This window comes from Bradyrhizobium sp. 2TAF24 (assembly GCF_052115025.1).
Classification (GTDB): domain Bacteria; phylum Pseudomonadota; class Alphaproteobacteria; order Rhizobiales; family Xanthobacteraceae; genus Bradyrhizobium_A.
In genome coordinates this window covers 343,754-454,621 of the sequence record NZ_JBFRFW010000001.1, presented here as the reverse complement: position 1 = coordinate 454,621, position 110,868 = coordinate 343,754, and the positions used below count along the sequence as shown (strand labels likewise).

The 110,868-nt window shown below is 65.8% G+C and carries 106 protein-coding genes, 2 pseudogenes and 1 riboswitch (1 of these 109 running past the window's edge); of the genes and pseudogenes, 60 read left to right on the top strand and 48 right to left on the bottom strand.

Annotated elements, in window-relative coordinates; translation table 11 throughout:
• Positions 1-93 carry the end of a GMC family oxidoreductase gene (locus tag AB4Z37_RS02010; protein WP_441514999.1) on the top strand. The gene continues 1,476 nt to the left of window position 1, outside the view, so the window shows 93 of its 1,569 coding nt (coding positions 1,477-1,569); the start codon falls outside the window, past its left edge; the stop codon is at positions 91-93.
• A gap of 141 nt (positions 94-234) precedes the next feature.
• On the opposite strand, the gene AB4Z37_RS02005 is transcribed toward AB4Z37_RS02010, so the two are convergent.
• The 6 genes from AB4Z37_RS02005 to AB4Z37_RS01980 form a co-directional block, all read right to left on the bottom strand.
• Positions 235-1,290 carry an NAD(P)/FAD-dependent oxidoreductase gene (locus AB4Z37_RS02005; protein WP_441514998.1) on the bottom strand — a complete coding sequence of 352 codons (1,056 nt, stop codon included), beginning with the start codon at positions 1,288-1,290 and terminating at the stop codon, positions 235-237.
• Complete coding sequence (gene ectB, locus AB4Z37_RS02000) at positions 1,287-2,627, bottom strand: diaminobutyrate--2-oxoglutarate transaminase (protein WP_441514997.1); 1,341 nt, start codon at positions 2,625-2,627, stop codon at positions 1,287-1,289. The genes AB4Z37_RS02005 and ectB overlap by 4 nt, the downstream gene beginning before the upstream one ends.
• Before the next feature lie 67 nt (positions 2,628-2,694).
• Positions 2,695-3,504 carry a cupin domain-containing protein gene (locus tag AB4Z37_RS01995; RefSeq protein WP_441514996.1) on the bottom strand — a complete coding sequence of 270 codons (810 nt, stop codon included), beginning with the start codon at positions 3,502-3,504 and terminating at the stop codon, positions 2,695-2,697.
• An 11-nt stretch (positions 3,505-3,515) separates the two neighbouring features.
• Complete coding sequence (locus AB4Z37_RS01990) at positions 3,516-4,925, bottom strand: SidA/IucD/PvdA family monooxygenase (RefSeq protein ID WP_441514995.1); 1,410 nt, start codon at positions 4,923-4,925, stop codon at positions 3,516-3,518.
• Positions 4,926-5,120: 195 nt separating this feature from the next.
• Positions 5,121-8,357, bottom strand: coding sequence for a non-ribosomal peptide synthetase (locus AB4Z37_RS01985; RefSeq protein ID WP_441514994.1), 3,237 nt, complete (start codon positions 8,355-8,357; stop codon positions 5,121-5,123).
• Positions 8,358-8,392: 35 nt separating this feature from the next.
• The gene (locus AB4Z37_RS01980) at positions 8,393-10,039 is read right to left on the bottom strand and encodes a methionine--tRNA ligase (protein ID WP_441514993.1); all 1,647 of its coding nucleotides are present in this window, start codon (positions 10,037-10,039) and stop codon (positions 8,393-8,395) included.
• 743 nt (positions 10,040-10,782) lie between these two features.
• Here AB4Z37_RS01980 and ppc point away from each other — a divergent pair.
• Positions 10,783-13,587 carry a phosphoenolpyruvate carboxylase gene (ppc, locus tag AB4Z37_RS01975; protein WP_441514992.1) on the top strand — a complete coding sequence of 935 codons (2,805 nt, stop codon included), beginning with the start codon at positions 10,783-10,785 and terminating at the stop codon, positions 13,585-13,587.
• Positions 13,588-13,617: 30 nt separating this feature from the next.
• On the opposite strand, the gene AB4Z37_RS01970 is transcribed toward ppc, so the two are convergent.
• On the bottom strand, positions 13,618-14,349 hold the full coding sequence (locus tag AB4Z37_RS01970) for a ribonuclease activity regulator RraA (protein WP_441514991.1): 732 nt from the start codon (positions 14,347-14,349) through the stop codon (positions 13,618-13,620).
• Positions 14,350-14,483: 134 nt separating this feature from the next.
• On the opposite strand from AB4Z37_RS01970, the gene AB4Z37_RS01965 reads away from it, so the two are divergent.
• The 11 genes from AB4Z37_RS01965 to AB4Z37_RS01915 all read left to right on the top strand — a co-directional run bounded on the left by AB4Z37_RS01965 (position 14,484) and on the right by AB4Z37_RS01915 (position 28,046).
• On the top strand, positions 14,484-15,368 hold the full coding sequence (locus tag AB4Z37_RS01965) for a dihydrodipicolinate synthase family protein (RefSeq protein ID WP_441514990.1): 885 nt from the start codon (positions 14,484-14,486) through the stop codon (positions 15,366-15,368).
• Positions 15,369-15,464: 96 nt separating this feature from the next.
• A complete protein-coding gene (locus tag AB4Z37_RS01960) occupies positions 15,465-16,337 on the top strand; it encodes an intradiol ring-cleavage dioxygenase (RefSeq protein ID WP_441514989.1) in 873 nt (290 codons plus the stop codon).
• A gap of 99 nt (positions 16,338-16,436) precedes the next feature.
• Complete coding sequence (locus tag AB4Z37_RS01955) at positions 16,437-17,123, top strand: glutathione S-transferase family protein (protein WP_441514988.1); 687 nt, start codon at positions 16,437-16,439, stop codon at positions 17,121-17,123.
• Positions 17,124-17,352: 229 nt separating this feature from the next.
• Positions 17,353-18,534, top strand: coding sequence for a hypothetical protein (locus AB4Z37_RS01950; RefSeq protein ID WP_441514987.1), 1,182 nt, complete (start codon positions 17,353-17,355; stop codon positions 18,532-18,534).
• An 89-nt stretch (positions 18,535-18,623) separates the two neighbouring features.
• A complete protein-coding gene (locus AB4Z37_RS01945; RefSeq protein WP_441514986.1) occupies positions 18,624-19,115 on the top strand; it encodes a glutathione peroxidase in 492 nt (163 codons plus the stop codon).
• A 35-nt stretch (positions 19,116-19,150) separates the two neighbouring features.
• Positions 19,151-19,927, top strand: a complete 777-nt coding sequence (locus AB4Z37_RS01940; protein ID WP_441514985.1) for an SDR family oxidoreductase — start codon at positions 19,151-19,153, stop codon at positions 19,925-19,927.
• A 265-nt stretch (positions 19,928-20,192) separates the two neighbouring features.
• Entirely contained in the window at positions 20,193-21,212 is a 1,020-nt protein-coding gene (locus AB4Z37_RS01935; RefSeq protein WP_441514984.1) for an alpha/beta fold hydrolase, read from the top strand.
• Positions 21,127-21,903, top strand: coding sequence for an esterase/lipase family protein (locus AB4Z37_RS01930; protein WP_441514983.1), 777 nt, complete (start codon positions 21,127-21,129; stop codon positions 21,901-21,903). Before AB4Z37_RS01935 ends, AB4Z37_RS01930 begins: the two co-directional genes overlap by 86 nt.
• 139 nt (positions 21,904-22,042) lie before the next feature.
• Positions 22,043-23,593 carry a wax ester/triacylglycerol synthase family O-acyltransferase gene (locus AB4Z37_RS01925; RefSeq protein WP_441514982.1) on the top strand — a complete coding sequence of 517 codons (1,551 nt, stop codon included), beginning with the start codon at positions 22,043-22,045 and terminating at the stop codon, positions 23,591-23,593.
• A 96-nt stretch (positions 23,594-23,689) separates the two neighbouring features.
• Positions 23,690-24,688 (top strand): alpha/beta fold hydrolase, encoded by a 999-nt coding sequence (locus tag AB4Z37_RS01920; RefSeq protein ID WP_441514981.1) that lies wholly within the window; start codon positions 23,690-23,692, stop codon positions 24,686-24,688.
• A 121-nt stretch (positions 24,689-24,809) separates the two neighbouring features.
• On the top strand, positions 24,810-28,046 hold the full coding sequence (locus AB4Z37_RS01915) for a bifunctional cytochrome P450/NADPH--P450 reductase (RefSeq protein ID WP_441514980.1): 3,237 nt from the start codon (positions 24,810-24,812) through the stop codon (positions 28,044-28,046).
• 9 nt (positions 28,047-28,055) lie between these two features.
• On the opposite strand, the gene AB4Z37_RS01910 is transcribed toward AB4Z37_RS01915, so the two are convergent.
• A complete protein-coding gene (locus tag AB4Z37_RS01910; RefSeq protein WP_441514979.1) occupies positions 28,056-28,988 on the bottom strand; it encodes an alpha/beta fold hydrolase in 933 nt (310 codons plus the stop codon).
• A gap of 186 nt (positions 28,989-29,174) precedes the next feature.
• Here AB4Z37_RS01910 and AB4Z37_RS01905 point away from each other — a divergent pair, with 186 nt between their 5' ends.
• The 8 genes from AB4Z37_RS01905 to AB4Z37_RS01870 all read left to right on the top strand — a co-directional run bounded on the left by AB4Z37_RS01905 (position 29,175) and on the right by AB4Z37_RS01870 (position 35,346).
• A complete protein-coding gene (locus AB4Z37_RS01905) occupies positions 29,175-29,564 on the top strand; it encodes a hypothetical protein (RefSeq protein WP_441514978.1) in 390 nt (129 codons plus the stop codon).
• The gene (locus tag AB4Z37_RS01900) at positions 29,561-30,643 is read left to right on the top strand and encodes a PHA/PHB synthase family protein (RefSeq protein ID WP_441514977.1); all 1,083 of its coding nucleotides are present in this window, start codon (positions 29,561-29,563) and stop codon (positions 30,641-30,643) included. The genes AB4Z37_RS01905 and AB4Z37_RS01900 overlap by 4 nt, the downstream gene beginning before the upstream one ends.
• Entirely contained in the window at positions 30,640-31,236 is a 597-nt protein-coding gene (locus tag AB4Z37_RS01895; protein ID WP_441514976.1) for a GNAT family N-acetyltransferase, read from the top strand. The genes AB4Z37_RS01900 and AB4Z37_RS01895 overlap by 4 nt, the downstream gene beginning before the upstream one ends.
• 137 nt (positions 31,237-31,373) lie before the next feature.
• Positions 31,374-31,856 (top strand): phasin, encoded by a 483-nt coding sequence (locus AB4Z37_RS01890; protein ID WP_441514975.1) that lies wholly within the window; start codon positions 31,374-31,376, stop codon positions 31,854-31,856.
• Positions 31,857-31,961: 105 nt separating this feature from the next.
• Positions 31,962-33,251, top strand: coding sequence for a DUF445 domain-containing protein (locus AB4Z37_RS01885; protein ID WP_441514974.1), 1,290 nt, complete (start codon positions 31,962-31,964; stop codon positions 33,249-33,251).
• Positions 33,252-33,322: 71 nt separating this feature from the next.
• On the top strand, positions 33,323-33,922 hold the full coding sequence (locus AB4Z37_RS01880) for a LemA family protein (RefSeq protein WP_441514973.1): 600 nt from the start codon (positions 33,323-33,325) through the stop codon (positions 33,920-33,922).
• 30 nt (positions 33,923-33,952) lie between these two features.
• Positions 33,953-34,735 carry a TPM domain-containing protein gene (locus tag AB4Z37_RS01875; RefSeq protein ID WP_441514972.1) on the top strand — a complete coding sequence of 261 codons (783 nt, stop codon included), beginning with the start codon at positions 33,953-33,955 and terminating at the stop codon, positions 34,733-34,735.
• Complete coding sequence (locus tag AB4Z37_RS01870) at positions 34,735-35,346, top strand: TPM domain-containing protein (RefSeq protein WP_441514971.1); 612 nt, start codon at positions 34,735-34,737, stop codon at positions 35,344-35,346. The genes AB4Z37_RS01875 and AB4Z37_RS01870 overlap by 1 nt, the downstream gene beginning before the upstream one ends.
• Positions 35,347-35,370: 24 nt before the next feature.
• Here AB4Z37_RS01870 and AB4Z37_RS01865 read toward each other — a convergent pair whose 3' ends face one another.
• The 6 genes and pseudogenes from AB4Z37_RS01865 to AB4Z37_RS01840 form a co-directional block, all read right to left on the bottom strand.
• The gene (locus AB4Z37_RS01865; protein WP_441514970.1) at positions 35,371-36,543 is read right to left on the bottom strand and encodes a M20 aminoacylase family protein; all 1,173 of its coding nucleotides are present in this window, start codon (positions 36,541-36,543) and stop codon (positions 35,371-35,373) included.
• Between the two features lie 11 nt (positions 36,544-36,554).
• On the bottom strand, positions 36,555-37,568 hold the full coding sequence (locus AB4Z37_RS01860; protein WP_441514969.1) for an ABC transporter ATP-binding protein: 1,014 nt from the start codon (positions 37,566-37,568) through the stop codon (positions 36,555-36,557).
• Positions 37,565-38,554, bottom strand: a complete 990-nt coding sequence (locus AB4Z37_RS01855; RefSeq protein WP_441514968.1) for an ABC transporter ATP-binding protein — start codon at positions 38,552-38,554, stop codon at positions 37,565-37,567. The genes AB4Z37_RS01860 and AB4Z37_RS01855 overlap by 4 nt, the downstream gene beginning before the upstream one ends.
• A gap of 11 nt (positions 38,555-38,565) precedes the next feature.
• Positions 38,566-39,528 (bottom strand): ABC transporter permease, encoded by a 963-nt coding sequence (locus AB4Z37_RS01850; RefSeq protein WP_441514967.1) that lies wholly within the window; start codon positions 39,526-39,528, stop codon positions 38,566-38,568.
• Positions 39,529-39,540: 12 nt separating this feature from the next.
• Complete coding sequence (locus AB4Z37_RS01845; RefSeq protein ID WP_441514966.1) at positions 39,541-40,521, bottom strand: ABC transporter permease; 981 nt, start codon at positions 40,519-40,521, stop codon at positions 39,541-39,543.
• 104 nt (positions 40,522-40,625) lie between these two features.
• Positions 40,626-41,585: pseudogene (locus AB4Z37_RS01840) on the bottom strand (ABC transporter substrate-binding protein); the annotation flags it as partial.
• Positions 41,586-41,629: 44 nt separating this feature from the next.
• Between AB4Z37_RS01840 and AB4Z37_RS01835 the strand changes: the two are divergent.
• The 5 genes from AB4Z37_RS01835 (at position 41,630) to AB4Z37_RS01815 (ending at position 46,736) form a co-directional block, all read left to right on the top strand.
• On the top strand, positions 41,630-42,190 hold the full coding sequence (locus tag AB4Z37_RS01835) for a pyridoxal phosphate-dependent aminotransferase (protein ID WP_441514965.1): 561 nt from the start codon (positions 41,630-41,632) through the stop codon (positions 42,188-42,190).
• Positions 42,180-44,042 carry a phosphorylase family protein gene (locus tag AB4Z37_RS01830; protein ID WP_441514964.1) on the top strand — a complete coding sequence of 621 codons (1,863 nt, stop codon included), beginning with the start codon at positions 42,180-42,182 and terminating at the stop codon, positions 44,040-44,042. The genes AB4Z37_RS01835 and AB4Z37_RS01830 overlap by 11 nt, the downstream gene beginning before the upstream one ends.
• Positions 44,043-44,102: 60 nt before the next feature.
• Positions 44,103-45,263, top strand: a complete 1,161-nt coding sequence (locus AB4Z37_RS01825; RefSeq protein WP_441514963.1) for a hypothetical protein — start codon at positions 44,103-44,105, stop codon at positions 45,261-45,263.
• A 93-nt stretch (positions 45,264-45,356) separates the two neighbouring features.
• The gene (locus AB4Z37_RS01820) at positions 45,357-45,590 is read left to right on the top strand and encodes a hypothetical protein (RefSeq protein ID WP_441514962.1); all 234 of its coding nucleotides are present in this window, start codon (positions 45,357-45,359) and stop codon (positions 45,588-45,590) included.
• Positions 45,591-45,959: 369 nt separating this feature from the next.
• Positions 45,960-46,736 (top strand): lipase family alpha/beta hydrolase, encoded by a 777-nt coding sequence (locus AB4Z37_RS01815; RefSeq protein ID WP_441514961.1) that lies wholly within the window; start codon positions 45,960-45,962, stop codon positions 46,734-46,736.
• A gap of 9 nt (positions 46,737-46,745) precedes the next feature.
• Here AB4Z37_RS01815 and AB4Z37_RS01810 read toward each other — a convergent pair whose 3' ends face one another.
• The gene (locus AB4Z37_RS01810) at positions 46,746-47,666 is read right to left on the bottom strand and encodes a LysR family transcriptional regulator (RefSeq protein WP_441514960.1); all 921 of its coding nucleotides are present in this window, start codon (positions 47,664-47,666) and stop codon (positions 46,746-46,748) included.
• Between the two features lie 121 nt (positions 47,667-47,787).
• On the opposite strand from AB4Z37_RS01810, the gene wrbA reads away from it, so the two are divergent.
• Both wrbA and AB4Z37_RS01800 read left to right on the top strand, forming a co-directional pair.
• Positions 47,788-48,396, top strand: coding sequence for an NAD(P)H:quinone oxidoreductase (wrbA, locus tag AB4Z37_RS01805; protein ID WP_441514959.1), 609 nt, complete (start codon positions 47,788-47,790; stop codon positions 48,394-48,396).
• 41 nt (positions 48,397-48,437) lie between these two features.
• The gene (locus AB4Z37_RS01800; RefSeq protein WP_441514958.1) at positions 48,438-48,857 is read left to right on the top strand and encodes a DoxX family protein; all 420 of its coding nucleotides are present in this window, start codon (positions 48,438-48,440) and stop codon (positions 48,855-48,857) included.
• Positions 48,858-48,933: 76 nt separating this feature from the next.
• Here AB4Z37_RS01800 and ppa read toward each other — a convergent pair whose 3' ends face one another.
• Positions 48,934-49,461 (bottom strand): inorganic diphosphatase, encoded by a 528-nt coding sequence (gene ppa, locus AB4Z37_RS01795; RefSeq protein ID WP_441514957.1) that lies wholly within the window; start codon positions 49,459-49,461, stop codon positions 48,934-48,936.
• A gap of 62 nt (positions 49,462-49,523) precedes the next feature.
• Positions 49,524-49,817 carry a putative quinol monooxygenase gene (locus tag AB4Z37_RS01790; protein ID WP_441514956.1) on the bottom strand — a complete coding sequence of 98 codons (294 nt, stop codon included), beginning with the start codon at positions 49,815-49,817 and terminating at the stop codon, positions 49,524-49,526.
• Positions 49,818-49,980: 163 nt separating this feature from the next.
• Here AB4Z37_RS01790 and AB4Z37_RS01785 point away from each other — a divergent pair, with 163 nt between their 5' ends.
• On the top strand, positions 49,981-50,211 hold the full coding sequence (locus AB4Z37_RS01785) for a DUF6489 family protein (protein WP_441514955.1): 231 nt from the start codon (positions 49,981-49,983) through the stop codon (positions 50,209-50,211).
• A 12-nt stretch (positions 50,212-50,223) separates the two neighbouring features.
• Here AB4Z37_RS01785 and AB4Z37_RS01780 read toward each other — a convergent pair whose 3' ends face one another.
• The 3 genes from AB4Z37_RS01780 to AB4Z37_RS01770 all read right to left on the bottom strand — a co-directional run bounded on the left by AB4Z37_RS01780 (position 50,224) and on the right by AB4Z37_RS01770 (position 55,145).
• On the bottom strand, positions 50,224-53,784 hold the full coding sequence (locus AB4Z37_RS01780) for a molybdopterin cofactor-binding domain-containing protein (protein ID WP_441514954.1): 3,561 nt from the start codon (positions 53,782-53,784) through the stop codon (positions 50,224-50,226).
• Between the two features lie 6 nt (positions 53,785-53,790).
• On the bottom strand, positions 53,791-54,264 hold the full coding sequence (locus AB4Z37_RS01775) for a (2Fe-2S)-binding protein (RefSeq protein WP_441514953.1): 474 nt from the start codon (positions 54,262-54,264) through the stop codon (positions 53,791-53,793).
• 113 nt (positions 54,265-54,377) lie between these two features.
• Positions 54,378-55,145 (bottom strand): SDR family oxidoreductase, encoded by a 768-nt coding sequence (locus AB4Z37_RS01770; RefSeq protein WP_441514952.1) that lies wholly within the window; start codon positions 55,143-55,145, stop codon positions 54,378-54,380.
• Between the two features lie 192 nt (positions 55,146-55,337).
• On the opposite strand from AB4Z37_RS01770, the gene AB4Z37_RS01765 reads away from it, so the two are divergent.
• The 10 genes from AB4Z37_RS01765 to AB4Z37_RS01720 all read left to right on the top strand — a co-directional run bounded on the left by AB4Z37_RS01765 (position 55,338) and on the right by AB4Z37_RS01720 (position 65,598).
• Positions 55,338-56,369 (top strand): L-idonate 5-dehydrogenase, encoded by a 1,032-nt coding sequence (locus AB4Z37_RS01765; protein WP_441514951.1) that lies wholly within the window; start codon positions 55,338-55,340, stop codon positions 56,367-56,369.
• Positions 56,370-56,657: 288 nt separating this feature from the next.
• Positions 56,658-58,151, top strand: a complete 1,494-nt coding sequence (locus tag AB4Z37_RS01760; RefSeq protein ID WP_441514950.1) for a 6-hydroxynicotinate reductase — start codon at positions 56,658-56,660, stop codon at positions 58,149-58,151.
• Positions 58,148-59,077: a UPF0280 family protein gene (locus AB4Z37_RS01755; protein ID WP_441514949.1), complete on the top strand. Its 930-nt coding sequence runs from the start codon at positions 58,148-58,150 to the stop codon at positions 59,075-59,077. The genes AB4Z37_RS01760 and AB4Z37_RS01755 overlap by 4 nt, the downstream gene beginning before the upstream one ends.
• Positions 59,070-59,654, top strand: a complete 585-nt coding sequence (locus tag AB4Z37_RS01750) for an amino acid synthesis family protein (protein WP_441514948.1) — start codon at positions 59,070-59,072, stop codon at positions 59,652-59,654. Before AB4Z37_RS01755 ends, AB4Z37_RS01750 begins: the two co-directional genes overlap by 8 nt.
• Complete coding sequence (locus tag AB4Z37_RS01745) at positions 59,651-60,235, top strand: amino acid synthesis family protein (RefSeq protein ID WP_441514947.1); 585 nt, start codon at positions 59,651-59,653, stop codon at positions 60,233-60,235. Before AB4Z37_RS01750 ends, AB4Z37_RS01745 begins: the two co-directional genes overlap by 4 nt.
• A 99-nt stretch (positions 60,236-60,334) precedes the next feature.
• Positions 60,335-61,567, top strand: a complete 1,233-nt coding sequence (locus tag AB4Z37_RS01740) for an ABC transporter substrate-binding protein (protein ID WP_441514946.1) — start codon at positions 60,335-60,337, stop codon at positions 61,565-61,567.
• Positions 61,568-61,660: 93 nt separating this feature from the next.
• Complete coding sequence (locus AB4Z37_RS01735) at positions 61,661-63,556, top strand: ABC transporter permease (RefSeq protein ID WP_441514945.1); 1,896 nt, start codon at positions 61,661-61,663, stop codon at positions 63,554-63,556.
• Complete coding sequence (locus tag AB4Z37_RS01730) at positions 63,553-64,332, top strand: ABC transporter ATP-binding protein (protein ID WP_441514944.1); 780 nt, start codon at positions 63,553-63,555, stop codon at positions 64,330-64,332. Before AB4Z37_RS01735 ends, AB4Z37_RS01730 begins: the two co-directional genes overlap by 4 nt.
• Entirely contained in the window at positions 64,329-65,048 is a 720-nt protein-coding gene (locus tag AB4Z37_RS01725; RefSeq protein ID WP_441514943.1) for an ABC transporter ATP-binding protein, read from the top strand. Before AB4Z37_RS01730 ends, AB4Z37_RS01725 begins: the two co-directional genes overlap by 4 nt.
• A gap of 100 nt (positions 65,049-65,148) precedes the next feature.
• On the top strand, positions 65,149-65,598 hold the full coding sequence (locus tag AB4Z37_RS01720) for a MarR family winged helix-turn-helix transcriptional regulator (protein ID WP_441514942.1): 450 nt from the start codon (positions 65,149-65,151) through the stop codon (positions 65,596-65,598).
• Positions 65,599-65,755: 157 nt separating this feature from the next.
• On the opposite strand, the gene AB4Z37_RS01715 is transcribed toward AB4Z37_RS01720, so the two are convergent.
• Positions 65,756-66,952, bottom strand: coding sequence for an amidohydrolase family protein (locus AB4Z37_RS01715; protein ID WP_441514941.1), 1,197 nt, complete (start codon positions 66,950-66,952; stop codon positions 65,756-65,758).
• Between the two features lie 311 nt (positions 66,953-67,263).
• Between AB4Z37_RS01715 and AB4Z37_RS01710 the strand changes: the two genes are divergently transcribed.
• Positions 67,264-68,037, top strand: a complete 774-nt coding sequence (locus AB4Z37_RS01710; protein ID WP_441514940.1) for a ferredoxin--NADP reductase — start codon at positions 67,264-67,266, stop codon at positions 68,035-68,037.
• Positions 68,038-68,106: 69 nt separating this feature from the next.
• On the opposite strand, the gene AB4Z37_RS01705 is transcribed toward AB4Z37_RS01710, so the two are convergent.
• Positions 68,107-69,729 carry an SDR family oxidoreductase gene (locus AB4Z37_RS01705; RefSeq protein ID WP_441514939.1) on the bottom strand — a complete coding sequence of 541 codons (1,623 nt, stop codon included), beginning with the start codon at positions 69,727-69,729 and terminating at the stop codon, positions 68,107-68,109.
• The gene (locus AB4Z37_RS01700) at positions 69,726-71,360 is read right to left on the bottom strand and encodes a DCC1-like thiol-disulfide oxidoreductase family protein (RefSeq protein ID WP_441514938.1); all 1,635 of its coding nucleotides are present in this window, start codon (positions 71,358-71,360) and stop codon (positions 69,726-69,728) included. Before AB4Z37_RS01700 ends, AB4Z37_RS01705 begins: the two co-directional genes overlap by 4 nt.
• Positions 71,361-71,515: 155 nt before the next feature.
• Between AB4Z37_RS01700 and AB4Z37_RS01695 the strand changes: the two genes are divergently transcribed.
• From AB4Z37_RS01695 to AB4Z37_RS01685, 3 genes are all read left to right on the top strand, one after another.
• On the top strand, positions 71,516-71,893 hold the full coding sequence (locus tag AB4Z37_RS01695; protein WP_441514937.1) for a hypothetical protein: 378 nt from the start codon (positions 71,516-71,518) through the stop codon (positions 71,891-71,893).
• 136 nt (positions 71,894-72,029) lie between these two features.
• On the top strand, positions 72,030-72,341 hold the full coding sequence (locus tag AB4Z37_RS01690) for a hypothetical protein (protein ID WP_441514936.1): 312 nt from the start codon (positions 72,030-72,032) through the stop codon (positions 72,339-72,341).
• Between the two features lie 361 nt (positions 72,342-72,702).
• Positions 72,703-72,996 carry a hypothetical protein gene (locus tag AB4Z37_RS01685; protein ID WP_441514935.1) on the top strand — a complete coding sequence of 98 codons (294 nt, stop codon included), beginning with the start codon at positions 72,703-72,705 and terminating at the stop codon, positions 72,994-72,996.
• A 76-nt stretch (positions 72,997-73,072) separates the two neighbouring features.
• On the opposite strand, the gene AB4Z37_RS01680 is transcribed toward AB4Z37_RS01685, so the two are convergent.
• The 3 genes from AB4Z37_RS01680 to ettA all read right to left on the bottom strand — a co-directional run bounded on the left by AB4Z37_RS01680 (position 73,073) and on the right by ettA (position 76,846).
• The gene (locus AB4Z37_RS01680; RefSeq protein ID WP_441515239.1) at positions 73,073-74,242 is read right to left on the bottom strand and encodes a lytic murein transglycosylase; all 1,170 of its coding nucleotides are present in this window, start codon (positions 74,240-74,242) and stop codon (positions 73,073-73,075) included.
• Positions 74,243-74,357: 115 nt separating this feature from the next.
• On the bottom strand, positions 74,358-74,951 hold the full coding sequence (locus AB4Z37_RS01675; RefSeq protein WP_441514934.1) for a TIGR00645 family protein: 594 nt from the start codon (positions 74,949-74,951) through the stop codon (positions 74,358-74,360).
• Positions 74,952-75,193: 242 nt separating this feature from the next.
• Complete coding sequence (gene ettA / locus AB4Z37_RS01670) at positions 75,194-76,846, bottom strand: energy-dependent translational throttle protein EttA (RefSeq protein WP_441514933.1); 1,653 nt, start codon at positions 76,844-76,846, stop codon at positions 75,194-75,196.
• Positions 76,847-77,055: 209 nt separating this feature from the next.
• Here ettA and AB4Z37_RS01665 point away from each other — a divergent pair, with 209 nt between their 5' ends.
• Complete coding sequence (locus AB4Z37_RS01665; protein ID WP_441514932.1) at positions 77,056-77,265, top strand: hypothetical protein; 210 nt, start codon at positions 77,056-77,058, stop codon at positions 77,263-77,265.
• Between the two features lie 72 nt (positions 77,266-77,337).
• The gene (locus AB4Z37_RS01660) at positions 77,338-78,294 is read left to right on the top strand and encodes a D-2-hydroxyacid dehydrogenase family protein (RefSeq protein ID WP_441514931.1); all 957 of its coding nucleotides are present in this window, start codon (positions 77,338-77,340) and stop codon (positions 78,292-78,294) included.
• Between the two features lie 88 nt (positions 78,295-78,382).
• On the opposite strand, the gene AB4Z37_RS01655 is transcribed toward AB4Z37_RS01660, so the two are convergent.
• Positions 78,383-79,534: a L,D-transpeptidase gene (locus AB4Z37_RS01655; protein ID WP_441514930.1), complete on the bottom strand. Its 1,152-nt coding sequence runs from the start codon at positions 79,532-79,534 to the stop codon at positions 78,383-78,385.
• Positions 79,535-79,615: 81 nt separating this feature from the next.
• Between AB4Z37_RS01655 and AB4Z37_RS01650 the strand changes: the two genes are divergently transcribed.
• A complete protein-coding gene (locus tag AB4Z37_RS01650; protein WP_441514929.1) occupies positions 79,616-80,635 on the top strand; it encodes a hypothetical protein in 1,020 nt (339 codons plus the stop codon).
• A gap of 15 nt (positions 80,636-80,650) precedes the next feature.
• Here the strand turns inward: AB4Z37_RS01650 and sseA are convergent, their stop codons facing one another.
• From sseA to AB4Z37_RS01635, 3 genes are read right to left on the bottom strand one after another with little or no spacing between them, the layout of a single operon-like run.
• The gene (sseA, locus tag AB4Z37_RS01645; protein WP_441514928.1) at positions 80,651-81,508 is read right to left on the bottom strand and encodes a 3-mercaptopyruvate sulfurtransferase; all 858 of its coding nucleotides are present in this window, start codon (positions 81,506-81,508) and stop codon (positions 80,651-80,653) included.
• 54 nt (positions 81,509-81,562) lie between these two features.
• On the bottom strand, positions 81,563-81,976 hold the full coding sequence (locus tag AB4Z37_RS01640) for a rhodanese-like domain-containing protein (protein WP_441514927.1): 414 nt from the start codon (positions 81,974-81,976) through the stop codon (positions 81,563-81,565).
• A gap of 35 nt (positions 81,977-82,011) precedes the next feature.
• The gene (locus tag AB4Z37_RS01635; protein ID WP_441514926.1) at positions 82,012-83,187 is read right to left on the bottom strand and encodes a vWA domain-containing protein; all 1,176 of its coding nucleotides are present in this window, start codon (positions 83,185-83,187) and stop codon (positions 82,012-82,014) included.
• 221 nt (positions 83,188-83,408) lie between these two features.
• Here AB4Z37_RS01635 and AB4Z37_RS01630 point away from each other — a divergent pair, with 221 nt between their 5' ends.
• Both AB4Z37_RS01630 and AB4Z37_RS01625 read left to right on the top strand, forming a co-directional pair.
• Positions 83,409-83,654, top strand: coding sequence for a GlsB/YeaQ/YmgE family stress response membrane protein (locus AB4Z37_RS01630; RefSeq protein WP_441514925.1), 246 nt, complete (start codon positions 83,409-83,411; stop codon positions 83,652-83,654).
• Positions 83,655-83,727: 73 nt separating this feature from the next.
• The gene (locus AB4Z37_RS01625) at positions 83,728-84,570 is read left to right on the top strand and encodes an AAA family ATPase (protein WP_441514924.1); all 843 of its coding nucleotides are present in this window, start codon (positions 83,728-83,730) and stop codon (positions 84,568-84,570) included.
• A 15-nt stretch (positions 84,571-84,585) separates the two neighbouring features.
• On the opposite strand, the gene AB4Z37_RS01620 is transcribed toward AB4Z37_RS01625, so the two are convergent.
• Positions 84,586-84,756, bottom strand: coding sequence for a hypothetical protein (locus AB4Z37_RS01620; protein WP_441514923.1), 171 nt, complete (start codon positions 84,754-84,756; stop codon positions 84,586-84,588).
• A gap of 254 nt (positions 84,757-85,010) precedes the next feature.
• Here AB4Z37_RS01620 and AB4Z37_RS01615 point away from each other — a divergent pair, with 254 nt between their 5' ends.
• The 3 genes from AB4Z37_RS01615 to AB4Z37_RS01605 are packed head-to-tail and all read left to right on the top strand — an operon-like array spanning position 85,011 to position 87,812.
• A complete protein-coding gene (locus AB4Z37_RS01615; protein WP_441514922.1) occupies positions 85,011-86,054 on the top strand; it encodes an aromatic ring-hydroxylating dioxygenase subunit alpha in 1,044 nt (347 codons plus the stop codon).
• Positions 86,055-86,058: 4 nt separating this feature from the next.
• Positions 86,059-86,823 (top strand): GntR family transcriptional regulator, encoded by a 765-nt coding sequence (locus AB4Z37_RS01610; RefSeq protein ID WP_441514921.1) that lies wholly within the window; start codon positions 86,059-86,061, stop codon positions 86,821-86,823.
• A gap of 11 nt (positions 86,824-86,834) precedes the next feature.
• Complete coding sequence (locus AB4Z37_RS01605; protein WP_441514920.1) at positions 86,835-87,812, top strand: PDR/VanB family oxidoreductase; 978 nt, start codon at positions 86,835-86,837, stop codon at positions 87,810-87,812.
• 165 nt (positions 87,813-87,977) lie between these two features.
• On the opposite strand, the gene AB4Z37_RS01600 is transcribed toward AB4Z37_RS01605, so the two are convergent.
• Both AB4Z37_RS01600 and AB4Z37_RS01595 read right to left on the bottom strand, forming a co-directional pair.
• Positions 87,978-88,577, bottom strand: coding sequence for a GNAT family N-acetyltransferase (locus AB4Z37_RS01600; protein ID WP_441514919.1), 600 nt, complete (start codon positions 88,575-88,577; stop codon positions 87,978-87,980).
• Positions 88,578-88,588: 11 nt separating this feature from the next.
• Positions 88,589-89,518, bottom strand: coding sequence for an SMP-30/gluconolactonase/LRE family protein (locus AB4Z37_RS01595; RefSeq protein WP_441514918.1), 930 nt, complete (start codon positions 89,516-89,518; stop codon positions 88,589-88,591).
• 285 nt (positions 89,519-89,803) lie between these two features.
• Between AB4Z37_RS01595 and AB4Z37_RS01590 the strand changes: the two genes are divergently transcribed.
• Positions 89,804-90,973, top strand: a complete 1,170-nt coding sequence (locus tag AB4Z37_RS01590; RefSeq protein ID WP_441514917.1) for an amino acid aminotransferase — start codon at positions 89,804-89,806, stop codon at positions 90,971-90,973.
• A gap of 12 nt (positions 90,974-90,985) precedes the next feature.
• Here the strand turns inward: AB4Z37_RS01590 and AB4Z37_RS01585 are convergent, their stop codons facing one another.
• On the bottom strand, positions 90,986-91,282 hold the full coding sequence (locus AB4Z37_RS01585) for a GIY-YIG nuclease family protein (protein WP_441514916.1): 297 nt from the start codon (positions 91,280-91,282) through the stop codon (positions 90,986-90,988).
• A 166-nt stretch (positions 91,283-91,448) separates the two neighbouring features.
• Entirely contained in the window at positions 91,449-91,769 is a 321-nt protein-coding gene (locus tag AB4Z37_RS01580) for a hypothetical protein (RefSeq protein ID WP_441514915.1), read from the bottom strand.
• A 289-nt stretch (positions 91,770-92,058) separates the two neighbouring features.
• On the opposite strand from AB4Z37_RS01580, the gene AB4Z37_RS01575 reads away from it, so the two are divergent.
• From AB4Z37_RS01575 to bfr, 3 genes are all read left to right on the top strand, one after another.
• Positions 92,059-92,469, top strand: a complete 411-nt coding sequence (locus AB4Z37_RS01575) for a nuclear transport factor 2 family protein (RefSeq protein WP_441514914.1) — start codon at positions 92,059-92,061, stop codon at positions 92,467-92,469.
• Between the two features lie 173 nt (positions 92,470-92,642).
• Positions 92,643-92,972 (top strand): (2Fe-2S)-binding protein, encoded by a 330-nt coding sequence (locus AB4Z37_RS01570; RefSeq protein ID WP_441514913.1) that lies wholly within the window; start codon positions 92,643-92,645, stop codon positions 92,970-92,972.
• Positions 92,973-93,132: 160 nt separating this feature from the next.
• Positions 93,133-93,615 (top strand): bacterioferritin, encoded by a 483-nt coding sequence (gene bfr, locus AB4Z37_RS01565; RefSeq protein ID WP_441514912.1) that lies wholly within the window; start codon positions 93,133-93,135, stop codon positions 93,613-93,615.
• Positions 93,616-93,682: 67 nt separating this feature from the next.
• On the opposite strand, the gene AB4Z37_RS01560 is transcribed toward bfr, so the two are convergent.
• A complete protein-coding gene (locus tag AB4Z37_RS01560; protein ID WP_441514911.1) occupies positions 93,683-94,000 on the bottom strand; it encodes a hypothetical protein in 318 nt (105 codons plus the stop codon).
• Here AB4Z37_RS01560 and AB4Z37_RS01555 point away from each other — a divergent pair.
• A complete protein-coding gene (locus AB4Z37_RS01555) occupies positions 93,999-94,301 on the top strand; it encodes a hypothetical protein (protein ID WP_441514910.1) in 303 nt (100 codons plus the stop codon). The two genes, AB4Z37_RS01560 and AB4Z37_RS01555, sit on opposite strands and share 2 nt — an antisense overlap.
• Positions 94,302-94,336: 35 nt before the next feature.
• Here AB4Z37_RS01555 and AB4Z37_RS01550 read toward each other — a convergent pair whose 3' ends face one another.
• Together AB4Z37_RS01550 and AB4Z37_RS01545 are read right to left on the bottom strand one after the other, a co-directional pair.
• A complete protein-coding gene (locus AB4Z37_RS01550) occupies positions 94,337-96,436 on the bottom strand; it encodes a S9 family peptidase (protein WP_441514909.1) in 2,100 nt (699 codons plus the stop codon).
• 111 nt (positions 96,437-96,547) lie between these two features.
• Entirely contained in the window at positions 96,548-97,036 is a 489-nt protein-coding gene (locus AB4Z37_RS01545; protein WP_441514908.1) for a CinA family protein, read from the bottom strand.
• Between the two features lie 140 nt (positions 97,037-97,176).
• On the opposite strand from AB4Z37_RS01545, the gene AB4Z37_RS01540 reads away from it, so the two are divergent.
• Positions 97,177-97,566 carry a VOC family protein gene (locus AB4Z37_RS01540; RefSeq protein WP_441514907.1) on the top strand — a complete coding sequence of 130 codons (390 nt, stop codon included), beginning with the start codon at positions 97,177-97,179 and terminating at the stop codon, positions 97,564-97,566.
• A 138-nt stretch (positions 97,567-97,704) separates the two neighbouring features.
• Here AB4Z37_RS01540 and AB4Z37_RS01535 read toward each other — a convergent pair whose 3' ends face one another.
• The 3 genes from AB4Z37_RS01535 to AB4Z37_RS01525 form a co-directional block, all read right to left on the bottom strand.
• The gene (locus AB4Z37_RS01535; RefSeq protein ID WP_441514906.1) at positions 97,705-98,304 is read right to left on the bottom strand and encodes a collagen-like protein; all 600 of its coding nucleotides are present in this window, start codon (positions 98,302-98,304) and stop codon (positions 97,705-97,707) included.
• A gap of 115 nt (positions 98,305-98,419) precedes the next feature.
• Positions 98,420-99,109: a YoaK family protein gene (locus AB4Z37_RS01530; protein ID WP_441514905.1), complete on the bottom strand. Its 690-nt coding sequence runs from the start codon at positions 99,107-99,109 to the stop codon at positions 98,420-98,422.
• Between the two features lie 81 nt (positions 99,110-99,190).
• On the bottom strand, positions 99,191-99,796 hold the full coding sequence (locus AB4Z37_RS01525) for an MSMEG_1061 family FMN-dependent PPOX-type flavoprotein (RefSeq protein WP_441514904.1): 606 nt from the start codon (positions 99,794-99,796) through the stop codon (positions 99,191-99,193).
• Between the two features lie 174 nt (positions 99,797-99,970).
• Here AB4Z37_RS01525 and AB4Z37_RS01520 point away from each other — a divergent pair, with 174 nt between their 5' ends.
• Positions 99,971-100,237 (top strand): DUF2277 domain-containing protein, encoded by a 267-nt coding sequence (locus AB4Z37_RS01520; protein ID WP_441514903.1) that lies wholly within the window; start codon positions 99,971-99,973, stop codon positions 100,235-100,237.
• A gap of 80 nt (positions 100,238-100,317) precedes the next feature.
• On the opposite strand, the gene thiC is transcribed toward AB4Z37_RS01520, so the two are convergent.
• The 6 genes from thiC to AB4Z37_RS01490 form a co-directional block, all read right to left on the bottom strand.
• Positions 100,318-102,216: a phosphomethylpyrimidine synthase ThiC gene (gene thiC / locus AB4Z37_RS01515; RefSeq protein WP_441514902.1), complete on the bottom strand. Its 1,899-nt coding sequence runs from the start codon at positions 102,214-102,216 to the stop codon at positions 100,318-100,320.
• 29 nt (positions 102,217-102,245) lie between these two features.
• Entirely contained in the window at positions 102,246-102,854 is a 609-nt protein-coding gene (locus AB4Z37_RS01510; RefSeq protein ID WP_441514901.1) for a thiamine phosphate synthase, read from the bottom strand.
• Complete coding sequence (locus AB4Z37_RS01505; protein WP_441514900.1) at positions 102,841-103,623, bottom strand: thiazole synthase; 783 nt, start codon at positions 103,621-103,623, stop codon at positions 102,841-102,843. The genes AB4Z37_RS01510 and AB4Z37_RS01505 overlap by 14 nt, the downstream gene beginning before the upstream one ends.
• Before the next feature lie 4 nt (positions 103,624-103,627).
• A complete protein-coding gene (gene thiS / locus AB4Z37_RS01500) occupies positions 103,628-103,825 on the bottom strand; it encodes a sulfur carrier protein ThiS (protein WP_441514899.1) in 198 nt (65 codons plus the stop codon).
• A complete protein-coding gene (thiO, locus tag AB4Z37_RS01495; protein WP_441514898.1) occupies positions 103,816-104,850 on the bottom strand; it encodes a glycine oxidase ThiO in 1,035 nt (344 codons plus the stop codon). The genes thiS and thiO overlap by 10 nt, the downstream gene beginning before the upstream one ends.
• Positions 104,838-104,948: riboswitch (TPP riboswitch) on the bottom strand. Its footprint overlaps the gene before it by 13 nt.
• Positions 104,949-105,091: 143 nt before the next feature.
• The gene (locus AB4Z37_RS01490; RefSeq protein WP_441514897.1) at positions 105,092-105,661 is read right to left on the bottom strand and encodes a lytic transglycosylase domain-containing protein; all 570 of its coding nucleotides are present in this window, start codon (positions 105,659-105,661) and stop codon (positions 105,092-105,094) included.
• Between the two features lie 245 nt (positions 105,662-105,906).
• Here AB4Z37_RS01490 and AB4Z37_RS01485 point away from each other — a divergent pair, with 245 nt between their 5' ends.
• Both AB4Z37_RS01485 and AB4Z37_RS01480 read left to right on the top strand, forming a co-directional pair.
• On the top strand, positions 105,907-107,406 hold the full coding sequence (locus AB4Z37_RS01485) for a hypothetical protein (protein ID WP_441514896.1): 1,500 nt from the start codon (positions 105,907-105,909) through the stop codon (positions 107,404-107,406).
• A 137-nt stretch (positions 107,407-107,543) separates the two neighbouring features.
• Positions 107,544-109,016 carry a hypothetical protein gene (locus AB4Z37_RS01480; RefSeq protein WP_441514895.1) on the top strand — a complete coding sequence of 491 codons (1,473 nt, stop codon included), beginning with the start codon at positions 107,544-107,546 and terminating at the stop codon, positions 109,014-109,016.
• Positions 109,017-109,045: 29 nt separating this feature from the next.
• Here AB4Z37_RS01480 and AB4Z37_RS01475 read toward each other — a convergent pair.
• A pseudogene (locus tag AB4Z37_RS01475) lies at positions 109,046-110,629 on the bottom strand (PAS domain-containing sensor histidine kinase); the annotation flags it as partial.
• Between the last annotated feature and the right edge of the window lie 239 nt (positions 110,630-110,868).

Sequence of the window (110,868 nt, the reverse complement as noted above, 5' to 3'; positions counted from 1 at the left end):
TCGGTGATGCCGTGGATCATCAACGCCAACCTCAATGCTACCTGCGGGGTGATCGGCCAGCGTGCCGCAGACATGATCCTCGCGTCGCATTAGCGCGTTCCGTCGAGCGAAATGGATATCGGTTGGCCTGAAGAAATACGTCAAAACAAATAATGAGAGTGCATCGCCGTGACCGCCACCCCTCGCGGGTGGCGGTTGCATCCGTCGACAGGAATGATGGTGACGCCGATCAGCTCAGCGAGCCAGCTGCGCCGCGAGCTTCAACGCAAGAGCCGGCGCGAGCTTGTAGTCGCTGCCGTCGTATCCTGCGACCGCCCAGACGGAACGATGGTCATTGAGCGGGCATTGCAGAACGCCCTGCGCAGCTGCGGTGCTGTAAGTACAGGCTGACATGCGCAGCACTCGGTAGCTTGCGAAGTGCGGAAGATGCGTCCGAATGCTGTTCAGCAGCGCCATGGTCTCCGTGGTGCTGACGTCGCGATTGGCGGGATGATCGGAGCGGGCCGGGCAGGCGAGATATCCGGCTGCAAGTTTCAAGTGCGTACCGGCCGCGGGGGGAGCCCCCCATAGATCATCGACTCCGCCAAAATTCACGAAAACCGGTGCGTTCCGCCAGACCCTCTCCAGGTGCCCCGGCGGCTCGAGATAGGCGAGAATCTGCCTGCGGGCGCCGACCGCGAGCATCGGTGCCAGATTCGTGGTGGCTGCGCCCACACACGCGATCACGATGTCGGCTTGTTCGACCTCGCCGTCCGCGAGCACGGCGGCTGGACGGCCATGGTCGAGCGACGCCACCGTCGTATTCGGCCGCAGCACGGCGCCGTGGCGTCCCAGCCATTCTGCCAGCAGTATCGCGATCTGGTCTGCAAGCAGGATGCCGCCGCGCTCGGTCGCGATGGCACTATGATCGGGGTCAGGCAGCAGCACCGGCAAGACGTCGAGCCGCTCTCGTGGGGTGAGCCGGCGGGCGGTGATGCCGGCATGGCGCAATTGGTCCAGGACCCGCGCCGCAGTTCCGGGGTCGGCAAAGCCGCACACCGCGCCAGTCTCCACATAGAGCGGGCCGATGTCGTGCGACAGCGTCTGCCAGGCGCTGAACGCCTCCGTGATGGTTGGATCGGAAGACGAGCGCAGGTTGAAGTCGTGGATCAGGCGATGCTGGTCGTAGGAGGCGTTCAATGGGTTGGGAATGGAGCCTCGTTCCAGCACGGTGACGTGATGGCCGTTGCGTGTGAGTGCCCAGGCGAGGCAAAGGCCGTGAATGCCCGCCCCGACGATGACGACCTTCATGCGCTCTGCCGAAACGCAACCTGCGGCTCGGTCGATCGGTAGACGTCATCGACTGCATCATCGAGCCTGTCGAGACCGGCTGCCAGACTGGCATCATCAATGGTCAACGGCGGCAAGAGCTTGAGAACCTGTTCGCGAGAGCCACAGGTCTCGACGATCAGCCCACGCTTGAATGCGGCCGCCGAGACCGCCATCGCGATATCCGCATTGTCCCACTCCAGTCCGCGGATCATGCCGCGACCGCGCACCCGCGCCTGGCCGTCGGGGCAGCGGTCGGCCATCTGCTGCAGGCGGGCCTGGATGCTTTCGCCCTTGCGGCGTGTTGTCTGCTCGAAGGTGGCGTCGCGCCAGTAGGTGTCGAGCGCCGCAGTTGCGGCAACGAACGCAAGGTTGTTGCCGCGGAAGGTCCCGATATGCTCGCCAGGGCGCCAGGCGTCGAGCGTGTCCTTCATGAGCACCAGCGCCATCGGGAAGCCGATGCCGCCGATGGACTTGGATACGCAGACAATATCGGGTGCGATGCCGGTATCCTCGAAGCTGAAAAACGGCCCGGTGCGGCCGCATCCCGTCTGGATCTCGTCGACGATCAGCAGGGCGTCGTGCTTGCGCGCCAACTCCGCGAGGCCTCGCAGCCAGCTCCGCGACGCCACCTTGAGCCCGCCCTCGGCTTGTACGGTCTCGAGGATGAAGGCGGCCGGCGCCTCCACCCCGCTGCCCGGTTCGCTCAGCAGCGCATCGATATAGGACAACGTGTTGACGCTGTCGCCGAAAAAGCCGTCGAACGGCAGCCGGACGATGTCCTGCAAGGTGACGCCGGAGGCCCGCCGCATCGGGCCGTCGCCGGTGGCCGACAGCGCACCCAGCGACATGCCGTGATAGGCGTTGGTGAAGGCGGCGATCGGTCGTTGCGGCCGCAGCCGGCGCGCCAGCTTGAGAGCGGCTTCAACGGCACTGCTCCCGGTCGGGCCGGTGAACTGGACCTTGTAGTTCAGGTGACGCGGCGCGAGGATGGTGGTCTCGAACGTGGTCAGAAAGTCGCGCTTGGCGGTGGTGTGCAGGTCGAGGCCCTGGATCACGCCATGCTGCTGCATGTAATCGAGCACGCGTGCGGTGATGGCGTCGTTGTTGTGGCCATAATTGAGGACGCCGGCGCCGGACAGAAAGTCGATGTAGGCGTGGCCGTCCTCGTCCGTCAGCAGGTGGCCTTTGGCCGTCGCGAAGACGCGCGGAAAGCGGCGGCAATAGCTCCTGACGTCGGACTCGAGGCTGGCAAAGACATCATTGTCTCCGCTGCTGTGCTCGCTTCGGATCGGCAGATCAGAGGGGGTGTGCAACATCGACATCACTCCGTTCGCAACGCGCGTGTCTGATATGGCCGATCCGGCCCAGGGCTCAGGTGACGGATTAGATGGGACGCCCCGCCCACATCGTGCCGTCGCGCCCGCCCCACCAGAAGAACAGTACCTCGAGCGCTTCACTCGACGTGTTGGTCACCACATGCTCGCAATAGGGCTCGAAGTACACCACATCCCCTTTCCGGATCGGGCGAGTGTTGCTATCGACCCGCAATTCTCCTTCGCCGGCGACGACGATGGCAATCTCCTCCTCATCGTGCTTGTAGAGCTCGCTGGCATCGCCTGGGTCGATCGTCGCCCATGCTCCGCCCCAGGGCGTGCGGACCATGCCGCGCCAGGGCAGCAGCCGCCGGAACAGGGTGTTGTACTCCCGTTGGGGGGCGGATTCGTTGACCCATTGCGCCACCATGCTGTCGAACAGGGCGTCACGCTGCAGTGCCTGCTTGAGATGGGCGTCGATGCGGTCGATCGGATAGTAGGCGCTGAGACCGGACCGGACCTTGCCGACATAGGAATCGGCAGGAGCCGCGAATTCGCCGATAGTGATCGGCAGCAGCACCTTGACGTCGACTGTACCGGCTGCTGTCCGGGCGGTCTTGTCGACCAGAGCATAGGTCGGATCGGCGTTTGACAGCAGCGCCACCTGGTCGTCCGAAACCTTGTGCATCACGCCGATGACATCCAGGCCCGGCGCCGGCACGATGCAAGACGTGCCGCCGCCCCACTCGGCGCGATAGTTGGCAAAAGTCAGGCGGTGATCGGGAATGGTCGCGGGGATGGATTCCGCCACCGGGCCGATCTCGGTGGCCACATGGCTGGGGTCGGCACTGGTGCCGTAGGAAAAGAACCAGGAGGACATCGCGATCTCCGTCAGAGAGGGGAAGGCTGGGCCACCGTTGCCGGCCGTGCCGCGACATGAAGTGGCGCCTCAACAGCGTGCGCCGCGCCACCGTGGTGGAGGAATGAAGAGAGGATGCGTTCGGCCTTGAGTGCCGACATGCTCAGCGACAGGCTGTCGCTGGCGCCGTGGGTCCGCTCCGACATGCCGTTGATATAGATCAGCGGCTGGAAGCCGGGGACGGTCCGCACGCGGTAGTCGAAGCCGATCTCCGGCCCGCCCAGGCTGTCGGTGACAATGAAGGGCCGCAGCGGCTCGATCAGTTGCGGGAACAGCATCTCGTTGTAGCCGGTGCAGAGGATTACCACGTCGGTGGTCAGGGTTTCGATGTCGTGGGTATAGACATCCTCGACATCGAGGCGGAAGCGCCCGCCGGCGGCCTCCAATGCCACCGGGCGCCTGCGCGGCACGATACGCACACGCTCTGTGCCCAGCACCTTGTCCTCGTAGACACGCCAGTACAGCGCCTGGCTGACATCGGTATCGACTGCGGAATAGTTGGTCTTGTGGAAGTCGCTCACGACCTGGCGGCGCGCTTCGGGTGGCAGGGCGTGGAAGTATTCGACCTCCTCCGGAAAATAGACTTCATTGGAAAAGTGGCCGACATCGACCAGAGGGAATGCGAGGCCGCGTTGCAGGGAGATGAAGCGCGCGTTGGCGAAACGATCGTAGAGATGCAGCACCACCTCGCCGGCGCTCTGCCCCGACCCGATGACTGTGAAGGTGAGGTTGTTGTCGCGGTCGAACGCCGCAAGCTTCTGCAGGAACTGGGCGCTGTGGAACACATGGTCGCCGACGTGCGGACGGAACAGCTCCGGGACGTGGGGGGTCGGCCCGGTGGCCAGCACCATGGCACGGGTCAGGTAGGTGGCGTTCTGAGTCTTGACCAGCAGCAGGCTGGGATCGTCGACTGACGGATAAGGAGCGACGCTCTCGACCGTCTGGCTGTAGGTCACGTCGTCGGCAAGCTGGCCGGCGGTCCAGCGCACATAGGCGTCCCAGTCGGTGCGGGCGACACGGCCGCCGAGATGGCCAAAGTGGTAGAGGCGCCCGCTCTGCTTGAGGTAATTCACGAACGTGAAGCGGCTGCGTGGATCTCGCGGCGTTGCGAAGTCGCGCAGGAAGTTGTGATTGATGTCGGCGCCGCGCACCAGCAGGCCGGGCTGCCAGGACGGCCCGGCGTTGCGCTCCAGAAAGCGGGCCTTGGGACCGGTGTCCGAGCCGGTTGCTTCGCGCCAGTCGGCCAGTGCCGCGGCGAGGGAGATGCCTGCCGGGCCAAAGCCGGCGCAAAGCAGGTCGAGGATGTCGCTTTTGCCGTTCGCTTTGCCGTTGGCGCCGTTGTGCGACCAGTGGCCGTTGTTCGCTCCGCTGATGTCGTCCATGATCGCCCTTTCTGTTCGCTGGCACGCATGCCCGGTGTCGCCGATCTGAAGTTCCTGCACCGCCAGCCGTAATCTCGTCTCAGAGACTTCAGATCGAAAAGCGGCACTCAAATCATGTGTTTTCTGGTGCCCCTTGGTTCTTGAAGTCCGCGAAATGGATTGCCGTGATGTGACACGAACTGCGAGCAGCGGGCACTAACGCACAACGGTTCGTGGCCGCGCGACGATCTCGTCGTCGAGCTCCTTGTCGGCGACTTGCCGAGCGGCCTGGATCGCTGCCGCCAGCTCGTCGAGGATCGGAGTACGGAAAATCTGACGGATCGACAGCACCACACCCATTTCCGCCCGGATACGGGCGATCAGGCGCGTTACCAGCAACGAGTGTCCACCGAGCTCGAAAAAATTGTCGCGGGCGCCGGCCTGCTGGATGCCGAGAAGGTCTTTCCAGATCTCGGCGAGGTGGCTTTCGTCCGCCGTGCGCGGCGGAATGAAGACCCCCGATCGCGACGCGGCCGCGGACGGGGCGGGCAGCGCCGCCACATTGACCTTGTTGCTGTCCTTCAGTGGCAGCCGATCCATCCGCACGAAGGCGCTCGGGATCATGTGATCGGGCAGGCGCGGTCCGAGATAGTCCACCAGCGTCGTGGTGAGGTCGCCGATGCCGTCGACCACGACATAGCTGACGATGCGACGGTCACCGGGCCTGTCCTCACGGACGATGGTCACCGCCTCGCTGACGGCCGGGTGCTGCTTCAGGGTATGGGTGATCTCGCCGAGCTCGATGCGGAAGCCGCGCAGTTTGATCTGCATGTCGCGGCGTCCCTGAAACTCGATATTGCCGTCCGGCAGGAAGCGGCCGATATCACCGGTCTTGTAAAGATGCGCGCCGATGTCGTCGGCGAACGGGTCGAGGATGAATTTCTCCGCGGTCAGCTCCGGCGCCTTCAGATAACCGCGCCCTACTGCGTCGCCGCCGATGCAAATCTCGCCGGGAGCGCCGATCGGCATCGGATTGAGATTGGCGTCGAGGATATAGACCTTCGCGCCCGGCATGGCCCGGCCGATCGGAATGACCGGCGGCTGCGAGCCGCGCTGGCAGTGGTAGTAGGTATTGTGAATGGTCGCTTCGGTGGGGCCGTAGGCGTTGTCGAGCCGCGCATCCATCTTGTCGAAGAAGCGCAGCACCAGCTCCGGAGATAGCGGCTCACCGCCGCAGATCACCCAGCGCACCGACTTGTTCAAGTTCTCCACGCTCGGCTCGTCGAGCACGAGCTGCAGCATCGGCGGCAGCAGGCAGGCATAGGTCACGCCCGCCTTGACCATGGTATCGATCAGGTAAGCGGCGTCGCTGTGGCTGTCTGGCTTGATCATCGCCACCCGGCCGCCACTCACCAACGGCATGAAGAACTCCCACACCGATACATCGAAGGTATAGGCGTGGCTCTGGAAGAAGCAGTCGGCTGGACCGAACGCGTATTGCAGGTTCATGCCCCAGAGGTGATGGATCACGGAGCGGTGCTCGATCATCACCCCTTTGGGGCGGCCGGTCGAACCGGAAGTATAGAGAACATAGGCCAGCGACCGCGAACCTTGCGCCACGCCAGGATTGATCTCTTCGCCAGGTGAAGTGAGGTCGGCGGCGGTGTCGATCACCAGCGGCGTCGCTCCGGCGTGTGTGAGCGCTTCGACGGAGCCGTCATGCGTCAGGACGACCAGGGGATCGGCGTCACGGACGATGTAAGAGAGCCGTTCCTCGGGAATTCGCGGATCAATGGCGAGATAGGCGCCGCCGGCCTTCAGGATCGCGAGGACGCCGACGATCATGTCGAGCGATTGCTCGACCATGATACCGACGATCCGCTCCGGCTTGCATCCAAGAGCGATCAGGTGGTGAGCGAGACGGTTGGCGCGGCGATTGAGTTCGCCATAGGTCAGATGGCTGTCGCCGAACAGCACCGCCGGAGCGTCCGGAGTCCGCGCAACCTGCTCCTCGACGGCCTGATGGATCAGCTTGTCCCTGGGATAGTCGAGCTCCCAGTTGTTCCAGTCGTGCACGATGGTCTGGTAGTCGCGCTCGTCGAGCAGCTTGAGATCGCGCAGCCGCACGGATGGGCGTGCGGTGGCATCATCCAGCAAGACGCGGTAATGATGGATCAGGCGATCGATGGTGTCGTCGTCGAACAGGTCGCTGCGGTATTCGATGCCGCCGCCGATGGTGCCGCCGGCTTCCCACATCGATAGCGACAGGTCGAACTTGGCGATCGCCGGTGAAGTGACGATGCCGCCCTCCTCGGTATCCGCGCCGCCGATATTGAGCTCCGCAAACTGGTCGCTGACAAAGTTCTGGAACGCCACCATGACCTGGAACACGGCATTGTGGCTGAGGCTGCGCGGCAGATTGAGCTGCTCCACGACCAGCTCAAACGGGATGTCCTGATTGGAATAGGCATCGAGCGTGGTGTCGCGGATCTGTTCCACGAGATCTTCGAAACTAATTTGCGGCTGCAGCTTGTCACGCAGCACCAGGTTGTTGAGAAAGCAGCCGATCATGCTTTCCAGCTCGATCCGGGTGCGGTTGGCGACCACGGTGGCGATGACGAGATCGTCCTGACCGGTCATCCGGTACAGCAGGGTCTTGAATGCGGCTACCAGCACCATGAAGACCGTGGCGTGCTTGCGCCGGGCGAGCGACGATACTTCCGATGTGACACGGGCCGGGATCGAGAACAGCTTCACCTTCCCAGCGGTATCCGGATTGCCGGTACGCGGCCGGTCGAGCGGCAGCTCGATCACCGGTGGCGCATCCTTGAGCTGCTTCAGCCAGTAGGCGAGCTGCTTCTGGATCTTCGGGCTGTTGCTGCGGGCGCGCTGCCATTCCGAGTAGTCGGCATACTGGATCGGCAGCGGCGGCAGGCTGGGGGCGCCGCCGTTGATCTCGTCGGCATAAAGCCGGTCGAGTTCGTTGGCAAGCACAGTCGTCGACCAGCCGTCGCTGATGATGTGGTGCATCACGATCATCACCGACAGGCGGTCCGACGACGACCACAGCAGCCTGCAACGGATCAGCGGCCCGTGCTGGAGATCAAAAGGCACGTGCAGCTCATCTTCGGTCAGACGTTGAACGGCAGCGGCACTGTCAGTTTCATCAAGTTCGGAGACGTCGATCAGCGGGATATCGATCTCCGCCGGCGGTGCGTGAACGACCTGAAACACCAGGCCGTCTCGTTCGATGAACGTCGTGCGCAGCACCTCATGGCGCTCGATCAGCCGTTGGAAGGCGCGGCGCAGAGCGCCTTCATCGGCAGGCGACGGCAGGGCGTGGTTGAACAGGATATTGTAGGCGCCACTGGCGGGGGCGAGCTGGTGGACGAACCAGATCCGCTCCTGAGGATAGGATGCACGAACTTCGTTGACGGCTGCTGTGTCTGGCATGGCACCGGTCCGCTGAATGACGAGCCAAGGCTGTCTCAGGCCGCGAGGACTTTGTCCTGCGGCAGAGACGGTGAAAAATATCCAAGTGCCGAAAGATGAAGTGGTCTGCCGGGCGAGAGCAGGCTCGGCACGTTCTCCCATTCGGCTTGATCGATCGGGAATGGGTGTCCGAGGTCGGTCCAGAGCCGCTCGGCGAACTGTGGCATCACCGGCCGTGCGGTCAGCGCCAGCGCGCGGGCCGCGGCGAGTTCAAGGGCGATATTGGTGCGGTTTTCGTCCTGCCGGTGCGGATTGTCGGCATGGTGGACATTGGCCGTCGCGAAGGCGACCGTTTCTCGCACCAGTTCGCTCAACAGCCGCACGGCCCGGTGCGGGGAGAAGCCGTCGAGCTCGTAGGATGCGCCGATTTCACTCACCAGGCGGGCGAGCCGCTGATGGAAGCGGAGCTGCTCCGGCTGCCAGGTCTCGGCGCGCGGAGCTTGCTGACCGGACATCTTGGTCGCGAGAGCCTTCAGCCAGCAGTCCCAGACGCCGACGAGCTCGCCGTTCAGCGTCTGCAGGAATTCGGCCACGGTGAAGTTGGTCTGCTCGCTCTCCGGCCGGGTCAGGCACAGGTGGAAGCGAACGGCATCACTGGCGTATTCGTCCAGAAAATCTGAAGCCCACAGGGCATGCTTGCGGCTGGTGGAGAACTTGCGGCCGTCGAGCCGGTAGAATTCGTTGACGATGAAGCCTTTGGGGGGCCGGATCGCCGGATCATAGGCGTGGAACAATGCCGCGAACAGCACGATGTGGAAGTAGGCGGAGTCGAATCCGAAACACTGGATGACGTCGGCGTCGCCTGTCCAGAACTCGCGCCATTCAGGTCCTCCGCCATTCTCATGCAGCATCTCGCAGACCGCAAGATAATGCGGGCCGAGTTCGAACCACGCCGAGATGCATTGCGCTTCGAAACCGTCGATCGGCACCGGAATGCCCCAGTCGGCGGGCTGAGTGACGGCGACGTCCGGCAATTCCTTGGCAAGAAGGGAGTCGCATAGCGCGCGGGCATGAGGGTTCATCACCGCATTCTGGGCATAGCCGCGAAGGTAGTCGCGATAGTTGTTCAGCGGAAAGAACAGTCTGGTCGAAGGCCGGCTGCTGCTTGGCGGGGTGCCGCAGGCCGCGCAACGTGGACTTTCGAGGTCCGAGCCCTTGTTGGGATGTCCGCAGGCCTCACAGATGCCGCCGTCCGATCCGGCGCCGCAGTGCGCGCAGCGTCCCTTGATGTGCGCCTCGAACAGCATGCGGTCGCAGGTTTCGCAATAGGGGACGTCGCTGGTGCGCGCGAACAGGATACCTTTGGCATGCAGCGTCGCAACGAAATCCTGGAGGAAGCGGATATAGCGCGGCGAGCGCGACGGCTGCCCGAACAGGTCCATCGCAACGCCGGCCTTGTCGAGGCTTGTCTTGATGACGAGGCCATACTCGTCCGCGACGTCTTGCGGCGTTCGCCCAGTTTGCGTCGCCTTCAGGGCGACATAGCTCTGATGGTCGTCCGCTGCGGAGACATAGTGAACGTCGCGACGCTGCAAACGCAGGTAGCGCGTGTAGATGTCGCCGGCGGTATAGGGGCCCGAGAGATGGCCGAGATGCAAATCGCCATTGGACGTCGGCGGGCCAGCGGTGACGAGTGTACGCACGTGCACCCCCACTCAAAATTGATAAAAAATGAAGTCTTGAAATATGCGTCTAGCGTATCTCACTCACGGTAGCATGACAAGATTACATGTCCGTGAAGTTGTAGTCGTGATGGTCGATATGTTTGACGCGATGCGCCTCGCTTCGTTTGCACGCGCACATTCCTGCTGAAGAAATGAGCGGCGATGGCCGTCAACGCGCTTCTGAGCGGACCGTGCGTGTTTTCGCATGCAGATGAGGCAGTTGTGTTTTTTGGGTCGCCTCGAGCAGTTCGTGTGGTGTGGATGCACCCGGGCATGACGCTGATCATTGCGCTGTCGCTGCAAGCGGCATGGCCGTCGTTTTCACGTGTACGTGCGTGTCGAAGTCGACGGAGGAACATTCGCATGCAAGTCGAATGACCTCCGGGTGCGGAACCACCCCGCTTGGGCGACCGGCGCGGCTGGGCACGGCAGTCGTCCGCGTTCCGTCATTGGTCGTCGATGAGTGGGATGGTGACGCGAACGACGATCGGCTCGCCGCCGAACGGCGCGATGGTCGCGTCATCGGCGATCCACCTCGGGACGAGCCGTTGCCATCCGCCGCAGTCGCGCAGATCCGTTCATATAATGGGTCGCGTGACGACCGCGCGACCTCGCTTCCCCGTCTGGCGCTGAAATGCTGCCGATTTCGGCATCTTGCGCCGTCTCGCGGACTATAGGACACTCATTTTGTGCGCTGCGGAATCGCAGGCGAGGGAGTGGTCATGTCGTTGGACGTGAAGGCATTGGACAAGGCGCGCGCGTCGCGCGAGGAAACGTCGGGAGCGGGGTTCGAGGACGCCCAGCTGCGCAACGATATCCGGCAGCTGGGGCGTATCCTCGGCGATACGGTGCGGGATCAGGAAGGCGCTGGCGTGTTCGACCTGGTCGAGCGGATCCGGCAGACGTCCGTCCGCTTCCATCGCGACGAAGACCAGGACGCACGCCGCGAGCTCGATGACATCCTCAACGGCATGTCGACCAGCGACACCGTCCGCATCGTCCGTGCCTTCAGCTATTTTTCACACCTTGCGAATATCGCCGAGGACCAGAACCACATTCGGCAGCAGCGCTCCCGGGTGCTCGCCGGGCAGCCGCCGGAGCCGTCGACCATCGAGGCCGCTGTGGCGCGGGCCCGCAAGACCGGCAAGACTGTCGGTGATCTGCGCCGCTTCTTTGATACCGCCCTGGTCAGCCCGGTGCTGACCGCCCACCCGACCGAGGTGCGCCGCAAGAGCACCATCGACCGGGAAATGGAGATCGCGTCGCTGCTCGACCGCAGTGAGCGCATCAAGCTGACGGCTGACGAACGACGGGAGATCGAAGAAAAGCTGCGGCGCGCGGTCCTCTCGTTGTGGCAGACCAACCTGCTGCGGCGGACCAAGCTGACGGTCCTCGACGAGGTCGCGAACGGGCTGTCGTTCTACGATTACACGTTCCTGCACGAGGTGCCGCGGCTGCACTGCGCGCTGCAGGACCGCCTGCGGCAGGACGGGGCGGCCGGAACGGGCGAGGCGGGCGAGCTTGCGTCGTTCCTGCGCATCGGCAGCTGGATCGGCGGCGACCGAGATGGCAACCCGTTCGTCACTGCGGATGTGTTGCGTGACACGCTGCGGCTGCAGAGCAGCCGCATCCTGCACTTCTATCTCCAGGAGTTGCACGAGCTGGGCGGCGAACTGTCGCTGGCGTCGCAGCTCATTGACGTGTCTCCGGAACTGGCCGCCTTGGCGCGGCAGTCGCCGGATCCGTCACCGCACCGGCGCGGAGAGCCCTATCGTCTCGCTATTTCCGGCATCTATGCGCGTTTGGCGGCGACCGCGGTGCAACTCGGCAGCGTCGGCACCGAGCGGCCACCGGTCGGCAAGGCCGCGCCCTATCGGGACGCCGCCGAGTTCCGCGCCGATCTCGACGTCATCCACAATTCGCTGGTCGCCAACAATTCGGCGGTCATCGCGCGGGGCCGGCTGCGGCTGCTGCGCCGGGCGCTGGACTGCTTCGGATTCTACCTGGCGAGTCTCGACGTCCGGCAGAATTCGGCCGTGCACGAGCGCACCGTCGGCGAGTTCATCGCGACTGCGACCGGCGTCCGCTATGATGATCTCGACGAGGATGCGCGGATCGAGCTGCTCGTCCGCGAGCTCGTCACGGTGCGCCCGCTGGTATCGCCCTTCGTCAGCTACAGCGAGGAAACGCGAGGGGAGCTTGCGGTGCTGCGGGCGGTCGCCGAGGCCCACAAGCTGCTCGGCGAGCAGGTAGTGAACCAGAGCATCGTCTCGATGACGGAGGGCGTTTCCGACCTCCTGGAGATCGCGGTGCTGCTCAAGGAGGTCGGCATCATCGATCCCTCCGGCACGAGCCGCATCAATGTGGTGCCGCTGTTCGAGACCATCAAGGACTTGCAGCAGTGCGCCGGGATCATGGACCGCCTGCTGTCGTTGCCGGCCTACCGCCGCCTCGTCGACAGCCGCGGTGGCGTGCAGGAGGTGATGCTCGGCTATTCCGACAGCAACAAGGATGGCGGCTTCGTCACCTCGGGCTGGGAGCTGTACAAGGCCGAGATCAGCCTGATCGAGGTCTTTCGCCGCCATGGCGTGCGCTTGCGCCTGTTCCACGGCCGCGGCGGCTCGGTCGGACGCGGCGGCGGCCCCAGCTATGATGCCATCATCGCCCAGCCCGGCGGCGCCGTGAACGGCCAGATCCGCATCACCGAGCAGGGCGAAATCATCTCCAGCAAGTACTCGAATGCCGAGGTCGGCCGCCGCAACCTCGAGATCCTGGTCGCCGGCACGCTGGAGGCCAGCCTGATCCAGCCGCAGCAGGCGGCGCCGCGCGAGGAATATCTGGTCGCCATGGAGGAGCTGTCCTCGCTGGCGTTCGCAGCCTATCGCGACCTCGTCTATGGAACCGAGGGCTTTCAGGACTACTTCTGGGAATCCACCGTCATTTCGGAGATCGCCACGCTCAACATCGGCAGCCGGCCGGCGTCGCGCAAGCAGACCCGGCGGATCGAGGACCTGCGTGCGATTCCCTGGGTGTTCAGCTGGGCGCAGTGCCGCCTGATGCTGCCTGGCTGGTTCGGCTTCGGCACCGCGGTGGAGAGCTGGATTGCCCGTCACCCGGACAAGGGCATCGCGCTGCTGCAGGAGCTCTATCGCGAGTGGCCGTTCTTTCGCACGTTATTGTCCAACATGGACATGGTGCTGTCGAAGAGCAGCATCGCCATCGCCTCGCGCTACGCCGAGCTGGTTGTCGACAAGACCTTGCGCGACACGATTTTCCAGCGCATCCGCGCCGAGTGGCAAACCTCGATCAAGCGGCTGCTGCAGATCATGGGGCAGGATCGCCTGCTGCAGAGCAACCCGTTGCTGGAGCGTTCGATCCGCAATCGCTTCCCTTATCTCGACCCGCTGAATCATACCCAGGTCGAGCTGTTGAAGGCGCACCGTGCCCACAGCACCGACGAGCAGGTGCTGCGCGGCGTGCAGATCACCATCAACGGCATCTCCGCGGGGCTGCGCAACAGCGGTTGAGCGGTGCACGCCGCTCGGTTTCGGCGCGCTTCAGATCGTGCCGGAGCCCGAGCTGTCATCGCCGAGCGAGGCCTTGAAGCGGGCGAGCGTTTCGGCAGAGGGCGGATAGATGCCGCGCAGCGCCGCCCCGTTGCGGATCTCGCCGAGGATGAAGCTCTCGAGCCTGTCCTGGTTGAACGCCTCCAGCGCGATGTCGTCGGCGAGGTGGCGCGGCAGCACGATAACGCCGTCGCCATCTCCGACCATGACATCGCCTGGGAACACCGGTGCGGTGCCGCAGCCGATCGGCACATTGATGTCGACGGCGTGATGGCGGGTGAGGTTGGTGGGCGCCGAGCGTACCGCGCAGAAGGTTGGCATAGCGAGTTCGGCGATCTCATCGGCATCGCGCAGGCCGCCATCGCTGACGATGCCGGCGCAGCCGCGAACCATGGCGCGGGTGGCGAGAATGCCGCCGGCCGAGGCGGCAGTGCGATCCTGCCGGCAGTCCATCACCAGAACATGGCCCGGCGGCACGGTTTCGATCGCCCTGCGCTGCGGATGCTCCGGATCGCGGAACACCTCGATCACGTCGATGTCTTCCCGTGCCGGAATGTAGCGCAGCGTGAAGGCGGGGCCGACCAGCTTCAGCGGCTTCGCCGACAGCCGCTGCACGCCCTGGATGAACTGGCTGCGCAGGCCACGCTTGAACAGGATGGTGCTCAGCGTTGCGGTGGAGACCGCCAGCAGGCGATCGCGGGTCTGTGAGGAGAGCTCTGTCATGGCGTCGTCCCGTTCGATGACGGGCCGACTGTGCCGTGGCTTTGTCCAAAAAGCGAGACGGCACACCCTTGACGGGAGGGCCAAACCGCCGGCTTGATGCGTACACGGCGTTTTCATTGTGACATCGAGCGACCATGCCCGCTGCAGCGAGTTTTCATGGCGTCTTCCCCTATCTGGTTTCTCCGCTCGATAGCGGTGGTGGGATCCGCACCGCGGTGCTGGCGCGGCTGTGCGACGATCTCATCAAGGCTGGTGTGCACGGCCTCACGCCGCTCGGATCGACCGGTGAGTTCGCCTATCTGAACCCGGCGCAGCGTATGACCGTGGTGCGAACCACGATCGAGGCGGCGCAGGGACGTGTGCCAGTGGTGGCGGGCGTGGCGTCGGCATCCACCACGGATGCCGTGATGCAGGCGACGGCCTATCAGCAGCTCGGCGCCGATGGGATCCTGGCGATCCTGGAGGCTTATTTTCCGATCGGCGAGGCGCAGGTCGAAAGCTATTTTCGCGCCATTGCCGATGCGGTCGATATTCCCGTGGTGATCTATACCAACCCGCAGTTCCAGCGCTCCGATCTGTCGCTCGACGTCGTCGAGCGGCTGTCGCGCCATCCGCGCATCGGCTACATCAAAGATGCGTCGACCAACACCGGCCGCGTGCTGTCGATCATGAACCGCTGCGGCGACGACATCCGCGTGTTCGCGGCCTCTGCGCATATCCCGACCGCGGTGATGCTGATCGGGGGTGTCGGCTGGATGGCGGGGCCGGCTTGTATCGTGCCACAGCAGAGCGTTGCGCTGTATGAATTGTGCAAGGCTGGCCGCTGGGATCAGGCGCTCGTCCTGCAGCGCAAGCTCTGGCGCATCAACGAGGTTTTCGCACGCTTCAACCTCGCCGCCTGCATCAAGGCCGGCCTGTCGGTGCAGGGATATGACATCGGTGATCCGGTGCCACCGCAGGCGCCGCTCAACGAGACCGAACGCAGGCTCGTGAAGCAGTTGCTCGATCAACTCGCCTGACGGCGAGCCGCGCGGGCCGCAATGTGCGCGGGCGATGCGGTCGCGGTGGGCGGCACGACCGCTCTCAATGGAAGCTTTTGATGCCGGGGAAAGGCCATGCGCAACTTCGACGAACACACCATCACCGACGCGGTTCTGGAGCGGACCAGGGATGCACGCGACCCGCGTATCAAGGAGATCAGCGAGGCGCTGGTGCGTCATTTGCACGCTTTCGTGCGTGAAGTGCGTCCCACTCAGAAGGAGTGGGCGCAAGGCATCGATTTCCTGACCCGCACTGGCCACATGTGCGACGACAAGCGCCAGGAGTTCATCCTGCTCTCCGACGCGCTCGGCGTATCGATGCTGGTCGACGCCATCAATCATCCGGTGCCTGAAGGCGCGACGGAGACGACGGTGCTGGGGCCGTTCTACGTGCATGCGGCGCCGGAGCGGGCGCTCGGCGAGGACATCTCCGGGGGCGTCGAGGGCGATCCGCTGCTGGTGACCGGGACGGTGTCGTCACCGGACGGTCAGCCGATCCCGCATGCTACCATCGATGTCTGGCACTCCGACAGCGATGGCTACTATGACGTGCAGCAGCTCGACGCGCTCGGCCAGTTGGCGATGCGCGCGAAGTTTCATGCCGACGAGAAAGGCCACTTCAATTTCTGGTCGATCCGGCCGGCCGCATACCCCATTCCGCATGATGGCCCGGTCGGCCAGATGCTGGAAGCGCAGGGCCGCCATCCCTGGCGGCCGGCCCATGTGCATTTCATGATCTCGGCTCCAGGCCACGAACAGCTCGTGACCCATGTGTTCGAGGCCGGTGACCAGTATCTGGATTCCGACGTGGTTTTCGGTGTCAAGGACAGCCTGATCCGCGAGTTCGTCCGGCGTGAGCCGGGGCCCGCGCCGGATGGCTGGGTGCTGAACGTGCCCTACTATCACCTGAACTACGATTTCGGCCTGAAGCCGCTTCGCGCGGCATGAGGCCGGCGGGTCTGCCGCTCTTTCGCGGCCGGCGGGGGTGGGATAACAACGGATGCATCGCGCCGCCTGTCGTCGGCGCGTCACAGCGAGAGGCCAGATATGCTGAAATTCTACTTCAACGGTTCGCCCAATCCGACCAAGGTCGCGCTGTTCCTCGAGGAGGCGGGCCTGCCTTACGAGGCGATCGCCGTCGATACTCGTAAGGGCGAGCAGTTCAAGCCCGAATACCTCGCTATCAATCCCAACGGCAAGGTGCCGGCGGTCGTGGACGACGGCACGGTGGTGTTCGACAGCAATGCCATCCTGCTCTACCTCGCCGAGAAGACCGGACAATTCCTGCCGGCGAATGCGCCGGCAGCGCGGGCGGAACTGCTGTCCTGGCTGATGTTCGCGGCGACCGGCGTCGGTCCCTATGCCGGGCAGGCGGTCCACTTCCGCCACTTCACCCCGGAGAAGCAGCCTTATGCCCTCAACCGCTACCTGTTCGAGGCGCAGCGTCACTTCGCCATCCTGAACGACAGGCTCGAGAGCCGCCGCTACATGCTTGGCGACACCTATACCATCGTCGACATGGATGTGTGGGGCTGGGGACGGATGCTTCCGTTCGTCCTCGGCGAGGAGGCCTCGGCCAAGCTGCCGCACCTCAAGCGGCTGATCGACGAGATCAGCGCCCGCCCGGCGGCGGTGCGGGCGGTTGCGCTCAAGGACAAGCACAGGTTCAAGACCGAGATGGACGATGAGGCTCGCCGCTACATGTTTCGCCATCAGGCGCAGGCGGCGGGCTGACGCGCGTCTGTCAGGTGGTCCGTTCGCGCTGTAAACCGTCTGCAATGCAGATGAACGGCGCGCCACGATCACGGGCCCAGTCCGTGTCGCGGCGCGCCGTTTTGCCTCGCGAAAGCTGTCAGGGAACGGCTGGCAAATCAGTTATGCTGGCTCCATGTCGAATCAGATCCCATCCGATTGCAGCAGTGGTCTGCGCCCTGACCCGCAGCCCCATCGGCGACATGCGCTGATGCTCTGTGGCGGCGCCGTGCTGGCGGCTGCGCTGCCGGTTCCGTCGCAGGCACTGCCGCTCGGCGCAGCAGCCGTCGACGACCAGATCACGCTCGCGCAGTTCTTTACCTCGCCGGCGATGGCCGAGTACAAACGCCGCCTTGCTGAGTACAAAGAGGCGCGGGCGGCGTTCGACGAGGAAGCGTCTGCCTACTGGAGCGCGGTGTCCGAGAAGCGCAAGACGCGCAACGCCAAGCGGCGCGACCGTGTCGAGGTCACCGCCGATGACTACATGCTCGAGCAGCCGCCGGTCTACAGCGGGCCGAAGCGGCCGGTGAATCCGGAGCCCGAGCCGGAGCCGGAGAAGGAAACCCGGCCGCCGAAATACATTCCCGTCGTCGCCGACTTCCTGCGGGCGGCGGCACAGCACTTTCAGTTCTCGCCGCAGCGTCCCGCGGCCGAGATCGACTTCAAGCGGGCCTATGCGCGCACCGCCACGGCGGAGGGCCTGTCGCGCGACCAGATTGTCCGCGTCTATGCATTCGAGACCGGCGGCAACGGCCACTATGACATGCAGTCCGGTTTCGCGTCCGGCAAGCCTGGCGGCCGCGCCATCTCCACGGCGATCGGCTACAACCAGCTGCTCACCACCAACACGGTGGAACTGCTGGCCGAGCGTGGCGATCATTTCATCAAGGTGCTGGGCGAGCGCGCCCGCACCCTGACCGGCCCGCCGCGCAAGGCGATGGACCACAAGATCGCGGTGCTCCGGCGCATGGTGGCATTCTGTCAGACCGTGCCGGACGACTGGAACCAGCACGAGAAGCTCGCCAACACCGAGCAGGGCTGGGGCGTGCATGCGATGGTGCTCGACATCGACGTCGGCCCGCTGCTGCAGACCCACAAGCTCATGACCTCGGTGATCTTCGCGCGCACGAAGGGAGTGAGCCGACCGCTGGCCGCAGCCGAGCTCGAGATGATGAACCTGACGGGCGATGGCACCGGCCTTGACATGGTGACCATGCCGCAAAGCCTGCGCGAGGTGGTGCCGACCTCGAATTTCTTCCAGCGCGGCGGTTATGAGCGCAACCCAGTGGCGGTGCGCCACAACACGGTGGCCAAGCTGTTCGCGGTGATGAATGCCCGTATGGACAGCGCCCAGGGCGCTCAGGGCTCACGGGAATTTCAGGGGCTGTTTTGAACTGGTCCTGACAGGTGTTTTAAACGCCCGTCAGTGTTGACGCGCCGTCCGCTTGCTTTACATGGGATGGCGTGGTGACGGAGCTGCCCATGGCCAGTGTTTACGATTTTTCCGCGCGCACGCTCGCCGGCGAGGAGACGCCGCTGCAGCGGTTTGCGGGCCAGGTGCTGCTGATCGTCAATACGGCCAGCCAGTGTGGCTTCACGCCACAATATGACGGCCTCGAGGCTTTGTATCGCACCCATGCGCCGCGCGGCTTTGCCGTGCTGGGTTTTCCCTGCAACCAGTTCGGTCGCCAGGAGCCGGGCTCTGCCGAGGACATCGCGAGCTTCTGCTCGAGCAACTATCAAGTCAGCTTTCCGTTGTTCGCCAAGATCGAAGTCAACGGCCAAGGCGCCCATCCGCTCTATGAGCACCTGAAGGCGGCGCGGCCGGGGCTGCTGGGCTCGCAGGCGATCAAGTGGAATTTCACCAAGTTTCTGGTCGACCGGCGTGGGCAGGTGGTGGCGCGTCACGCGCCGACCACGGCGCCACAGGCGCTGACGGCGCAGATCGAAGAGCTGCTGGCGCAGCCCGCATAATCAGGCCGCGGCAAGCGGCGAGGGAGGAGAGCGACATGAAGGTGGAAGATCTGTTCTCGGTGCGTGGCCGGATCGCTCTGGTCACCGGCGGCAGCCGCGGCATCGGCGAGATGATCGCGCGCGCCTATGTGGAGAACGGCGCCAGGGTCTATATCAGCGCGCGCAAGGCCGAGGCCTGTGATGCGCTGGCGAAGGAGCTGTCGCAGTTCGGCGAATGCATCTCCATTCCCGCCGATATCTCGACCATGGACGGCGTCGCGCATCTTGCGGCCGAACTGGCGAAGCGGGAAAAGCGCCTCGACATCCTCGTCAACAATGCCGGCGCCTCTTGGGGCGCGAGCTTCGCCGAGTTCCCGGAAAGCGGCTGGGACAAGGTGATGGACCTCAACGTCAAGTCGGTGTTCTTCCTCACCCAGCGGCTGCTGCCGTTGCTGGAGGCGGCGGGCTCGCCGGACTTCTATGCCCGTGTCATCAACATCGGTTCCATCGAGGGCATCCGCACCACGCATCTCGAGGCCTATTCCTATGCCGCCTCCAAGGCGGGCGTGAACCATCTGACGCGGCTCATGGCCAAGTTCCTGGCGCCGAAGCATATCGCGGTGAATGGCATTGCGCCGGGCTACTTCCCCTCGAAGATGACCGCCGGCATTTCCGACGAGGACAATCGTGAGACGCTGGCTGGCACGCCGCTGAAGCGCATGGGGCAGCCTGACGACATGGCCGGCATCGCGCTCTATCTCGCCTCGCGTGCCAGCGCCTTTGTCTGCGGCGCCGTGATTCCGGTCGACGGCGGGCTCGCGACAACCGCCTGATCGATTTGTGACAACCGATCTTGTGGCGCCGGGAGGCGCCGTGCGCCGCCGGCGGGTTTCTCGCCGCGGACGATGACATGCGTGTTATCTCGCCGCAGCGCGCGATCTTTTCTGGCATCGCCGCCCGATCTCTGGCACATTCAACTTTTATGACAAGTTTTTGACAGTCGCTCCCGGTCGGGCGGCTGATGAATGTCCAGGAGGCACCGACAGGCGGGCGCGCGAGGTCGCCGCCACGGGCGCGGGAACTGAAGGATCGGGAATTGTGACAGAGGTGGTCGAGTTTGCGTCCGTCGACGGGCTAGAGCTGGCTTATGACGAGCGCGGTCCGGCATCCGGGCCGGTGGTGCTGCTGATCATGGGGCTCGGCACGCAGATGATCGCGTGGCCGGAAGACTTCTGCAACCAGCTGGCTGCCGCGGGATTTCGTGTGGTGCGGTTCGACAACCGTGATATCGGGCTCTCCACCAAGCTGGTTGACGCGCCGCGGATGCGTCTCGCCAGCGTGGTGTTCAAGACCGTGCTCGGCCGCAAGATCAAGGCGCCCTATACCCTCGATGACATGGCAGCGGACGCGGTCGGTCTGCTCGATGCGCTCGACATCGAAACCGCCCACATCGTTGGTGCATCCATGGGCGGCATGATCGCGCAGATCGTCGCCGCGCGCTATCCGGAGCGGACCCGCAGCCTGGTGTCGATCATGTCGTCGAGCGGCAATCCGAAGCTGCCACGTTCCCGGCGCAAGGTGAACGCAGTGATGCTCGGGCGGCGTCCGAAGGCGGAGAACCGCGAGCAGCTCATCCGCTATGGCATGCGGTTGTCCAAGGTGATCAGCAGCCCGGCCTATCCGACACCGCTCGACGTGCTCAGGCAGAAGGTCGAGGCCGCGGTCGACCGCTCCTATTATCCGCTTGGTGCTGTGCGCCAGCTCGCCGCGATCATGGCCAGCGGCAGCCGGGTCGATCTGCTGCGGACGATCACCACGCCGACCCTCGTGCTCCATGGTGCCGATGATCCGCTGGTTCCGGTTGAAGGCGGCATCGATACCGCGGCGCATGTCAGCGGCGCAAAGCTCAAGATCATTCCCGGCATGGGGCATGACTTTCCGGCCGAGGTGACGCCGATGCTGGCGGACGACATCGTCAGGCACTGCCGTGCCGCCGACCTGACGTTTGATGCCAGACTTGAGGAGGCCGACGATGACTTCGCCCTCCGCAGCCCGCGCGGACGCCATCCAGGCGCCCTCGCGGCTGAAGCTCGCGCTGGAGGGATGCGGGCTTTTTGATCTTCCGGCCCTTGCCGCGGCGGCGCCGTTCCTGAGCATGGCGCCGCGTGGCACGCCGCATGCCGTGCTGGTGCTGCCGGGTCTTGGCGCCAGTGATCGCTCCACCTTCGCACTCCGCGGCTTCCTCGCCTCGCTCGGCCATGATGTCCATGGCTGGGGCCGCGGGCGCAATGTTCGGCTTCCCCAGATCGAAATCCCGGCGATCGTCCGGCAGGTCGACCAGATGTTTGTGACATCCGGCGCTCCGGTCAGCCTGGTGGGCTGGAGCCTGGGTGGCATCCTGGCGCGGGAGGCCGCGCGGGAGATGCCGTCCCGGGTACGGACGGTGGTCACGCTCGGCAGCCCGTTTGCCGCGCCGGGCGCCAACAATGTCCGAACCCTCTGGCGGCTGCTGACCGGGCAGCCTGCAACCAGCGTCAATGCGGCACGGGTGGCGGAGCTTGCAAAACCCCTGCCGGTCCCGGCGACCGCCATTTATACCCGGTCCGACGGCGTGGTCGCCTGGCAGGCCTGCCTCGAGCCTGACGGACCACTTAGCGAGAACATCGAGGTCCGCACGACCCATATCGGTCTCGGTTTCCACGCTCCGGCCTTGTGGGCGATCGCCGACCGTTTGGCACAGCGGCCCGGCGCCTGGGCACCGTTCAGACCTGGCGCACTGCTCGCGCCGTTCTTTCCGAACCATCGCTGATCCTCCCAACCGGCTTGATCGGACTGTCGCGATGCGGCGGTCCCCGCCGGGGTGACTGGTGTGTTTACATCCGCTGGCGCGATGCCAGAATGGCGCAAACAGAACGCCATCAGGCGTCGGGTGTGGCAGGAGGAAAACCATGAGCGGCATCGGCAGGAAACTGTCTTCTCTCGACGCATCGTTTCTCTATCTCGAGACACCGGAGATGCCGATGCATGTCGGCAGCATGGCGATCTTTCGCCTGCCCGACGACTACCGGGGGAGCTTCTTCGAGGACTTCAAGACGATGATTGTCGAGCGGCTGCACGTCGCGCCGATCCTGAAGTCGCGTCTTGCCAAGACCCCGCTCGACATCGATCATCCGAGCTGGGTCGAGGACGACCAGTTCGACATCGACCGCCATATTTTCCGTGCCAGCCTTCCCGCGCCGCACGACCGCGCCACACTGGAGCGCATCGTCGGATGGATGCACGCCAAGCTGCTCAACCGCGCCCGCCCGCTGTGGGAATTCTATGTGTTCGAGGGCATGGCCGACAACGAGATCGGCCTGTACTCCAAGATGCATCATGCCGCGATCGATGGCGGCGCCGGCGCGGCGCTGACCTCGATCATCTACGACATCACGCCCGTGCCGCGCAAAATCGAGCCAGCGCCGCCCCAGGCGAAGCCTGAGCGCGAGGCGCGTGACATCGCCGGTGATTTTCTCGATTCCTATCAGCAGATCTGGGCGCAGCCGTTCGACATGTCGGCCGGCTTCAAGCCGGTCGAACTGCCGCGCACCGGCAAGAGCGACCTCGGCTCGATCCTGTTCGACAACGCCATGATGCAGATCGAGAATGCCGTGCGCTTCGCCGGCAGCATCCCGACCGTGCTCAAGAGCGTGTCGCAGATGGCGGCGAAAGCCGCGGACCCGAAGTCGCGCGAGAGCCTGTCCAGCATGGTGTCGCCCGCCACCATCCTCAACAAGTCGATCTCGTCGGAGCGCAGCTATGCGGCCGTATCGGTGTCGTTGCCACAGGCCAAGGCGGTGGCGAAGGCTGCCGGCGGCAAGCTCAACGACGTCGTGATGGCGTTGTCGAGCGGCGTACTGCGCCGCTATCTCCTTGAACGCGGTGCGCTGCCGTCCCGCTCCCTGACCGCCGCGGTGCCGATCTCGCTGCGCGAGGAGGGCAACGCCGACGCCAACAACCAGGTGTTCGGCATGGTCTGCTCGATCGCAACCCATATCGCCGATCCGAAGGAACGGTTGCAGGCCATCATCGCGGAATCGACCAAGTCCAAGGAACTGTCGCATCCGATGCGGGCGCTGGTGCCGCAGATGTCGAACCTGTCGATGCTGGGTGCCCCGATCCTGGTGCAGGTGCTGGCGCTGCTCTACAGCCGCTCCAATCTGCCCGACGTGCTGCCACCGACCGCCAACGTCACCATCTCCAATGTGCCGGGACCGCGGCAGACGCTCTATGCGGTCGGCGCCGAGCTGCTGAATATCTTCCCGGTATCGATCTCCACCCATGGTCTTGCGCTCAACATCACGGTGCAGAGCTATCGCGACCAGCTCGACTTCGGCTTCATCGCCGGCGCCAATATCATTCCCCACGTCCAGGAGATGGCCGACATGCTGCCGCGCGAGCTCGATCTGCTGATGGAGGCCTATGCCCAGCCGGCGGCGGCAGCCGGCACAACGAAATAGTCACACGCGCCGTCGCAGCCGTTCGGTGTCCTGTGGCGCCGTCGGCGGTCTTGCGTCGCGTCATCTTTCATTCCTCATCGCCAACAGGTCGCTGTCATGCCCGCACTGACGCAGATGCCGCCGCTCCAGTTCGCCGCTACCAACGGCATCCGCATGGGGTTTTACGACGCCGGGCCGACGGACGATCCCTGGCCGATGGTGCTCTGTCATGGCTGGCCGGAGCTCGCCTTCTCCTGGCGGCATCAGATCAAGGCACTGAGCGACGCGGGCATCCGGGTGATCGCGCCGGACCAGCGCGGCTATGGTGCGACCGACCGCCCGGACGCTGTCGAGGCCTACGATATCGAGCAGTTGACCGCCGACCTCGTCGGGCTGCTGGATCATCTGGGTATCGAGAGGGCGATCTTCGTCGGCCACGACTGGGGTGGCTTCGTCGTCTGGCAGATGCCGCTGCGTCACCGCGCCCGGGTCGCAGGCGTCGTTGGCATCAACACGCCGCACACGCCGCGGCCTCCGGCCGATCCGATCGCGCTGCTGCGGCACCGCTATGGCGAGCAGATGTACATCATCCAGTTCCAGGATGCCGGGCATGGTCCGGACGCCGTTTTCGGCAGCCGGGTGCAGGCGACTTTCGAGGCTTTCATGCGCAAGCCACTGCCGCGGCCGCCGGCGGCGGAAGCGCCGACCGCCGGGGTCGGCGCGTCGCCCAAGACCAATCTCGCCTTTCCGCAGATGGTCGCGGCGTATGATGCGGCGAAGGATCCGCGCCCGTCGATCCTCACACCGGAGGAAATGCAGGTGTTCGTCGATACCTTCACGCGCACCGGCTTCACCGGGGGTATCAACTGGTATCGCAATATGAGCCGCAACTGGCGACGGTCGGCTGATATCGATCATACGGTGCATGTGCCAGCGCTGATGATCATGGCGGAAAACGATGCGGTGCTGCCGCCATCGGCCTGCGACGGCATGGAGGCGATCATCCCCGATCTCGAGAAATACCTGGTCCATGACAGCGGTCACTGGACCCAGCAGGAGCAGCCCGAGGAGGTCAGTGCCAAGCTGATAGAATGGCGCCGTCGTCGCTTCGGCTGACCGGACGTTGTCCGCATCGGTCAATGCGGCGAGGTGCTGCGGCCGATACCGCATCGCGATTGTCGCCGACGGAGCGGTTGATCTATAGAGTGGCCCACAGGGGCAAGGGGGAGCGCAACTGATGGCATCCAAGAACAGACTGAGTCCGATTCCGCATCCACCGACAAAGCCGGTGGTCGGCAACATGCTGTCGATCGACGCCACCGCCCCCGTCCAGCATCTGGTGCGAATGACCAAGGAGCTCGGGCCGATCTTCTGGCTCGACATGATGGGCGTGCCGATGGTGATCGTGTCCGGCGCGGCGCTGGTCGATGAACTCAGCGACGAGAAGCGGTTCGACAAGGCGGTGCGCGGCGCGCTGCGCCGCATCCGCGCCATCGCCGGCGACGGCCTGTTCACCGCCGACACCACCGAGCCGAACTGGAGCAAGGCGCACAACATCCTGATGACGCCGTTCGGCAATCGCGCGATGCAATCGTACCATCCGATGATGGTCGATATTGCCGATCAGCTCGTGAAGAAGTGGGAGCGGCTCAACGCCGACGAGGAAATCGACGTCGTGCACGACATGACTGCGCTGACGCTCGACACCATTGGCTTGTGCGGGTTCGACTACCGCTTCAATTCGTTCTATCGCAGGGATTATCACCCCTATGTCGCGGCGCTGGTGCGCTCGCTCGAGACGGTGATGGCGACGCGCGGCCTGCCGCTGGAGGGGCTGCTGAAGCGCGGCCGTGCCCAGCAGATGGCCGAGGACATCGCGTTCATGAACGGCATGGTGGACGACATTGTCCGCGAGCGCCGCCGCAACGCGGAGGCCGCAGCCGGCAAGAAGGATATGCTCGCTGCAATGGTCAGCGGCGTCGACCGGACCACTGGCGAGCACCTCGACGATGTCAACATCCGCTACCAGATCAACACCTTCCTGATCGCCGGCCACGAGACCACCAGCGGCATGCTGTCATGTGCGATCTACGCCATGCTCAAGCATCCGGAGGTGCTGCGGCGGGCCTATGAGGAAGTCGACCGGGTGCTCGGTCCGGATACGGCCGTCAAGCCGACCTATCAGCAGGTCACCCAGCTCACCTATATCACCCAGATCCTGAAGGAGACCCTGCGGCTGTGGCCGCCGGCCCCGGCGTTCGGCGTGTCGCCGCTGCAGGACGAGGTGATCGGCGGCCAGTACCGCCTCAAGAAGGGGACTTTCGTTACCGTTCTGGTGCTGGCGCTGCACCGCGATCCGTCCGTGTGGGGACCGACGCCGGATGCGTTCGATCCCGAGAACTTCAGCCGTGATGCGGAGGCGAAGCGTCCGGTCAACGCCTGGAAGCCGTTCGGCAATGGCCAGCGTGCCTGCATCGGCCGCGGCTTCGCCATGCACGAGGCGGCGCTGGCGCTTGGCATGATCCTGCAGCGCTTCAAGCTGGTCGACCATACCGGCTATCAGATGGAGCTCAAGGAGACGCTGACCATCAAGCCTGATGGGCTCAAGATCAGGGTGCTGCCGCGCACCGATCAGGATCGCGCGCCGATCGAGGCGCGGACCGCCGGCGCCGTGGCGGTGACGCCGTCTGCACCGGTGTCGGCCAGCCGCCCGCGCCCCGGCCACAACACGCCGCTCACCATCCTCTACGGCTCGAATCTCGGCACCGCGGAAGACATTGCCCACCGCATCGCCGATCTCGCCGAGGTCAATGGCTTTGCCACCACCCTGGCGCCGCTCGACGATGCCGTCGGCAGGCTCCCGGTCAACGATGGCGTCATCATCGTCTGCGCTTCCTACAATGGTGCGCCGCCCGACAATGCCACCGAGTTCGTCAAGTGGATCAGCGGAGACCTCGCGCCGGATGCTTTCGCCAATGTCCGCTACGCCGTGTTCGGCTGTGGCAACAGCGACTGGCTGGCGACCTATCAGTCAATTCCGCGCCTGATCGATGAGCGTCTCGCGGCCCACGGGGCCAACCGCGCCTGTCAGCGCGGCGAGGGCGATGCGCGTGACGATCTCGATGGCCAGTTCGAAACCTGGTTCGCGCAGCTGCGGGCATTGGCCGCTCAGGAGTTCGGTGTCGAGTCGGCCTTCGGGCGCGAGGCGAGCGATGCACCGCTCTATCGGGTCGAGCCGGTTGCCGCGAGTGTCCCCAACACCATCGCCAGCCTCGGCGGCGCCGTGCCGATGAAGGTGATGGTCAATGACGAGCTGCAGACCCATGGCGATGCGACTGGTCGCTCCACCCGGCATATCGAGGTCGAGTTGCCGGCCGGCATGACCTACCGCGTCGGCGATCATCTCAGTGTCGTGCCGCGCAACGATCCGGCGCTGGTCGACCGTGTGGCGAGGCGGTTCGGTTTCCTGCCGGCAGATCAGATCCGCCTCGATGTCGCCGAGGGCCGTCGCGCACAGCTGCCGGTCGGGCAGGCGGTGTCGGTCGGGCGGCTATTGACCGAGTTTGTCGAGCTGCAGCAGGTCGCGACCCGCAAGCAGATCCAGACCATGGCCGACTACACCCGCTGCCCGGTTACCCGGCCGAAGCTGCAGGCGCTTTGCGGCGAGGATGCCGCGTCCAACGAGCTCTACCGCGCCGAGGTCTTGGGGCGTCGCAAGTCGGTGTTCGATCTCCTGGACGAGCATCCGGCCTGCGAGTTGCCGTTCAGCACTTATCTCGAAATGCTGTCGCTGCTGTCGCCGCGCTATTATTCGATCTCGTCGTCACCGCAGGCGGCCGGCGCCAATCGCTGCAGCATCACCACGACGGTGGTCGAGGCGCCGGCGCTGTCCGGGCGCGGGACGTTCAGAGGCACCTGCTCGAACTATCTCGCGGGCCGTCGTGTCGGTGACACCGTCCATGCCACCGTGAAGGAAACCAAGGCCGGCTTCCGCTTGCCTGACGATTCGTCGCTGCCGATCATCATGGTCGGTCCCGGCACCGGGCTGGCGCCGTTCCGTGGCTTCCTGCAGGAGCGCGCGGCGCGCAAGGCACAGGGGCACGACCTCGGCCCGGCGATGCTGTTCTTCGGCTGCCGCCATCCCGATCAGGATTTTCTCTACGCTGGGGAGCTGCAGCAGTTTGCCGCGGATGGCGTCACCGAGTTGCATGTCGCGTTCTCGCGTGGCGAGGGACCGAAGACCTATGTGCAGCACCTGATCGCCGCACAGCAGGACCGCGTCTGGAACCTGATCGAGCGCGGCGCGATCGTCTATGTCTGCGGCGACGGCGGCAGGATGGAGCCGGACGTCAAGGCGACACTGGTCGGGATTCACCGCGCCAAGAACGGTGCCTCCGAAGAGCAGGCGATGCGCTGGATCGAGCAGCTCGGCATGCACAATCGCTATGTGCTCGACGTCTGGGCGGGAAGCTGAGCAGCCGGCCTACGGCCGGGCAGCGGTCGTTGTCGCGGCGGCCGCCCTGGCGTGATCGACGATCGCGTCGATGATCTGCGGCCACAGCGGAATCGGCAGCGCGTGTCCCATGTTCGGGATCATGACGAGCTTCGCGCCGGGCACGGCCTTTGCGACGTCCTCTCCCGCTTGCGGCGGCACCAGCGGGTCGATCGTGCCGTGGATCACCAGTGTCGGCACGGTGATGGCGCCAAGGCGCGGCTTGCGGCTGCCGGACGCGATGATCGCGTGCAACTGCCGGGCGACGCCCGCCGGATTGAGGCCGCGTTCATAGTTGCGTTCCGCGCGCAGGCGATCTTTGGCCTCGTCCTCGGGGAAATTCGGGCCGCGCAGCACCTTCCAGTTGCGCGCAAAGGCGGTGATGTAGTCGTCGTGGGTTTTCGGCGGTGGCGCCATCAGCACGGCCATCGCCTCCGGTGTCGGCGGCGGCAGCGATGGGTCGCCCGAGGTCGCCATGATCGATGTCAGCGAGCGCAGCCGATCAGGATGATTGATGGCAAGCTCCTGCGCGATCGCGCCGCCCATCGAGGCGCCGACCACATGGGCTGAGCGAATGCCGAATGCATCCATCAGGCCGATGGTGTCCTCGGCCATGTCGCGCAGCAGGTAAGGCGGGGGGATCGGCCGTCCCGTGAGCTCCGCCTGGATCACCGCCTGGACGCCGACTGGTTGGTGAGCAGTCATCTTCGTCGAGCGGCCGACGTCACGGTTGTCGAACCGGATGACGCGGAAGCCGCGGTCCGCGAGCTGCTGACAGAATTCATCGTCCCAATGGGTCATTTGCGCCGCGAGGCCCATGATCAGGACCAGCGGCTCGGCGTCGGCGGCGCCAAAACTCTCGCAGCACAGCTCGATGCCGTTGGTTTCGACGAACTGTTCGCGCTGCGAGATGCTGTCGTTCATGATGCCCTCTGGATGACCGAGCTGTTTGTCGCAGCATGACCGGATTTGCGGCCATTCGCCAGACATGGTTTTCCGTCGGCGCGTGACGGGCCGCTTGACCGCGACCGCGCTGTTGCGGGAGACTGCTGAAAACAAGATCACGGGCGAGGCCTTGCGCCATCGTACCCGGCGCGGAGGGGAGCCCTGATGTCTAACCAAAGCAACGACCCGGCCGAAATCTGGCGGACCTATCTCGCCGAGCTGGAAAAGGGCTTCAACGCCTTTGCCAACCAGGCGATGGGCTCACGTGAGTTCAGCCGCGCGATGAACCAGGCCGGCGGCGCGACATTCGGCGCGCAAAAAACGCTGGGTGATCTGATGGAACGCTATCTGTCCAGCATGAACCTGCCGAGCCGTGCCCAGCTCGTCAACATGGGCGAACGGCTGCAGGCGATCGAGGGACAGCTTGCCGAAATCAAGATTTTGCTGCAGCGCGTGCATGGTGACAGCGGGACTGTGCCTGCAGGTCTCGGATCGTTGCCAAAGCCGCCGCGCACGCGGCAACCGCCCTCGGCCACCGGCGGAGGTTCCACATGACCGCTACTGCGCAACCGACCTTCCCGGACATCGCCGGCCGTATCCAGCAGGAAGTCCAACGGGCCATCCAGCGCAGCATCAAGGGCGTCGAGTACTTCAATTCGTCCGCCCCGGTGCTCGGCACCACGCCGAAGGATGTGCTGGCCTCGCGCGGCACCATGAACCTCTATCACTACCGGCCGCTCGCGGACGAGATCTACCGTGTGCCGCTGTTGATCGTGATGGCGACCACCAACCGCGGCTACATCCTCGACATGGTGCCGGGGCAGAGCCTGATCGAGTTCCTGCTCAAGCGCGGCTTCGACGTCTATATGCTGGACTGGTCTGCGCCTCGGCCCGACGAGAAAAATTTGCGGATGGAGGACTATGTCCTCGATTTCATTCCCGACTGCGTGCGCCGCGTGCAGGAGGATTCCGGTGTCGACGACATCAACATCGTCGGCTACTGCTTCGGCGGCGTGCTGTCGTTGCTCTATGCCTCGATCTTCCAGCAAGGACCGCTCAGGAATCTGGTCTGTTTCACCACGCCGATCGATTTCCGGCAGATGACGCTGTTCCAGAATTTTTCGGACAAGCGCTACTTCGACGTCGACCAACTCGTCGATGGTGTCGGCAACGTGCCGCCAGAGCTGATCCTGTCGTCGTTCGAGATGCTGCGGCCCGCATCGCGTGCCGTCAGCCAGGTGCAGCTGTGGGAAAACATCTGGAACGACGAGTACGTCAAGTCGTACCGGATGTTCGACCGCTGGGCGACCGACACGCTGCCGCTGGCGGGCGAATATTTTCGGCAGATCACCAAGGACCTGATGTGGGGCAACAAGCTCTACGAGGGAACGATGACGGTCGGCGGTTATCCCGCCGATCTGTCGAAAATCACGGTGCCGCTTCTGCACGCGGTCGCCGAGCACGATCATATCGTGCCCTATGACGCGGCGCGTCACCTGATCGCCAAGATCGGCTCGGCGGAGAAGGAGGAGGTCATCCTCAAGGGCGGCCATGTCAGCCTCGTCGCCGGCGCCAACGCCGTCAAACGCCTGTGGCCTAAACTCGATTCATGGTTGAGCGAGCGATCCGTATGAATAGCACCGAGACACGATCCTATCCCCGCCACGTCAAGACCGAGGGCGGCACGATCGAATTCCATCTGATGGGGCCGGCGGACGAGGCCGCGGTGCTCGCGTTCGCGCGCGGGCTGCCGGTGCACGACCTCCTGTTCCTGCCGCGCAACATCAGCGAGCCGAAGGTGCTCTCGGCCTGGATCAAGGAGATCGAGCGTGGCTCGATCATCAGCCTGCTCGCCGTCAAGGATGGTGCGGTGATCGGCTGCGGCACCATCGTGCGCGATCCGCTGTCATGGTCGCCCCATGTCGGCGAGATCCGCATGGTGATCTCGACCGATGTCCGCAGCCTTGGTGTCGGTCGTGCGCTGTCCAACGAGACCTTTGCGCTGGCGCTGTCGATTGGGCTGGAGAAGCTGGTGGTGCAGATGACCGTCGACCAGACCGGCGCTATCGCCATCTTCGAGGGGCTCGGTTTCCGCGGCGAGGCACTGCTGCGCAACCATGTGAAGGATCTCGCGGGCAAGGCCCATGACATCGTCGTGCTCGGGCACAACGTGGCCCAGGTCAGGGCCCAGCTCGAGGCCTACGGCCTCCCAGATGCAGTAAAATAATACCACAATATCACGGATGCGTGATGTTGCGTTGCAATATCATTGTTGCGACGCAGCATTCGTTGTGGCATAACACTCTCACCCCGGGCCAAACGGACGGGGTGGGCCCATAGCTCAAACCGAGGATGGAGAACGTCATGACCACCGAAACCAATTCTTTCCTGAATGCCTTCAAGGACGCCTTCGCGCCGGTGACCGGTGCGCTGAAAAATGTTCAGAATCTGGAAGTTCCCGAAGCTGCTCGCGATTTCGTCAAGCGCTCGGCCAATACCGCGAAGGACCGCGCTGCGGAGATCCACACCGGCGCCGACAAGCTGACGGGTGCGATCGAGACCGCCGTCGCCGGCTCGGTGACCGAAACCGCCAAGATCAGCCGCAGCATCCAGAAGGCGATCTATGAGGACGCCTCTGCGTTCTTCGCCGGCATCGACCGTTTGGCCTCGGCCAAGTCGTTCAGCGAAGCGGTGCAGATCCAGGCTGACCTCGTCCGTACCCAGGGTGAAGTGGCTGTCGCCCGCGCCAAGTCGGCGTCGGAGTATGTCGGCAAGCTGTTCGCCGACAGCGCCAAGTCCGCCCAGGACAACCTTTCGAAGGTGGTCGCTTTCAACAAAGTTGCGTAACTGCGTTCTAAGTTTCGTACCGCGTCTCGTGTACAAAGGCCCGCTCATGCGGGCCTTTGCTTTTGTGTGATCTGGTCTATCTGTGTCCCTGGGCGAGGTGACGACATGGCGGCCACGGACAGTCTGCTCTTGGCGATCGATGCGGGTGATGCGGCGCGTGCGGCGCAATTGCGCCGCATCAAGGCGCTCGCCACGGCTGCCCTCGGCGCCTGCCTGCTGCTGCTGGTCGTCGCCCGCTCGCTCCTCGACCGGCATCCGGCGTTCGGCTTCATCGCCGCCTTCGCTGAGGCGGCCACCATCGGCGGGCTCGCCGACTGGTATGCGGTCGTCGCGCTGTTCCGCCGGCCGCTCGGCCTGCCGATCCCGCACACCGCGATCATCCAGACCAACCAGCAGCGCATCGCCGACAAGCTCGGCGAGTTCATCGAGGTGCATTTCCTGCGCGACGACGCGGTCAATGCCAAGCTGCAGCAGACCGACTTCGCCCGCTTCGTTGCCGAATGGCTCGACGACCGCAAGCGCAGCGGCGATCTCGCGCGCTTCGTGCTGCATCTCCTGCCCGAGGCGCTGTCGGCGGTGAACAACTCCGGGCTGAAGACCTTCTTCACCCGCCGCATTCTCGGCCAGATCCAGGCCCTCGATCTCGCGCCACTCGCCGCCGGCACCCTGCGAGGCTTCGTTCGGGACGGCCGGCATCAGGCCCTGCTCGATGATCTATTGGTGGCGGTGCACGGGGCGCTGAACAATCAGGAGACGCTGACGGCAATCCGCGACAAGATCCGCGCCGAGCTGCCGACCCTGCTCAAGCTCTACCGCGCCGAAAAATATGTGCTCAACAAGGTGGTCGCCTCGGCGACGTCGTTCTTCGAGGACGTCCGCACCGATCCGCAGCATCCGTTCAGGGGCGAGTTCGACCGCATGGTTCGCTCCTTCGTCGACCGCCTGGAAACCGATCCGGCCTATGCCGAGCGCATCGAGCAGCTCAAGCGTGATGTGCTGGCGCGGCCGGAACTCAGCGAGCTGGCGCAGCACCTGTGGTCCAACGTGGTCGCGATGTTCGGCGAAGGGCAAGGGCACACCGCCTCGCTGCTGCATCATCATCTGTCCCGCCTGTTCATGGAGGCGGGGCGCCAGCTCGCGGGCGACGCCGACATGCGCGCCGAGATCAACCAGGGCCTGATCGTGGTGCTGCGCAGCTTCATCGCCGCGCAGAAGAGCGGAGTGTCGAGCTTCATCGCTGACCAGGTCAAGTCCTGGGACATGCGCCAGCTGATCGGCGTGATCGAGCTCAATGTCGGCCAGGACCTGCAATATATCCGTTTCAATGGCATGTTAATCGGAGGTCTCGCAGGGCTTGCCCTCTACACCGCCGAATACCTGGTTCGATTGTTGTAAGGCGGTATTTGCGTGGTCCGAGTCGATTGTTTTATGATCAGCATCCAGTCCACGGCCCGTCAGGAGCATCCATGACCATCATCGCGTCTCGCCTTCGCACCCTCGTGGCCGTCGTGCTGCTGGGGATGTCGGTCTCGGCCTGCGGCTATAACAACATCCCGACGCTCGAGGAGCAGGCCAAGGCGAAATGGGCCGACGTCCAAAACAACTACCAGCGCCGGGCCGACCTGATCCCGAACCTGGTGGCGACCGTGCAGGGCTATGCCAAGCAGGAAAAGGATGTGCTGACCTCGGTGGTGGAGGCGCGCGCCAAGGCGACCCAGGTCAAGATCGATGCGTCGCAGCTCACTGACCCCGACAAGCTCAAGCAGTTCCAGGACGCCCAGAACCAGCTGTCCGGTGCGCTGGGACGGCTGCTGGCGGTGAGCGAGAACTATCCGGACCTCAAGTCCAACCAGAATTTCCTGGCGCTGCAGTCCCAGCTCGAAGGCACCGAAAATCGCATCGCGGTGGCGCGCCGCGACTACATCGAGGCGGTGCGGGTCTACAACACCGAGCTGCGAACATTTCCGGGCGTGCTGTGGGCTTCGACCTTCTTCCGCGCCAACAAGCCGATGGCGGAGTTCACCGCCACCGAAGGCGCCCAGACGCCGCCGCAGGTCAAGTTCTGACGCGTCGCCGTGACGCGCTGGAGCAACGGGATGACCGCCGTGCCGATGGCGAGGCAGTGGGCGGCGCTATCCGGCGCCGCCGCATTGCTGCTGTGGTCGCTGGTCACTGCGCTGGCGCTGACGTTTCCGCAACTGACCGGGCGCGTCGTCGATCAGGCCAATGTCATTCCGGCCGCGACCCGCACGACAATCGAGCAGAAGCTCACGGACCTCGAAACCAAGTCGGGAATCCAGCTCGTCGTCGCCACCGTCTCCTCGCTGGAAGGCCAGGAGATCGAGCCCTATGCCAACCAGCTGTTCCGCACCTGGCAGCTCGGCGAGAAGACCAAGAACAACGGCGTGCTGCTGCTGGTGGCGCCGAACGAGCGGCGGGTGCGGATCGAGGTCGGCTACGGGCTCGAGGGCACGCTGACCGACGCGCTGTCCAAGGTGATCATCACCAACGCCATCGCGCCGCGCTTCAAGGCCGGGGACTTCGGCGACGGCGTGGCGCGCGGCGTCGACGACATCATCACCGTGCTGACGACCGATTCCTCCGAATGGCAGCGGAAGCCGTCGCTGCGCCTCGACAACCAGCAGGACGACGCCTGGAACTGGGTGCTGGTGGCCGGCCTGATCGGCCTCGGCATCCTGCTGATCGTGTCGCCCGGCTTCCGCTGGTTCTTCTTCAACGTGCTGCTCAATGCGGTGGCGAGCTCAGCCAGCTCCGGCCGCGGCGGCGGCTTTTCCGGTGGCGGTGGATTTTCCGATGGCGGCGGCTTTTCCGGCGGGGGCGGCTCGTCCGGTGGCGGCGGCGCCTCAGGGAGCTGGTGATGAGTCTGTCGGAGCACGATCGCGACCGCATCGGGCAGGCCATCCGCGCCGCGGAGGCCCAGACGTCAGGTGAAATCGTCTGTGTGCTGGCGCGGATGTCGGCTGACGCGACGGCGCTGCCGGTGTTCCTTGCGGCGGTGGTGGCTCTGGCGCTGCCCTGGCTGTTGATCGCGGTCACGGCGCTGCCGGTGCAACGCATCCTGGTGCTGCAGATCGCGCTGTTCATCCTCCTGATGCTGGTGCTCTGCATCCCGCGCGTCCGGGTGGCGCTGATGCCGCGGCGGGCGCGCCGCGCGGTCGCGCACCGGGTCGCCATGGAGCAGTTCGTGATCCGCGGCATCGCCCGCAAGACGGATCGCTCGGGCGTTCTGATCTTTGTCTCGCTGGCGGAGCACTATGTCCGGATCATCGCCGATGACGGCATCGCCGCAAAAGTGCCGCAGGCGGAGTGGCAGGGCGCGGTGAATGCCCTGGTCTCGCATCTGCGCAATGGGCAGGTCGGCGATGGCTTCATCGCCGCGATCGAGGCTTGTGGCGGCAAGCTTGCCGAGCACTTCCCCCGGACTGCCGCCAGCCGAAGCGAACTGCCCGACCGGATCTACTTGATCTGACCAGCTCCGGGACCGCGCGGCGGTTCATGCCGGCAGCACGGTTTCCACCAGGCGAATCCAGTACGAGGTGCCGAACACGATCGCCTCATCGTTGAAGTCGTAGGCGGGATGATGCAGCGGCGCGCTGTCGCCATTGCCGACATTGATGAACGCGCCGGGACGCGCCTGCAGCATGAACGCAAAGTCCTCGCCGCCCATCACTGGCGGCACGCCGACCTGGACATTGTGGTTGCCGACCACCTCCGCGGCGATCCCTGCGGCCGTCGCCACCTGCGCCTCATGATTGACCAGCACAGGGGTCTGGCGCTGGTAGCGCAGCGCGATCCGTGCGCCGGTCATGCGGGCGACGCCTTCGGTGATCTCGTGCATCCGCCGTTCGATCAGATCGCGCGTCTCCGCTTTCAGCGTGCGTACCGTGCCGCTCAAGCTCACCCGCTGCGGGATGACGTTGTGCGCGTTGCCGGCGTGGAACTCGCAGATCGACACCACGGCGGAATCCAGGGGATCGATGGTGCGCGAGACGATCGACTGCAACTGGCCGACCAACTGGGTGCCGATCAGCAGGCTGTCGATGGCGACATGCGGCCGTGCCGCATGGCCGCCTTTACCCTCGATGGTGATGTCGATGCGGTCGGTCGAGGCCATCGATGGCCCGCTGCGGATCGAGAACTGGCCGAGCGGCAGGCCGGGGCGGTTGTGCATGCCGTAGACCTGGTCGATCGCGAAGCGGTCGAGCAGACCGTCACGCATCATCCGCTCGGCGCCGTTGCCACCTTCTTCAGCCGGCTGGAAGATCACGACCGCAGTGCCGGCGAAGTTGCGGGTTTCGGCGAGATAGCGGGCGGCGCCGAGCAGCATGGCGGTGTGGCCGTCGTGGCCGCAGGCATGCATGTTGCCGGATGTGGTCGACTGGTAGGGGAGGCCGGTCTCCTCCTCGATCGGCAGGGCGTCCATGTCGGCACGCAGGCCGATGGTCCGCACCTCGCCGCTCGCCGCCTTGCGGCCGCGGATGACGCCGACCACGCCGGTCTCGCCGAGCCCGGTCACCACCTCGTCGCAGCCGAAGGCGCGCAGCTTGTCCGCCACCAGCGCCGCGGTGCGATGAACGTCGTAGAGCAGTTCCGGATGCGCATGGAGGTCCTGCCGCCAGGCTGCGATCTCGGCCTGGAGATCCGACATTCGGTTGACGATGGGCATTGCGTTTCGTCCTACGGGGAGACGGGGGTGGTGAGCGGCGCGATCCGCCGCTCTTCTACACCGTGACAGGCGACGCCGTCGATCAGCATCGGCGCTTCGGTGCGGCAGCGGTCGAAGGCGAACGGGCAGCGGGGATGGAAGGCACAGCCTCTTGGTGGGTCGATCGGGTTGGGCATCTCGCCCTTCACCGGCACGCGCGGCCGGCCTGACAACGTCAGGTCGGGAACGGCGCCGAGCAGCATGCGGGTGTAGGGCATGCGTGGTGCCGCGAACAGCGTCGGCGTCGGTGCGATCTCGACAATGCGGCCGAGATACATGACGCCGATGCGATGCGCCATGTGCCTGACCACTGCAAGGTTGTGGCTGATGAACAGGTAGGTGAGGCCGAAGCGGTCCTGCAGCTCCCGCATCAGGTTGAGGATCTGGGCCTGCACCGAGACATCGAGCGCCGAGGTCGGCTCGTCGCAGACGATCAGCTCGGCCTCGGAGGCAAGCGCCCGGGCGATGGCGATGCGCTGGCGCTGGCCACCGGAAAATTCGTGCGGAAAGCGCTCGGCGTCGTCCGGATGCAGGCCGACCAGCGTCAACAGCTCGTCCACCCGCTGCCGGATCGCCCGCGCTCCCTCGATCAAGCCGAAGGCCTCGATCGGCTCGGCGATGATGGCACTGACGCGAAATCGCGGATTGAGGCTGGCATAGGGGTCCTGGAAGATCATCTGGATGCGGCGGCGCAGCCGCCGTCGCTCGTTGGTCTGGCGTGGATCGCTCATCGACACGCCATCGATCACCACGTCGCCGGTGGTCGGCCTGAGCAGGCCGACCACCATGCGCGCCACGGTGCTCTTGCCCGAGCCGGATTCGCCGACCAGCGCGAATGTCTCGCCCCGCGCGATCTCCAGCGACACGCCGTTCACCGCATGGACGAACTCGCGCCGCCCACGGCCGAGGGTGCGCTCCAGCCAGGGCTTCGAGATCTCGAACGCGCAATGCAAACTCCTGAGCGTGACCAGCGCCGATCCGCTCATGGGGCCGGATCCTCGGTCGGAGGTTCGTCGTGGAGGTGGCAGGCGACGGCCTGCCGCGCGGCGATGCGCGGCTCGGGGCGCTGGTGCCGGCAGCGCTCGAACGCCAGCGGACAGCGCGGATGGAAGGCGCAGCCGGATGGGATGGCGGTCAGCCGCGGCATCGCGCCCGGGATCTGGATGAGGCGTGCGCCGACCCCATCCAGGGTCGGGATCGCACCCATCAGGCCGCGTGTGTAGGGATGCAGTGGTTGCCGCACCACGTCGCGCACCGGGCCGATCTCCGCGAGGCGGCCGGCATACATCACCGCGACACGGTCGGCGATCTCCGCGATCACGCCCATGTCGTGGGTGACCAGCATCACCGCGGTGCCGTGCTCGCGTGCCAGCCGCTTCAGCAGCGTGATGATCTGAGCCTGCACCGAGACGTCGAGCGCGGTGGTCGGCTCGTCGGCGATGATCAGCTCCGGCTCGGCGCACAGCGCCAGCGCGATCACCACGCGCTGGCGCATGCCACCGGAGAACTCGTGCGGGTAGCCGTCGATGCGCCGGTCCGGCGCGGTGATGCCGACCTCGGCCAGCAGGTCGATGGCGCGGCGGCGCGCCGCAGTGGCGGACAGCGTGGTGTGAGTCCGGATCGTCTCGACCAGTTGGTCGCCGACCCGGTACAGCGGGTCGAGGCTGGTGAGGGGATCCTGGAAGATCATGCCGATGCGCCGGCCACGCACGGCCCGCATCGCCTCTGGCGCCAGATTGTCGATGCGCTGGCCGGAGAGATGGACCTCGCCGCCGCTGATGCGGCCGGGTGGATCGATCAATCCGATCACGGCGAGGCCGGTCACGGTCTTGCCCGCCCCGGATTCGCCGACCACGCCGAGGATCTCGCCGCGCGCGATGTCGAAGGAGACGTCGTCAATCGCGTGCAATGTGCCACGGCGGGTCGCGAAGTCGACCTGGAGATGACGCAGCGAGAGGGCGGGAGCGGTCATGCGGCGGCCGGCTAGCGCAGTCGGGGATTGAGGGCGTCGCGCAGCCAGTCGCCGACGAGATTGATCGCAAGGATCAGGATCGCGAGCGCAAGGCCAGGGAAGGTGACGATCCACCACTCGCCCGAGAACAGATAGTTGTTGCCGATCCGGATCAGGGTGCCGAGCGAGGGCATGGTGTCGGGCATGCCCGAGCCGAGGAAGGACAGCGTGGCTTCGGTGATGATCGCGAGAGCGAGGTTGATGGTCACCAGCACCAGGATCGGCCCCAGCGCGTTGGGCAGCACATGGCGCAGCATGATGGTTCGCGCCGGCAGCCCGATCAGCCGTGCTGCGGCGACATAGTCCTTGTTCTTCTCCACCAGCACCGAGCTGCGCACCGTGCGGGCATATTGCACCCAGAAACTCAGCCCGATGGCGACGACCAGCACCGCCAGCGTCTGGGTGGTGTCGAGATGGTTGCCGAGCAGCGACTTGGCGACGCCGTCGATCAGGAGGGCAATCAGGATGGCGGGAAAGGTCAGCTGGACGTCGGCGATACGCATGATCACGCTGTCGATGAAGCCGCCGAAATAGCCGGCGATCAGCCCGAGGCCGGTGCCGAGTGTGCCCGCGAGCAGCACGCCGAGCACCCCGACGATGAGCGAGATGCGCAAGCCATAGAGGATCGCCGAGAGCATGTCGCGCCCCTGCTCGTCGGTGCCGAGCAGGAACGGCGCCTGGCCATCACTGCTCCACAGCGGCGGGATGCGCGAGTTGAGCAGCTCGAGCTGGGCGGGATCGAACGGGTTCTGCACGGCGATCAGCGGTGCGCAGACGGCGAGCGCAAAGAAGGCAATGGCCAACGCCGTCGCCGCCATGGTGAGCCTGGAGCGGCGGAAGGCATGGAGCAGGTCGCTGTCGGCGAGGCGGCGCCAGGCCGTGGCTCGCCGGTGTGCCGCGGCGTTCGAGGTCGGGCCGAGCAGCGCGTCGCTCATGCTGGCACCTTCTCAGGCCGGTCCGCTGACCGTCGCCCGCAGCCGCGGATCGACGACCGTGTAGAGAATATCGACCGCCAGGTTGATGGTGACGAAGATCAGCGATACCAGCAGCAGATAGGCTGCCATGATCGGAATGTCGACGTTCTGGATTGCCTGCACGAACAGCAGGCCCATGCCCGGCCACTGGAACACGGTCTCGGTGATGATCGCGAAAGCGATCACCGAGCCGAACTGCAGGCCGGCGACGGTGATGACCGGCACCAGCGTGTTGCGCAGCGCATGGCCGAAATTGATCGCCCGGGTGGTCAGCCCCCGGGCGCGGGCGAAGCGGATGTAGTCGGTGCGCAGCACCTCCAGCATCTCCGCGCGCACCAGCCGCATGATCAGCGTCATCTGAAACAGGCCGAGGGTGATCGCCGGCATGATCAGTGCCTTCAGGCCGGATGCGGTCAGAAATCCCGTGGTCCACAGGCCGAGCCGCACGGTCTGGCCGCGGCCGTAGGACGGCAGCCAGCCCAGCGTGACTGAGAACAGATAGATCAGGAGGATGCCGATCAGGAAGGTCGGCAGCGAGATGCCGATCAGCGACACCGCCTGCAGCAGTTTCGCCGTGAGTGAATTGCGCCGCAGCGCCGAATAGACACCGAGCAGGATGCCGAACACCAGCGCAAGCACTGTGGCGCAGGTGGCAAGTTCGAGCGTCGCCGGCATGCGCTCGATCAGCAAGTTCGCGACCGGCTGCCGGAACTGGTACGATATGCCGAAGTCGAAGTGCACGGCGTTGGTGATGAAGCGCGCGAACTGCAGCAGCACCGGATCGTCGAGGCCGAGGGACTGGCGGATCTGCGCACGCTGCGCCGCGGAGGTGTCGAGCGACACTATCTGGCTGACGGGGTCGCCGGCGAAGCGGAACATCGCGAACGCGATGATGCCGACGGCAAATAACACTCCCACGGCCTGCAGTGCGCGACGAAGCGTGAACGCGAGCATCTGGTGCCTTCACCGTCTCCTGTGGATCAAAGGTGCCGTCGATCGAGGTCTGGCCAAAAACGAAACGTCCCGGAGATTGCACGCCCGCGGGTCGTGATCATCGGCTATTCCTTGACGTTCTTGGTCGCCCAGTACAGCAGCACCTGATTGTCGGAGCGTTGGGCGAGCTTGATCTGTTTCGAGGTCCCCCATGCCAGCGCCTGCTGGTGCAGCGGGATGTAGCCGTAGTCGTCCATCACCAGCTGAAACGCCTGTTTGATCAGCTGGTCACGCTTGGCGGTATCGGTCTCGACCTGGATCTGGTCGGTCAGGGCGTCGACCTTCTTGTTGCAGTAGCCGCCGAGATTGGTCTCGCCGCGTGGGCTCTTGGGGTCGTCACGGCAGCCGATGATGTCGTAGAGCACGTTGTGGGAATCCAGCGTGTTCGGCGTCCAGCCGAGCAGATAGAACGACGTCTGGAAGCCGCCCGGCTTGAGCACCTTGGCGAAGTAGAGCGCCTTTGGCTGCGCCAGCAGATTGACCTTGATGCCGACCCGCGCCAGCATTCCGACCACCGCCTGGCAGATCGCCTCGTCATTGACATAGCGGTCGTTGGGACAGTCCATCCCGACTTCGAAGCTGTCGGGATAGCCGGCCTCGGCCAGCAGCTTCTTCGACAGCGCCGGATCGAAGGCGGGACGCACGAATTCCTTCGACAGCTTGAACAGCTCCGGAGCGATCATCAGCGCCGAGGGCGTCGACAGGTTGCGCATCACCCGCGTCTTGATCAGGTTGATGTCGATCGCCTTGAAGAAGGCTTCGCGCACCCGGACATCCTTGAACGGGTTCTTGCCCTTGACGTTCGAATAGAGCAGTTCATCGCGGGTCTGGTCCATGCCAAGGAAGAGCGTGCGCACTTCCGGTCCGGTCAGCACGGTGGCGTTGGCGCTGGCCCTGACGCGATCGATGTCCTGGATCGGCACGGGCTCGATCAGGTCGACCTCGCCTGAGAGCAGCGCGGCGACGCGGGTGGCATCGGACTTGATCGGGGTGAAGACGATGTCTTTGAGATTGTGCTCGACCGGTTTGCGCCACCGTGGCGCAGGAGATGGCGGCGCGCGATGCTCTCTTGATCATCGACGAGGTGTTCAGGACATCCCGGGATTCGCGGTCGGCGAGCGAACTGGGGCACCATGACGGCTGCCGCCATGTCGTGGTGATCGGCAGCCTGTCGAAAGTTTATGGCCTGCCGGGATTACGGCTCGGCTGGGTGGTCGCCGAAGCCGAGCGCTTGTCGCGTCTGCGGACGCTGCAGCAGTATTTTTCGTTGACGCTCGGGAGTTTCACTGCCCAGCTTGGCGGCGTGGTGCTGCGCGATCCCGAGCGTTTCAGCCGCGCGGACCTGATCCAGGCCAATCGCGAGATGCTCGTGGAGCGCATCGCAGCGACATCCGGCCGGATGGCGATCTCACCTCCACTTGGCGGCACCACAGTCTGCTTGAGCATCGCGGATGGCGGGCCCGAAAACGATCTTTTCGAGCGATTGCTGGACTCAGGTGTTTTGCTGGCGCCCGGCGTCCGCTGTTTCGATACCGGACATCTGACCTGCTGGTTTCGGCTGGGCTATGGCGGTGCAAGTGATGATCTCGATCGCGGCTTGAGCCGTATCGACCAGGTAATTGCGCGTTGAACATTATTTTTTGATCCGGCTCGGCCGTCATCGACGGGAGGTGCCAATGCTTGATGTTCGTCCGGCAGTTATTTTCTTGTCTGAATTGCATAGCGATCCCGTCAGGACCAACTGGTTCGAGGAGGATTCCCGCAAAGGGCTCGCTGGCCGCTGTCTGCTCGACGCGGTCGAGTATCTGCATGCGACGCCGAAAATTCCCGGGCGCTTCTGGCATGTCGTCAATGCCCACGCGATTCGTCTCGTCCATCGCTGCCTGACCGATCCGGCGCTGAACCGGCTTCATGTCCTTGACCGGATGAAAGGCCATATCGAACAGACCTGTCAGCAATTGCTAAAAAGCCGTCAGCCGAGCGTGCCGCACTATGGCGACGATTTTTGGGACTGGGCAGCCGTGGTGAACGCGCTGGCCGAGGTGAAGGGTGTGTCGGCGAGCGCGGGGCGGGGCAGCAGGGCTGAGCTGGATTCATACCGTCAGAACGTGCTCGCACGGATGGCGAGGGGAGGGGCTGCGCTGTCGATCGGCGATCCCGATCGTGAATGGTTCGGCCCTGCTACCGCGGCGCTGGCCTACAGGGTGCTCAGCAAGCATGCGGATGACGGGCAGGACGTCGCTGATCTGCTCGAGCAGCTGAAGGTCCAGGCGCTGCAGCCGATCGCCGATGGCAAATACCTCGGTCATGACATCTCGCCGCTTCATGCGCTCTGGCACTATGGCCAGGTCGTTGCCCTGTTCTCGAAAGCCGAGACGCAGTCGCAGGCAGCCCGTCTGTTCGATTTTTCGCCGCTGAAAGCGCCGATGGAGCAGTCAGAGCGGGTCTATATGCTGGCGCGCATTCTGCAGGGAGCGCTGGCGGTTCGGAACGATGCTGCCGCAGGCGAGGCTCTTGATCGTCTCTACAAATGCCAAAATCTCAAGCGTCCGCTCGGGCAGGGGCTTGTCGGCGAAACGGTGAAGGGCTCTCTCAATGTGCTCGATGCACTTTGGCCGCAGCTGTCGCCGCGCGACAAGGAGGCGATCGGCGTGATGCTCGACGCCCTGCTCGAGCAATATGCCAAGGCCAACACCATCGGTTTTCCGGTGGCGATTGCGCATGAAGCCGAGGCAGTACAAGCCGAGCTGCTGGCCTTTGGGGCGCGCGTTGCCCACAAGGCCGACGATGTGACGTTCGTCGAGCACGATGCGTTGCAGTTTCGCGCCGTGATCTGTCTTGGCAAGGCGATCGGCGGGGCGACCGGTGCGACGCTGGCCCTGATCAAGGAGCACCGCGCGCGCTGGGTCATCATGTCCGGTATCGCCGGCTCGCTCGGCACGTCGGTGGCGAGCGAGGGCGGGGTTCAGTTTCGCGGGCCCGACAAGGGAGATGTGGTGATTGCCGCCGCGAGCGCGCCGTTCCAGATCCGGCGCAAGCTGCGCGAGGTGATCGAGAACGCCAAGGTACCGTTCAACGGCAGCACCTGGCTGATGATTCCCTCCGATCCCAATCTTTTCCGCCTCGCCCACGAGGTGGCTGAGGACATGGTCAAGGACAACAAGGAGGATCTCGGGACCTTCTATGAAGGTTTGATCGTCACCGGCACGGGCGTGATGGATTCGATGGACGACAAGAAGAAGCTGCTGGCGGAGTTCCCGGGCGGGCTCGCTGTCGAGGAGGAAGGCTACATGATGGGTATCGTGTGCCTCGGTCATGGCGTTCCCTATCTCAATATTCGCGGGATTTCCGATCGTGCCGAGGGCGACAAGGCCGTCCAGGGGCGGGACGAGAGGCGCGAGGCCCGCGAGCAGAAGGAGGCGGCACGGGTGGCTGCGCGCCTTGCCGTCAAGGCCGCGATGCTGTTGAGCCAGCGGTGGTGACGCGCAGCTGTTTGACGACGCGATTTTTCAGAAAATTTTTTCATGACGGGAGCATTGAAGATGACGAAGGTGAGCGAGCTGTGGGATCAGGCCAGGCAGATCGATCCGACCCTGAAGATGTCGCGGAAGCAGTTCGCGGAGTTGGCGCGGCGGCGTTTGATGCCGACCCGCTACTCGCGCGATCTGGTATTCTCCGCGATGGCTGCTGGCCGCCCCGTGGTGGTGTCCGATCTCGCGGTGCCGGTGCGCGGCGAGCACGAGCTGGGGGCACGCACGGCAGTGTTCGAAGCCCTGCGTGACGGCTTTCCGAAGAGCCATCGGTTTGCCATTCGTCTGGGGCGCAGTGGCCAGCAGCGTGTACGGTTGCGCGCCGACGAACTGATGCGCCGCTGGATCAATCCGCGGACCCGCGTCAGCATTCCTGATCTGCATATCCGCGGCAGCGAGCTTTACCGTGCGATCGACTGCACCACGCTCAGTGATTTCAACCTGCTCGCTGGCGCCCCCAGCCCGATCGGTGAGGAGGAGATGCTGACCATGGTGGTCAGCTCCGCGGGAATCTTCACCGATTCCCACAGCGATGCTCCCGATGGCAGCAATCATTGTTTTGTCGGGCGGAAACTCTGGCTGGTGTGGGATACGTTCGAAGGCCTGGCGCGCAATCTGGAGGATGTGGAGCGTTCGGGCACGGATCGTGATCAGGCGGCATTTGACATCGCTGCGTTTCTCGCCATTCCCGGCGCGCGCTGGTTTACCGTGGAGGACGGGCAGACCCTGTTCCTCCCCGGCCATCTGACCCACAAGGTGATCACGCTGGAGGACTATCTCGGTGTCGGCAGTTTCTTCGTCATGCTGCCGAGCTATCTGCGGACGCTGCTGCGCTGGAGCGAGCATACGCCGCTGTGGGCGCTCACACTTCCGGCCGCCCGGCGCATGGAACTGGTGGATCAGATCACACGGCGGGTGACGCGCAAGGTCAATGCGCTGGCGAGGCAGCCCGAGGCGCAGCAGATCCACTGGGGGCTGCCTCATCTCGTCGCCGCTGTTGCGGCGTGGCAGAGCATGGCTCCTGCGAAGCAACGTGCTCTGCTGCTGGACAACCCGGCGTCCGCGCGGCTGCTGGATGCAGTCGGGGCGTTGCAGGGCCAGGTGCCGAACCCAGCGGTGAGACCACGTGCGTCGCGACGGGCGCTGCCACGCGATCAGGTGCTGGTTGCCTGACGTCAGCGCCTGCCGAGTCATATCCGCTGCGTCTCGATGTCGTGCCATGCGCGTAGTGGTGCCGCGCCCCGGTCGCGTGCTAGCAAATCAAGCATGAAAGAGAGCCCGAACGCGCTGGTCGTTGATTTGCTGCAGTGGCTGGTGGCCGGGCCGCGACCCTACGCCGAGGTGATGGAGGCGTGGCGCACCAGTTGTCCGCGGCTGACCATTTGGGAGGACGCAGTCGAACTGGGCCTTGTGTGCCGTCAACGAAGCGAAAAAGGAATACAGCAGGTCGAGCTGACCGAGGTCGGCCGCGAAACCCTGCGCTGCGCCGGCACAACATAGGACCGTCCGCTGCGCGATCCCGACGGTCCATTGCTGACGATGCCAAGCGTCGTCTGCGTGCGGCACATCGGCAACGTCACGCATGAGCTGCTGTTCAACGAGGTGTTCGATCAGGTCGTGGCCTGTGCCGGGCGGTGATGACGGCCAATGTGGTGGATTGCGAGGTTCTCGCGCCCGGCGCGAATTGACCGGATATTATGCGGTTTGCCGGTGACCTGTGACGTTTTGAGCGCAAATACACCTCAGGAAATGGCATTATAATACCTTAATGCCGTGTCATGGTGACGCAAACAGGTTTAAATCTTTTGGAATCATTGCCACATTTCCTTTGTCAGCCCCGGTTGGGCTCCGCGAACAGAGGAAAGCCGGATGGCCTTTGAAGCCCAGACCCTGCGACCGCCTTCCAAGCTGCTGCTGATGCTCGAGGGACGTGCGCTGCACGAACTCGGCGCGTTCTATGCAACTCAGCCGCTGCTCAGCATGACCGCAAAGGGCGATGGCCATCCGGTGCTGGTGCTGCCGGGCCTCGTCACCAGCGACGTGTCGACGCGGCCGCTGCGCAGCTTCCTCGATAAGCATGGCTATGCCGTGAGCGGCTGGGGGCTCGGCCGCAACTTCGGCCTGCGTGAGGGCATCCAGGAGGGCATGGTCGATCTGGTGCGCCAGATCACCGATACGCATGGCCGCAAGCTCAGCATTGTCGGCTGGAGTCTCGGCGGCCTCTACGCCCGCCAGCTTGCCAAGATGATGCCCGATCATGTTCGTGCGGTGATCACGCTCGGCAGCCCGTTCGCGGCGCACCCGAAGGCGACCAACGCCTGGCGTGTCTATGAGTTCGTCAGCGGCGAGCGCGCCGACGATGCCGCGGTGGAAACCAAGTTCGGCGGTCCGTTGTCGGAAACGCCACCGGTGCCGACGACGGCGATCTTCAGCCGCAGCGACGGCGTGTGCGCCTGGCAAGGCTGTGTCGAGAAGGCCGGCAGCTTTGCCGAGAACATCGAGGTGTATGGCAGCCATTGCGGCCTCGGCCATCACCCCGCGGTGGTCTATGCGGTGGCTGATCGTCTGGCGCAGCCGGAAGGCACCTGGCAGCCGTTCGACCGCAGCGGCTGGCGCAGCCTCGTCTTCCCTGATCCGAACCGTTGATGGTCGCGGTCAGTCGGTCGCCAGCACTTCCCTGAGCTGCGACATCAGCCAGCGGGCCGCCGGACCCGGCGGCTTGTCGGTGCGATGCACCGCCTGCAGCGGATAGGCGCCGTTCTCCCAGTTGTCGAGGTTGAGGCGAACCAGCCGTCCGGCCGCCAAGTCGTCGCGCACCATGGGCTCCGGCATGCTGCCCCAGCCGACCCCGGCGAGCAGCAGCGCATGCTTGGCGCCGAGATCGGCGAGCCGCCAGGTGCGCACCGAGACCACACCGAACTCCTGTCCCTTTGTCAGCTCTGAGCGATCGGTGAGGACGAGCTGCACGCTCTTGCGCGCAGCGGTCGCCAGCGTCGCTCCCGGAGCGCTCAGCGGATGGGAGGGCGCCGCGACCGGAATGAGGCGGACAGCGCCGATCTGCTGCGTCGCCAGTCCATCGACATTGGCCAGCAGCGGACCGCCGATACCGACACTTGCTGTGCCGTTCAGCACCAGTTGCGTGATGGCGCCGAGCGCCTCGACATGCAGCCGCAGCGTGACGGTGGGGAAGGCGCTCTGGAACGCGTCGAGCGCCAGCGCCAGCTTGGCCATCGGCAGCATGACATCGACCACCAGAGCAACCTCCGCCTCCAGCCCCCAGATCAGGCCGCGTGCCCGCGCCAGCATGTCGCCGACGCCGAGCGCGATGGTGCGGGCATCGGCGAGCACCGCGCGGCCGGCTTCGGTCAGCTGCGGTGTCTTGGTCGAGGCGCGGTCGAACAGCGTCAGCCCCAGCTGGGCTTCCAGGTTGGTGATGGCGTAGCTCACGACCGATGTCGCCCGTCGCAGCCGGCGCGCCGCGGCGGCGAAGCTGCCGGCCTCGACGATGGCCAGAAAGATCTGGAGCTGGTCGAGGGTCGGTGGCCTTGGATCGAGCGGCGGAGGTGTTTTCTTCATATCAAGAATCTCGAACGATAAGTTCGATATTATATGACTTTTCAGAACGTGCGGACAGGTCCATTTCAGGCGGGACGGTCAACGCGCCCCCATCGGGGGCGCCTCACACGAGGAGCCTGCCATGTCCCAACCCAAAGTTCTGATTGCGTTTTATTCTCGCTCCGGCGTCACCGAGGCGCTGGCCAGCGCCATCGCCGACGGTGCCCGCGCCGCCGGCGCCGAGGTCCGCATCCGCCGCGCCCGCGAGGTCGTGAGCCAGGAGATCATCAACTCCGTGCCCGGCTGGGCCGACCAGGCGGCGGCGCTCAACGCCAAGTACGAGGCGCCGACCGAGGCCGACGCCGAGTGGGCTGACGCCATCGTGTTCGGCACGCCGACCCGCTTCGGCTCGGTGTCGTCCGAACTAAAGGCCTATATCGACAGCCTCGGCGGCCTCTGGTTCCAGGGCAAGCTCAACGGCAAGGCGGGCTCGGTGTTCGGCTCCTCGTCCACGCCCCATGGCGGCAACGAGTCGACCCTGATCTCGCTCTACAACCCGATGGCCCATCTTGGGCTGATCATCGTGCCGCTGGGCTATGCCGATGCCTCGCTGTTCAAGGCCGGCACTCCCTACGGCGCCTCGTCGGTGTCGTTCAACCAGGCGACGCCGCCGACAGCGGACGATCTCGAAGTGGCCCGCTTCCAGGGCAAGCGCGTGGCCACCGTGGCCAAGGCGCTCAAGGCCGGCTGACTGCAATCATCACCCCGCACATCTCATCAAGGACAACGATCATGAGTATCTCGGCCATTGACAACCGCGCTTCCTCGGGCGCGCTGGAGACCTACGTTCCCGCCCTCGGCCGGCTGCTGCTGGCTGCGATCTTTCTGCTCAGCGGTGTCGGCAAGGTGTTCGCACCCGGAGCGACGCAGGGCTATATCGCGGCCGCAGGCCTTCCTGCGCCGTTCCTCGCCTATCTCGTCGCGGTAGCGGTCGAGGTTGTCGGCGGCGCGCTGCTGGTGCTGGGCTATCAGACGCGTGCGGTGGCGCTGGTGCTCGCGGTGTTCACGCTCGCGACCGCATTCGGCTTCCACCATAATTTCGCCGAGCAGAACCAGATGATCCACTTCATGAAGAATCTCGCCATCACCGGCGGTCTTCTGCAGGTGGTCGCTTTCGGCGCCGGCGCGTTCAGCCTGGATGGACGTCGCTGATCGCAGAGCGCCGTCGCAAAACAAAAACACCCGCGTGGCAAGCCGCGCGGGTGTTTTGGTGTCAGTGCGGGAAGCTTTACTTCTTCGCCCGCTCGATCGCCTCGACGATCAGCTTGCGGGCTTCGGCGACGTCGCCCCAGCCGATCAGCTTGACCCACTTGCCCGGCTCGAGATCCTTGTAGTGCTCGAAGAAATGCTGGATCTGGTCCCGCGTGATGGTCGGCAGGTCGGTGTAGTTGTGGACGTTCTCGTAGCGCTTGGTCAGCTTCGGGGTCGGCACTGCGATGATCTTCTCGTCGCCGCCGCCGTCATCCTCCATCCGCAGCACGCCGATCGGGCGCACGTTGATCACGGCGCCCGGCACGATCGGGCGGGTGTTGGCGATCAGCACGTCGATCGGGTCGCCGTCGTCCGACAGGGTGTGCGGCACGAAGCCGTAGTTCCCGGGGTAGCGCATCGGGGTGTGCAGGAAGCGGTCCACCACCAGCGTGCCGGCATCCTTGTCCAGCTCGTACTTGATGGGTTCGCCGCCAATCGGCACTTCCACGATGACATTGACGTCCTCGGGAGGGTTCTTGCCGACGGCGATGGCATTGATATTCATAGCAAAGTGTCTCCTGGGCCGGCCGGTGGGCCGGGGTCGTTTGCGCGACAGGAAGACTATTTTCAGCCCATTTGCAATGGTTCCGCGCGATAAATCTCGATCGCGGCCGGCTCGGCCAGGAGGTCGCGCAAGGCCCGTACGAAGGCCCGCGATTCGGCCTTCTGGAAATGGGCGGCCAGCGCGTCCTGATCCTCCCATTGTTCGACGAACACCAGCCGCAGCGGGTTCTCGCAGTCGATGTGGACGGCATGGGCGAGGCAGCCCGGCTCGCCGCGCGAACGTTGGACATGCGCAAGGCTGAGCGCCACCACCTCGTCGAACGTTTCCTCTTCCGCCAGCACCGTGCCCGTGACCATGATCATCGCCGCGCCCCTGCCTCAGCCGCCGTTGCTTGAATTCCGTCAGTCAATCAGATTAGCTGGCCACAGCGTCTTGTACAAAGCGGACACCGGTTTGTGATCACAATCGGTGCATCAGATGCTTCGGGGTGCTTTCTCGTCGGGGACAAAAGGTGAGGCCATGAAAGTGACCGTCAATATCGACTGCACGCCGCTCGAGGCGCGGGAGTTCATGGGGCTGCCCAACGTCCAGCCGATGCAGGAGAACGTCATGAAGCAGCTCGAGCAGCAGATGCTGGAGAACCTCGGCAAGATGACACCGGATGCCATGCTGCGCAGCTGGATGTCATTCGCGCCCGAGCAGTTTCAGGATATGTTCAAGATGGCGTTCGGAGCCGGCAAGAGCAAATAAGCCGGCTCCCCGTCACGGCGCGCGCCGCAGCCGCGCCACCGCCGCCTCGACGTTTTGCCATGCCGGCTTGTCGGGGGCGAACTGGCGGCGCAGGAAGCCGATGAGTTCGGCGACCTGCGCGTCGTTGAGATGATCGGCGAACGCCGGCATGGTGCCGAGATCGCGGTGCGCGGGCTCGGCGATGCCATGCAGGATCACCTGGATCAGATTGTCCGGCATCGTGCTGTGGACGTTGCTGTTGAGCGCCAGCGATGGCCGGGCGCCGAACAGCGGTGGGCCGCCGACCTGATGGCAGACCGCACAGGCGCCCTGATAGATGCGCGCGCCCATCGATCCGCCCGACAGCGCCGATGCGGCGGTCGCGGTCTCCAGCGCAGCGGCGCGTGCATTCAGCTCCTGCGATGTCTGCGTCGTGTCGTTGAACGAGGCGAGGTAGATCGCCATCGCGCGGATGTCGGCGTCGGGCAGCACAGCCAGCTCTTTCACCACGGGCGCCATCGGGCCGGCGGCGACGCCGTGGTGGCGCGATGCGCCTGTCCGTAAATATGCGTACAGCTCGTCTTCGCTCCACGGCAGCGGCGCGTGCGACAGCGATGTCAGCGCCGGCGCTTCCCAGCCCTCGGCGACGCCGCCGGCGAGATACGCATTCGTGCGCTCGGCGCCGAGCGCGTTGCGCGGTGAGTGGCAGGCGGCGCAGTGGCCGAGACCTTCCACGAGATAGGCGCCGCGATTCCATTGCACTGACCGGTCCGGTTTCGGCATGAACGCGGTGCTGTCGTGAAACAGTGCATTCCAGCCGGCGAGCAGGGGACGGACACTGAACGGGAAGGCGAGCTTCGTCTCCGGCGCCTGCGCACGGACCGCAGGCTGGGCCATCAGATAGGCGTACAGCGCCTGCAGGTCGGCGTCGCTGGTCTTGGCGAAATGGTTGTAGGGGAACGCGGGATAGAGCCGCCGCCCGTCGCGGTGGATGCCGTCGCGCATGGCGCGGGCGAATGCCGGATAGGACCAGGTGCCGATGCCCGTCTCGACGTCGGGGGTGATGTTGGTGCTGTAGACGGTGCCGAACGGCGTTTCCAGCGCATGGCCACCGGCATTGATCGCGCCGCCGGGCCCCGTGTGACACACGGCGCAGGCGCCGAGCGCGGCGAGTTGCTCGCCGCGGGCAATGGTCGCCGCCGAATAGACCGAGGCGTCGGGCCGGGCGATCGGCGCGATTGCCGGCGTCCATGCCAGGAACGCCGTGGCGACGCCGATGGCGGCGGTGCAGGCGGCGGCGATGCTGCCGATGACGCCGCGGCGGCGCGCGAACGGGTTGGCACGGCCTCTGTCCTGCGGCGCGGCGAGGGCTGCGGGCGCGACGCCTGCGAGCGGTGTCGCGGCCTGCGGCGGCGGGGCGTCGCCGTAGAGCCCTTTGAGAATACGCTCTGGCGTGAACGGCGGCTCGCGGAAGCGCACGCCGGTGGCGTCGAAGATCGCGTTGGCGATGGCGGCGGCGCTCGGCACGGATGCCGACTCGCCGACGCCGAGCGGCGGCTGATCCTGGCGCGGCAGCATCAGCACGTCGATCTCAGGCACCTCGGGGAAGGTGATCAGCGGATAGGCGCCCCATTCCTTGCTGGCGACGCCGATGCGGTCGAACGACACCTCTTCCTTGAGGGCGCGACTGGTCGACTGGATGACGTTGCCGTGGATCTGGTGCCTGACGCCGTCCGGATTGATCATCAATCCGGAATCCTGGCCTGCGACCACGCGCACGACACTGACATCGCCGGTGGTCTTGTTCACCGCAACGTCGGCGATCCATGCCGACCATGCGGCGCCGTAGCCGGGAAACTTGCTGTGGACATAGAGCGCGTAGGCGAAGCCGCGGCCGCGCACCACGTCGCCCTCCGGCTCCGGCGGCGTCCATTGCGGTCGCGGCACCCAGTTGGCGCGCTCGGCCACCGCCTTGACGAGGTCGATCGCGCGCGGATCCTTCAGGTAGCGCAGCCGGTACTCAATCGGATCGACGCCGGCCTCGGTCGCGAGCTCGTCGATATAGGATTCGTGGGCGAAGGTGTTGGGCAGCGCGGACACGCCGCGCATCCACGATGCGCGCATGATCGGCGGCATGTCATGCACCACCACGCGGGTGTTGTCGTAATCGTAAGGCGGAATCGCAGTGCGGTCGCCCATCTCGAACACCGCCGGCTGCGGCGGGATCGTGCCGGTGAGGACCAGCGCCAGCGTCGGTGCGCCGTTCGACGGATAGCGCGTCGAGAAGTCATAGGCGGCGACGCCGCCGTCGGCATCGAGGCCGCCATTGACCTCCATCAGCTGCGCGGTGCCCTTGGGCTCCCAGGCGTGTTCCTGCGCCCGGGTGAGCTGCACCCGCACCGGGCGGCCGACCGCGCGCGACAGCAGCACGGCATCGGCAGCGACGTCGTCGGCGCAATTGCGGCCGTAGCAGCCGGCGGCCTCCATGCGGATGACGTCGATCTGCGTCTCCGGCTGCGCCATCAGCAGCGCGAGGTCGGCGCGCAGGATGTGCGGGTTCTGCGTGCCCGACCACACCCGCGTGCCGCTCTCCTGAACGTCGGCGACGGCGCAGGACGGCCCGATCGAGCCGTGCATGTGGTAGGGCCAGACATAGGTACGCTGCATCGGCTTGTCGGTCGCGGCGATGGCGCCGACGACATCGCCCTTGTCGAGCAGCGTGCGCGGCGTCGAGGGATTGGCGCGCAACGCGCTGGGGATGTCGCTGAGATCCGGCGCCGCCGGCATCGGCTTCCAGCTCACCTTAAGCTGCTCGGCCGCCTTGATGGCGTTCTCCTCGCGCTCTGCCACCACGCCGACGAAGTCGGCGATCCGGACCACGGCGACGACGCCGGGAATATGGTTGACCGAACTCTCGTCGACCGCGAGCAGGCTGGAGCCGACGAAGTCGCCGGCATCTAGTCCGGCATAGGGCGGGCGCACCACGCGGCCGTGCAGCATGCCGGGCACGCGCACGTCGTGGACATAGACCCACTCGCCGGTGGCCTTGGCCGGGATGTCGACCCGGGCGGCCGGTTGGCCGACGACGCTGTAGTTCTCCACCGCCTTGACGGCAATGTCGTCGGCGAGTTCGAGGCGGATGTGCTCGCCGGCGATCAGCTCGCCATAGCTGATGCTGTTGTTGTGTCCGCGGATCAGGCCGTCCTCGACGGTCAGTTCGCCGGGCGACAGCTCGAAGCGGGCCGCGGCGCGCGCCACCAGCACCTGCCGCGCTTGGGCCGCGGCCTTGCGCAGCGGGATCGCAGTGATCTGGATGGTCTCGCTGGCGATGGTCGCACCCTGGTTGGGGGTGCGCGAGGTGTCGCCGAGCACCATGGCGACACGAGCCAACGCGACGTCCAACTCCTCGGCCACGATCTGCGCCAGCGCGGTGCGGATGCCGGTGCCGAGATCGACATGGCCATTGAAGGCCGTGATCGTGTCATCGGCGGTGACGGTGATGAACGTTTCGACCGCGCCTGCGGCCGCAGTGCGCACGATCGACAGCGTGCCGTCGAGGCGCGGGGAAGCCTGTTCGCCCGTGTCCGTCGCCATGGCCGGTCAGGTCCCGCTCTGCAATTGTCCGGCGCGCATCACCGCGCGGACGATTTCGACATGGGTGCCGCAGCGGCACAGATTGTAGCGCAGCGCTTCGCGCACCTCCGTCTCGGTCGGGTTCGGGGTGCGGTTGAGCAGCGCCCGCGCGGTCATGATCATGCCGTTGAGGCAGTAGCCGCACTGCGCGGCCTGTTCCTCGATGAAGGCCTGCTGCACCACGTCCGGTGCCGCGCGCGTGCCCAGTCCTTCGAGGGTGACAATGTCATGGGAGGTGCAATGGCCGACGGGAATGACACAGGAGCGGGCGGCGACACCGTCGATCAGCACCGTGCAGGCGCCGCACTCGCCGAGGCCGCAGCCGTATTTGGGTCCGTTGAGCAAAAGGTCGTTGCGCAGCACATAGAGCAGCGGTGTATCGGGCGCGGCCGGCACGTCATGCTCGCTGCCGTTGACCGTCAGGCGGATGGTGTCCTGCATCGTGCCCTTGCGCCCCGTGAGCCTCCCCGTGTCTGTTGCGCTGCAACGCGACACGCACGACCGTTAGTATACAAACATAAACGCTGCGCGCTAGCCCGGACGGCAGCCCGTTTTCAGAGGCAGGTGGTGATGCCGCCATCGACATAGAGCGTGTGGCCGTTGACGAACGACGAGGCCGGGCCGGCGAGAAACACCGCGGCGCCGACCAGCTCCTCGACATTGCCCCAGCGCCCGGCCGGCGTGCGTTTGGCCAGCCAGGCGGAAAACTCCGGGTTGTCGACAAGGGCCTGGTTGAGCGGGGTCTTGAAGTATCCCGGCGCGATGGCATTGACCTGCAGGCCGTACTGCGCCCAGTCGGCGCACATGCCGCGGGTGAGATTGCGCACGGCGCCCTTGGTTGCGGTGTACGGGGCGATGCCGGGACGGGCCAGCTCGCTCTGCACCGAGGCGATGTTGATGATCTTGCCGCGTCCCCGCTTGATCATGTGGCGTGCCACCGCCTGTCCGGCGAAGAACACCGAGGAGATGTTGGTGCGCAGCAGCTGCTCCCAGCGCTCGGCGGGAAAGTCTTCCAGCGGGGTGCGGAACTGCATGCCGGCATTGTTGACGAGGATGTCGATCGGCCCGATGCGGTCCTCGATCTCGGCGACGCCCTTGGTCACGTCATCAGCCTGCGTCACGTCGAAGGCGGCGACCTCGACCGCATGCCCGTCGACGCGGAGCGTCTGCGCCGCGGTCGCGAGCTTGGCCGCATCACGGCCGTTGAGCACGATCGCCGCACCATGCTCGGCGAGGCCTTTCGCCAGCGCGAGGCCAATGCCCTGGCTCGAGCCAGTGACGAGCGCGCGCGAGCCGCTCAAATCAAACAATGACGTCTTCACGTTTCTCTCCCTGCTGACTGCGCGCGAAGTGCCGGCCATGATGTGCATCCGCAACTATTGACGGACATGTTACCGACAACATAATCCAGAGGCAAAGCAAGCGTGTGCTGCGTGTTGCGTCCCACAATCTGGTTCGCGGGCGTGCATGTCGCGATAGCGCAGTGATCGCTCGAAGCCCCTCCGGAGGAAGCCATGAAGACGATCGTCATCCATGCGGCGAAGGACCTGCGGATCGAAACGCGTGATGTGGAAGCGATGGGCCCGGGCCAGGTCGAGGTCGCGATCGAGGCCGGCGGCATCTGCGGTTCCGATCTGCACTACTACAACCATGGCGGGTTCGGAACGGTGCGGGTGCGCGAGCCGATGATCCTCGGCCATGAGGTGGCAGGGCGGATCGTCGCACTCGGCCGTGAGGTGTCCGGCCTTGCCGTGGGTGATCGTGTGGCTGTGTCGCCGAGCCGTCCCTGTGGCGAATGCCAGTATTGCCAGCAGGGGCTGCAGAACCAGTGCCTGAACATGCGCTTCTATGGCAGTGCGATGCCGATGCCGCACATCCAGGGCGCGTTCCGCCAGCGGCTGGTGGCGGAGAGCTGGCAGTGTCACAAGGTCGCGGATCATGTGTCGGCCAACCAGGCGGCGTTCGCCGAGCCGCTGGCGGTGACGCTGCATGCGGTCAACCGCGCCGGCTCGCTGCTCGGAAAGCGGGTGCTGGTCACCGGCTGCGGACCGATCGGCGCGCTGTGCATTCTCGCGGCGCGTGCCCACGGTGCGCGCGAGATCGTCGCCACCGACGTGATGGATGCGGTGCTGGCCAAGGCGCTGGCGGTCGGCGCCGACCGCACCATCAATGTCGCCGCCAATGGTGAGGCGCTCGCCGCTTATAACGTCAACAAGGGCTCGTTCGACGTCGTGTTCGAGGCTTCGGGCAACGAGCGTGCGGTGCGCGGAGCGCTCGACGTGATCAGGCCGCGCGGTGTGTTCGTTCAGCTCGGTCTCGGCGGCGACATCGCGATTCCGCAGAACGTGGTGGTGGCCAAGGAAATCGACATGCGCGGCACCTTCCGTTTCCATGAGGAGTTCGGGCTCGCGGTCGATCTGCTCAACCAGCGCCGGCTCGATGTCGGTCCGCTCCTCACCGGTGTCTATCCGCTCGAGGAGGCGGTGCAGGCGTTCGAGATCGCCGGCGACCGCAGCCGGTCGATGAAGGTTCAAATCGGATTCTGAAGGCAGGATCTTTCCGTTTTCGATGAGGCCGCTTGCTGTGCCGACCCTTGGTGTCGAGGCACAGGAATTGTTGCCCTGCACAAATTAGCGACATCGCCGCGAGGCAATTGCGGGTTTATTTTGCAATCGCCACGGTGGTGCTGCGTCGCCGCTTGACAGGCTGAGGGACGCCGCGCAAGATCGTTCGTATACGAATGAAGCGGCGCAGGCGGTGCCTGGGATCAATCGCGGTTGTGCGCCCCCTGGCACCGAGTGCGTGATTTGAACGGTGCGATGTTGGACAAGCCCATGCTGAACGATGCACCTTCGGGAGCGAGTGCCGGCGCGTCGCCGGCTCCCGCCGACAAGATCCGCTGCGATGCCTGTCCGGTGATGTGCTACATCAAGGACGGCGCAACCGGTGCGTGCGACCGCTATGCCAACCACGCGGGCGAGCTGGTGCGGGTCGATCCGCATGTGGTGCTGGAACGCACCGTGTCCCATGGCGGCCAGATCGTGCCGTTCCAGAAGGTTGGCGACTGGGATGGCAATCTTGTCGGCAAGGACAAGGTGTTCGTGACCGCGATCGGCGCCGGCACCACCTATCCGGACTACAAGCCCGCGCCGTTCATCGTGTCGTCGCAGGTCGACGGCGTCGACATGGTGACGGTCGTGACCGAGGGCATCTTCAGCTACTGCGGCGTCAAGGTGAAAATCGACACCGATCGCTATCTCGGCCCGGAGACCGCGCTGGTGCGCGCCCAGGGTGAGGCGGTCGGCCATGTCATGACCAGCGAATATGGCTCGCAGATGCTGTCGCTCGGCGGCGTGCATCATCTCACCGGCGGCTCCAAGAAGGAGGGGCGCGTCACCTGCGACGCGCTGATGGACCTGTCCAACGGCAAAGCCGTGGAGCTGACCATCGACGGCGGCGCCACGGTGGTGGTGCAGGCCGGCCAGCAGCCGATCGTCAACGGCGTCAAGGAAGAGCGCATGCGGGTCGGCTGCGGCTCGGCGACCATCGGCATGTTCGCCAAGCAATGGCTCGGCAAGGTCGACGAGGTGGTCGTGGTCGACGACCACATCACCGGCGTGCTGTCGGAGCATCAAGCCGGCAAGCTGCTGGATATTCCCGACACCGGCATCAAGATGAAGGGGCGTCGCTCCACGCCCGGGCGCTATTTTCAGGTCGCCGACCCCGGCACCGGGTGGGGCGGCACCAACATCTCCGATCCGCTGTCGATCCTCGGGCCGTTCGATGCCAAGGAGGCGAAGGCGGGCCTGCGCATGCTGATGGTCAGCACCACCGGTGAGCACTCTGCGTATTTCGAGCTCGATGACGCGCTGAAGCCGGTGCAGAAAGATCTGCCGCCGGAGCTGCAGCAGTCGGTCGAGCGCATCCAGGAGAACTGCGAGCCGGCACTGTGCACGGTGCTGTTCATGGGGGGCGCGGGCGGCTCGCTGCGCGCCGGCGTCACCGATAACCCGGTGCGGTTGACGCGTTCGGTGAAGGATGCGCTGACCAATGTCACCAGCGGCGGCGCGCCGGTCTATGTCTGGCCGGGCGGCGGCATCACCTTCATGGTGGATGTCACGCAGATGCCGCAGGGCGCCTTCGGTTACGTGCCGACGCCAGCGCTGGTTGCGCCGATCGAGTTCACCATGCGGTTGTCGGACTATGCCGCGCTTGGCGGCCACATGGACCATGTCCAGCCGCTGTCGTCGCTGAAGGACACCACCGAAGTGCTGCGGCAGGGACCACCGGCCGCGGCGGGCGGCGCGAAAGGGGCGGGGCAGCCATGACACGCCTCCCGCAGGTCAGGTTTTTGGCAGATGGCCGGCGCCTTCACCTGCAGGATGGGCCGATTGATCTCGTGGTCGAGGCGTTTGGCGCCGATCACCATGTCGAAGCCGCCTATGCGGCAGCCGTGAGACGCTTCACCGGGCTGCTGGACGCTCTGTGCGTCGAGCTCGGTGAGCTGCGCCGGCCGGCCGTGGTCAATGGCACGGCGTTGACGGGCTGCGTCGCGCGCCGCATGCATGCCGCGGTGGCGCCGTTCTCGGCCGCGCATGTCATCACCCCGATGGCCGCGGTTGCCGGCGCTGTCGCCGAGGAGATTCTCGGTGCGATGACCAACGCGGCGCGGCTCGACCGCGCCTATGTCAACAATGGTGGCGATATCGCCCTGCACCTTGCGCCAGGCCAGCGCTTCACGGTCGGCCTGGTGGACCGGCCGGACATGCCGGCGCTGATCGGCACGGCGACAATCGATGCCACCGAGCCGGTGCGCGGGATCGCCACCTCCGGTCGTCACGGTCGCAGCTTCTCGCTGGGCATCGCGGATGCCGTCACCATTCTCGCAGCCACCGCCGCTGAGGCCGATGCCGCAGCGACCATCGTCGCCAACGCAGTGGACCTGCCAGGGCATCCCGCGGTCGTGCGCGTGCCGGCCCGCGAGCTGCAGCCCGACAGCGATCTCGGCGACCGCCTCGTCACCCGCGACGTTGCGCCGCTGGCGTCGTTCGAGGTCGATGCGGCGCTTGACGCCGGCGTCGCGATGGCCGAGCGATTGATCGCGCGCGGCCTGGTCCATGGCGCGGCGCTGCGGCTGCAGGGCGCGACACGGACGGCCGGTCTTGGCTCTGCGGCGCCGGGATGCGACGCGTCGCGATCGATCGCACCGGCACGAACTGTTCCTGATCACCAAGAAAGTCGGATCCATGCCTGATGTCGTCATTCGCAAGCGCCTGATCCAGGTCGAGGAGATTTTTCACGAGGGCGGCAGGCCGGTCGCGGTGCCGCTGCGCCGTGGCGCGGCGCTCGCCGTCATCCGCAATCCGTTCGCCGGCCGTTATGTCGAGGACATTTCTCCTTTCATGGACGACCTCAATCCGCTCGGTGTCGACATGGCGTCGGCGCTGCTCGAGGCGCTCGGCGGCGATCCACAGCTGATCCAGGGCTACGGCAAGGGCGCGATCGTCGGCTCGGCCGGCGAACTCGAGCACGGTGCGCTGTGGCATGTGCCGGGCGGCTATGCCATGCGTCACGCGCTCGGCGAAGCCAAGGCAATCGTGCCGTCGGCCAAGAAGGTTGCGGGGCCGGGCGCCCGGCTCGACGTGCCGGTGACACATATCAATGCTTCTTATGTGCGTTCGCACTTCGACGCCATGGAAGTCGGTATCGCGGATGCGCCACGTGCCGATGAGCTGCTGCTCGCCCTCGTGATGACCACCGGTTCGCGCATTCATGCCCGGGTCGGCGGCCTCAAGGCGAGCGAGATCAAGGGAGAGGATGGATTGCGATGAAGGCCGTCATCCGCAAGATCGTGACCGTTGTCGAGGAAACCCGTCAGGAAGGCGGCCGCGACATCAATCCGCCGACCCGCCGCGCCGCGGCAGTGGCGGTGATCGAGAACCCGTTCGCCGGCCGCTATGTCGAGGATCTGTCGCCGCTGATCGAGATTGGCGAGGAACTGGGCGCGCTGCTCGCGGAAAAGGCGGTGGCGGCGCTCGGCATCGAGGGGCCGCATGCGCAGAGCTACGGCAAGGCGGCTGCGGTCGGCGAAAATGGCGAGCTGGAGCACGCCGCCGCGTTGCTGCATCCCAAGATGGGCGCGCCGGTGCGCAAGGTGCTGGGCAAGGGCGCGGCGCTGATCCCGTCGTCGAAAAAGCGCGGCGGTCTCGGTGCCGTGCTGGACATTCCGCTCGGCCACAAGGACGCCGCCTTCGTGCGCAGTCACTTCGATGGCATGGAAGTCCAGATCAACGATGCACCGCGCGCCAACGAGATCATGGTCGCGGTGGCGGTGACCGACAGCGGCCGGCCGCTGCCCCGCGTTGGTGGCCTGACAGTTGCAGAGATCAAGGGAGAGGATGGTCTGCGCTGACCTCGCGCTGAAAAGAAACGGATGACAGCGCGGGGTTAAAAAGGGACGATCACAATCGAACGGGCGCCGGTTGAGCACCCGCAAACACTGGAGGACTACATGCAACGACGCACACGTCTCTTGGCTGCGGGACCGATCATGGGGCTCGCGGCCGCAGCGCTCGGGATCGCGCTGTCGGGCTTTTCCACCGCGGCTCGCGCGGATGGCGAGATCAAGATCGGCGAGATCAACAGTTATTCGGCGTTGCCGTCCTTCACCGAGCCCTATCGCAAGGGTTGGCAGCTCGCGGTCGAGGAGATCAATGCGGCCGGCGGCATCAAGGGCAAGAAGCTGGTCGTCGTTTCCAAGGATGACGGCGGCAAGCCGGCGGATGCGGTGACCGCCGCCAACGAGCTCGTCGCCAGCGAAGGCGTGGCGATGATTTCCGGCACGTTCTTCTCCAACATCGGCCTTGCGGTCAGCGACTTCGCCAAGCAGAAGAAAGTGTTCTTCCTGGCCGGCGAACCGCTCACCGACGCCGTTACCATGGCGAACGGCAACCGCTACACGTTCCGCCTGCGGCCGTCGAACTACATGCAGGCGGCGATGCTGGCGGACGAGGCGGCGAAGCTGCCGGCCAAGCGCTGGGCCACGGTGGCGCCGAACTATGAGTATGGCCAGTCGGCGGTCGCAGTGTTCAAGGCTCTGCTGTCGGCCAAGCGGCCGGACATCCAGTGGGTCAGCGAGCAGTGGCCGCCCCAGGGCAAGATCGACGCCGGCCCGGTGGCGCAGGCGCTGGCCGCCGACAAGCCCGAGGCGATCCTCAACGTCACGTTCGGCCCGGACCTCGTCAAGTTCGTCCGTGAAGGCAACACCCGCGGCCTGTTCAAGGACCGCGCGGTCGTCAGCTTCCTGACCGGCGAGCCGGAATACCTCGACCCGCTCAAGGACGAAACGCCGGAAGGCTGGATCGTCACCGGCTATCCCTGGTACGACATCAAGACGCCGGAGCACGCCGCGTTCCTGAAGGCCTATCAGGCCAAGTACAACGACTATCCGCGGCTCGGCTCGGTGGTCGGCTACGAGCTGATCAAGTCGGCGGCGGCGATCCTCGCCAAGGCGGATTCCACCGAGACGGACAAGCTGATCGCGGCGGCCGAAGGCATCAAGCTGCCGTCGCCGTTCGGCGAGATCACCTTCCGCAAGGAAGACCACCAGTCGACCCTCGGCGCCTTTGTCGGCAAGACCTCGGTCAAGGACGGCAAGGGCGTGATGGTCAATTCGATCTACCGCGACGGCCTGAACTTCCTGCCGAGCGAAGCCGAGGTCGCCAAGGTGCGCCCGAAGGACTGACGTTGATGCCAGTGATCGTGGCGGCTCAGGCCGCCACGATCCTCCCGGGCCTTGCCGCCACGGACAGATCACGACTCTCGACGCGGATATGAGATGAGCTTTTATGTCGTCCAGTTCCTGACCGGCCTTGCGAGCGCAGCGTCGCTGTTTCTCGTCGCCTCCGGCCTGTCGATCATCTTCGGCGTGACGCGCATCGTCAATTTCGCGCACGGGGCGTTCTACATGCTCGGCGCCTATGTGGCGTTCACGCTGACCGAGCGGCTGTCCGGTGCGGTCGGCTTCTGGGGCGGCATCGTGCTCGCGGCGCTGATCGTCGCCGTTGTCGGCGTGGTCGTGGAGATGCTGCTGCTGCGGCGCATCTACAAGTCGCCGGAGCTGTTCCAGCTGCTCGCGACCTTCGGCCTGACGCTGATGGTCGAGGATCTCGTCGTCATGATCTGGGGGCCGGACGACCTGCTCGGCCGCCGCGCGCCGGGACTGAAGGGCGCCATCGACGTGTTCGGCCAGGCGCTGCCGTCCTATGACGTGTTTCTGATGGTGATCGGCCCGGTGGTGCTCGGTGCGCTGTGGCTGCTGTTCCACCGCACCCGCTGGGGTGTATTGGTGCGCGCCGCGACCCAGGATCGCGACATGGTGGCGGCGCTCGGCGTCAACCAGAAATGGTTGTTCACCAGCGTGTTCGCGGTCGGCGTCTTTCTCGCCGCGCTCGGCGGCGCGCTGCAGCTGTCACGCGATGCGGTCAACCACACCATGGACCTGCGCATTATCGTCGACGTGTTCGTGGTGGTGGTGATCGGCGGTCTCGGCAGCATCACCGGCGCCTTCGTCGCCGCCGTGCTGGTCTCCGAATTGAATGCGTTCGGGATCCTGATCTTTCCGAAGATTTCCATCATCCTGGTGTTCCTGGTGATGGCGGCGGTGCTGATCGTGCGGCCATGGGGCCTGTTCGGCAAGCCGGAGGCGCCGGCGCGGCGCACGCCCGGCCTGACGGTGCGGCCGTGGCAGCCGCTCACCACCAACGAGCGGCTGGCCTCGCTCGTGGTGTTGCTCGCCGCTGCGGCGCTGCCGCTGGTCGGCGGCACCTACTCGCTGACCGTCGGCGCCGAAATCATCATCTTCATCATCTTCGCCGCCAGCCTGCACTTCCTGATGTCCGTGGGGGGGCTGGCGTCGTTCGGGCACGCCGCCTATTTCGGCCTTGGCTCTTACGGTGTCGCCTTCCTCGCCAAGCTCGCTGGCCTGCCGATGATCGCCTGCCTGCTGCTCGGGCCACTGCTCGGTCTCGCCGGTGCGGTGATCTTCGGCTTCTTCGCCGTGCAGCTCTCCGGCGTCTATTTCGCCATGCTGACGCTCGCCTTCGCGCAGATCGTGTGGTCGATCGCGTTTCAGTGGGTCGGCGTCACCGGCGGCGACAACGGCCTGCTCGGCATCTGGCCGGCGGCATGGATCGCGACACCGGCGCGGTTCTACTGGCTGTCGCTGGCGATCGGCACCTGTGTCGTGGTCGGCCTGCGGGTGCTGGTGTTCTCGCCGTTCGGCTACGCGCTGCGCGCCACCCGCGATTCCATGCTGCGCAGTGAATCGATCGGTATCGACGGCAAGCGCATCCAGTGGCTCGCCTTCGTCATCGCCGGCACCGTCGCGGCCATTGGCGGCGCGTTGTTCGCCTACCTCAAGGGTAGCGTGTTCCCCGACAGCCTCGGCATCTCGCTGTCGGTCGACGCGCTGGTGATGGTGCTGCTCGGCGGTGTCGAGACGATCTCCGGCGCGGTGGTCGGCGCCGTGGTGTTCAAGGCGCTCAACATCTGGCTGGTCAGCCAGACCGACCAGTCGAAGCTGGTGCTCGGCGCCGTCATCGTGCTGCTGGTGGTGGCGTTCCCGAAGGGCATCGTCGGCATCCTGGAAACCGCGCGTGACCGCCTCCGGTCGCGCGCGCCCGGCAAGCCCACGGCGCTCAGCGCTGCGCCGAAACTCGGGAGCGCGGAATGAGCACGATCCTGACGGTCGAAGGCCTGACCAAATCCTATGGCGGCGTGCATGCGGTGCGCGGCGTCTCGTTCGAGGTCGCGGCGGGCGAGATCCTCGCCCTGATCGGCCCCAACGGCGCCGGCAAGACCACCTGCTTCAACATGCTGAACGGCCAGATTCCGCCGGATGCCGGGCGGATCACGCTGCTTGGCAAGGACACCACTGGCCGGGCGCCGCGCGCGGTCTGGCGGCTCGGGGTGGGGCGCACCTTCCAGATCACCGCGACGTTCTCGACCATGACGGTTCGGGAGAATGTTCAGGTGGCGCTCGCCTCTCACGCCTCGAAGCTGTTCAACATGTGGCTGTCGATGCCGAAGTTCGAGCGCGCCGACGCCGACAGCCTGCTCGACCTCGTCGGGATGGGCGCCTATGGCGACCGTCCCTGCGGCGAACTCGCCTATGGCGACCTCAAGCGCCTCGAGCTCGCGATCGCGCTCGCCAATGCACCCAGGATCCTGTTGATGGACGAGCCGACCGCTGGCATGGCCCCCAAGGAACGGGTCGAGCTGATGCGGCTGACCGCGCGCATCGCCCGTGAGAAGCAGATCGGCGTGCTGTTCACCGAACACGACATGGACGTGGTGTTCGAGCACTCCGATCGCGTGCTGGTGCTCAATCGCGGCACGCTGATCGCGGAAGGCTCGCCAGAGGCGGTGCGTAACGATCCGCAGGTGCGGGCGATCTACCTCGGCGAAGGGCTGCTGTATGAAGCCGGCCACGCAGGAGCGCACGCATGACACTCCAGGACGCAAAGCTTCAGGTTTCGGGGCTCAACAGCTTCTACGGCCCGGCCCATATCCTGTTCGATGTCGGTCTCGAGGTTGGCGCCGGCGAGGTGGTGGCACTGCTCGGCCGCAATGGCGCCGGCAAGTCGACCACGTTCCGCTCCATCGTCGGCCTCGTCAACCAGCGCCGTGGCCAGATCGTGTTCGAAGGGCATGACGTGTCCGACAAGCCGACCCATGCGATCGTGCGCGGCGGCCTCGGCTATGTGCCGGAAGAGCGGCGCATCTTCACCGACTTGACCGTCGAGGAGAATCTCGAGGTCGGCCGCCAGCCGGAGCGCAGGAATGCGCCGCGCTGGACGCCGGAGAAATTGTTTTCTCTTTTTCCGAACCTTGGGGAAATGCGCGGCCGCCCCGGCGGGCGCATGAGCGGCGGCGAGCAGCAGATGCTGACCATCGCGCGCACGCTGATGGGCAATCCATCGCTGATCCTGCTGGATGAGCCGTCGGAGGGCCTGTCGCCGAAGATCGTCGAGCAGATGGCGAGCGCGATCCTGACCATGAAGCAGGAGGGCGTCAGCATTCTGGTCTCCGAGCAGAACCTGCATTTCGCCCGATTGATTTCCGATCGCGCCTATATCATCGAGCGTGGCCGCATCTGCTTCAGCGGCTCCATGGCCGAGCTCGATGCGCGGCCGGATATCCGCGACGCTTATCTCGCGGTCTGAGCGGCCTTGCTGCCGCGGATTTTGCGAACGGGCCGGCCGGCGCTATAGATAGCATTGTCGCTGTATCTGTCGGCGGCGATCAGTCCGCGGGGGAGCCGTCATGAACAAGGCCATGTCGCCGAAGCCTCAGCGCAAGGTGCTGCCCTATGTGCTGGAGGACCAGATCGGCTTCATCCTTCGCCAGGTGTCGCAGCGCCACTCCACTCTTTTCGCCGAGCAGATCGGTAGCGGGCTGACGCCGACCCAGTGGGCAGCGCTGGTCAAGCTGCTGGAGGTCGGGCCGATCTCGCAGAATCAGCTCGGCCGAATGACGGCGATGGACGTCGCCACCATCAAGGGCGTGATCGATCGCCTCACCGCGCGCGGGCTGACCGAGACCGGCTCCGACCCGGAGGACGGCCGCCGCCTGCTGGTCCGCCTCACCAAGGCCGGCCAGCTCGCCGCGGAGAAGGCGCTGCCCAACGCGATCGCCATCAGCGATGCGACGCTCTCGCCCTTGTCACCGAAGGACCGCGAAACACTACTGGCGCTGCTGACAAAGCTGCGGTGAGCTTCAACAGCGACTACTGACTTCATCCTGAGGAGCGGCCTCTTGGCCGCGTCTCGAAGGATGAGTTCAGGAACTGCTGCTGTTGCAACGCGGTGGCCCCATGGGTCCAGACGGCGGCGCCGCGCGTCCTCACCAGGAGGTTTTGAGCGAACGGACCTCAGCTGTGAACGATCGTCGGCACCTTGGTCGCCGGGGGCGTGTTGCGGCTGCGCTGGGTGCGCACGATGCCGTCGATGATGGTCATGCCGATGCCAGGCAGGTCGCCGAGCTGCACACTGTCCAGCAGGTTCTTGCCAGCGGAGTGCTGCGCCTTGTCCATGATGACGAAATCAGCCGCGCGGCCGACCTCGATCAGGCCACAGTCGAGCGCCCGCATCCGCGCGGTGTTGCCGGTGGCGAAGCAGAACGCGGTTTCCGCGGCGACGTCGCCGAGCGACGACAGCAGCGACACCATGCGCAGGATGCCGAGCGGCTGCACGCCGGAGCCGGCGGGTGCGTCGGTGCCGAGGATGACGCGATGCAAGTCGCCCATCTCCCTGGCGACGCGCAGGGTGTAGAGCGCGGCACGTTCGTTGCCGTTGTGCACGAGCTCGAGGCCGCGCTTGCAGCCCTCGCAGATGCAGCGGATCTCGCCATCGGGCAATGCCGTGTGGCCGCCGTTGATGTGGCCGACGACATCGGTGTCGGCTTCCAGCACGACGTCCGCACCGATCAGGCCGGAGCCCGGGATCGACGGGCCGCCGGTGTGGATGGTGCTCTGGATGCCGTACTTGCGCGCCCACGCCACCATCTGTCTGGCGGTGGCGCCGTCCTTGACGCCGCCGAGACCGACCTCGCCGAGCAGCTTGACGCCGGCGGCGGCGAGCTCCTTGAAATCCTCTTCGGTCATGCCCGGCTCGATCACCGGCGCGCCGGCGTGAACCTTGACGCCGCCGGGACGGAAGGCATCGAACGCGCGCTGGGCGAAGATCGCCATCGCCTTGACGCCGGTGACATCGCGCGGGCGGCCCGGCATGTGGACTTCGCCGGCGGAAATCATGGTGGTGACGCCGCCATTGAGGAAGCTGTCGATCCAGCCAATCTGGTTCTGGCGCGGCGTCCAGTCACCGGCCACGGGATGCACATGGCTGTCGATCAGACCCGGCGTCACCGCGGTGCCATTGGCGTCGATGATGGTGGTGGCGCCTTCGGTGTCGACGTCCTTGGCCCGGCCGACCGCGCTGATCCGGCCGTTCTCGGCCACGATGGTGTCGGCGTCGAGGATCGGCTTGTCGAGATCTCCGCTGAGCAGGAGGCCGATGTTGCGGATCACCAGCTTGGTCGCGCCGGTTGCCTGGGGTTCATCGTGGGCCATGGCGGTCGTTCCTTTGTGCCTTTTGTGCTCGTTTTGTACCCCTTGGAGCCACTTTCCCCCTTGGGGCTGTTTTTAGAACCAGAATAACCCTAACGCATTGAAAAAGAGAATTTTGTTGCGGCGCAGCGCGTTCCTTTTCGGCGCAAAATCCCCTAGATAAACCTCGCCCTCGGACCGTCTTGACGGTCGGGCTGGGCTGGCGTAATCATTAGTACACAAACGAATTGCCGAGACAAGTTCAACCTCCAGCCTCCCCAACCTGAAATTCCCTGAATTTCAGCCACAGTCTGGCGAACGACGGATCACGTGCGATGAGCAACTTCAATCAGGAAAGCGTTCTCAGCGTCCATCACTGGACGGACACCCTGTTCAGTTTCCGGACCACCCGCGATCCTTCGTTCCGCTTCCGCAACGGCGAATTCACGATGATCGGTCTGAAGGTCAACGAGAAGCCGCTGCTGCGCGCCTACAGCGTCGCCAGCGCGAACTACGAAGAAGAGCTCGAGTTCTTCTCGATCAAGGTGCCGGACGGCCCGCTGACCTCGCGCCTGCAGCATCTCAAGGAAGGCGATTCCATCATCGTCAGCCGCAAGGCGACGGGCACGCTGGTGATCGACAACCTGCATAGCGGCCGCAACCTCTACCTCGTCGGCACCGGCACTGGCCTCGCGCCGTTTCTCAGCGTCATCAAGGATCCGGAGACCTACGAGCGCTTCGAGAAGGTCGTGCTGCTGCACGGCTGCCGTCATGTCAAGGAGCTCGCCTATGGCGAGATGATCACCGAGAAGCTGCCGCAGGACGAGCTGCTCGGCGAGATGGTGCGCAACCAGCTGATCTACTATCCGACCGTGACGCGCGACCCGTTCCGCAACCGCGGCCGCATCACCGACCTGATGGAGACCGGCAAGCTGTTCCAGGATATCGGCGTCGCCGATCTCGAGGCCGAGCATGACCGCGTCATGATCTGCGGCAGCCCGGCGCTGCTGGTCGACACCAAGGAACTGCTGGAGCGTCGCGGTTTCGTCGAGGGCAACCACGGCGAGCCCGGCCACTATGTGGTCGAGAAGGCGTTCGCCGAGCGCTGATCGCTCCGGTCATCGATGGTTCTGAAAAGCCGCAAGCAATGCTTGCGGCTTTTTTTGCATGCGCGGACGCTACGCCAGCCAGCCGCGGTAATGCACGATCAGGCCGATGAGCGGCAGCGCGATCGGCACGTCGAACTGGAAGCGGTCGTCGGCCTGCCACTCCCGCGCCTCCGAGCGCGGCGCGAGCGCAAGCGGCAACGGCAGAGGGCCGAGCCACCAGCGCTGCAGGCGCATGGTCAATCCCGTGCCGTTGGCCGGCAGCGTGAAGCCGAACCGCAGCGGACCGAATGCCTCGACCAGAAGTTCGCCGCGCTGCGACAGGCGACTGCGGAACATGCGGCCGCCGAAATCGCGTGTCCAGGTTTCGACGCCATCGCGCTCGTCGAAGCCGACATGCAGATCGTGCTCGCCCTCGGGCGGAAAGCCGAACAGGGTGGCAATCATCCGTGCCGCGCGGCTGCGGCCGCGTGAGACCACGGCTTGCCCGGTGGCGCCGTGGTCACGCAGCACGTCATGCATCGCGCGCACGCGCGGCGGCAGTGCGTCGAAAGCTGTCCCCATCACCCGTGCGTAGAGTGGCGGCGGCAAGGTGTGGTCGGTAATCGCGTCGCGCACCGGCATGGTGGCGAAGACGGGCGCAAAGTCCGCGAGCGTGAGAAGGGGGCCGGCGTCGCACGCGCCGGGCGCCAGCGCACCCTCGCGCAGCCGGCGCAGCAGGATCGGCACGGCAAGGCAAGGAATTTCGGGGCCACAGCCGTCGCGCGCGATCAGCGTCCAGCGTCGCTCGCAGCGCTGCTCGCCCCGCAGCCCGAAGGCGCGCACGATCATGGCGGAGCGATCGCTGCCGAGCCGGGCCGTCAAGGCCTGCAAGCGCAGCAGCGGCGGCAGCAGGCGCTCCGGCTGCTTGACCAGGCCCCAGCGCACCAGCCAGCTCAAGGTCCACACCATGATGTTCTGCACCGTCAGCTCGGTGCCGGCGCGAAAGCTCACCGCCGGTCGGCTGGGCAGGCGGTCGGGCAGCAGCGCTAGGTCGGGCACGTCGGCAAACCCGATCAGCCGGCCCGCGATCGGCGGCTCGCCGGCAACGCGAAAATCCGCGCGCTGCAGCCCCTGCCAGCCGTAGCCGGTTTCCCGGCGACGATGACGCCAGAGGGAAAATGGCCGGCCGACATAGGAGAAGATCGCGCGGCTGACCGAGACGCCGGCGGTCGCACGGTTGGAGGCGCTGATCGCGATCTCGATCGCGCGCAGCTCTGTGAGGTCCAGTGCCAGTTCACGGACGACAGCGCCCGACAATGCCGGGACGCTGGAGGCCCCCGAGATCACGGTGACGCCAGCGGCTTGGGCTGCTGCGTCGTGCGCGCCAATGCCAGCGACGAAATCGCGGCCATCGGCGATGTCGAGATAGTGGCAGCGCTGTGCGATGCAGGCCTGCGCCAGCGCATAGGAGGCGCCCTGGAACGGGCCGGCGGCATCGATCACGGCGAACGGGCGGAGTTTGGCGAGCACGGCCGCCGTGTCGCTGTTGCGATCGAACGCCAGCGCTGTGAGGCCTGGCGTGCCGGCACAGGCAGCCTGTGCCTTTGCCAGGCTGCGACCCGCGACCAGCACCTGCCAGCCATCGGCGGCGAGTCGGCGGGCGATGCGCAGGCCGAAGCCGCCATAGCCGCCGATCACCAGCACCCGGGTCACAGGATGCGGTCCGTCATCTCTGGCGTGGGGCGCCAGCACACGTCGTGGCGTCCGAACCAGCGATAGCGGTTGCGGGCGACGAGCCGATAGGCGCGATCGCGCCAGGCGCGCGGGATTGCCTTCAACAACGCGGCCGCACGCCATGGCCAGCCGAGGCCGTCGGCGATGCCGAGCACGGCTTCGGAGTGCATCAGCGCCCTGCCGCGCTCGATCAGCAACATCGTCTGATAGCTGTCGGTCGGCAGGCCGAGCTCACGGTAGAGGGCCTGCCCGATCGCGCCCTGAGCCGTCGTGAGGCGGAAGCGCCTGTGGCGGTCATGCCGAAGCACGAACTGCGCCTGCGTCGAGCACAATACGCACTCGCCGTCGAACACGATGAGCGGACTGTCGCCGGCGATGGCCGCAAGCGGGCCGTGCCGCGTCGCAGGGCCGGCCGTGAGGCCGAGCGGCGCCAGCGGATTGCCGATCAGGCCGCTGACCATCGCGGCGAGGATACGGGTTGCCGGCCACAGTTTCGACAGCGGCCCGGCAATGCGATCGCGCAGCAGCGGCAGCAGGTGGCTATCGGATTGATACACCGGCGTGAACAGCAGGCTCATGCCTTGATAGAGCCGGACATGGTTTCGGCGCCGTGCAATGGCGCGCGAACCCGCGGCCGTCGCATCGGGACTCTCACGCAGCGCCTTCGTCAGCGCATAAGCGTCGAGAAAGGCCATGTTGGCGCCCTGGCCGAGCTGCGGGCTGGTCGCATGCCAGGCGTCGCCGATGTGCACCAGGCCGGGTTCGGCGGCGGTCGTTGTGGTGCGGTGGACATAGCTCGCGAAGGTCAGACGCTCGGGCGTGTCGATCTGGTCCAGCAGCGGCGCGGTGGCCGGCCACACCCGCAGCACGTCGTTCTTCCAGGCCGCGAGGCCGCGTGTCCGCCAGATGTCCAGCTGGTCGTTACGCAGTGACCAGAACAACGCCGTCTGCGGCACAGCGCTCCCGGGCGCTCGTCCGATCGGCAGCACCCCCGCCATGGTGCTGGCGCGCACGTAGCGCTGCTCCAGCGCATGGCCATCGAATGATGCATCACCAGGCCAGTCGAGCGATGCCCACAGCGCGCCATAGGGCAGCGCGCGGCCCGCGATGGGCTGCAGCGGGCTGGCGATGCCGAGCGTATCCACCACGAGATCGAACGGGCCGGCGGCAGGCGCATCGCTGAAATTCAGGATGCGGCGACCATCGGCGTCGCGCGGTGCGCTGGTGACGGTTCGTCCGGTGACGATCGGAAGGCCGGCGGCGGCGACGGCGCGGAACAGCACGTCGAACAGCGCGCCGCGATGAATGCCGAGCCCGAACGACGCGGGGTCGCGCACGGCGAAGCGGACATCGAGCACGGTGCGTCCCGAGGGCACCGCCTTGCCGACCAGTCGATCGATCCGTGCGCCGGTGGCAAGCACGGCGTCGTCGAGGGCGAGCTCGCGCAGCACCGCAAGGCCGGTCGTCTGCAGCATCAGGCCGGAACCGAGCGGCTGCGGCGTGTCAAAACGCTCGAACAGCGTGACGTGGTGGCCGTCGCGGTGCAGCAGCAGGGCGGTCGACAAGCCGGCGAGCCCGCATCCCGCGACAGCGATGGTTTGCTTGTGCATGATGGCGATCTTGTGCGAGTCCGGCAGGTGGTGGAACGTGACCACAGGTCGCGCCTTTGCAGCGGGCCTCAAGGTGTTAAAACACAGCTGCGCCGGAATGGCGAGGGTGCGGTGCAACGCGCAGGCCGGGCTTCGCTCGGCCATAGCCGAACGAGGTGGTGATGCTGAAAGCAGGTCTGTGTGCGCTGTCGTTGTCGTCGCTGCTGGCGGCGGGTGCCGCAATGGCGCAGGACGTTCCCGGGATCGAGATCTGCACCGCCGAGAAGACCATGGAGCGGCGCACGAGCTGCTTGCAGAGCAACGTCGACTTCCTGAAGAAGACCATGACGCAGGACGCGCTCGCGCAGCAGCAGAAGCTCGATGCCGCCGCCCGGGAGATCACGGCGCTGAAGAGTCGCGTCGACGCGCTGGGGGGTACCGTCGCGGTGTTGCAGAGGACGCTGGAGCAATTGCAGGCCCAGGGCGCGGACAAGAAGGTGAAGGATGCGCCCGCGACGCCCGGTGGCGTATCGAAGGAGGCGCCAGCCAAATAGTGACGCGGCGGCGGGGCGCGCGCAATCATGGCAGGAATCCGGCGGGGGCATTCATGGGCTGTTCAAGCCGGATATGAAACCCTGAGCGGGACGATCCGTTGGATGTTTCGTCTACGAGCAGGATCAGGAGTGAGCCATGAAACGAGCACTGATGGCAGTGGCGGCGGCAGGCCTCGTGGCCGCGACGGCAATAGCGGCCCCGGCGCCCGCGCAGGCGCGCGGTGGCGGTGCACTGGCGGCCGGTATCATCGGCGGCCTGGCGGTCGGCGCCATTGTCGGCAGCGCGATCGCCGGCCCCGGCTATTACGGGTCAGGCTATGGCTATTACGGCGGCGGACCGGCCTATGCCGCGAGCCCGGCCTATTATGGCGGTGGCTGCTACTGGGCACGGCAGCGTGTCTGGGACGGCTATGGCTGGGAGGTCCGCCCGGTCCGGGTCTGCAATTGAGCCCTGCAGCCGGGTTTGCAGCCGACGGCGCCACGGGCGCCGTCGTGCAGGCGTGAAAGCGGTGGATGGCTGACCAGGAACACCCGTTCAGAATGGCGTGACCAAGATGAACGCCAAAATTGGGCCGTAAATGCACGGCTTTGAATGACTTCGCAGACCTCTGGACGCCTTGCCGGTGTTTTTTAAGACCCTGGCAAGAAAATCCATTAAGATGGTCGCGGGGACGAGCGTTGCGGTTTCCGCCGAGCCGGCGGGGGGCGCTTTCACTGACGGGACGAACCAGCTAAAAAGAGCCCGAGATGGGCTCTTGAGTCGGACCAATTCCCAGCGCCGGGCTCGGCGTGATCTGAGGAGAATGACAATGAAGAAGACCCTTTCTGCGTTTCTTGCGGTCGCCACGATCGCTGGATCGCTCGCTGTCGCTATGCCGGCCGCGCAGGCCGATGGCGGCCGGATCGCTGCCGGCGTCGCAGGCGGTCTGATCGGTGGCGCCCTCCTTGGCAGCGCCCTCGCTGGCGCCGCTGCTCCGCCGCCGCCGCCTGCCTATTACGCGCCTGCTCCGGCTTATGTCGTCGAACCGACCTGCCATTGGGCTCGCGAGCGTTTCTGGGATGGTTATGGCTGGCGAATCCGCCGCGTCCAGGTTTGCGACTGATCCGGTCCACAGATGTCCGATTGCAAGACCCGGCCAGCAATGGCCGGGTTTTTTCATGCTTGCATTGCGACCGATGTCAGCGTGCCGTGTTCAGCGCGCGCAGCACTTCTGCGCTCGGCCAGCAATCGATCTTGAGGCCGGCCTTCTTCTGGTAGGCGCCGAGCGCCGCGCGGGTCTTCATGCCGGCCTTGCCGTCGAGCTTGTCGGCGTAGAGGCCGATCCGCGTCAGCTCGCGCTGCATCGCCTCGACGTCGGTCGTGCGCAACTGGGTCTTTGCCGACCAGGGGGTCGCGAACGGTTGCGGATCGCTCATGCGATCGCTGAGGTGGCCGACGAACAGCACGTACAGGTCTGAGAAATTGTATTCCTTGATGACGAAGTAGTTCTTCGTGGTCAGGAACGCCGGGCCGTAGATGCCCTCGGGCTGGAGCAGCGATGCGGGTTCGGCCTTTTCTGCCGCCGAGAGCTGTCGGCCGCGCACCGGCACGAAGCCGAGCTTCAGCCATTCGCCGATCGGCCGCGTCACCTCCGGCACGCCCAGCGTGCAGTCGGCGGAGGGCGGCGCCTTGACCTCGTAGGCCCAGCGCAGGCCCGGTTGCCAGCCCTTGTTCTTGAGCTGCTGCGCCGCGGAGGCCAGCGCATCGGGCACCGAGGTCCAGATGTTGCGATGGCCGTCGCCGTCGAAATCGACGGCATGCTGATAGAACTCCGACGGCAGGAACTGGGTCAGGCCCATTGCGCCGGCCCATGACGCGCGCATGTCCTTGAGCGCGACATGGCCCTCGTCGAGGATCTTCAGCGCCAGGATGAACTCGTTGCGGAACTGGTCCTTGCGGCGGCCGACATAGGCCTGTGTCGCCAGCACCGGCAGTGCGTTGTAGGGCAGGGTGTAGCGACCGTAGTCGGTCTCGCGGCCCCAGATCGCGAGGATCACGGTCGCCGGCACGCCGAAGCGCTGCTCGATCGCCGACAGCGTCGGACGGTACTGTTGCTGCAGGCGCTGGCCTTCGGTCGCAAGGCGGGCGATCGTCGCCTCCTTGACGTAGTCGGCGGGCACCTGCACGAACTCCGCCTGCGGCGGCGCCGACGACGGGCTGCGGCCGGGCAGAACGAGATCCGGCAGCTTGTAGTTCGGCTCGAGGCCGCGTGTCGCGCTGTCGAAGGTCGCGCGCGACACGCCAGCCGCCTGCGCCTCCGGCCACAGCGAGGCGATGAAGCGGGTGAACGCCGGGTCGGCCGCGGCCACCGCGGGCCGCGGCGCGGCGAGACAGGAGAGGGCGGCAAGGGCAACTGCCGCAAAGCGGCCGGCGAATGTCGTCCAGATCCTCACGCTGTCTCGTGCGTTCCGCATGGTGCGGGCCTCAGTGTCCGGCCGCGTTGCGATGCGCCGCCTCGACGGCGCTGTTGGTGATCTTGTCGACATAGGCGATGCCGATCGCCGACAGGATGAAGACAACGTGGATGATGGTCTGCCACATCACGCCGGTCTCGGTGTAGTTGGTGGTGCGGCCGGCGCCGCCGAGATTGCCCGCCTCGATGAAGGTGCGCAGCAGGTGGATCGAGGAGATGCCGATGATCGCCATCGCCAGCTTGATCTTGAGCACGCTGGCGTTGACATGGCTGAGCCATTCCGGCTCGTCGGGATGGCCCTCGAGATTGAGCCGCGACACGAAGGTCTCATAGCCGCCGACGATGACCATCACCAGGAGGTTGGAGATCATCACCACGTCGATCAGGCCCAGCACCACCAGCATGATCTGCTGCTCGTTGAAGTCGGCGGCGTGGGTGACGAGATGCCAGAGCTCCTTCAGGAACAGCACCACATAGACGCCCTGCGCCACGATCAGGCCGATGTACAGCGGCAACTGCAGCCAGCGCGATCCGAAGATCAGCATCGGCAGCGGGCGCAGCGCGCTGCTCCGCAGAGACGGCGGGGTTTCGGGCGTCGACGACATCAGCACTCCTTTTGAGCATGGAACCAACGGCACGCGGCGGGGCCGGCGTGCCGGAAAACCGGTTTCAAATAAGTGCAGTGTTTCGGCGCTGTCGAGGCTGCCGGCAGCGGCGATTCACCGCAGCGATCATAACAGGTCTGACACAAAGCGGGCAGGGCGGAGGGGAGCTCGAAACGACAGGTCCGGACCGCAACAGGCGGCCCGGACCTTTTGATCGAGTCGACAGCAGTTTGACAGGCGCCTCAGCGCGTCAGCTTCTTGTACTTGACGCGATGCGGGATCACCGAGTCCTGGCCGAGCCGGCGCATCTTGTCCTTCTCGTAGTCCTGGAAGTTACCCTCGAACCATTCGACATGGCTGTCGCCCTCGAAGGCGAGGATGTGGGTGGCGATGCGGTCGAGGAACCAGCGATCGTGGCTGATGATGACGGCGCAGCCGGCAAAATCCTCCAGCGCTTCTTCCAGCGCGCGCAGCGTGTCGACGTCGAGGTCGTTGGTCGGTTCGTCGAGCAGCAGCACGTTGGCGCCGGACTTCAGCATCTTGGCGAGATGCACGCGGTTGCGTTCACCGCCCGACAGCGCACCGACCTTCTTCTGCTGGTCCGCGCCCTTGAAGTTGAATGCCGAGCAGTAGCCGCGCGAATTGACCTCGCGCTTGCCGAGCAGGATCTGGTCGTTTCCGCCGGAGATCTCCTCCCACACGCTCTTGCTGCCGTCGAGCGCGTCGCGCGACTGGTCGACATAGCCGAGCTGCACGCTCTCGCCGACCGTGATAGTGCCCTTCTCGGGCTTCTCCTGGCCGGTGATCATGCGGAACAGCGTGGTCTTGCCGGCGCCGTTCGGGCCGATCACGCCGACGATGCCGCCGGGCGGCAGCTTGAAGGTGAGATCGTCGATCAAGAGGCGATCGCCAAAACCCTTGGTGAGGCCTTCGAAGTCGACGACATTGTTGCCGAGGCGCTCGGCCACCGGGATGACGATCTGCGCGGTCTGGGTCTGCTTCTCGCTGGCCTTCTTGAGCAGGTCTTCATAGCGCTGGTAGCGCGCCTTGGATTTGGCCTGGCGCGCCTTGGGCGACGCCGCGATCCACTCCTGTTCGCGGGCGAGGGTGCGCTGATGCGCGGCCTCCTCGCGGCCTTCCTGCTCCAGCCGCTTCTGCTTCTGCACCAGCCACGACGAGTAGTTGCCCTCGTAGGGAATGCCGCGACCGCGGTCGAGCTCGAGAATCCATCCGGTGACGTTGTCGAGGAAGTAGCGGTCGTGGGTGACGATCAGGATCGCGCCGGGGTAGTTGCGCAGGTGGCCTTCCAGCCACGACACCGACTCGGCGTCGAGATGGTTGGTCGGTTCGTCCAGCAGCAGCAGTTCGGGCTGGTCGAGCAGCAGGCGGCACAGCGCGACGCGGCGACGTTCACCGCCCGACAGCTTGCTGACGTCGGCGTCATCCGGCGGGCAGCGCAGCGCGTCCATCGCCTGGTCGACCTTGCTGTCGAGATCCCACAGGCCCTGGGCCTCGATCTCGTCCTGCAGCTTGGTCATCTCGTCGGCGGTCTCGTCGGAATAGTTGACCGCGAGATCGTTGTAGCGGTCGAGGATCGCCTTCTGCTTGGCGACGCCTTCCATGACGTTCTCGCGAACGGTCTTGTTCGGGTCGAGCTGAGGCTCCTGCTCGAGGTAGCCGACGCGGGCGCCCTCGGCGACCCAGGCCTCGCCGTTATAGTCCTTGTCGATGCCGGCCATGATCTTGAGCAGTGTCGACTTACCCGAGCCGTTGACGCCGAGAACGCCGATCTTGGCGTCCGGGTAGAACGACAGGTGGACGTTATCGAGCACCTTGCGGTTGCCGGGATAGGTCTTCGACAGACCCTGCATGAAGTAGACGAACTGGCGAGCCATCGTGATCCTTGAAGTGCTTGAAAACCGTCGCGCGCGGGAAATTTGGGCTGGTGCTGATGTAGCGGTCCGGTCTGCAAAGGGCAACCGTCGCGGTAACCCTTTGGAAAGCCTAACGGCAACCGTTTCCCTGGGGTTAACGATCACAACGGCTTTTTAATCAGTTCCGCGCAATTCTGTTGCCCGTCACCACCCAGCAACAGATGTGCGTCATGGCGTTTCTCGACCCCTCCGTTCGGTCCAGTGCTGCCGGGCCCCAGGCGACCGGGCTGTTCCGTGAAGTCGTCGATTTCCTGCGGCAGTTCGTGATCGCGGCGTTCGATCCCTATCGCCCCGAGCAGCACTACATGCGCGGCCCGGGGCCGGCCTGGCACGCCAAGCACGATGCGGACGACGCATCCCAGCCGGGCTCAATCCAGTAGCTGTGGTTCCTTGCATCGCCGCCTTCGGCACGGGATAGTTGTCGCCGTTTGCCCCTTCAACGACGGTGATCCATGGCGCTACGCTGCGCAATTCTCGACGACTATCAGAATGTTGCCCTGAAACTGGCCGACTGGTCGGCGTTCCGCGACAAGGTCGCGCTGACGGTGTTCGATGTCCCCTTCGCCGACGCTGCCGCGGCGATCGCGGCCCTGCAGGATTTCGATATCGTTTGCGCGATGCGCGAACGGACGCCGTTCACCGCCGAGGTCCTGTCCGCGCTGCCGAAGTTGAAGCTGTTGCTGACGTCGGGCATGCGCAATGCGTCGTTCGATCTGGCGACAGCCAGGGAGCGCAACGTCGTGGTCTGCGGCACCGGCAACGTCGGCAATCCGACCGTCGGCATCACCATCGGCCTGATGCTGGAACTGACGCGCCGGATCGGCTTCGAGAACGCACGCATGAAGGCGGGCGCGTCCTGGCAGATCACCGTCGGTGAGGATGTCGAGGGCAAGACCCTCGGTATCGTCGGTCTCGGCAAGCTCGGTGCGCGCGTCGCCGCCGTCGGCCAGGCGCTCGGCATGCAGGTGAAGGCCTGGAGCAGCAATCTGACGGTGGAGGCGTGCGCGGCGGCGGGCGTTGCCTATGCCACCAAGGAGGAGCTGTTCGCGACCTCCGACGTCATCACCATCCATCTCGTGCTGTCGGAGCGCTCCCGCAGCCTCGTCGGCGCCGCCGACCTCGCCCGGATGAAGCCGACCGCCTACCTCATCAACACGGCGCGGGGGCCGATCGTCGATGAGGCGGCATTGCTTGAGGCGCTGGGCGAGCGCCGCATCGCCGGGGCTGGCCTCGATACCTTCTGGCAGGAGCCGCTGCCGGTCGATCATCCGCTGCGCCGGCTCGACAATGTCGTGCTGACGCCGCACCTCGGCTACGTTACGGCCGAGAACTATCGCCGCTACTACGAGGACATGGTCGAGGACATCGCGGCCTGGCTCGCGGGCGCGCCGGTGCGCCAGCTCGGCTGAAGACGAGCGGTCGTTCGGCTGGAGACGACAAGGCCCGCTTCAACGGTGTTGAAGCGGGCCTGTCGCTGTCGGTGACTGTGCTGCTGGGTCAGCGGACCGTGACCGGCGCCGGCAGCGGCGGCACGACCGTCGGGCCGGTGCCGGGGATGTTCACGGCGGCCTGGCCGCCCGCCATGCCCTGTGTTGGAACGGGGGGCGCGATCGGCTGGGCCGAGGCGGTGGTGGCGAGCGCCGGCGGCTTGCCGCCCGGCAGCACCACCACGCGGGTGCCGACCTTCACGCGCTCGAACAGATCGGTGACGTCTTCGTTCAGCATGCCGATGCAGCCCGAGGACACGAACTGACCGATGGTCGACGGCTGGTTGGTGCCGTGGATGCGGTACACCGTCGATCCCAGATACATCGCGCGGGCGCCGAGCGGGTTGCCGTCGCCGCCGGCCATGAAGCGCGGCAGGTAGGGCTGGCGCTCGATCATCTCCGGCGGCGGATGCCAGTCCGGCCACTCGGCCTTGCGGGTGATCTTCTGCACGCCGGTCCAGGTGAAACCGTCGCGTCCGACGCGCACGCCATAGCGCACCGCGCGGTTGTTGCCGAGAATGTAATAGAGCTGGGTGTTGGGCGTATCGACGACGATGGTGCCCGCCGGCTCCTTGGTGACGTAGTTCACCTCCTGGCGGCGCAGCCGCTCGGGAAGTTCCTTGCGTGGCCCGGTCTCGGGCTGCTCGTCCGGCGGCAGCGCCATCACGGTGTTGGGGCGCCCCTCGGAATCGCGCGCCGGGCCGGGGTTCTGCAGCGAACCGCTCATCTGGCCGCCCTGACCATCGACAGCGCCCGGCGGTCGCAGAGACGGATCACCATAACCGCCTGCCGGCGCGTGGTTGGCGTAGGTGTCCTGCGGCGGGCGATTGGAATAAACCACCGGCGGCGGGCCAGCGGGGCGGCCATAGCGCGGGTCATCGGGGGACATTACCGGACCAAGCGGCGCAGGCGCCGGACCGGGGGCGGACAGGGCCGTCTGGCCGCGCGGCGCCGGGCCACCCTCGTCGTCCATGGCGTCGAAATCCGGCAGCGGGCTGTCGGGCGGGTAGGCGCCCGGGGCTGTGGAATAGCCGGGCGGGGGCGGATAGGCGCCGGGCTGGGAATAGCCCTGCGGCTGAGAGTAGCCCTGCGCCGCCGCGGCCGTGGCCCCTGCGAGGCCAGCGGCCGTGACCGCCAATATCGTCAGAATGCGCTTGTCCATCATTACCCTATTCTACCCGCGACCCGACTCCGGAAGGTTAACCTGCTGATTACGCAGGATAGCGGCACATTCAAGACATTGATGGAGAAAGCCGGCCAAAAACCGCTGACATTTTTGCGAGATTTCGTTCATCTGCCGCGAAATCGGCGGATGAACGAGCATGCCCGCCGGTTCCGCGTCATCCGCACTTTTCAGCATCCGCGCCCAAGGGCTTGGGTTATTCTCGAAAAGCGCCTGATTCGCAGCCAGTTCCGGTGCTGTGACGATCGGGTTCTGCATCTGCGTCGCGTTCAGCTTCCACTCACGTTCTCAGACGGTCCGCGCATCACGACCAGCGGCGAGGCGTCCATGCTACCGGGTTTCCGTTTCCTGATCGCGACACTCCTGCTCATGGCATCGGTGGTGGTTTTCGGTCTCGGCGCAACGGCGCTGTTTCGTGCGACACGCGACGATCTCGCCGCCCGGCCGGCCACCTGGGACGCGCCGGAGGCCGTCGTGGCGCGCGAGCGCGACACCCGCAAGGCCACGCTGGCGCTGCTGCGGGTGGAAATGATCGCCGATCAGGACAGCAACTTGGAGAAGCAGGCGGCTCTCGCGGCGGCTGCGCCGTCCCTTGCCGAGGGCGGCACGGCGGCCGAGGCCACGCCAGGGCCTGCCCTCGAGGCCGACCGCATGGCCACCGTTTCCGACTCTGTTCCGGCCAAGGCGGTCGAAGGCGCCGCCATGGCCGTCGCATCGGTAGAGCCGTCGGCATCGTCGGCCGGCCGTGGGGCTGGCCTTGGAGCCAGCCTTGGAGCCAGCCTTGGGGCCGCCGTGGGTGCGTCCGACGTGCCGCAGCCGGCCAAGCCGGAGCTCACCGTTACGGCACTGGCTGATCCCGCCGCCGCGAGCGCCGAAGTCGCGGCACGTCCCGCGGCGAAGGCCGCAAAGCCCAGTGTGACGTCTGCCAGCAAGGCGCGGGCCGAGGCGGCGAAGCGGGTGAAAGCGCGTCAGGCGGCTGCGCAGCGGCGGCGGATTGCGTTGCGCGCGCGCGCACTGGCGCAGCAGCCGCGGCCTCAGACGATGCCGCCGGGCAATCCGTTCGCCGGGTTCGGCGGCTGAGTCCGTGGCCGGCTGTCAGGTCGCTCCGGTGGCGACCGGCGGTCCGCCTGCTTGCCCCCATTCCGACCAGGATCCGTCGTAGAGCGCGGTGCCGCGCACGCCGAGACGGTAGAGCGCCAGTGTCAGCACGGCCGCCGACACCCCGGAACCGCAGGTCGTGACCACCGGGCGCTGCAGGTCGAGGCCGGCACCGGTGAACAGCGCCTTCAGGTCCGCGATCGGCTTCATCGTTCCGGTCGCGGTATCGAACAGCTCATTGTAGGGCAGGTTCAGGCTGCCCGGGATATGGCCCGAGCGCAGCCCCGGCCGCGGCTCCGCCACGCTGCCGGCGAAGCGCGCGCGGGCGCGGGCGTCGATCACCTGCTCGCCGTGGCTTGCGAGGTTGTCGCGCATCTGCGCCAGGCTGCGGACATGGGCCGGGTCCAGCCGGGCGGTGAACTTGCCCGGCTGCGGGGACGCAGGGCCCGCCTGCAGCGGGCGGCCTTCGGCGCGCCATTTCTGCAGGCCGCCGTCGAGGATCCGCACGTTGGGGTGGCCGAAACTCAGGAACATCCACCAGGCGCGCGGCGCCGCCACCCAGCCGCCGGCATCATAGATGACGACGAGCGAGTCGCTGGAAACCCCGAGCGCGCCGACGTCGCGGGCGAACTGCGCCGCGTCGGGATACATGTGCGGCAGCGGCGAGGCATGGTCGGACACGGTCTCGACGTCGAAAAAGGCAGCGCCTGGAAGATGCGCGGCGAGGAAATCGTCCGCCGGCAGCGGCAGCACGCCGGGCATCTTGAAGGTGGCGTCGAGGATGCGGATCGACGGGTCGTCGAGCCGGCTTGCCAGCCATTCGGTGGACACCAGCGGATCGTCGGTCGGGGTCATGAGCGGATGTCCACGTCGGTGGCGATGTTGATCGGTTGTATGTCGAGGTGCGGCTTATCTGGGCGCGCGCGGAGCGACTGTCTCGGTCGGGCCTCCGGCCTCGCGCCAGGCGCCAAAGCCGCCGGCGATGTGCGCCACCGGCTTCAGCCCCATGTCCTGCGCGGTCTTGGCGGCCAGCGCCGAGCGCAGTCCGCCGGCGCAGTGAAAGATGAACGTCTTGTCCTGCTGGAATACCGGCTTGGCATAGGGGCTCTCCGGATCAATCCAGAATTCCAGCATGCCGCGGGTGCAGGCGAACGCGCCGGGGATACGGCCCTCGCGCTCGATCTCGCGCGGGTCGCGAATATCGATGATGACGACGTCGTCGCGCCGCGCGGCGGCGATCGCCTCCGCGGCGGTCATGGTCTTCACCTGCGCGTTGGCCTCGTCGACGAGGGCCTTGTAGCCGCGATGGATGGTCTGGGGCATGGCAGTTTCCGTTGAGGCGGGCATTGTGGTGCGGCTCAGCGCACCAGTTCCTTCATCGCGTTCTCGAGCCCTTCCAGCGTCAGCGGATACATGCGCTCGGCGAACAGCTTGCGGATGATGGTGGTGGATTCGGAATAATCCCAGTGCTTCTGCGCCACCGGATTGAGCCAGATCGTGTGCGGGTAGGTGCGGGTCACGCGCTCGAGCCACACCGCACCGGCTTCCTCGTTGACATGCTCGACCGAGCCGCCCGGCACCACGATCTCATAGGGCGACATCGACGCGTCGCCGACGAACACCACCTTGTAGTCGTGCGGGTACTTGTGCAGCACGTCCCAGGTCGGCGTGCGGTCGGTGAAGCGCCGCTTGTTGTTCTTCCACACGCCCTCGTACAGGCAATTGTGGAAGTAGAAATATTCCATGTGCTTGAATTCGGTCTTCGCCGCCGAGAACAGTTCCTCGACCTGCTTGATGTGCGAATCCATCGAGCCGCCGATGTCGAAGAAGATCAGCACTTTCACCGCATTGCGCCGCTCGGGCCGCATGTGGACGTCGAGATAGCCGTGGTTGGCGGTCTCGCGGATGGTGGTGTCGAGATCGAGCTCGTCGGGGGCGCCGGTGCGCGCGAACTTGCGCAGGCGGCGCAGCGCCACCTTGATGTTGCGGATGCCGAGCTCGACGTTGCCGTCGAGGTCCTTGAACTCGCGGCGGTCCCAGACTTTCACCGCACGGAAATTGCGGTTCCTCTCCTGGCCGATGCGGATGCCCTCGGGATTGTAGCCGTGGGCGCCGAACGGCGACGTGCCGGCGGTGCCGATCCACTTGTTGCCGCCCTGGTGGCGGCCCTTCTGCTCTTTCAGCCGCTCGCGCAGGGTCTCCATGAGCTTGTCCCAGCCCATGGCTTCGATCTGCTTCTTCTCTTCCTCGGTGAGGTATTTCTCAGCCAGCTTCTTGAGCCACTCGGCCGGGATATCGGCCTTTTCCATGGCATCGAGCAGGCTCTCCAGCCCCTTGAAGGTGGCGCCGAACACGCGGTCGAACTTGTCGAGGTTGCGCTCGTCTTTCACCAGCGTGGCGCGCGACAGGTAATAGAAATTCTCGACCGTCTGTCCGGCGAGATCGGCCTCGAGCGCCTCGATCAGGGTGAGGTATTCGCGCAGCGTGACCGGAACCTGGGCTTCGCGCAGCGATGTGAAAAATTGCAGGAACATGGGCGCAAGGTCGCCCGCCGCCGCCGCGCCGTCAAGCCGCTCCGGCGGCATTCCCGCGCGTTTCCGGTCGGGCAGAGCGGCCATGTTTTTGCCGCGGCGGAGACCCTGTGCTCTGGACCAGCCCGGTTTTTCCACTAAAGTTGTCCCCGAGGCCGGTCATACGGGCCTTTCGCGGGCTTGGAGCGTCCTGCGATCATGCGCATGCGGAGGGGAATTGGCTGATGGGTATCATTGCTTGGATCATCGTCGGCGCCATCGCAGGCTGGCTTGCCGGCCTGGTCGTGAAGGGGGCCGGGTTCGGCCTGCTCGGCAACATTGTGCTCGGCATCATCGGTGCCGTGGTCGCAGGCTGGCTGCTGCCGCAGCTCGGCATCCATCTCGGCGCCGGCTGGGTCGCGGAGATCATCAACGGTGCGATCGGCGGCATCGTCGTTCTTGTCGTGCTGGCACTGATCCGGCGCGCGTGACAATTTCGGGTTCATCCGGAAACGGCCGCCATGGGCGGTCGTTTCTCGTTTACAGAGACAGGGCGTAGTTTCGATGAAGTTTACCGGCACCAAGGACTATGTGGCGACCGATGACCTCAAGGTCGCCGTCAATGCAGCCATCGTGCTCGAGCGGCCGCTGCTGGTCAAAGGCGAGCCGGGCACGGGCAAGACGGTGCTGGCCGAGGAAGTCGCGAAGGCGCTCAACGCGCCGCTGCTGACCTGGCATATCAAGTCCACCACCAAGGCGCAGCAGGGGCTCTACGAATACGACGCGGTGTCGCGCCTGCGCGACAGCCAGCTCGGCGATCCCCGCGTGTCGGACATCGCCAACTACATCAGGCGCGGCAAGCTGTGGGAGGCGTTCACCTCCGAGGCACGGCCGGTGCTGCTGATCGACGAGATCGACAAGGCTGACATCGAATTCCCGAACGACCTGCTGCTCGAGCTCGACCGCATGGAATTCCATGTCTACGAGACCGGCGAGACCATTCGCGCCGCCAAGCGCCCGATCGTCATGATCACGTCGAACAACGAGAAGGAACTGCCCGACGCGTTCCTGCGTCGCTGCTTCTTCCACTACATCAAGTTCCCCGACGCCGACACCATGGCTCAGATCGTCGACGTGCACTTCCCCGGTATCAAGCAGCGCCTGGTGCAGGAGGCGATGCGGATCTTCTTCGAGGTGCGCGAGGTGCCGGGCTTGAAAAAGAAGCCGTCGACGTCGGAACTGCTGGACTGGCTGAAGCTGCTGCTCAACGAGGACATCACCCCGGAGACCCTGCGCGAGCGCGACCCGCGCAAGCTGATCCCGCCGCTCCATGGTGCGCTGCTCAAGAACGAGCAGGACGTCCACCTGTTCGAGCGTCTGGCCTTTCTCAGCCGCCGCGAGGTCTAGCGGCCGGCCTCCTTCTCAGGCGAGTTTGTCGACGCCTCCCGGCCGTGTCGGGGCGCTGCTGGCTGCCGGTTTGGCGGCCGGCGTGCCTTCGGCTGGCGGCGTGCTGGCGTGGTGCTTCTTGCCGTGATGGGTGGGGGCAGCCACTTGCGGCTGCTGCGCCTGGCCGACGGCTGAAATGCTGCTCATCGATCACCTGCCTTCTGGTCCGCGCGCATTGTCGGCGCTCAGCTTTAAGAAATCATGCCGGTCCAGGCGGAGATTCAGCGTGGTTTAGCGATCGGTTGGCAATTTCTCGGTCCATCTGACTGCGTGGACGCTATTTTTTGATCTATGTATACATAAAAAGCCATAAATGGAACTTTATGGAGTGATATTGCCTGTTTATTGCAAATGATGTATACATAATGAATTCAGAATAAGCCGTCCGGGAGGAAGCCGCCATGACCCAGCCCTTTCCCATGAACGCCTGGTACGCCGCGGCGTGGGATGTGGACATCAAGCATGCCCTGTTCCCTCGCACGATCTGCGGCAAGCATGTGGTGATGTATCGCAAGGCCGACGGAACGGTTGCCGCTCTGGAGGATGCCTGCTGGCACCGTCTGGTGCCGCTGTCCAAGGGGCGGCTCGAAGGCGACACCGTGGTCTGCGGCTATCACGGCCTGAAATACAATGCGCAGGGCCGCTGCACCTTCATGCCCTCGCAGGAAACCATCAACCCGTCCGCCTGCGTGCGCTCCTACCCGGTGGTCGAGCGCCATCGCTTCATCTGGCTGTGGATGGGCGATCCCGCGCTGGCCGATCCGGCGCTGGTGCCGGACATGCACTGGAACGACGATCCGGCCTGGGCGGGCGACGGCAAGACCATTCATGCCAAGTGCGACTACCGCCTGGTCGTCGACAACCTGATGGATCTCACCCACGAGACCTTCGTCCATGGCGGCAGCATCGGCAACGACGCGGTGGCGGAATCCCCGTTCGACGTCACCCATGGCGACCGCACCGTCACCGTGACGCGCTGGATGAAGGGCATCGAAGCGCCGCCGTTCTGGGCCGCGCAGCTGCAGAAACCCGGTCCCGTCGACCGCTGGCAGATCATCAACTTCCAGGCGCCGGCGACCGTCAACATCGATGTCGGCGTGGCGCCGGCCGGCACCGGCGCGCCGGAAGGCGACCGCTCCCAGGGCGTCAACGGCTTCGTGCTCAACACCATGACCCCGGAGACCGCCACCACCTGCCACTACTTCTGGGCGTTCGTGCGCAACCATCGGCTCACCGAGCAGAAGCTGACGACGGAGATTCGCGAGGGCGTGTCCGGCATCTTCCGCGAGGACGAGATCATCCTCGAGGCACAGCAGCGCGCCATGGACGAGAACCCGGACCGTGTCTTCTACAACCTCAACATCGATGCCGGCGCGATGTGGGCGCGGCGGGTGATCGACCGCATGATCGCCGCCGAGACCACGCGCCTGCAGGCCGCGGAGTAGCGCCATGAACGACCGGGACGCCGAACGCTCCGTGTCGCAGACGGTGCGTGCACAGCTCGCGCTGCGCGATCAGATCCTGTCCGGCAGCCTGCGGCCGGGCGAGCGCATCTCCGAGCTGCAGGCGGTCGAGACCACCGGCGTGTCGCGCACGCCGGTGCGCATGGCGCTGGTGCGGCTGGAGGAAGAGGGCCTGCTGGAGGCGATCCCGTCCGGCGGCTTCATGGTCAAGGGCTTTTCCGAGCGCGACATCCTCGATTCCATCGAGCTGCGTGGCACGCTCGAAGGGCTCGCGGCCCGCTTCGCCGCCGAGCGCGGCGTCTCGGCGCGCGACCTTGCGCCGCTCAAGGAAAATCTCGCCGAGCTCGATGCGCTTGTGAACCAGGAGCGCGTGTCGGTCGAGGCGTTCTCGGTCTATGTCACCCTCAACGCCCGCTTCCATGCGCTGCTCACCGAGCTGTCGCGCAGCGCGCCGGTGATCCGCCAGATCGACCGCGCCTCTGCGCTGCCGTTCGCCTCGCCGAGCGGCTTTGTCATGGCGCAGTCGGCGCTGCCCGAAGCGCACCAGATCCTGATGATCGCGCAGGAGCACCACCGCGTCGTGGTCGATGCCATCGAGAACCGTGAGGGCGCCCGTGCCGAGGCGATCATGCGTGAGCACGCGCGCCTTGCCGCACGCAACTTGCGCCTCGCGCTGCGCAACCGCACCCATCTCGACCTGCTGCCGGCGCTGGCCCAGGCGGCGGTTCGCGTGCCGCAAGGCGAAAGCTGAAGGAGGCGGCCATGCGCTTTGCCGAAACCTGGTCTCCCTGCACCGTCGCCGCCATGCGCGATGTGGCGCCGCAGATTCGCGAATTCGTGCTGCGGCCCGACGGCGGCGTCAGTGCCTTTGCCGTTGGCAGCCACATCAATGTCAATCTGCTGATCGACGGCCAGCCACAGACGCGCTCCTATTCGTTGGTGGGTGAGGCTGGCACGGACGGCTATCGCATCGCCGTGCGGCTTGCGCCCGACAGCCGCGGCGGCTCGCGCGCGATGTGGGCGCTCAAGCCGGGGGCGCAGATCGAGGTGTCGAGCCCGTGCTCGCTGCTCGAGCTCGATTGGCGGCGTCCGGCCTATTGCCTGATCGCTGGCGGCATCGGCATCACGCCGATCGTCGGCATCACGTCGGCGCTCGCCCGTCGTGGCGCTGATGTGATGCTGCATTATTGCGTGCGCTCGCGCCGCGAGGCGGCGTTCCTGGACGAATTGTCCGCGCAGCTCGGCGATCGCCTGGTGGTGCATGCCAGCGACGAGGGCCAGCGCCTCGACCTCGACGCGACCTTCGCGCCGCTGCCGGCAGACGCCATGGCGGTGCTGTGCGGCCCGATGCGGCTATTGGAGGCGGCACGGCGCAGCTGGAACGGGCTCGGGCGTCCGGCGACCGACCTGCGCTACGAGACGTTCGGCTCCAGCGGCCTGCTGCCGACCGAGGCGTTCCGTTTGCGCATCGGTGCGTCCGGCGAGGAGATCGTGGTGGCGCAGGGCGAAACCCTGCTGCATGCGTTGAACGCCGCCGGCCACGAGGTGATGTCCGACTGCGAACGCGGCGAATGCGGCGTCTGCGCGCTCGATGTCGTCGCCGTCGACGGCCAGATCGACCATCGCGACGTGTTCTTCAGTGAGCACCAGAAGCAGGAGAACCGCAAGATGTGCGCCTGCGTCTCCCGCGCCGTCGGCACCGTGACGGTGGACACACTCTATCGCCGCGATGCGGCGTGAGTGATATAACGGTAATGCCCTTCTGACGGGAGAAAGCTGGATTGCCGGGTCAAGCCCGGCAATGACGGGGGTGAGGCCGAGGCGCGGCCTTCGGTTTCGGCGTCATGCGCGGGCTTGACCCGCGTATCCATCTTGGACCTTTGCCGCGATCGCTGTGGCTTCGCTTCAGTCTGCTGAGCGCGGCTTCTCCAGCTGATAGCTCAGATGCGCCTTCACCGTCGGCCACTCGGCGGCGATGATGCTGTAGACGACGGTGTCGCGCAGCGTGCCGTTGGGCGCCACCTGGTGGCTGCGCAGGATGCCGTCGAGCTTGGCGCCGAGCCGCTCGATGCCGCGGCGGCTCTGGTGGTTGAAGAAGTGGGTGCGGAACTCGACTGCGATACAGCCGAGCTGCTCGAAGGCGTGGCGCAGCAGCATGAACTTGCACTCGGTGTTGAGCGCGGAGCGCTGCACGGCCTTGCGGTACCAGGTCGAGCCGATCTCGACGCGCTTGTTGGCGGCGTCGACGTTCATGTAGGTCGTCATGCCGGCGATGGTGCCGTCGGGCAGGCGGATGGTGAAAGGCAGCATCGCGCCTGCGGCCTGCAGGCCGAGGCGCCGCGCGATTTCCTTTTCCATGGTCTGCGGGCTGGGGATCGACGTGTACCACAGGTTCCACAGCTCACCGTCGTTCACGGCTTCGACCAGGCCGTCGTGGTGCGCTTGCGACAGCGGCTCGAGGCGGCCGTGGCGGCCGGTGAGGGTGAGGGGTTCAAGCCAGGTCATGCAATGTCCGTTCAGTGGTTGAGGAAGTTCAGCGGCAGGCCAGGGCGCGGCCAGTCCATGGTGACGAGTTCGCCCTTGCCCGAGAGGGTGATGTAGGCGGTCTTCAGTTCCGGGCCGCCGAAGGCGATGTTGGTGGTGACGACGTCACCGGTCGGCACCTGCTCCACCAGTGTGCCGTCCGGGGCGATCACGGAGATGCAGCCCTTGATCAGGGTGGCGACGCAGACGTTGCCGCTGGCCTCTACCGCCAGCGAGTCGAACATCTGGTAGCCACCGAGGCCGGCGATTGGTCGGCCGCGCTCGCCGCGGTAAATGATCTCGCTCGGCCTGATCTCGCCGGGTGCGCCGATGTCGAAGGCCCACAGCCGCGCGGTCGGAGTCTCGGCGACATAGACGGTCTTCTCGTCAGGCGAAAGGCCGATGCCGTTGGCCGGCAGCATGCCGAAATGGCCTTCGACCACCCCGCCACCGCCCGGTTTCATGTAGTAGAACGCGCCGACATCCATGTCGCGGGCGCGCCGCTTGCCGAGATCGGTGAACCACAGCCCGCCGTGCTTGTCGAACACCAGGTCGTTCGGTCCCTTGAGCGGATGGTCGCCACATTTGTCGAACAGCGTCTCGACCTTGCCGCTCTGCAGGTCGACGCGCTGGATCGAACCACCGATGTATTCGGCCGGGCTCGGCGCGCCGGGCATCATCATGCCGCGCAGCGGCGACCAACTGAAGCCGCCATTGTTGCAGATGTAGCACTTGCCGTCCGGGCCCATTGCGGCACCGTTCGGGCCGCCTGGAATCTCGGCGATGACGTCCTTGCGGCCGTCCGGCCACACCCGGGTGAGCCGCTTGCCGCGGATCTCGACCAGCACCACGGAGCCGTCCGGCAGCACCACCGGCCCCTCCGGAAATTCCAGCCCTGTGGCGATGACGCGCAGATTGGACATGAAGGCCTCCCGTTCTTGCTTTTGTGATTGTCGGCCTTCAGGCGGAGCATGTGGCCGGGACGATGGCGACGACCGACACGGCGAACCGCGCCGGGACAATCCTAGAGCAGGCCAGCGCCGGCTGCCAAGCAGGTTGCGCAAATACCTCTGTTTCGCGTGATGGAATGGATTGCGCTCAGTGCATATTGCGTCACGTTGCATTAGGCGGCGCCCGCCGGGCTTGCTATCATGATCGAACCCTGCTCGGGTTCATCCCGCTTCTTGTCCATCACCATTGGGTCCTCGATGTTTGCTGCTCTCACGCCCCAGCCCGCTGATCCCCTGCTCGCATTGATCGGTCTGTTCCAGTCGGATCCGCGCCCGAACAAGATCGACCTCGGTGTCGGCGTTTATCGCGACGAGGCGGGGCACACGCCGGTACTGCGCGCGGTCAAGGCTGCGGAGCGCGTGCTGTGGGAGACGCAGGACACCAAGTCCTATGTGGCCCCCGAAGGCGATCGCGTCTTTCTCGATCGCCTGTGGCAACTCGTCGCCGGTGAGGGGCGGTTTGCCGTCGCTGGCGTGCAGACGCCGGGTGGCTCCGGCGCGCTGCGGCTCGCGGCCGATCTGCTGAAGGTCTCCGGCGTCCAGCGGATCTGGCTGGGCCTGCCGACCTGGCCGAACCACAACGGCATCTTCAATGCCGCGGGATTGCCGATCGAAAGCTACCGCCTGTTCGACCGCGACACCCAGGCGTTGCTGTTCGACGAGACCATGGCCGCGCTGAACCGTGCTGATGCCGGCGACGCAGTGCTGCTGCACGCCTGCTGCCACAACCCGACGGGCGCACGGCTGAACGCGGCGCAGTGGGGCGAGATCGCCGACGTTCTCGCCCGGCGTGGGCTCGTGCCGCTGATCGATCTCGCGTATCAGGGCCTTGGCGAGGGGATCGAGGCCGATGCTGCCGGATTGCGGCGGGTCATCGCGGCGGTGCCCGAGGCGCTGGTCGCGGTGTCCGGCTCGAAGTCGTTCGGCCTCTATCGCGAGCGCACCGGCGCTATCTTCGCGGTCGGCCGATCGCAAGCTGAAGCCGATGCGGCGCGGTCCAACCTGGTGTCGCTGGCGCGCGCCAGCTACTCGATGCCGCCTGACCACGGCGCCGCCATTGTGAGCACCATCCTCGGCGACGCGACGCTGAAACAGCAGTGGAGCGACGAACTCGACGAGATGCGTGCGCGTCTTGCGGGCATCCGCCGCGCGCTGGCGGAAGGCCTGCGCGACTCCTGGCAGCCGGCGGCTGCCATCGCCGGACAGGACGGCCTGTTCTCGCTTCTGCCGCTGACGGAAGCGCAGGTGCTCGATCTGCGCGAGCGCCACGGCATCTACATGCCGGCGTCAGGGCGTATCAACATCGCAGGGTTGAAGACGAGCCAGGTGGCCGACGCGGTGGCGGCGTTCGCGGCGCTGCGCCGCTGACGCCTTTGCTGCTCACGACGGCTGCGCGATCGCGTTTCGGAAGCGCTCCAGCAGCTGTCTGCGGAAGGCGCGGTCGCGCTTGAGGTGCCACTCGCGGCTCATCGCCTCGTTGCGGGTGGCAAACGTCTCGGTATGTAGCACCACCCAGACCCGCCCTCGGGTCGAGCGGGCGCCAGTGCCGGCATTGTGCCTGGCGAGACGGCGCGTGAGGTTGTTGGTCCAGCCGACATAGGTCGTCAAACGCACGCCGCCGACGCTGCCCAGCACATACACGATACTGATCGGCAGCGAATCCGGATCGTCACTCATACGCGAACCGTAGAGCAGAATCGCGGGCTGCGGAATCCGGTGAGGTTTGACGGCGCGTGGTGCTGGAAAAAAAGCTTCGGCTCGCGTCGCCGGAGCGCGCAGGCCGGGCATTGATGAAAGAGGCCTGCAGCGTCACACCAATGGTCGCGCCACCGCGACCGGTACCTCAGAACAGCGAGGCGTACTGCGCAAGGCCGGCCTTTTGCACGAGGCCCATCGCCACCTGCTTCTGATGATCGTCGAGGCTCGCCAGCAGCGGCGACATCGACGGCGCCACGCGGCGCACGGCGTCCTCGTCGACCTTCGGCAGGCGCGCCAGCGTCCGCAGCGCGCTGGCCACGGCCGGCCAGTATTTTTCCTGGGCCGCGGTCAGCTTCAGCGCCGCGCGATAGCGCGCGATCGCGACCTCGCTGGCCGCAACGCGCCAGACCGAGACCTTGGCTGCGGGGGCGACGTCCGCCTCCTGCGCCGCCAGAGGCGTCGCCATGGCAACAAGAAACACCACTGCAATTCGCAATTGCCGCATGAGTCCACCGATGTGTGATTGAGCTGGGCGCCACCTATAGCTCATATGTGACGAAAGTGCGGTTTAAAATCGTCAGGGAGCGTTAATCCCGTTTGTTCCGCCTAAGCCTCAGGAATCTCGGCTATAACTGCTGCCAAGCCATGCGCCGGTGCGGCTTTTCACCGTGATATCATGCATGGCTTGTGGTTAACTCGTCGATGGTGCCGGCCGCGGCCAGGCGGATCTGGGCGGGCGGAATGAGGAGATTGAGATGAACGATATTGCTGTTGGCGATGATTTTGCCGAAGGCCTGGATACCCGGGCCATGCTCGATCGCTATTGGAAAGCGATCGACGGCGGCAATTTTGACCTCGCGCATCGCATCTACCATGAGGATGCCTTGCTCGATGTGCCGCAGACCGGAGAGCGCATCAGTGGCCGCGACAATATCAAGGCGAGCCGCGCGGCCGATCCGCAGCGCGCCACCATCAGCATCCGCAGCGTGCTCGGACAGGGCGACCTCTGGGTGACCGACTACACCACGTCCTATGACGGTGATCCGGAGTTCGTCGTAAGCATCATGGAATTCCGCGACAGCAAGGTGGTGCGCGAGACGCTGTATTTCGCCGAACCCCTGCCGGCGCCGCGCTGGCGCGCGAAATGGGCTGCCAAAATCACTTGAAACAACGCCCGGGCGTTTCAAGGAAACAATTCCGCCGATTTAGATTCATTCCAGTTTTCGGCGGATTTTTCAGCAGTTTGGAATAGCTTCAAACAGCGCGTTTTCCTTTTGCATCGGCGGCAGGCCTTCAATATCGAAAAGGGCAGCATCACTACCGGATTGCCAGCCCGTTCATGATCGTCTGCTCCTGCAACATTCTGACCGACAACGACGTGCGGTCGGCAGTAACTGCCCCCGTGGGCGACCTGCCACGCACGGCGCGGCAAGTCTATAATTGCCTGGGATGCAGCGCCCAGTGCGGCCGTTGCGCCCGCACCATTCGGCGGATCATGAGCGATGCGCTCGGCGCCTGCGCCAAGGGCTGCTGCAGCGGCTGTCCGCATAGCGAGGCCCACGCCGTCCCCCATAAGCATGAGCATGTCCAGGCTCCGGTCCAGCTGCCGGGCGAATTCGCGCCCGAAGTGGCGCTGGAACTGGATCTCATCGTCGCGCTGCCGGCCTGACCGACGCGGCCTCGATGGCCCCTGTCCCCCTGTCCCGATGGTTTGAGCTTTGGCTGGGTGCGGCGCGGTGGTGCTTGCCGCTCCCATGGTTCTGATTTAGAAGCGTTCTAAAATATGGAAGGGTGCCAATGTCGGCGCCAAGCGAAAGGGAACCGGCTCCATGAAGGGCGAACCGAAGGTCATCGAGTATCTCAATAAAGCGCTTCGCCACGAACTGACCGCTGTCAACCAGTACTGGCTGCACTACCGCCTGCTCGAGAACTGGGGCCTCAAGGACCTCGCCAAGAAATGGCGCGCGGAATCGATCGAGGAGATGCAGCACGCCGACAAGCTCATCGACCGGATCATCTTCCTCGACGGCTTCCCGAACATGCAGGTGCTCGACCCGCTGCACATCGGCCAGGACGTCAAGGAAGTTCTGGAGTGCGACCTGCAGGCCGAGTATTCGGCGCGCGCGCTCTACGAGGAAGCGGCGACTCACTGCCATTCGGTCAGGGACTACGTCACCCGTGACATCTTCGAGCAACTGATGAAGGACGAGGAAAGCCACATCGACTTCCTCGAGACGCAGATCGATCTCGTCAAGAAGATCGGTGTCGAGCTGTACTCGCAGCACCACATCGGCGAACTCGATCACGACTGATCGCGACACCCAAAGTCGCTGCATGAGCCCAGCCGGTCATCCGCGCCGGGCTTTTGCTTGCCCGGCCTCAGGCCGCGTCGGCCGGGACGAAGCAGTTGATGATGATGTTGCCGCCGTGGCGCACGTACCACACCACGGCTTCGCCGACCGGATTGCCGACGTCGCGCACCACCGCTTTCTCCGGTACCTGCATCCACTCGCCCTCGATCGGCACCCAGTAGGCGCCACCGCGCACGTCATAGGCGGTGCGGTGGCCGTCGGCGATGTCGCAGCAGGGCACGCCGGTCGGGCTGCGCACGGCCTTGAACCATGAGCGGATGTGCTCGGGGACATTCTCGAACTGCCCGCGGTCGACGGCGAATGCAGTCGAACCAGAGGCAATCATGGCGACACTGAAAGCCAGTCGGACCAGTCGCGGCGTCATGCACGTTCCTCCACAGAACGTCGAACGCACCGGGCGAATGGGCACTTCACGCACCGCCGTCGGCGAGACGCACGTCGGCCGCGATCTTTCCGGCGCGACGCTCGCCGTGGGCGATGCTTCCGCCCGCGTGGTACGGCGAATCCAAACTGCATTAAATCTAGCGCAGTTTGTCCGCGTGCGAAACGAGATGACGCGGCATGCCGGCGGCACGCATGCCGCCGGTGTTCTCATCACGGTTGTGGCGCGATATGGCTGCCCGTAGGGCGCGGCGTCCGCCGTCGCGTCACGTTCAGCGCATTAGGCCTGCGTGAGCCCGGCGACCCACAGCGCGAAGGCGTAGGCGAGGGCGACTTCGTCGAGCCGGTTGAAACGTCCCGACGCGCCGCCATGGCCGGCGCCCATGTTGGTGCGCAACAGCACCGGGCCGCCGCCGGTCATGGTCGCGCGCAGCCGCGCGATCCATTTGGCCGGCTCCCAGTAGGTGACGCGCGGATCGGTCAGTCCGCCCATCGCCAGGATCGCCGGATAGTCCCTGGCCGCGACATTGTCGTAAGGCGAATACGACAGGATAGTGCGGAACGCGGCTGCGTCGGTGATCGGGTTGCCCCATTCAGGCCACTCCGGCGGCGTCAGCGGCAACTGGTCGTCCAGCATGGTGTTGAGCACGTCGACGAACGGCACCTCGGCGACGATGCCGGCGAACAGCTCGCCGGCGCGGTTGGCGACCGCGCCCATCAGCATTCCACCGGCGCTGCCGCCATGGCCGACGAGGCGCTTCGCCGAGCTGTAGCCGGCGCTGATCAGTGCGCGTCCGGCCGCGGCGAAGTCGTCGAAGGTGTTGGTCTTCTTCTCGCGCTTGCCGTCGAGATACCAAGACCAGCCGTTGTCGGCGCCGCCACGGATATGGGCGATGGCGTAGACGAAGCCGCGGTCCACCAGCGACAGGCGGTTGGCGGAGAACGAGGCCGGGATAGCGTGCCCGTAGGAGCCGTAGCCGTAGAGCAGCAGCGGCGCCTTGCCGTCGCGGACGAGATCGCGGCGGTGCAGCAGCGACACCGGCACCTGCGCGCCATCGGCAGCGGTCGCCATGATGCGCGTGGTGATGTAGTTGGCCGGATCGTGGCCGGACGGAATCTCCTGGCGCTTGCGCAGCACGCGCGTGCGCGTCGTCATGTCGTAGTCGAACACCTCCGCGGGCGTAGTCATCGACGAGTAGCCGAAGCGCAGATTGGTGGTCTCGAACTCGTAGCTGCCGATGCTGTCGAGCGAGTAGGCGGCCTCGTCGAAGGTGATGGCGTGTTCCTGGCCGCTGGCGAGGTCGCGGATGACGATCGACGGCAAGGCGTCCTTGCGTTCCAGCCGCACCAGGTGGCCGGCATAGAGCTCGATGTCGAGTACATAGATGCCGGGGCGATAGGCGATCAGGTCGCGCCAGTTGGCGCGCGCGGGATCGGCGAGCGGCGCCGTGACGATCTTGAAGTCGATGGCGTCATCGGCGTTGGTCAGGATGAACAGCTCATCGCCGCGGTCGGCGAGCGAATACTGCACGCCCTCCTCGCGCGCGGCAACGAGCCGGGGCATGGCATTGACGTCGCCGAGATCGATCAGCCGTTGCTCCGAGGTTTCATGATCGCCGCCGGCGACGACGCAGAAACGACCGCTTGCGCTTTCGTGCAGGTGGGTGAACCAGCCGGAATCCGGCTCTTCATAGATCAGTGTGTCGTCGGCCTGCGCGGTGCCGAGCTTGTGGCGGTAGACCCGCGTCGGGCGATGGTTGTCGTCGAGCTTGACGTAGTAGAACGCGCGCGCATCCGTGGTCCACACCAGGCCGCCGTCGGTGTCCTCGACCGCGTCGTCGAGGTCCTTGCCGGTCGTCCAGTCGCGTACGCGGATGGTGTAGTATTCCGAGCCGCGGGTGTCCGCGCTCCAGGCGACCAGCGCATGATCGGGCGAGTGCCGCGTGCCGCCGAACTGGAAGAAGTCGAATTGCGCCGCCAGTTCATCGCCATCGAGAATGACATGCTCGGCGCCGCCATCACGGGGCTGGCGCGCGAACAGCGGATGCTGGCCGCCTTCGCGGTACTTGCGGAAATAGGCGAACGGACCGTCGGGCGACGGCACGGTGGAGTCGTCCTCCTTGATGCGCCCGCGCATCTCGGCGACCAGGGTCTTCTGCAGCGCTGCGGTGTGGCCGAGTACGCTCTCGGTGTAGGCGTTCTCGGCCTCGAGATAGCTGCGGATGTCCGGTGCCAGCACGCCTGGATCCTGCAGTACCTTCTGCCAGTTCGGGTCCTTCAGCCAGGCGTAATCGTCACTGACCGTGATGCCGTGATGGGTCACCGTGTGCGGACGGCGCGGAGCGATCGGCGGGGCGAGGGCGGTGGTTTTGTCGTGCATGGCAATCCAGGGCAGGTTCGAAGGGTCAGCTGCATATAGGGTGCGGCGCCGCGTTTCGCACCGCGCCCGTGTGAATTTGTCCGATCAGGCGTGGAACCGGCGTGCCGCGCGTCAGGGTGCCGCACCGATGGCGTCGGCGAACTGCTGCAGGGCCCTTTGCGCGAAGGTCCGCATATTGGCCTGACGGTCGGGGTTGCCGGTCTCGATGGTGCTGACCCGCTCGCTCGGGCCGGCGACGGCGATGCAGGAATGGCCGGCGGCATCGCCGTAGCGGTTGCCGGTCGGCCCGGTGGCGCCGGTCTCGCCGAGGCCCCAGGTGGCGCCAAGCAGATCCCGCGCACGGTGCGCCAGCAGCAAAGCATACGGCTCGGTCGAGGCGCGCAGGCCTTCCATCTCCTCCTTGGTGATGTTGACCAGCGCCGCGCGGGCGCGCGGCGTGTAGATCACGCCGCCGCCGCGAAAATAGGCGGACGCGCCAGGCACCGCCAGCAGCGCCGCGGAGATCAGCCCGCCGGTGGAAGATTCGGCGATGCCGACGGTGTCGCCTCGGGCGATCAGGCGGGCGGCGATGGTTTGGGCGAGGGGAAGAAGGGACTGCATGACGGTCTCGATCCGCGAGAGGAGGCCGCAGTATCGGAGGAGCGCAGCCGCGATTCAAGCGCAGCTGCGTCCGCAAGACGCCTTTGCGTCCTGCGCCGTTTTGCGCCACAACTGTCGCAACGAGGTGAAAGGACGGCGATATGGCTGGCTTCAAGGTGACGTGGGACCACATCCATCTGCGCACGCCGGATGTTGAGGCGACGGCGCAATGGTTCGAGAGCATGCTGGGCGCGGAGGTCATCCGGCTGCCGCAGCGCATCGACCTGATGCTCGGCGGAGCGAAAGTCTTCCTGATGCCGGTCGTCGCCGGCGACGGCGTCAATCCGCCGCCGGTCACGCCGCATCAGGGGCTCGATCATTTCGCGCTGGCGGTCAGGGACGTCGATGCGGTCGCGGCCGAGCTGAAAGCCAAGGGCGTGACGTTTACCACCGAGGTGCATACGCCGCGCCCCGGCATCCGCATTTGCTTCATCCAGGGGCCGCAAGGCATCTCGATCGAGTTGCTCGAACGCGATCCGAAGTACACCTGAGTGGCCGACTGCGCTGCCGACAGCGCCCGGTGGTTTGCCCAAACGCAAAATGCCCGGCTGGTGGCCGGGCATTTCTTTTCAGGCATCGAGCACAAGGCCGCCGCGGAGGGCCTCTTTGAGGCCGCACCACCGGCGCGGTCACTTGTCCTTTTTGTGCTTCCGCTTCTTTTTCTTGCCGTGCTCGTCGTCGCCTTCGTCGTTTTCGTCGTCGTCATCGACGTCGTCGAATGCCGCGGCCTCGGCTTCGGCCCGCGCTGCCTGCTCGCGCGCTTCTCGCTCCTGGATCTCGCGCAGCCGCGCCTCTTCCTCGTCGTGGGCGCGCTGCTCCTGATAGGCCTCCCACTCGCGGAAGATCAGGTGCAGCCAGGGACGGATCTCGTCCATGGTCGGCAGCGTACCGGCAGGGCCGCGTGGGCCTGCCTCGCCGCGGGGGCCGCGTTCGCCCTGTGGCCCTTGCGGACCGGCGGCGCCGTGTGGGCCGGGCTTGCCCGGAGGCCCGGCTTCGCCACGGGGACCGGCAGCTCCCGGCTTGCCCTGCGGGCCCGCCGCACCGCGCTTGCCCTGCGGACCGTCCTTGCCGCGCAGCCCGTCCGGACCACGCTTGCCGATGTGGCCCTGTGGTCCCGGCTTGCCCGGCACGCCGGCATTGCCGCGGGGGCCCTGCGGTCCTGGTTTGCCTTGCGGTCCCGAAGGGCCGGCCGGTCCGCGCCGGCCTGCCGTTGCGTTGTCGTCAGCCACGTCTCACCTCCGCACGGTGTCAGTCCCTCCGTCTCTTAACAGACGGGTTATGACGGATTCAATTCAAGTCCTGCGCCTTGCATGGGGACAAGGCCGGAAATTCGGTGGCTCTGCGTCATGCATCTGCCGATGTGCTGCGGATCATGGCGGCCACGGCGCCGACCACGACGGCGACGCCGAGGCACCAGAACCCGATCTTGGCGTAGAGCAGCGCCGCGAGTGCGCAACCGGCGCCGAAGCTGACGAGGGTCAGCACGAGGCGGCGGAAGCGCGCACGAACCGCCGCAGCCTGCGCCGGATCGCCGCCGCCGACGAGGTCGACCGCATCGAGCGTCGCCTGCACCGTCGAGCCGGTCATCATGGTGGTCGGCGGCAGGTTGGCGAAATGGACGCGCTGCACCGCGTTCTGCAGCGCCATCGCCGCGATGCCGCTGAAGCCGGTGAGCAGCGCCGCCGGCGTGTTGGGATCGGGGAACGGTCCGTAGAGCACGGCAAGCAGGAAGAACGCGAGCAGCATCACAACCTTGGCGGCGAGCAGAATGCGTTGCGCCGGCAGCTTGCGGGCCTGCAGCGCACGGCCGGCGATGCGTGCCAGCGCCACGACGGCGACGAATTCGGGCAGCGCCAGCACCTTGCCGATGATGCCATGGCTGCCATGGACCAGCGCCGCGCCGAGCGTGACAAAGTTGCCGGTGACATGGGCGACGAACAGGCCCTGCAGGCCGAAAAAGCCGGCGGCATCGACGAAGCCGCCGTTGAACGACAGCAGCGCCACCATGACGGTCTGTGTGTCGGGTCGTTTCATCCTGCCTCCATGTGGTTCGCCGTACGCACACTGCTGCCACCGCAGTTCGGGCCATGGGGCCGGTGCGCTGCGTGCGGTGCCCTACAGCTGCGTCTTGTAGGCAGCTTCGATCTCGGCCTGCGGCGTCGGGGCGCCGAGATTGGTCTGGTCGTAGATGACCTCGGCGATGCTCGGGAACGAGGCGCGCGCCACCCGCGCCTCCGGCGCCCACAGCTTCGACCGCATCAGCGCCTTGCCGCAGTGGAAATAGGCCTCGCGCACTGCGACGCGCAACACCGCACGCGGCGGCTTGCCGAACTCCTCCATTGTCGCCAGCAGTGCCGGATCAGCCGACACTGTGCCCTGGCCGCCGACCCGCAACGTCTCGTCGAGACCCGGCACGAAGAAGATCAGTTGCACATAGCCGCTGCCGGCAAGGATGTTCTTGAAGCTGTCGATGCGGTTGTTACCGGCGCGATCGGGCATCAGCAATTCGTCCAGGCCGTTGACATGAACGAAGCCCACGCCGCCGCCACGCGGCGAGGCGTCCACGGTGCCGTCCGGCCCGCTGGTGGCGAGTACGCAGAACGGCGACATGCCAATGAACTTCGCGGAATGGGCATCGAGCGTCGGCCGCTGCTTGGCGATGACCCGCGGGCTCGGGGCCGGATAGACGGTGGCGAGGTTGTCGGAAACGAGGTCGGTCATGGCGGCTCCGCGCGGATGTCGGCTGCGGCGAAGCTAGCATCGGAACCCGACGCCGCAAAGCGTCGGTTGTGAGCGCGCGCACCGTCTCCGGCGGTGTTGCCGGCGGGTCGCGTTGCCATCTTTTCCAGACTAGGATGCGCGGAGCCAGACGGCGGGGATCATCAGGAGATTGCCATGTGCCGCAACATCAAGACCCTGTTCAATTTCGAGCCACCCGCCACCGAGGACGAAATCCATGCTTCCGCACTGCAGTTCGTGCGCAAGCTGTCGGGCTTCAACAAGCCGTCGCAGGCCAATGCCGAAGCGTTCGATCTCGCCGTGCAGGAGGTGAGTGAAGCGGCGCGGCGGCTGCTGGCGTCGCTGCACACCCATGCCCCGGCACGTGACCGCGAGGTCGAGGCCGAGAAGGCACGGGAGCGGTCGCGGGCGCGTTTTGCCTGACACAGGCCGGAAACGCAAAACGCGCGGCGAGGCCGCGCGTTTGTCGTTGTCATTGCCCTCCATAGGGGCAGTCCGGGCGCTCACAGCGCCCGGTTGCTCTCCTTGACCTTGTCGGCGTCGAGATAGACCTCACCGCCCATCTTGCGGAACTTGTCGCTCATCTCCGCCATGCCGTCGGCGATGGTGCCGGACACCGACATCCCGACCGAGTTCGGATCGTTCAGCGTGGCGGCGTAGTCGCGCACGTCCTGGGTGATCTTCATCGAGCAGAACTTCGGGCCGCACATCGAGCAGAAGTGCGCCACCTTGTGCGCTTCCTTCGGCAGGGTCTCGTCGTGGAACGCCATCGCGGTGTCCGGATCGAGGCCGAGGTTGAACTGGTCCTGCCAGCGGAAGTCGAAGCGGGCGCGCGACAGCGCGTCGTCGCGCAGCTGCGCCGCCGGATGGCCCTTGCCGAGATCGGCGGCATGGGCCGCGATCTTGTAGGTGATGACGCCGGTCTTGACGTCGTCGCGGTTGGGCAGGCCGAGATGCTCCTTCGGCGTGACGTAGCACAGCATGGCGCAGCCGAACCAGCCGATCATGGCGGCGCCGATGCCCGAGGTGATGTGGTCGTAGCCCGGCGCGATGTCGGTGGTCAGCGGTCCGAGGGTATAGAACGGCGCTTCGCCGCACTCCTTGAGCTGCTTGTCCATGTTGATCTTGATCTTGTGGATCGGCACGTGGCCGGGTCCCTCGATCATCACCTGGCAGCCCTTTTTCCAAGCGATCTGGGTGAGCTCGCCGAGCGTCTCCAGCTCGGCGAACTGGGCGCGGTCGTTGGCGTCGGCGATCGAGCCCGGACGCAGGCCGTCGCCGAGCGAGAACGACACGTCATACCTGCGCATCAGGTCGCAGATCTCGTCGAAGCGCTCGTACAGGAAGCTCTCCTTGTGGTGCGCGAGGCACCACTTGGCCATGATCGAGCCGCCGCGCGACACGATGCCGGTGACGCGGTTCGCGGTCAGCGGCACGTAGGCGAGGCGCACGCCGGCATGGATGGTGAAGTAGTCGACACCCTGCTCGCACTGCTCGATCAGGGTGTCCTTGTAGACCTCCCAGTCCAGCTTGACCGGGTCGCCGTTGACCTTCTCCAGGGCCTGGTAGATCGGCACGGTGCCGATCGGGATCGGCGCGTTGCGCAGGATCCACTCGCGGGTGGTGTGGATGTTGCGGCCGGTCGAGAGGTCCATCACGGTGTCGGCGCCCCAGCGGATCGCCCACACCATCTTGTCGACCTCTTCTTCGACCGACGAGGTCACCGCCGAGTTGCCGATATTGGCGTTGATCTTGGTCAGGAAGTTGCGGCCGATGATCATCGGCTCGAGTTCGGCATGGTTGATGTTGCAGGGGATGATGGCGCGGCCGCGGGCGATCTCCGAACGCACGAACTCGGGTGTGATGAACGCGGGCACCGCGGCGCCGAAGCTCTCGCCGTCGGCGAGGGCAGCTTCCGCACGCTCGAGCTGCTGTTTGCGGCCGAGGTTCTCGCGCTCGGCGACGTAGATCATCTCCTTGGTGATGATGCCGGCGCGGGCGAATTCGATCTGGGTGATCATGTGGCCGTCGAGGCCGCGCAGCGGCCTGTGATGGGCCTTGAAGGCGGCCGCGGCATGGGCAGCGCCGACATTGCCGTTGTCCTCGGGCTTGATGATGCGGCCGTCATACTCCTCGACGCCGCCGCGCTCCTTGACCCAGGCGGAACGCGTGCGGGCGAGGCCGGCGTTGACGTCGATCAGCACCGACGGGTCGGTGTAGGGGCCGGACGTATCGTAGACCGGCAGGTTGGGCTCGCCGGCGCCTTCCGACAGGATGATCTCGCGCAGCGGCACGCGCAGGTCGGGCGCCGCCTCCGGCGTGACATGGATCTTCTTCGACGACGACAGTGGGCCGGTGGTGACGGCCGCTCGGGTAGCATCGGGATTGGGGCGAATGTTCATGGCATCCTCCTTGAAATTCTCAAAATCTCTTAAGCGGGCTGGGACACGTGATCGAGCCAGGCGCGCACCCGCGCGTCCGGATCGGTGTTCTGGGTGACGTCGCTGACGACGGCGATGGAATCGGCGCCGGCGGCAAAGATCTCGGCGGCGTGCTCGAGCTTGATGCCGCCGATCGCGACCAGCGGAATGGCGCCGACGCGCTTCTTCCATTCGGTGATCTTGGAAATGCCCTGCGGCGCGAAGCGCATTGCCTTCAGCGTCGTGAAGAAGATCGGGCCGAGCGCGACATAGTCGGGCTGATGGCGCAGGGCATTGTCGAGCTCGGCGTCGTCGTGGGTCGACAGGCCGAGCGTCAGCCCTGCCGCCTTGATCGCCTTGACGTCGGCGTCGGCGAGATCCTCCTGGCCGAGATGGACATGCTCGGCCCTGGCGTCGATCGCCGCGCGCCAGTAGTCGTTGACCACGAGCTTGAGGCCGGTGCCGTGGGTCGCGGCAAGGGCCTCGCGCACCAGCGCCAGCGCGTCGGCGTCGCCAAGGTTCTTGGCGCGCAGCTGCACGGTGCCGACGCCGAGCGCGGCGAGGCGCTTGACCCAGGCGAGGCTGTCGACGACGGGATAGAAGCGGTCAGGATACGGCATGCCAGAACGGAGTCCCGATGACAGGGGTGGAGGGGGAAGCGAAGTCGCGGGCGCCCATCAGGCCGGCCTCGAAGCCGGTGCGACCGGCCTCGATCGCCTTGCGGAACGCACCCGCCATCGCCACGGGATCGGCGGCCTTCGCCACCGCGGTGTTGAGCAGCACGGCGTCGAAGCCGAGTTCAAGCGCCTCGGCGGCATGCGACGGCGCGCCGATGCCGGCGTCGACCACCAGCGTGATGTCGGGCAGGCGCTGGCGCAGCAGCTTCAGCGCGTCGCGGTTGGTGATGCCGCGTGCACTGCCGATCGGCGACGCCCAGGGCATTACCACACGGCAGCCGGCGTCGACGAGGCGCAGCGCGACGCCGAGATCCTCGGTGCAATAGGGGAAGACCTCGAAGCCGTCCTTGATCAGGATGGTCGCGGCTTCGACCAGGCCGACCACGTCAGGCTGCAGCGTCTCGTCGTCGGCGATCACTTCGAGCTTGATACGGTTGGTATCGAACAGCTCGCGAGCGAGCCTGGCAGTGGTCACCGCCTCGCGGACGCTCTTGCAGCCGGCTGTGTTGGGCAGCACCGTCACGCCGAGCTCGCGGATCAGCGACCAGAATGCCTCGCCAGTCTTGCCGCCCGAGCTTTCGCGGCGCACGGAGACGGTGACCATCTCCGAGCCAGACGCGCGGATCGCCGCCTGCATGATCGCCGGCGAAGGATACAGCGCCGTGCCGATCAGCAGGCGCGAGGAGAGTTCGGTGTCGTAGAATTTGACCATGGTGTTATCCGCCCTGGCGCGGCGTCAGGATCTCGACCTGGTCGCCATCGTTCAGTGTCGTCTCGGCCCAGCGGCTGCGCGGCACCACGTCGTAGTTCACCGCGACCGCGAGGTGGTTGCCGGTGTAGTCGAGTTCGCCCAGCAGCGCGTCGACGCGCGTCGCCTGCGTCTGTGTGCGCTCGCCATTGACAATCAGGAACATGTCATCACCTCGTTGTCGATCTCGCCGCGCGCGACATAGGCCGCGGTCAGCTCCGCGAGCGCCGGGGCCAGCAGGAAGCCGTGGCGGTACAGGCCGTTGACGGCGATGGTGTTATCCTTGACGGCGATGCGCGGCAGGTTGTCGGGAAAGGCTGGGCGCAGGCCGGCATTGACCTCGAGGATGCGCGCCTCACCGAACGCCGGATGCACGGCGTAGGCAGCGCTCAGCAGTTCCAGCGCGGAGCGCACGCTGACGCCGCGGTCCTCGCTCTCGATCGACGTGGCGCCGATCATGAAGCGGTTGTTGTCGCGCGGGATGACATAGAGCGGCCAGCGCGGGTGCAGGAAGCGGATCGGACGCGCCAGCCTCACCTCGTCAGTCTCGACCAGGATCATCTCGCCCTTGACGCCGCGCAGATCCGGCGAAACGTCGCGCGCGGCAAGGCCGCGGCAGTCGATCGTGAGATCGGCGGACGTTTCGGTGCGCTCGGTCTCGAAGCGGATCGTCACGCCCATGGCGGCGAGACGGGCATGCAGCTGCGGCAGCACGCGCCGTGGCTCGACATGGCCTTCGTCGGGGAAAAACAGCGCGTCGCGGAAGCGGCCGTCGAGCGAGGGCTCGATCGCATTGACGCCGTCGGCGTCGAGCCGCTGGTGATGGCTGGTGAGCCGCGCGAAACGCTCGAAGTCGGCGCGGTCGCGCGGATGCGCCACCACCAGCGAGCCGTTGAACGGCGTGTCCGGCAGTTCTTCGCGCCACAGGTCGAGGGCGCGGACGCCGAGCCGCACGATGACGGGTTCCGACGATTCGGCCTCGCACCACGGCGCCAGCATGCCGCCGGCGACATGGCTGGTTGCGGCGGTCAGCGCCGCGGTGTCGCGCTCGTAGATCGTCACCTGGCAGCCGGCTTTTGCCAGCATCAGCGCCTGCCAGGTGCCGGCTACGCCCGCGCCGATGATATCGACGGCGAGGCCGTTGGACGCGCGAATCGACGATGTGCGTGAAGCTGAAGCGGTTTGAACCATCCCTGTCCCTTCGCCGGCATGACCCGGATCAGGTTCAAAGGGTCACCGCGCCATCTGCGGTATCTCAGCTCCTTGCCGGAGCCCCCCTCGGAACTGCCGCCGATATTAGTCTGCTGTCACAAAAGGTCAACCGCATGGCCGGATCGCGTCAGGCGCAGGAGCATCGCCCGGGCCGCGCGCGGATGCGCTGTGCGACGCACAAACCGCGTGGTGGCGCGTCACGCCTGTAGGAGTGGCCTGATCAGCGTGCGGGTGTATCGATAACGTGCAGCACCAGCGGCATTTTGCGCTGGCGTTTCGCGGCATAGTAGTAGCCGCCGGCATAGTAGGACACCGCGCGGTCGTGATTGCCGTTGGCCGTGCGGTAGGCGCCGGCGAGATAGCGGATGCCGTAGGTGAGATTGGTCTCGGGATCGCGCAGCCCTTCGGCGGTGCCGCTGTAACCGAGGCTGCGCGCGGTGCCGAGCTTGATCTGCATCAGTCCGATGGTGCCGCCATGGCCGATCAGGTTGGGCTGATAGCGGCTCTCGCGCTTGATCACGCGATGGACCAGCGCCTCGGGTATGCCGTTGGCGGTGGCGTGGTTGGCGATGATGGCGTCGTAGGGGCGGCTTTGTGCGACGGACGCGTGCTGTCGCACACCGCGCTTCTGCGGAACGTCCTGCGGCTCGGGCACTTCCTGCGCCTGGGGCGCCTCCTGCATCTGCTGCCCGTCCTGCGCCTGCGGAGCATCTTGCGCCTGGGCCGGTCCGATCGCCGCGAGGGCCAGGCAGGTGACGAGGCCGAAGAGAGGCGAGGGCAGCAAGCGCATGGTGAATTCCGGAACTGCAGGTGGTCAGGCGGCGCGGAGCCGGCGATTTCGCGGCGGATGTGTCAGCCATTCGTGGCAATGATGGGGCCGGTCGCTCTGGCGAAGCTTGTGCTCCGTCAGCGCGCTGCCCTGCTTTACAGCGGCCTTTGCCGCTGAAATCGACAGATTGCGGGCCGCGGTTTACCCGAAATTATGTGTTCGCTGCTTGGGTTCCACCGTGCCGACGGCGAGAATCCGCAAAATCCATGACCGTGACCAGCCTGGAGAATGTACCGCAGAGTCGACTGCTGGCGTGGCCGCCGTTCTGGCTGATGCTGGCCGCGGGGGCGAGCGTGCTGGTGATGGCCATGGGCAGCAGCCTGCTGGTCGACACCGATACCTACTGGCAGGTCAAGGTCGGGCAGTGGATTCTCGAGCATCGCGCGGTTCCACTGGTCGACGTCTATTCCCTGACCAGGGCCGGTGAGGCCTGGGTCTCGTCGTCGTGGTTGTCCCAGGTGCTGTTCGCTGCGGCCTATGCGATTGGCGGCTGGGCCGGCGTGGTGCTGCCGTGTGCACTGGCGCTCGGCATCACCGTCGCGTTGCTCATTCGCTCCCTGACACAGCGGTTGCCGCTGGCCTATGCCTGCTTCGTCACGGCCCTGGCGTTCGCGCTGTCGTCGCCCCACTTCTTCGCGCGCCCTCATCTGCTCGCCATGCCAGTGATGGTGGCGTGGGTGGAGGGGCTGGTGACGGCTTCGGATCGCGGCGCGCGGCCGTCGTTTGGACGGCTGCCGCTGCTTGTGTTGTGGGCCAACCTGCATGGCAGCTTTGTTCTGGGCCTCGCCCTGATCGGCCCGTTCGCACTCGATGCGGTCTGGAATGTCGAAGCGGCAAAGCGCAAGCCGTTGGCGCTGGGCTGGGCGCTGTTCGGGGGCGGTGCGCTGCTCGCGTGCGGCCTGACACCGTATGGCTGGGGCGCACTGCTCGCGTCACACAAGATTCTCAGCCTCGGCGCGCTGCTGCCGCTGATCGCGGAATGGGCGCCGTTCAGCTTCGCCGATTTCAGCCTGTTCGAGGGTTGCCTGCTGGCGCTGGTCGGATGTGCGCTGTCCGCGGGCGTCAAGCTATCACCGCCACGCATCCTGCTGGTGCTTGGTCTGCTGCACATGGCGCTTGGGCATGTGCGTAATGTCGAGGTGTTCGCGCTGCTGCTGCCGCTGGTGCTGATGACGCCGCTGGCGAACCGCTTCGCGGCAGCCTTGGGGCGCTCGCATCCGGCGCAGCCGTTCTCCTGGAGCGGGTCGGCTATCGTCGTCGGCGTCGCAGCGCTGATGATCGGTGGAGCGGTGGTCGCCCACCAGATCCGGCCGCCACGGGAGCAGCAAAGCGCCGACATCGTCGCAATGCTGCGGGACGTCGGGGCAAGGCGCGTGTTCAACGAGCATGGCTTCGGCGGATACATGATCTGGTCCGGCCTGCACCCCTTCATCGACGGCCGCGCCGAACTCTATGGCGAGACGTACGGGCTGGACTATTCCAGGGCCGTGTCACTGCAGGAGCCTGATGTACTGTTCCGCCTGCTCGACGGCTATGACATCGATGCCACCGCTCTTGATGCCAACGCGCCTGCGGTGCGTGTGCTGGACCGCCTCGATGGCTGGCGGCGGCTTTATGGCAATGATTTCATGGTGATCCATATCCGTACGCGCGCGCGGGACGGGGAGACGCCGCCGCGGGCGGGAGCGCCGTCGCCCGCACGCTGACGGCAATTTTCCCTGCATCATCAGAGGCCTCGTTCGCGCGCGACGAGGTGTGCCCGGAGGCCGGTTTACTTGAAATTATCGGTTGGCTGATTGGATCCGGCCCGATTGCCCGATCTTTCCATGCCCACGGGGGCCTTATGAGCGTCACCAGTCTCGACAGCCTGCGCACGGCCCGCGCATTTGCGTGGCCGCCGGCGTGGTTCTGGCTCGCCGCCGCCGCGGCGATGATGGTGGTGCTGCTGACGCCCAAGCTGCTGTTCGACAGCGATACGTTCTGGCAGATCCGGGTCGGTGAGTGGATTCTCGCCAACCGCGCCGTACCCTACGTCGACATCTATTCGCTGACGAAGGCCGGACAGCCCTGGATGTCATCGTCCTGGCTGTCGCAGGTGCTGTTTGCCGCAGCCTATGCCGTCGCGGGCTGGAGTGGGGTGATTTTGCTCTGCGCGCTCGCGCTCAGTCTTGCCGTCACCGTACTGACGCGCGTTCTCGGGCAGCGGCTGCCGCCGACCTACGCCTGCTTTGTCGCCACCATGGCGTTCACGTTGTCGTCGTTTCACTTCTTCGCCCGTCCGCATGTGCTGGCGATGCCGGTGATGGTGGCATGGGGGGCCGGGCTGATCGCCGCGGCCGACCGCGCGGAGCGGCCGTCGTGGCGTCTGTTGCCGCTGCTGGTGCTGTGGACCAACCTGCATGGCAGCTTCGTATTCGGCGTGATGCTGGTCGGACCGATCGCGCTCGATGCCTTGTGGCATGCGCCGTCAGAGCGTCGTCGTCAGCTGTTCGCGCAATGGGCGGTGTTCGGGCTGTGCTGTCTCGCGGCATGCTGCGTTACACCCTATGGCTGGAACTCGCTGCTTGCGGCGCATCGGATTCTCGATCTCGGTGAACTGCTGCGTGTGATCTCGGAATGGCGGCCGGTCGATGTCTCTGTGTTCGTCATGTTCGAGGGGGCGCTGCTGGCGTTGATCGGCGCGGCGCTCTATTTCGGTGTTCGGTTGCCGCCGACCCGTATCCTGCTGGCGCTCGGCCTGCTGCACATGGCGTTGGCCCATATGCGCAACATCGAGGTGTTCGTGCTGCTGTTGCCGATCGTGGCGCTGACGCCGGTGGCGGATCAGTTCGGCCTTGCGCTGCGCCCTGAGGCTCGGTCAAGTCGTTTCGGCCTGCTGCCGGCAACCGCGGTCGCCGCGATCGCGCTCTGCCTGTTCGCGACAGTGCGGGACATTCGGGTACCGGAAGAAGAGAACTACGCGTCTGCGGTCGCCGCCCTGCGCGAACACAACGCCAGGCGGGTGTTCAACGACTACGGTTTTGGCGGCTATATGATCTGGGTCGGCATGAAGCCGCTGATCGACGGCCGCGCGGAGCTGTATGGTGAACGTTTCGCGCTCGATCACTGGAATGCACTGCTGCTCAAGGATCCCGACGCCTTCTTCCGCATCGTAGAAACCTACGACCTCGACGCCGCCGTGTTCTATGCCGGCACGCCGCTCGGTCTTCTGATGGAGCACGTCGAGGGCTGGAAGAAGGTTTTCAGCAACGACCTCGCCGTTGTCTATGTCCGCACAGGGCCGGTCACCGGCCGGATTCGCGCCAAGGCCACCTGATCTCTGGCATAGCCCGTTCGTGCGTGCGGCTATTCGGCAGCGCGATCGAACGGTGCCACACGCGGCAGCACGATCTGGATCTGGGTACCGCTGCCGACGGTCGACTCGAGGCCGATCCGGCCGCCGAGCCGGTTGGTGACGAGATTGTAGACGATGTGCAGTCCGAGCCCGGTGCCGCCCTGGTTGCGCTTCGTCGTGAAAAACGGATCGAACGCATGCCGCCGCACGTCCGGTGACATGCCGCGCCCGTTGTCGGCGAACAGGACCTCGACGCTGTCGCTCGCCGGGCCGCGAACCTTGACGTCGATCTGGCCTGGCTGCCCTTCCGGGAAGGCGTGGATCACCGCGTTCAGGAACAGGTTGGTCAGGATCTGGCCGTAGGAGCCGGGATAGCTGTTCAGCACCAGCCCCGGTTCGCAGTCCACCGTCAGGTTGACATTCTGCCGGCGCAGGCCCGGGCGCAGGCTGGTGATGATCTGCTCGGTCAATTCGCGAATGTCGAACTCGCGCCGCTCCGTGAAATTACGGTCGGTTGCGACCTGCTTGAACGACTGGATCAGCTCGGCGGCGCGGTTGAGGTTGTCCATCAGCTGGGTTGTCGCTTCGCCGGCCATCTTCAGGAAGTTGGTGAGGCTCGACTTGCGCAGCTCGCCGCGCTCGACCTCCTCGGCGAACAGGCGCGTCTGGCGCTGCAGCGATGATGCGACGGTCAGGCTGATGCCGACCGGATTGTTGACTTCGTGGGCGACGCCGGCGACGAGGCGTCCGAGCGCCGCCAGCTTCTCGGCTTCCACCAGCGAGTTCTGGGTCTCGCGCAGATCGCGCAGCGCGGTTTCGGCGGCGTCGCGCGCCTCACGCATCTCCTGCTCGACGCGCTTGCGGTCCCCGATATCGAGGGCGACCGTCACGATGAAGCGGATGTTGCCGTCATCGTCGACGATCGGGACCTTCTTGGCCATCCACTGCCGGGCAGTGCCTTTCGAGTCGAGGTATTCCTCCTCGTAGAAGCCGAGCTCCTGCCGGCTCTCCAGCACGCGGCGGTCGTTGGCGTCGGTCTTGGCCGCGCCATAGCGTGACATGATCTCGCTTGTGGTGCGGCCGAGCGCATCCTCCGGCGCGATGTTGAAGATCCGCGCCATGTAGCGGTTCATCAGTACATAACGCAGTTCGGTATTCTTCACATTGATGACGGCCGGAACGGTGTCGATCACCTCTTGCAGGCGCTGGCGGCTTTCGGCGAGCGCTGCCTCCGACGATTTTTGTGCGGTGATGTCGCGCACCGTGCCTTCATAACGGATGATGCGCCCGCCAGCGTCGCGTACCGCGGCGGCGCTGTCCGACAGCCAGAGAACGGTGCCGTTCGATTGGCGGACCTGGTATTCGAATTCCCGGACGATGCCGTCGCACTCCATCAGCCGCTGGTACTCGGCTCGCTTGTCGGGATCGACATAGACCCGGGTGGCGATGTCGGCGGCGGCCGCAATCAGGTCTTGCGGGGTCGGATAACCCATCATGCGGGCGAGCGCGGGGTTGGCGTTGAGCAACTGGCCGGCCGGTGTCGTGACATAGATGCCGTCGACGGAATTCTCGAACAGCCAGCGATAGGTCTCCTCGGTGTGGGGAAGCGTCGGCCGCGCGGGTCCGGTCATCGCTCGGATGATACCGCGCAAGGTTCGTCCGGCGGACAACAGCAGTGAAGAAAACCAGGAGGTCATCGAAGAAACCGCGATGCGCAGCACGTGCCAGCAGGGATCGGTGTCGGCCGACGGCGCAATCATAGCGTGTCTTTTGTCGCAATGAACACCGGTTTTCGGCGTGGGCCGAGACGGCGCCGTGCAGGAAAGGTTACCGC

Coding starts and splice junctions, on each gene's coding strand:
- AB4Z37_RS02005 (WP_441514998.1), bottom strand. CDS start 1,290: ATGAAGGTCGTCATCGTCGGGGCGGGCATTCACGGCCTTTGCCTCGCC.
- ectB (WP_441514997.1), bottom strand. CDS start 2,627: ATGTTGCACACCCCCTCTGATCTGCCGATCCGAAGCGAGCACAGCAGC.
- AB4Z37_RS01995 (WP_441514996.1), bottom strand. CDS start 3,504: ATGTCCTCCTGGTTCTTTTCCTACGGCACCAGTGCCGACCCCAGCCAT.
- AB4Z37_RS01990 (WP_441514995.1), bottom strand. CDS start 4,925: ATGGACGACATCAGCGGAGCGAACAACGGCCACTGGTCGCACAACGGC.
- AB4Z37_RS01985 (WP_441514994.1), bottom strand. CDS start 8,357: ATGCCAGACACAGCAGCCGTCAACGAAGTTCGTGCATCCTATCCTCAG.
- ppc (WP_441514992.1), top strand. CDS start 10,783: ATGTCGTTGGACGTGAAGGCATTGGACAAGGCGCGCGCGTCGCGCGAG.
- AB4Z37_RS01970 (WP_441514991.1), bottom strand. CDS start 14,349: ATGACAGAGCTCTCCTCACAGACCCGCGATCGCCTGCTGGCGGTCTCC.
- AB4Z37_RS01965 (WP_441514990.1), top strand. CDS start 14,484: ATGCCCGCTGCAGCGAGTTTTCATGGCGTCTTCCCCTATCTGGTTTCT.
- AB4Z37_RS01960 (WP_441514989.1), top strand. CDS start 15,465: ATGCGCAACTTCGACGAACACACCATCACCGACGCGGTTCTGGAGCGG.
- AB4Z37_RS01955 (WP_441514988.1), top strand. CDS start 16,437: ATGCTGAAATTCTACTTCAACGGTTCGCCCAATCCGACCAAGGTCGCG.
- AB4Z37_RS01950 (WP_441514987.1), top strand. CDS start 17,353: ATGCTCTGTGGCGGCGCCGTGCTGGCGGCTGCGCTGCCGGTTCCGTCG.
- AB4Z37_RS01945 (WP_441514986.1), top strand. CDS start 18,624: ATGGCCAGTGTTTACGATTTTTCCGCGCGCACGCTCGCCGGCGAGGAG.
- AB4Z37_RS01940 (WP_441514985.1), top strand. CDS start 19,151: ATGAAGGTGGAAGATCTGTTCTCGGTGCGTGGCCGGATCGCTCTGGTC.
- AB4Z37_RS01930 (WP_441514983.1), top strand. CDS start 21,127: ATGACTTCGCCCTCCGCAGCCCGCGCGGACGCCATCCAGGCGCCCTCG.
- AB4Z37_RS01925 (WP_441514982.1), top strand. CDS start 22,043: ATGAGCGGCATCGGCAGGAAACTGTCTTCTCTCGACGCATCGTTTCTC.
- AB4Z37_RS01920 (WP_441514981.1), top strand. CDS start 23,690: ATGCCCGCACTGACGCAGATGCCGCCGCTCCAGTTCGCCGCTACCAAC.
- AB4Z37_RS01915 (WP_441514980.1), top strand. CDS start 24,810: ATGGCATCCAAGAACAGACTGAGTCCGATTCCGCATCCACCGACAAAG.
- AB4Z37_RS01910 (WP_441514979.1), bottom strand. CDS start 28,988: ATGAACGACAGCATCTCGCAGCGCGAACAGTTCGTCGAAACCAACGGC.
- AB4Z37_RS01905 (WP_441514978.1), top strand. CDS start 29,175: ATGTCTAACCAAAGCAACGACCCGGCCGAAATCTGGCGGACCTATCTC.
- AB4Z37_RS01900 (WP_441514977.1), top strand. CDS start 29,561: ATGACCGCTACTGCGCAACCGACCTTCCCGGACATCGCCGGCCGTATC.
- AB4Z37_RS01895 (WP_441514976.1), top strand. CDS start 30,640: ATGAATAGCACCGAGACACGATCCTATCCCCGCCACGTCAAGACCGAG.
- AB4Z37_RS01890 (WP_441514975.1), top strand. CDS start 31,374: ATGACCACCGAAACCAATTCTTTCCTGAATGCCTTCAAGGACGCCTTC.
- AB4Z37_RS01885 (WP_441514974.1), top strand. CDS start 31,962: ATGGCGGCCACGGACAGTCTGCTCTTGGCGATCGATGCGGGTGATGCG.
- AB4Z37_RS01880 (WP_441514973.1), top strand. CDS start 33,323: ATGACCATCATCGCGTCTCGCCTTCGCACCCTCGTGGCCGTCGTGCTG.
- AB4Z37_RS01875 (WP_441514972.1), top strand. CDS start 33,953: ATGACCGCCGTGCCGATGGCGAGGCAGTGGGCGGCGCTATCCGGCGCC.
- AB4Z37_RS01870 (WP_441514971.1), top strand. CDS start 34,735: ATGAGTCTGTCGGAGCACGATCGCGACCGCATCGGGCAGGCCATCCGC.
- AB4Z37_RS01865 (WP_441514970.1), bottom strand. CDS start 36,543: ATGCCCATCGTCAACCGAATGTCGGATCTCCAGGCCGAGATCGCAGCC.
- AB4Z37_RS01860 (WP_441514969.1), bottom strand. CDS start 37,568: ATGAGCGGATCGGCGCTGGTCACGCTCAGGAGTTTGCATTGCGCGTTC.
- AB4Z37_RS01855 (WP_441514968.1), bottom strand. CDS start 38,554: ATGACCGCTCCCGCCCTCTCGCTGCGTCATCTCCAGGTCGACTTCGCG.
- AB4Z37_RS01850 (WP_441514967.1), bottom strand. CDS start 39,528: ATGAGCGACGCGCTGCTCGGCCCGACCTCGAACGCCGCGGCACACCGG.
- AB4Z37_RS01845 (WP_441514966.1), bottom strand. CDS start 40,521: ATGCTCGCGTTCACGCTTCGTCGCGCACTGCAGGCCGTGGGAGTGTTA.
- AB4Z37_RS01825 (WP_441514963.1), top strand. CDS start 44,103: ATGACGAAGGTGAGCGAGCTGTGGGATCAGGCCAGGCAGATCGATCCG.
- AB4Z37_RS01820 (WP_441514962.1), top strand. CDS start 45,357: ATGAAAGAGAGCCCGAACGCGCTGGTCGTTGATTTGCTGCAGTGGCTG.
- AB4Z37_RS01815 (WP_441514961.1), top strand. CDS start 45,960: ATGGCCTTTGAAGCCCAGACCCTGCGACCGCCTTCCAAGCTGCTGCTG.
- AB4Z37_RS01810 (WP_441514960.1), bottom strand. CDS start 47,666: ATGAAGAAAACACCTCCGCCGCTCGATCCAAGGCCACCGACCCTCGAC.
- wrbA (WP_441514959.1), top strand. CDS start 47,788: ATGTCCCAACCCAAAGTTCTGATTGCGTTTTATTCTCGCTCCGGCGTC.
- AB4Z37_RS01800 (WP_441514958.1), top strand. CDS start 48,438: ATGAGTATCTCGGCCATTGACAACCGCGCTTCCTCGGGCGCGCTGGAG.
- ppa (WP_441514957.1), bottom strand. CDS start 49,461: ATGAATATCAATGCCATCGCCGTCGGCAAGAACCCTCCCGAGGACGTC.
- AB4Z37_RS01790 (WP_441514956.1), bottom strand. CDS start 49,817: ATGGTCACGGGCACGGTGCTGGCGGAAGAGGAAACGTTCGACGAGGTG.
- AB4Z37_RS01785 (WP_441514955.1), top strand. CDS start 49,981: ATGAAAGTGACCGTCAATATCGACTGCACGCCGCTCGAGGCGCGGGAG.
- AB4Z37_RS01780 (WP_441514954.1), bottom strand. CDS start 53,784: ATGGCGACGGACACGGGCGAACAGGCTTCCCCGCGCCTCGACGGCACG.
- AB4Z37_RS01775 (WP_441514953.1), bottom strand. CDS start 54,264: ATGCAGGACACCATCCGCCTGACGGTCAACGGCAGCGAGCATGACGTG.
- AB4Z37_RS01765 (WP_441514951.1), top strand. CDS start 55,338: ATGAAGACGATCGTCATCCATGCGGCGAAGGACCTGCGGATCGAAACG.
- AB4Z37_RS01760 (WP_441514950.1), top strand. CDS start 56,658: ATGCTGAACGATGCACCTTCGGGAGCGAGTGCCGGCGCGTCGCCGGCT.
- AB4Z37_RS01755 (WP_441514949.1), top strand. CDS start 58,148: ATGACACGCCTCCCGCAGGTCAGGTTTTTGGCAGATGGCCGGCGCCTT.
- AB4Z37_RS01750 (WP_441514948.1), top strand. CDS start 59,070: ATGCCTGATGTCGTCATTCGCAAGCGCCTGATCCAGGTCGAGGAGATT.
- AB4Z37_RS01745 (WP_441514947.1), top strand. CDS start 59,651: ATGAAGGCCGTCATCCGCAAGATCGTGACCGTTGTCGAGGAAACCCGT.
- AB4Z37_RS01740 (WP_441514946.1), top strand. CDS start 60,335: ATGCAACGACGCACACGTCTCTTGGCTGCGGGACCGATCATGGGGCTC.
- AB4Z37_RS01735 (WP_441514945.1), top strand. CDS start 61,661: ATGAGCTTTTATGTCGTCCAGTTCCTGACCGGCCTTGCGAGCGCAGCG.
- AB4Z37_RS01730 (WP_441514944.1), top strand. CDS start 63,553: ATGAGCACGATCCTGACGGTCGAAGGCCTGACCAAATCCTATGGCGGC.
- AB4Z37_RS01725 (WP_441514943.1), top strand. CDS start 64,329: ATGACACTCCAGGACGCAAAGCTTCAGGTTTCGGGGCTCAACAGCTTC.
- AB4Z37_RS01720 (WP_441514942.1), top strand. CDS start 65,149: ATGAACAAGGCCATGTCGCCGAAGCCTCAGCGCAAGGTGCTGCCCTAT.
- AB4Z37_RS01715 (WP_441514941.1), bottom strand. CDS start 66,952: ATGGCCCACGATGAACCCCAGGCAACCGGCGCGACCAAGCTGGTGATC.
- AB4Z37_RS01710 (WP_441514940.1), top strand. CDS start 67,264: ATGAGCAACTTCAATCAGGAAAGCGTTCTCAGCGTCCATCACTGGACG.
- AB4Z37_RS01700 (WP_441514938.1), bottom strand. CDS start 71,360: ATGCACAAGCAAACCATCGCTGTCGCGGGATGCGGGCTCGCCGGCTTG.
- AB4Z37_RS01690 (WP_441514936.1), top strand. CDS start 72,030: ATGAAACGAGCACTGATGGCAGTGGCGGCGGCAGGCCTCGTGGCCGCG.
- AB4Z37_RS01685 (WP_441514935.1), top strand. CDS start 72,703: ATGAAGAAGACCCTTTCTGCGTTTCTTGCGGTCGCCACGATCGCTGGA.
- AB4Z37_RS01675 (WP_441514934.1), bottom strand. CDS start 74,951: ATGTCGTCGACGCCCGAAACCCCGCCGTCTCTGCGGAGCAGCGCGCTG.
- ettA (WP_441514933.1), bottom strand. CDS start 76,846: ATGGCTCGCCAGTTCGTCTACTTCATGCAGGGTCTGTCGAAGACCTAT.
- AB4Z37_RS01665 (WP_441514932.1), top strand. CDS start 77,056: ATGGCGTTTCTCGACCCCTCCGTTCGGTCCAGTGCTGCCGGGCCCCAG.
- AB4Z37_RS01660 (WP_441514931.1), top strand. CDS start 77,338: ATGGCGCTACGCTGCGCAATTCTCGACGACTATCAGAATGTTGCCCTG.
- AB4Z37_RS01655 (WP_441514930.1), bottom strand. CDS start 79,534: ATGGACAAGCGCATTCTGACGATATTGGCGGTCACGGCCGCTGGCCTC.
- AB4Z37_RS01650 (WP_441514929.1), top strand. CDS start 79,616: ATGGAGAAAGCCGGCCAAAAACCGCTGACATTTTTGCGAGATTTCGTT.
- sseA (WP_441514928.1), bottom strand. CDS start 81,508: ATGACCCCGACCGACGATCCGCTGGTGTCCACCGAATGGCTGGCAAGC.
- AB4Z37_RS01640 (WP_441514927.1), bottom strand. CDS start 81,976: ATGCCCCAGACCATCCATCGCGGCTACAAGGCCCTCGTCGACGAGGCC.
- AB4Z37_RS01635 (WP_441514926.1), bottom strand. CDS start 83,187: ATGTTCCTGCAATTTTTCACATCGCTGCGCGAAGCCCAGGTTCCGGTC.
- AB4Z37_RS01630 (WP_441514925.1), top strand. CDS start 83,409: ATGGGTATCATTGCTTGGATCATCGTCGGCGCCATCGCAGGCTGGCTT.
- AB4Z37_RS01625 (WP_441514924.1), top strand. CDS start 83,728: ATGAAGTTTACCGGCACCAAGGACTATGTGGCGACCGATGACCTCAAG.
- AB4Z37_RS01620 (WP_441514923.1), bottom strand. CDS start 84,756: ATGAGCAGCATTTCAGCCGTCGGCCAGGCGCAGCAGCCGCAAGTGGCT.
- AB4Z37_RS01615 (WP_441514922.1), top strand. CDS start 85,011: ATGACCCAGCCCTTTCCCATGAACGCCTGGTACGCCGCGGCGTGGGAT.
- AB4Z37_RS01610 (WP_441514921.1), top strand. CDS start 86,059: ATGAACGACCGGGACGCCGAACGCTCCGTGTCGCAGACGGTGCGTGCA.
- AB4Z37_RS01605 (WP_441514920.1), top strand. CDS start 86,835: ATGCGCTTTGCCGAAACCTGGTCTCCCTGCACCGTCGCCGCCATGCGC.
- AB4Z37_RS01600 (WP_441514919.1), bottom strand. CDS start 88,577: ATGACCTGGCTTGAACCCCTCACCCTCACCGGCCGCCACGGCCGCCTC.
- AB4Z37_RS01595 (WP_441514918.1), bottom strand. CDS start 89,518: ATGTCCAATCTGCGCGTCATCGCCACAGGGCTGGAATTTCCGGAGGGG.
- AB4Z37_RS01590 (WP_441514917.1), top strand. CDS start 89,804: ATGTTTGCTGCTCTCACGCCCCAGCCCGCTGATCCCCTGCTCGCATTG.
- AB4Z37_RS01585 (WP_441514916.1), bottom strand. CDS start 91,282: ATGAGTGACGATCCGGATTCGCTGCCGATCAGTATCGTGTATGTGCTG.
- AB4Z37_RS01580 (WP_441514915.1), bottom strand. CDS start 91,769: ATGGCGACGCCTCTGGCGGCGCAGGAGGCGGACGTCGCCCCCGCAGCC.
- AB4Z37_RS01575 (WP_441514914.1), top strand. CDS start 92,059: ATGAACGATATTGCTGTTGGCGATGATTTTGCCGAAGGCCTGGATACC.
- AB4Z37_RS01570 (WP_441514913.1), top strand. CDS start 92,643: ATGATCGTCTGCTCCTGCAACATTCTGACCGACAACGACGTGCGGTCG.
- bfr (WP_441514912.1), top strand. CDS start 93,133: ATGAAGGGCGAACCGAAGGTCATCGAGTATCTCAATAAAGCGCTTCGC.
- AB4Z37_RS01555 (WP_441514910.1), top strand. CDS start 93,999: ATGGCGACACTGAAAGCCAGTCGGACCAGTCGCGGCGTCATGCACGTT.
- AB4Z37_RS01560 (WP_441514911.1), bottom strand. CDS start 94,000: ATGATTGCCTCTGGTTCGACTGCATTCGCCGTCGACCGCGGGCAGTTC.
- AB4Z37_RS01550 (WP_441514909.1), bottom strand. CDS start 96,436: ATGCACGACAAAACCACCGCCCTCGCCCCGCCGATCGCTCCGCGCCGT.
- AB4Z37_RS01545 (WP_441514908.1), bottom strand. CDS start 97,036: ATGCAGTCCCTTCTTCCCCTCGCCCAAACCATCGCCGCCCGCCTGATC.
- AB4Z37_RS01540 (WP_441514907.1), top strand. CDS start 97,177: ATGGCTGGCTTCAAGGTGACGTGGGACCACATCCATCTGCGCACGCCG.
- AB4Z37_RS01530 (WP_441514905.1), bottom strand. CDS start 99,109: ATGAAACGACCCGACACACAGACCGTCATGGTGGCGCTGCTGTCGTTC.
- AB4Z37_RS01525 (WP_441514904.1), bottom strand. CDS start 99,796: ATGACCGACCTCGTTTCCGACAACCTCGCCACCGTCTATCCGGCCCCG.
- AB4Z37_RS01520 (WP_441514903.1), top strand. CDS start 99,971: ATGTGCCGCAACATCAAGACCCTGTTCAATTTCGAGCCACCCGCCACC.
- thiC (WP_441514902.1), bottom strand. CDS start 102,216: ATGAACATTCGCCCCAATCCCGATGCTACCCGAGCGGCCGTCACCACC.
- AB4Z37_RS01510 (WP_441514901.1), bottom strand. CDS start 102,854: ATGCCGTATCCTGACCGCTTCTATCCCGTCGTCGACAGCCTCGCCTGG.
- AB4Z37_RS01505 (WP_441514900.1), bottom strand. CDS start 103,623: ATGGTCAAATTCTACGACACCGAACTCTCCTCGCGCCTGCTGATCGGC.
- thiS (WP_441514899.1), bottom strand. CDS start 103,825: ATGTTCCTGATTGTCAATGGCGAGCGCACACAGACGCAGGCGACGCGC.
- thiO (WP_441514898.1), bottom strand. CDS start 104,850: ATGGTTCAAACCGCTTCAGCTTCACGCACATCGTCGATTCGCGCGTCC.
- AB4Z37_RS01490 (WP_441514897.1), bottom strand. CDS start 105,661: ATGCGCTTGCTGCCCTCGCCTCTCTTCGGCCTCGTCACCTGCCTGGCC.
- AB4Z37_RS01485 (WP_441514896.1), top strand. CDS start 105,907: ATGACCGTGACCAGCCTGGAGAATGTACCGCAGAGTCGACTGCTGGCG.
- AB4Z37_RS01480 (WP_441514895.1), top strand. CDS start 107,544: ATGAGCGTCACCAGTCTCGACAGCCTGCGCACGGCCCGCGCATTTGCG.